General features: G+C 67.3%; 102 protein-coding genes and 1 tRNA gene (1 of these 103 cut by a window edge). 48 read left to right on the top strand and 55 right to left on the bottom strand.

Annotated elements, in window-relative coordinates:
- Positions 1 to 360 precede the first annotated feature (360 nt).
- Entirely contained in the window at positions 361 to 1,947 is a 1,587-nt protein-coding gene (locus KGR00_RS00005) for a SulP family inorganic anion transporter (RefSeq protein WP_224418171.1), read from the bottom strand.
- Between the two features lie 407 nt (positions 1,948 to 2,354).
- On the opposite strand from KGR00_RS00005, the gene KGR00_RS00010 reads away from it, so the two are divergent.
- Positions 2,355 to 2,558 (top strand): hypothetical protein, encoded by a 204-nt coding sequence (locus KGR00_RS00010; protein WP_325051850.1) that lies wholly within the window; start codon positions 2,355 to 2,357, stop codon positions 2,556 to 2,558.
- Positions 2,559 to 2,663: 105 nt separating this feature from the next.
- Here KGR00_RS00010 and KGR00_RS00015 read toward each other — a convergent pair whose 3' ends face one another.
- The 3 genes from KGR00_RS00015 to KGR00_RS00025 form a co-directional block, all read right to left on the bottom strand.
- Positions 2,664 to 3,458, bottom strand: a complete 795-nt coding sequence (locus KGR00_RS00015; protein ID WP_224418170.1) for a Tim44-like domain-containing protein — start codon at positions 3,456 to 3,458, stop codon at positions 2,664 to 2,666.
- An 87-nt stretch (positions 3,459 to 3,545) separates the two neighbouring features.
- The gene (gene yaaA / locus KGR00_RS00020) at positions 3,546 to 4,328 is read right to left on the bottom strand and encodes a peroxide stress protein YaaA (protein WP_129141744.1); all 783 of its coding nucleotides are present in this window, start codon (positions 4,326 to 4,328) and stop codon (positions 3,546 to 3,548) included.
- Positions 4,329 to 4,423: 95 nt separating this feature from the next.
- Entirely contained in the window at positions 4,424 to 5,455 is a 1,032-nt protein-coding gene (locus tag KGR00_RS00025; protein WP_224418169.1) for an NADP(H)-dependent aldo-keto reductase, read from the bottom strand.
- Positions 5,456 to 5,678: 223 nt separating this feature from the next.
- Between KGR00_RS00025 and KGR00_RS00030 the strand changes: the two genes are divergently transcribed.
- Positions 5,679 to 6,188: a tetratricopeptide repeat protein gene (locus tag KGR00_RS00030; protein ID WP_224418168.1), complete on the top strand. Its 510-nt coding sequence runs from the start codon at positions 5,679 to 5,681 to the stop codon at positions 6,186 to 6,188.
- 252 nt (positions 6,189 to 6,440) lie between these two features.
- Positions 6,441 to 6,950 carry a hypothetical protein gene (locus KGR00_RS00035; RefSeq protein WP_129141741.1) on the top strand — a complete coding sequence of 170 codons (510 nt, stop codon included), beginning with the start codon at positions 6,441 to 6,443 and terminating at the stop codon, positions 6,948 to 6,950.
- Positions 6,951 to 6,962: 12 nt separating this feature from the next.
- Here the strand turns inward: KGR00_RS00035 and KGR00_RS00040 are convergent, their stop codons facing one another.
- Positions 6,963 to 7,949, bottom strand: coding sequence for an NAD(P)H-quinone oxidoreductase (locus tag KGR00_RS00040; protein ID WP_129141740.1), 987 nt, complete (start codon positions 7,947 to 7,949; stop codon positions 6,963 to 6,965).
- Positions 7,950 to 8,082: 133 nt separating this feature from the next.
- Here KGR00_RS00040 and KGR00_RS00045 point away from each other — a divergent pair, with 133 nt between their 5' ends.
- A complete protein-coding gene (locus KGR00_RS00045; protein WP_224418167.1) occupies positions 8,083 to 9,867 on the top strand; it encodes a GNAT family N-acyltransferase in 1,785 nt (594 codons plus the stop codon).
- Here the strand turns inward: KGR00_RS00045 and KGR00_RS00050 are convergent.
- The 7 genes from KGR00_RS00050 to KGR00_RS00080 all read right to left on the bottom strand — a co-directional run bounded on the left by KGR00_RS00050 (position 9,842) and on the right by KGR00_RS00080 (position 13,542).
- Entirely contained in the window at positions 9,842 to 10,393 is a 552-nt protein-coding gene (locus KGR00_RS00050; protein WP_224418166.1) for a TIGR00730 family Rossman fold protein, read from the bottom strand. The genes KGR00_RS00045 and KGR00_RS00050 overlap by 26 nt on opposite strands.
- Positions 10,394 to 10,423: 30 nt before the next feature.
- Positions 10,424 to 10,945, bottom strand: coding sequence for a DUF501 domain-containing protein (locus KGR00_RS00055; RefSeq protein WP_224418165.1), 522 nt, complete (start codon positions 10,943 to 10,945; stop codon positions 10,424 to 10,426).
- Complete coding sequence (locus tag KGR00_RS00060; RefSeq protein WP_129141736.1) at positions 10,926 to 11,243, bottom strand: hypothetical protein; 318 nt, start codon at positions 11,241 to 11,243, stop codon at positions 10,926 to 10,928. The genes KGR00_RS00055 and KGR00_RS00060 overlap by 20 nt, the downstream gene beginning before the upstream one ends.
- 25 nt (positions 11,244 to 11,268) lie before the next feature.
- Positions 11,269 to 11,739, bottom strand: coding sequence for a Cys-tRNA(Pro) deacylase (gene ybaK / locus KGR00_RS00065; RefSeq protein ID WP_224418164.1), 471 nt, complete (start codon positions 11,737 to 11,739; stop codon positions 11,269 to 11,271).
- Positions 11,736 to 12,149, bottom strand: a complete 414-nt coding sequence (locus KGR00_RS00070) for a thioesterase family protein (protein ID WP_224418163.1) — start codon at positions 12,147 to 12,149, stop codon at positions 11,736 to 11,738. Before KGR00_RS00070 ends, ybaK begins: the two co-directional genes overlap by 4 nt.
- Positions 12,150 to 12,198: 49 nt before the next feature.
- Positions 12,199 to 13,014 carry a hypothetical protein gene (locus KGR00_RS00075; RefSeq protein ID WP_224418162.1) on the bottom strand — a complete coding sequence of 272 codons (816 nt, stop codon included), beginning with the start codon at positions 13,012 to 13,014 and terminating at the stop codon, positions 12,199 to 12,201.
- A 102-nt stretch (positions 13,015 to 13,116) separates the two neighbouring features.
- Entirely contained in the window at positions 13,117 to 13,542 is a 426-nt protein-coding gene (locus KGR00_RS00080) for a hypothetical protein (RefSeq protein ID WP_129141732.1), read from the bottom strand.
- Between the two features lie 53 nt (positions 13,543 to 13,595).
- Here KGR00_RS00080 and KGR00_RS00085 point away from each other — a divergent pair, with 53 nt between their 5' ends.
- A complete protein-coding gene (locus KGR00_RS00085) occupies positions 13,596 to 14,747 on the top strand; it encodes a PatB family C-S lyase (RefSeq protein WP_224418161.1) in 1,152 nt (383 codons plus the stop codon).
- A 16-nt stretch (positions 14,748 to 14,763) separates the two neighbouring features.
- On the opposite strand, the gene KGR00_RS00090 is transcribed toward KGR00_RS00085, so the two are convergent.
- Positions 14,764 to 15,693, bottom strand: coding sequence for a co-chaperone YbbN (locus KGR00_RS00090; RefSeq protein WP_224418160.1), 930 nt, complete (start codon positions 15,691 to 15,693; stop codon positions 14,764 to 14,766).
- A 108-nt stretch (positions 15,694 to 15,801) separates the two neighbouring features.
- On the opposite strand from KGR00_RS00090, the gene KGR00_RS00095 reads away from it, so the two are divergent.
- The gene (locus KGR00_RS00095) at positions 15,802 to 16,575 is read left to right on the top strand and encodes a DUF3750 domain-containing protein (RefSeq protein WP_224418159.1); all 774 of its coding nucleotides are present in this window, start codon (positions 15,802 to 15,804) and stop codon (positions 16,573 to 16,575) included.
- Between the two features lie 67 nt (positions 16,576 to 16,642).
- Here the strand turns inward: KGR00_RS00095 and KGR00_RS22330 are convergent, their stop codons facing one another.
- The 5 genes from KGR00_RS22330 to KGR00_RS00120 all read right to left on the bottom strand — a co-directional run bounded on the left by KGR00_RS22330 (position 16,643) and on the right by KGR00_RS00120 (position 23,838).
- Positions 16,643 to 16,831, bottom strand: a complete 189-nt coding sequence (locus KGR00_RS22330) for a hypothetical protein (protein ID WP_239031356.1) — start codon at positions 16,829 to 16,831, stop codon at positions 16,643 to 16,645.
- 340 nt (positions 16,832 to 17,171) lie between these two features.
- Positions 17,172 to 17,483, bottom strand: a complete 312-nt coding sequence (locus tag KGR00_RS00105) for a TonB-dependent receptor (RefSeq protein WP_224418157.1) — start codon at positions 17,481 to 17,483, stop codon at positions 17,172 to 17,174.
- A 283-nt stretch (positions 17,484 to 17,766) separates the two neighbouring features.
- Positions 17,767 to 19,935 (bottom strand): TonB-dependent siderophore receptor, encoded by a 2,169-nt coding sequence (locus KGR00_RS00110; RefSeq protein WP_224418156.1) that lies wholly within the window; start codon positions 19,933 to 19,935, stop codon positions 17,767 to 17,769.
- Positions 19,936 to 20,502: 567 nt separating this feature from the next.
- Complete coding sequence (locus tag KGR00_RS00115) at positions 20,503 to 22,716, bottom strand: TonB-dependent siderophore receptor (protein WP_224418155.1); 2,214 nt, start codon at positions 22,714 to 22,716, stop codon at positions 20,503 to 20,505.
- 228 nt (positions 22,717 to 22,944) lie between these two features.
- Complete coding sequence (locus KGR00_RS00120) at positions 22,945 to 23,838, bottom strand: ABC transporter substrate-binding protein (protein WP_224418154.1); 894 nt, start codon at positions 23,836 to 23,838, stop codon at positions 22,945 to 22,947.
- A 691-nt stretch (positions 23,839 to 24,529) separates the two neighbouring features.
- Between KGR00_RS00120 and fhuB the strand changes: the two genes are divergently transcribed.
- Both fhuB and fhuF read left to right on the top strand, forming a co-directional pair.
- The gene (gene fhuB, locus KGR00_RS00125) at positions 24,530 to 26,524 is read left to right on the top strand and encodes a Fe(3+)-hydroxamate ABC transporter permease FhuB (RefSeq protein WP_224418153.1); all 1,995 of its coding nucleotides are present in this window, start codon (positions 24,530 to 24,532) and stop codon (positions 26,522 to 26,524) included.
- A 32-nt stretch (positions 26,525 to 26,556) separates the two neighbouring features.
- The gene (gene fhuF, locus KGR00_RS00130) at positions 26,557 to 27,336 is read left to right on the top strand and encodes a siderophore-iron reductase FhuF (protein WP_224418152.1); all 780 of its coding nucleotides are present in this window, start codon (positions 26,557 to 26,559) and stop codon (positions 27,334 to 27,336) included.
- A 146-nt stretch (positions 27,337 to 27,482) separates the two neighbouring features.
- Here the strand turns inward: fhuF and KGR00_RS00135 are convergent.
- A tRNA-Met gene (locus KGR00_RS00135) sits at positions 27,483 to 27,559 on the bottom strand.
- 171 nt (positions 27,560 to 27,730) lie between these two features.
- On the opposite strand from KGR00_RS00135, the gene phbB reads away from it, so the two are divergent.
- Positions 27,731 to 28,477, top strand: coding sequence for an acetoacetyl-CoA reductase (gene phbB / locus KGR00_RS00140; RefSeq protein ID WP_129141721.1), 747 nt, complete (start codon positions 27,731 to 27,733; stop codon positions 28,475 to 28,477).
- A gap of 82 nt (positions 28,478 to 28,559) precedes the next feature.
- Here the strand turns inward: phbB and KGR00_RS00145 are convergent, their stop codons facing one another.
- Positions 28,560 to 31,337 carry a DUF349 domain-containing protein gene (locus tag KGR00_RS00145; protein WP_224418151.1) on the bottom strand — a complete coding sequence of 926 codons (2,778 nt, stop codon included), beginning with the start codon at positions 31,335 to 31,337 and terminating at the stop codon, positions 28,560 to 28,562.
- 249 nt (positions 31,338 to 31,586) lie between these two features.
- Here KGR00_RS00145 and minC point away from each other — a divergent pair, with 249 nt between their 5' ends.
- The 4 genes from minC to sbcB all read left to right on the top strand — a co-directional run bounded on the left by minC (position 31,587) and on the right by sbcB (position 34,978).
- Positions 31,587 to 32,318 (top strand): septum site-determining protein MinC, encoded by a 732-nt coding sequence (gene minC, locus KGR00_RS00150; RefSeq protein ID WP_224418150.1) that lies wholly within the window; start codon positions 31,587 to 31,589, stop codon positions 32,316 to 32,318.
- A gap of 51 nt (positions 32,319 to 32,369) precedes the next feature.
- The gene (gene minD, locus KGR00_RS00155; protein WP_129141718.1) at positions 32,370 to 33,188 is read left to right on the top strand and encodes a septum site-determining protein MinD; all 819 of its coding nucleotides are present in this window, start codon (positions 32,370 to 32,372) and stop codon (positions 33,186 to 33,188) included.
- Positions 33,185 to 33,433: a cell division topological specificity factor MinE gene (gene minE, locus KGR00_RS00160; protein ID WP_129141717.1), complete on the top strand. Its 249-nt coding sequence runs from the start codon at positions 33,185 to 33,187 to the stop codon at positions 33,431 to 33,433. Before minD ends, minE begins: the two co-directional genes overlap by 4 nt.
- 84 nt (positions 33,434 to 33,517) lie before the next feature.
- Positions 33,518 to 34,978, top strand: coding sequence for an exodeoxyribonuclease I (gene sbcB, locus KGR00_RS00165; protein ID WP_224418149.1), 1,461 nt, complete (start codon positions 33,518 to 33,520; stop codon positions 34,976 to 34,978).
- Between the two features lie 61 nt (positions 34,979 to 35,039).
- On the opposite strand, the gene KGR00_RS00170 is transcribed toward sbcB, so the two are convergent.
- Positions 35,040 to 37,865, bottom strand: a complete 2,826-nt coding sequence (locus KGR00_RS00170) for an insulinase family protein (protein WP_224418148.1) — start codon at positions 37,863 to 37,865, stop codon at positions 35,040 to 35,042.
- 2 nt (positions 37,866 to 37,867) lie between these two features.
- On the bottom strand, positions 37,868 to 38,551 hold the full coding sequence (locus KGR00_RS00175; protein ID WP_129141714.1) for an SOS response-associated peptidase: 684 nt from the start codon (positions 38,549 to 38,551) through the stop codon (positions 37,868 to 37,870).
- A 176-nt stretch (positions 38,552 to 38,727) separates the two neighbouring features.
- Here KGR00_RS00175 and KGR00_RS00180 point away from each other — a divergent pair, with 176 nt between their 5' ends.
- Both KGR00_RS00180 and KGR00_RS00185 read left to right on the top strand, forming a co-directional pair.
- Complete coding sequence (locus KGR00_RS00180; protein ID WP_224418147.1) at positions 38,728 to 39,342, top strand: WHG domain-containing protein; 615 nt, start codon at positions 38,728 to 38,730, stop codon at positions 39,340 to 39,342.
- Positions 39,339 to 41,255: an MFS transporter gene (locus KGR00_RS00185; protein ID WP_224418146.1), complete on the top strand. Its 1,917-nt coding sequence runs from the start codon at positions 39,339 to 39,341 to the stop codon at positions 41,253 to 41,255. The genes KGR00_RS00180 and KGR00_RS00185 overlap by 4 nt, the downstream gene beginning before the upstream one ends.
- On the opposite strand, the gene KGR00_RS00190 is transcribed toward KGR00_RS00185, so the two are convergent.
- Together KGR00_RS00190 and ccsA are read right to left on the bottom strand one after the other, a co-directional pair.
- The gene (locus KGR00_RS00190) at positions 41,238 to 42,524 is read right to left on the bottom strand and encodes an HlyC/CorC family transporter (protein WP_129140718.1); all 1,287 of its coding nucleotides are present in this window, start codon (positions 42,522 to 42,524) and stop codon (positions 41,238 to 41,240) included. The genes KGR00_RS00185 and KGR00_RS00190 overlap by 18 nt on opposite strands.
- A gap of 77 nt (positions 42,525 to 42,601) precedes the next feature.
- Positions 42,602 to 43,402 carry a cytochrome c biogenesis protein CcsA gene (ccsA, locus tag KGR00_RS00195; RefSeq protein WP_129140717.1) on the bottom strand — a complete coding sequence of 267 codons (801 nt, stop codon included), beginning with the start codon at positions 43,400 to 43,402 and terminating at the stop codon, positions 42,602 to 42,604.
- 220 nt (positions 43,403 to 43,622) lie between these two features.
- Here ccsA and ffh point away from each other — a divergent pair, with 220 nt between their 5' ends.
- From ffh to KGR00_RS00245, 10 genes are all read left to right on the top strand, one after another.
- Positions 43,623 to 45,053 (top strand): signal recognition particle protein, encoded by a 1,431-nt coding sequence (gene ffh / locus KGR00_RS00200; RefSeq protein ID WP_224418145.1) that lies wholly within the window; start codon positions 43,623 to 43,625, stop codon positions 45,051 to 45,053.
- Positions 45,054 to 45,219: 166 nt separating this feature from the next.
- Positions 45,220 to 45,486, top strand: coding sequence for a 30S ribosomal protein S16 (gene rpsP, locus KGR00_RS00205; protein ID WP_129140715.1), 267 nt, complete (start codon positions 45,220 to 45,222; stop codon positions 45,484 to 45,486).
- Between the two features lie 13 nt (positions 45,487 to 45,499).
- Positions 45,500 to 46,048 (top strand): ribosome maturation factor RimM, encoded by a 549-nt coding sequence (gene rimM, locus KGR00_RS00210; RefSeq protein ID WP_129140714.1) that lies wholly within the window; start codon positions 45,500 to 45,502, stop codon positions 46,046 to 46,048.
- A gap of 65 nt (positions 46,049 to 46,113) precedes the next feature.
- The gene (gene trmD / locus KGR00_RS00215) at positions 46,114 to 46,902 is read left to right on the top strand and encodes a tRNA (guanosine(37)-N1)-methyltransferase TrmD (RefSeq protein WP_129140713.1); all 789 of its coding nucleotides are present in this window, start codon (positions 46,114 to 46,116) and stop codon (positions 46,900 to 46,902) included.
- Between the two features lie 163 nt (positions 46,903 to 47,065).
- Positions 47,066 to 47,422, top strand: coding sequence for a 50S ribosomal protein L19 (gene rplS, locus KGR00_RS00220; RefSeq protein ID WP_129140712.1), 357 nt, complete (start codon positions 47,066 to 47,068; stop codon positions 47,420 to 47,422).
- A gap of 116 nt (positions 47,423 to 47,538) precedes the next feature.
- Entirely contained in the window at positions 47,539 to 48,447 is a 909-nt protein-coding gene (xerD, locus tag KGR00_RS00225; RefSeq protein ID WP_129140711.1) for a site-specific tyrosine recombinase XerD, read from the top strand.
- A 3-nt stretch (positions 48,448 to 48,450) separates the two neighbouring features.
- Positions 48,451 to 49,206 (top strand): DsbC family protein, encoded by a 756-nt coding sequence (locus tag KGR00_RS00230; protein WP_224418144.1) that lies wholly within the window; start codon positions 48,451 to 48,453, stop codon positions 49,204 to 49,206.
- 75 nt (positions 49,207 to 49,281) lie between these two features.
- A complete protein-coding gene (locus tag KGR00_RS00235) occupies positions 49,282 to 50,598 on the top strand; it encodes a homoserine dehydrogenase (RefSeq protein WP_224419827.1) in 1,317 nt (438 codons plus the stop codon).
- 141 nt (positions 50,599 to 50,739) lie between these two features.
- Positions 50,740 to 52,128, top strand: coding sequence for a threonine synthase (gene thrC / locus KGR00_RS00240; protein ID WP_224418143.1), 1,389 nt, complete (start codon positions 50,740 to 50,742; stop codon positions 52,126 to 52,128).
- A 198-nt stretch (positions 52,129 to 52,326) separates the two neighbouring features.
- Complete coding sequence (locus tag KGR00_RS00245; RefSeq protein WP_224419826.1) at positions 52,327 to 54,114, top strand: DHHA1 domain-containing protein; 1,788 nt, start codon at positions 52,327 to 52,329, stop codon at positions 54,112 to 54,114.
- A gap of 17 nt (positions 54,115 to 54,131) precedes the next feature.
- Here the strand turns inward: KGR00_RS00245 and KGR00_RS00250 are convergent, their stop codons facing one another.
- The 5 genes from KGR00_RS00250 to KGR00_RS00270 form a co-directional block, all read right to left on the bottom strand.
- Positions 54,132 to 55,076: an L-lactate dehydrogenase gene (locus KGR00_RS00250; protein ID WP_224418142.1), complete on the bottom strand. Its 945-nt coding sequence runs from the start codon at positions 55,074 to 55,076 to the stop codon at positions 54,132 to 54,134.
- A gap of 105 nt (positions 55,077 to 55,181) precedes the next feature.
- Positions 55,182 to 55,496 carry a DUF2845 domain-containing protein gene (locus KGR00_RS00255; RefSeq protein ID WP_224418141.1) on the bottom strand — a complete coding sequence of 105 codons (315 nt, stop codon included), beginning with the start codon at positions 55,494 to 55,496 and terminating at the stop codon, positions 55,182 to 55,184.
- A 52-nt stretch (positions 55,497 to 55,548) separates the two neighbouring features.
- Positions 55,549 to 55,968: a VOC family protein gene (locus tag KGR00_RS00260; RefSeq protein WP_224418140.1), complete on the bottom strand. Its 420-nt coding sequence runs from the start codon at positions 55,966 to 55,968 to the stop codon at positions 55,549 to 55,551.
- 166 nt (positions 55,969 to 56,134) lie between these two features.
- A complete protein-coding gene (locus KGR00_RS00265) occupies positions 56,135 to 59,074 on the bottom strand; it encodes a heavy metal translocating P-type ATPase (protein WP_224418139.1) in 2,940 nt (979 codons plus the stop codon).
- Complete coding sequence (locus KGR00_RS00270) at positions 59,067 to 59,495, bottom strand: MerR family transcriptional regulator (protein ID WP_129140704.1); 429 nt, start codon at positions 59,493 to 59,495, stop codon at positions 59,067 to 59,069. Before KGR00_RS00270 ends, KGR00_RS00265 begins: the two co-directional genes overlap by 8 nt.
- Positions 59,496 to 59,748: 253 nt before the next feature.
- On the opposite strand from KGR00_RS00270, the gene KGR00_RS00275 reads away from it, so the two are divergent.
- Complete coding sequence (locus KGR00_RS00275) at positions 59,749 to 61,020, top strand: TonB-dependent receptor (protein ID WP_224418138.1); 1,272 nt, start codon at positions 59,749 to 59,751, stop codon at positions 61,018 to 61,020.
- A 48-nt stretch (positions 61,021 to 61,068) separates the two neighbouring features.
- Here KGR00_RS00275 and KGR00_RS00280 read toward each other — a convergent pair whose 3' ends face one another.
- From KGR00_RS00280 to KGR00_RS00305, 6 genes are all read right to left on the bottom strand, one after another.
- Positions 61,069 to 62,667, bottom strand: coding sequence for an ABC transporter ATP-binding protein (locus KGR00_RS00280; protein WP_224418137.1), 1,599 nt, complete (start codon positions 62,665 to 62,667; stop codon positions 61,069 to 61,071).
- A gap of 7 nt (positions 62,668 to 62,674) precedes the next feature.
- Positions 62,675 to 63,631 carry an ABC transporter permease subunit gene (locus KGR00_RS00285; protein WP_224418136.1) on the bottom strand — a complete coding sequence of 319 codons (957 nt, stop codon included), beginning with the start codon at positions 63,629 to 63,631 and terminating at the stop codon, positions 62,675 to 62,677.
- 16 nt (positions 63,632 to 63,647) lie between these two features.
- Entirely contained in the window at positions 63,648 to 64,571 is a 924-nt protein-coding gene (gene oppB / locus KGR00_RS00290) for an oligopeptide ABC transporter permease OppB (protein WP_224418135.1), read from the bottom strand.
- Positions 64,572 to 64,643: 72 nt separating this feature from the next.
- Positions 64,644 to 66,227, bottom strand: coding sequence for a peptide ABC transporter substrate-binding protein (locus KGR00_RS00295; protein WP_224424097.1), 1,584 nt, complete (start codon positions 66,225 to 66,227; stop codon positions 64,644 to 64,646).
- Between the two features lie 65 nt (positions 66,228 to 66,292).
- Positions 66,293 to 67,879 (bottom strand): peptide ABC transporter substrate-binding protein, encoded by a 1,587-nt coding sequence (locus tag KGR00_RS00300; protein ID WP_224424098.1) that lies wholly within the window; start codon positions 67,877 to 67,879, stop codon positions 66,293 to 66,295.
- A 264-nt stretch (positions 67,880 to 68,143) separates the two neighbouring features.
- Positions 68,144 to 69,718: a peptide ABC transporter substrate-binding protein gene (locus tag KGR00_RS00305; RefSeq protein ID WP_129140698.1), complete on the bottom strand. Its 1,575-nt coding sequence runs from the start codon at positions 69,716 to 69,718 to the stop codon at positions 68,144 to 68,146.
- Between the two features lie 285 nt (positions 69,719 to 70,003).
- Between KGR00_RS00305 and prfB the strand changes: the two genes are divergently transcribed.
- From prfB to rimI, 7 genes are all read left to right on the top strand, one after another.
- A protein-coding gene (gene prfB, locus KGR00_RS00310) for a peptide chain release factor 2 (RefSeq protein ID WP_224418131.1) occupies positions 70,004 to 71,102 on the top strand; the annotation gives its coding sequence in 2 pieces (ribosomal slippage) (positions 70,004 to 70,078 and positions 70,080 to 71,102; 1,098 coding nt in all).
- 185 nt (positions 71,103 to 71,287) lie between these two features.
- Entirely contained in the window at positions 71,288 to 72,838 is a 1,551-nt protein-coding gene (lysS, locus tag KGR00_RS00315; RefSeq protein WP_224418130.1) for a lysine--tRNA ligase, read from the top strand.
- A gap of 232 nt (positions 72,839 to 73,070) precedes the next feature.
- Positions 73,071 to 73,457 carry a hypothetical protein gene (locus tag KGR00_RS00320; RefSeq protein WP_129140695.1) on the top strand — a complete coding sequence of 129 codons (387 nt, stop codon included), beginning with the start codon at positions 73,071 to 73,073 and terminating at the stop codon, positions 73,455 to 73,457.
- Between the two features lie 84 nt (positions 73,458 to 73,541).
- Positions 73,542 to 74,918 (top strand): MFS transporter, encoded by a 1,377-nt coding sequence (locus KGR00_RS00325; RefSeq protein WP_129140720.1) that lies wholly within the window; start codon positions 73,542 to 73,544, stop codon positions 74,916 to 74,918.
- A 74-nt stretch (positions 74,919 to 74,992) separates the two neighbouring features.
- Positions 74,993 to 75,304, top strand: coding sequence for a BolA/IbaG family iron-sulfur metabolism protein (locus KGR00_RS00330; RefSeq protein WP_129140694.1), 312 nt, complete (start codon positions 74,993 to 74,995; stop codon positions 75,302 to 75,304).
- On the top strand, positions 75,294 to 76,154 hold the full coding sequence (locus KGR00_RS00335; RefSeq protein ID WP_224424099.1) for a hypothetical protein: 861 nt from the start codon (positions 75,294 to 75,296) through the stop codon (positions 76,152 to 76,154). The genes KGR00_RS00330 and KGR00_RS00335 overlap by 11 nt, the downstream gene beginning before the upstream one ends.
- A complete protein-coding gene (gene rimI, locus KGR00_RS00340; protein WP_224418129.1) occupies positions 76,151 to 76,618 on the top strand; it encodes a ribosomal protein S18-alanine N-acetyltransferase in 468 nt (155 codons plus the stop codon). Before KGR00_RS00335 ends, rimI begins: the two co-directional genes overlap by 4 nt.
- Positions 76,619 to 76,704: 86 nt before the next feature.
- Here rimI and zapB read toward each other — a convergent pair whose 3' ends face one another.
- Together zapB and rsmD are read right to left on the bottom strand one after the other, a co-directional pair.
- Complete coding sequence (zapB, locus tag KGR00_RS00345; RefSeq protein ID WP_129140691.1) at positions 76,705 to 76,908, bottom strand: cell division protein ZapB; 204 nt, start codon at positions 76,906 to 76,908, stop codon at positions 76,705 to 76,707.
- A gap of 71 nt (positions 76,909 to 76,979) precedes the next feature.
- Positions 76,980 to 77,609: a 16S rRNA (guanine(966)-N(2))-methyltransferase RsmD gene (gene rsmD, locus KGR00_RS00350; protein ID WP_129140690.1), complete on the bottom strand. Its 630-nt coding sequence runs from the start codon at positions 77,607 to 77,609 to the stop codon at positions 76,980 to 76,982.
- Between the two features lie 90 nt (positions 77,610 to 77,699).
- Between rsmD and ftsY the strand changes: the two genes are divergently transcribed.
- The 4 genes from ftsY to rpoH all read left to right on the top strand — a co-directional run bounded on the left by ftsY (position 77,700) and on the right by rpoH (position 81,857).
- On the top strand, positions 77,700 to 79,157 hold the full coding sequence (gene ftsY, locus KGR00_RS00355) for a signal recognition particle-docking protein FtsY (protein ID WP_224418128.1): 1,458 nt from the start codon (positions 77,700 to 77,702) through the stop codon (positions 79,155 to 79,157).
- A 4-nt stretch (positions 79,158 to 79,161) separates the two neighbouring features.
- Positions 79,162 to 79,845, top strand: a complete 684-nt coding sequence (gene ftsE / locus KGR00_RS00360; protein WP_129140688.1) for a cell division ATP-binding protein FtsE — start codon at positions 79,162 to 79,164, stop codon at positions 79,843 to 79,845.
- Positions 79,842 to 80,825, top strand: a complete 984-nt coding sequence (ftsX, locus tag KGR00_RS00365; RefSeq protein ID WP_129140687.1) for a permease-like cell division protein FtsX — start codon at positions 79,842 to 79,844, stop codon at positions 80,823 to 80,825. Before ftsE ends, ftsX begins: the two co-directional genes overlap by 4 nt.
- A gap of 165 nt (positions 80,826 to 80,990) precedes the next feature.
- Positions 80,991 to 81,857: an RNA polymerase sigma factor RpoH gene (rpoH, locus tag KGR00_RS00370; RefSeq protein WP_129140686.1), complete on the top strand. Its 867-nt coding sequence runs from the start codon at positions 80,991 to 80,993 to the stop codon at positions 81,855 to 81,857.
- Between the two features lie 82 nt (positions 81,858 to 81,939).
- Here the strand turns inward: rpoH and slmA are convergent, their stop codons facing one another.
- From slmA to KGR00_RS00435, 13 genes are all read right to left on the bottom strand, one after another.
- Positions 81,940 to 82,557: a nucleoid occlusion factor SlmA gene (gene slmA / locus KGR00_RS00375; protein ID WP_129140685.1), complete on the bottom strand. Its 618-nt coding sequence runs from the start codon at positions 82,555 to 82,557 to the stop codon at positions 81,940 to 81,942.
- Positions 82,558 to 82,684: 127 nt separating this feature from the next.
- Positions 82,685 to 83,596 carry an acetylglutamate kinase gene (gene argB / locus KGR00_RS00380; RefSeq protein ID WP_129140684.1) on the bottom strand — a complete coding sequence of 304 codons (912 nt, stop codon included), beginning with the start codon at positions 83,594 to 83,596 and terminating at the stop codon, positions 82,685 to 82,687.
- Positions 83,597 to 83,659: 63 nt separating this feature from the next.
- Positions 83,660 to 85,042 carry a phosphomannomutase/phosphoglucomutase gene (locus KGR00_RS00385; RefSeq protein ID WP_129140683.1) on the bottom strand — a complete coding sequence of 461 codons (1,383 nt, stop codon included), beginning with the start codon at positions 85,040 to 85,042 and terminating at the stop codon, positions 83,660 to 83,662.
- A gap of 88 nt (positions 85,043 to 85,130) precedes the next feature.
- Positions 85,131 to 85,619: a dUTP diphosphatase gene (gene dut, locus KGR00_RS00390; RefSeq protein ID WP_129140682.1), complete on the bottom strand. Its 489-nt coding sequence runs from the start codon at positions 85,617 to 85,619 to the stop codon at positions 85,131 to 85,133.
- Entirely contained in the window at positions 85,616 to 86,992 is a 1,377-nt protein-coding gene (gene coaBC, locus KGR00_RS00395; protein WP_224418127.1) for a bifunctional phosphopantothenoylcysteine decarboxylase/phosphopantothenate--cysteine ligase CoaBC, read from the bottom strand. The genes dut and coaBC overlap by 4 nt, the downstream gene beginning before the upstream one ends.
- A gap of 68 nt (positions 86,993 to 87,060) precedes the next feature.
- Positions 87,061 to 88,233, bottom strand: coding sequence for a mannonate dehydratase (gene uxuA, locus KGR00_RS00400; RefSeq protein WP_224418126.1), 1,173 nt, complete (start codon positions 88,231 to 88,233; stop codon positions 87,061 to 87,063).
- Between the two features lie 9 nt (positions 88,234 to 88,242).
- A complete protein-coding gene (locus KGR00_RS00405; protein ID WP_224418125.1) occupies positions 88,243 to 89,700 on the bottom strand; it encodes a mannitol dehydrogenase family protein in 1,458 nt (485 codons plus the stop codon).
- Positions 89,701 to 89,706: 6 nt separating this feature from the next.
- A complete protein-coding gene (locus KGR00_RS00410) occupies positions 89,707 to 90,987 on the bottom strand; it encodes a TRAP transporter large permease (RefSeq protein WP_224418124.1) in 1,281 nt (426 codons plus the stop codon).
- The gene (locus KGR00_RS00415; protein ID WP_224418123.1) at positions 90,987 to 91,559 is read right to left on the bottom strand and encodes a TRAP transporter small permease; all 573 of its coding nucleotides are present in this window, start codon (positions 91,557 to 91,559) and stop codon (positions 90,987 to 90,989) included. Before KGR00_RS00415 ends, KGR00_RS00410 begins: the two co-directional genes overlap by 1 nt.
- A gap of 73 nt (positions 91,560 to 91,632) precedes the next feature.
- Complete coding sequence (locus KGR00_RS00420) at positions 91,633 to 92,601, bottom strand: TRAP transporter substrate-binding protein (protein WP_224418122.1); 969 nt, start codon at positions 92,599 to 92,601, stop codon at positions 91,633 to 91,635.
- Positions 92,602 to 92,686: 85 nt separating this feature from the next.
- Positions 92,687 to 93,709, bottom strand: coding sequence for a Zn-dependent oxidoreductase (locus tag KGR00_RS00425; protein ID WP_224418121.1), 1,023 nt, complete (start codon positions 93,707 to 93,709; stop codon positions 92,687 to 92,689).
- Positions 93,710 to 93,742: 33 nt separating this feature from the next.
- Positions 93,743 to 94,954, bottom strand: a complete 1,212-nt coding sequence (gene manD, locus KGR00_RS00430) for a D-mannonate dehydratase ManD (RefSeq protein ID WP_224418120.1) — start codon at positions 94,952 to 94,954, stop codon at positions 93,743 to 93,745.
- Positions 94,951 to 95,697: a GntR family transcriptional regulator gene (locus tag KGR00_RS00435; RefSeq protein WP_224418119.1), complete on the bottom strand. Its 747-nt coding sequence runs from the start codon at positions 95,695 to 95,697 to the stop codon at positions 94,951 to 94,953. Before KGR00_RS00435 ends, manD begins: the two co-directional genes overlap by 4 nt.
- A 249-nt stretch (positions 95,698 to 95,946) precedes the next feature.
- On the opposite strand from KGR00_RS00435, the gene KGR00_RS00440 reads away from it, so the two are divergent.
- From KGR00_RS00440 to KGR00_RS00475, 8 genes are all read left to right on the top strand, one after another.
- Entirely contained in the window at positions 95,947 to 96,819 is an 873-nt protein-coding gene (locus KGR00_RS00440; RefSeq protein ID WP_224418118.1) for a 5'-nucleotidase, lipoprotein e(P4) family, read from the top strand.
- Positions 96,820 to 96,834: 15 nt separating this feature from the next.
- Entirely contained in the window at positions 96,835 to 97,509 is a 675-nt protein-coding gene (radC, locus tag KGR00_RS00445) for a DNA repair protein RadC (RefSeq protein ID WP_129140671.1), read from the top strand.
- Between the two features lie 347 nt (positions 97,510 to 97,856).
- A complete protein-coding gene (rpmB, locus tag KGR00_RS00450) occupies positions 97,857 to 98,093 on the top strand; it encodes a 50S ribosomal protein L28 (protein WP_224418117.1) in 237 nt (78 codons plus the stop codon).
- Between the two features lie 28 nt (positions 98,094 to 98,121).
- Complete coding sequence (gene rpmG / locus KGR00_RS00455; RefSeq protein WP_129140669.1) at positions 98,122 to 98,277, top strand: 50S ribosomal protein L33; 156 nt, start codon at positions 98,122 to 98,124, stop codon at positions 98,275 to 98,277.
- A 198-nt stretch (positions 98,278 to 98,475) separates the two neighbouring features.
- Positions 98,476 to 99,291 carry a bifunctional DNA-formamidopyrimidine glycosylase/DNA-(apurinic or apyrimidinic site) lyase gene (gene mutM, locus KGR00_RS00460; protein ID WP_224418116.1) on the top strand — a complete coding sequence of 272 codons (816 nt, stop codon included), beginning with the start codon at positions 98,476 to 98,478 and terminating at the stop codon, positions 99,289 to 99,291.
- Positions 99,292 to 99,424: 133 nt separating this feature from the next.
- Positions 99,425 to 100,615 (top strand): class I SAM-dependent rRNA methyltransferase, encoded by a 1,191-nt coding sequence (locus KGR00_RS00465; protein WP_129140667.1) that lies wholly within the window; start codon positions 99,425 to 99,427, stop codon positions 100,613 to 100,615.
- Between the two features lie 4 nt (positions 100,616 to 100,619).
- Positions 100,620 to 100,946 (top strand): DUF2007 domain-containing protein, encoded by a 327-nt coding sequence (locus KGR00_RS00470; protein ID WP_224418115.1) that lies wholly within the window; start codon positions 100,620 to 100,622, stop codon positions 100,944 to 100,946.
- A 30-nt stretch (positions 100,947 to 100,976) separates the two neighbouring features.
- Positions 100,977 to 101,423, top strand: a complete 447-nt coding sequence (locus tag KGR00_RS00475) for a thioesterase family protein (RefSeq protein WP_224418114.1) — start codon at positions 100,977 to 100,979, stop codon at positions 101,421 to 101,423.
- A gap of 18 nt (positions 101,424 to 101,441) precedes the next feature.
- Here KGR00_RS00475 and KGR00_RS00480 read toward each other — a convergent pair whose 3' ends face one another.
- From KGR00_RS00480 to KGR00_RS00490, 3 genes are read right to left on the bottom strand one after another with little or no spacing between them, the layout of a single operon-like run.
- Positions 101,442 to 102,968 (bottom strand): sodium:solute symporter family protein, encoded by a 1,527-nt coding sequence (locus KGR00_RS00480; protein WP_224418113.1) that lies wholly within the window; start codon positions 102,966 to 102,968, stop codon positions 101,442 to 101,444.
- Positions 102,965 to 103,222, bottom strand: coding sequence for a hypothetical protein (locus KGR00_RS00485; RefSeq protein ID WP_224418112.1), 258 nt, complete (start codon positions 103,220 to 103,222; stop codon positions 102,965 to 102,967). The genes KGR00_RS00480 and KGR00_RS00485 overlap by 4 nt, the downstream gene beginning before the upstream one ends.
- Before the next feature lie 35 nt (positions 103,223 to 103,257).
- Positions 103,258 to 103,539 (bottom strand): amidase family protein, encoded by a 282-nt coding sequence (locus KGR00_RS00490; protein WP_224419825.1) that lies wholly within the window; start codon positions 103,537 to 103,539, stop codon positions 103,258 to 103,260.
- A 250-nt stretch (positions 103,540 to 103,789) separates the two neighbouring features.
- Here KGR00_RS00490 and ald point away from each other — a divergent pair, with 250 nt between their 5' ends.
- Entirely contained in the window at positions 103,790 to 104,908 is a 1,119-nt protein-coding gene (gene ald / locus KGR00_RS00495) for an alanine dehydrogenase (protein ID WP_129140661.1), read from the top strand.
- Positions 104,909 to 105,088: 180 nt separating this feature from the next.
- A complete protein-coding gene (locus KGR00_RS00500) occupies positions 105,089 to 106,102 on the top strand; it encodes a tryptophan--tRNA ligase (protein ID WP_129140660.1) in 1,014 nt (337 codons plus the stop codon).
- A gap of 61 nt (positions 106,103 to 106,163) precedes the next feature.
- Here the strand turns inward: KGR00_RS00500 and KGR00_RS00505 are convergent, their stop codons facing one another.
- Positions 106,164 to 108,194, bottom strand: a complete 2,031-nt coding sequence (locus KGR00_RS00505; RefSeq protein ID WP_224418111.1) for a S9 family peptidase — start codon at positions 108,192 to 108,194, stop codon at positions 106,164 to 106,166.
- A gap of 309 nt (positions 108,195 to 108,503) precedes the next feature.
- Between KGR00_RS00505 and KGR00_RS00510 the strand changes: the two genes are divergently transcribed.
- Complete coding sequence (locus KGR00_RS00510) at positions 108,504 to 110,180, top strand: NAD-dependent malic enzyme (RefSeq protein WP_224418110.1); 1,677 nt, start codon at positions 108,504 to 108,506, stop codon at positions 110,178 to 110,180.
- 109 nt (positions 110,181 to 110,289) lie between these two features.
- Here KGR00_RS00510 and acnA read toward each other — a convergent pair whose 3' ends face one another.
- A protein-coding gene (gene acnA / locus KGR00_RS00515; protein WP_129140658.1) for an aconitate hydratase AcnA crosses the window boundary here: on the bottom strand, positions 110,290 to 112,612 show its 3' portion. 431 nt of this gene lie beyond the right edge of the window; only the last 2,323 of its 2,754 coding nucleotides appear in the window; the start codon falls outside the window, past its right edge; it ends in the stop codon at positions 110,290 to 110,292.

Genomic DNA, 112,612 nt, shown 5'->3' on the forward strand with positions numbered 1-112,612 from the left:
GAGCCGGGTACCCCCTGCGAGAGTCCCGGAGCGCCGGCCGCCGGAGCGCCGGCCGAGACATCGTCAGGCATCTTTTCGGAAAACCCCAGCCAATCGGCTGGGGTTTTTGCGTTTCAGGGGGCCGAAAAACCGTCGCGCGGATGTCGCCCGGCCCTCTGTAACCCTGCCTTCCCCAGATGCCGCGCCACCGCTCGGGGCCCCATACCCCCGACGCCTTCTTCCCCTGTGGCCGGGGTTGTCGTGTCGGCTATAGGGCTCGGATCTCGTTGCGGCAGTTCCATGCGAAAGCCTCGCTCGCTCACCTCGGCGTCGGGCACCGGAAAGCCGGCCCGGGGGCCGGCCCGCTGGAAAGTGAAACGGTCAGGTGAAAGCGCTCTGCCCCAGGGGCAGGCGGTGGCTATCGTCGTCGACGGGAGAGCCCGGAAAGCTCGCACTGAATCCCCGCAGGTCTCTCAGTTCGACGGTGATACCGTGCAGCGGGGCATTGCGCGTGAAGGCGTCGATATCCTCGCGGATATCGGGGTCGACATGCAGGGCGTGGCGCGCGTCGATGACCAGGTGCGTGCCCGGCACGAGGCGCTCGAGCCGGCTGCGAACTTCCTCCCGGTTGAGAAAGGAGATGTCCGTGTGGAAGGTCATCCAGGCCCGATCGCCTTCCTGGCGGAACGACACGGCGCGACGGAAATTGGCGCGAATCATGAAGCATAGCCCGCAGAACATGCCGATCAGGACGCCCTTGAGCAGGTCGATGGCGACCACCGACACCAGGGTCGCGGCGAACGGAATCAGGCGATTCAGGCCTTGCCGGTACAGGGCCAGGATCAGGCGCGGATTGGCCAGCTTGTAGCCGGTGTGGATCAGGATCGCGGCCAGGCAGGCGAGCGGCATCAGCTCCAGCATGGGCGCCAGGAAGGCGACGGTGGCGAACAGCAGGAGCCCGTGAATCAGGCTCGAGGCACGGGTTCGCCCACCGGCGTTGACGTTGGCGGAGCTGCGCACGATCACCGCCGTGATCGGCAGGCCGCCCACCAGGCCACTGAGCAGATTGCCGAGTCCTTGCGCCTTGAGTTCGCGATGCGGCGACGTATGCCGCTTGAGAGGATCGAGCTTGTCGACCGCCTCGATGCTCAGCAGGGTCTCCAGACTGGCGATCAATGCCAGGGTGAGCGCGAACAGGTAGAGCTCGGGATTGGCCAGCGTGCTGATTGCGGGTGTCTGCAACTGATCGAGGAATTGCTGGAAGCCGGTGAGCCCCAGCGATTCGATGGGCAGGGCAATGTGCTGGGTGTCGTCGAGGGGCGTGAACCAGGCGCCGGGCATCGTCTGGTCGATCAGGATCGCCGCGACGACCACCACCAGCGGACCGGGCAGCATGCCCAGCGGCGAGCGCTTGATGCTCGGCCGATCCCAGAGCCAGAGCAGGGCCAGGGAGGTGACGGCGATGACGACGGCCAGGCCATTCGTCTGTTCGGACAGGTTGGCGAGGTCGTGCCAGCCCAGGGTCTCTCCGGCCGGCATGCCAAGCAGCATGGGTAACTGGTTGATGATCAGGATCACCCCGATGCCGGCCAGCATGCCCTTGATCACCGAACTCGGCACGAAAGCACCGATGCGGCCCAGGCGCAGATAGCCGAAGAGCATCTGCAGGAGGCCGCTGACCGCCGTCGCCATCAAGAGACCGGCGAAGCCGAGCGTCTCGATGGCGGAGAGGACCACCACCACCAGGCCGGCGGCGGGGCCGCTCACGCTCAGCGAGGACCCGCTCGCCAGCGAAATCACCAGGCCGCCGATGATGCCAGCCAGCAGGCCGGATAGTGGGGGAGCCCCCGAGGCCAGTGCTATGCCGAGGCACAGGGGAATGGCGACCAGAAAGACGGCGATACCGGCCGGGAGGTCGTGCTTGAGATCCTGCACGGGCCAGCCGTGGGAACGGGAAGGGTGGCTCATGTCGCGTCTCCTTGCGTCATGGGAAGGGATAGGGCTTGGGCGAGATGTCGTTCGGTGAACGGCATGCCAGGTACTCCTCGATGGATGGCTGGGATCGCGATGCGCGATGCCGGCGTATCGTGGTGAACGGATTCGACGCCCACGGTTCCACTGCGGGGAGACATGTCGTTGTTGGAAGGTGCCCGGCTAGCGGGTGTCCAGGGGACGATAACGCAGTCGTCGGCCGTGGTTAGATAGGCCAGGACCGATAGTGTTTGTGAGAGATTCGCTCACCGGGGCAATCGAGTGGGCCCGGGACTAGAGTCCAGGACGCGGTATGGTTATGGTAGGAGCGCTGGCGGCCGTTTTCGGACGCACCGCCAGGACATGTAGTGCCAAGAATGGTGATCAAGACTCAGGAGGAGCCCATGATGACATCGGATATGCTGCGCAAACTCGGTCTGGCCCTGATGATGGCCCTGATGCTGGGTGGCGTGGCCGCCTGCGACAATGACGGCCCTGCCGAGGAGGCGGGCGAGAACATCGATCAGGCGGCAGAAGACGTCGGCGACAGCGTCGAGGAGATGGGCGACGACGTCCAGGATGCCGCGGAGGACGCCCAGAACAACTGAACATGAGGGGAGGCGGAACAGCGATCCGCCGCGACCCGATGCCATGCAAAAAGCCAGCCGTCAGGCTGGCTTTTTCGTGAGCGGCCCGGTGACCGCATGAAGGCGTCAGGCGCTGGGATTCTGCTCGATCCCCTGCACGTGCCAGGGGGCGCCGTCGCGCAGCTCGCGCGTCAGGTGCCAGGTTTCGTTGAACTCGTTGCGCTCGCCGTTCTCGTCCACGACGCCGTGGAAGATCACCGAGGCTTCGGCCTGCTGCGCGTATTCGCGCACGTCGCCCAGCTCGACGAACAGACGCACGATCTCGGTGCGGTTGTTGGGCGGCTGATTGGCGCGTTCCTCGCGCAACAGGTTGTAGAATTCCGGGGTCACGTACTCCTGGATCTTGCTCAGGTCGTTGTTGTCCCAGGCGCGCTGCAGCGCCATGAAGTGCTGCTTGGCATCGTTGAGGAAACGCTCCTTGTCGAACCAGCTCGGCGAGTTGCCGCCACCAATGGCACCCGTCGCCGTGAAGGGTTGCGCCGTTTCCTGGGCGCTATCGTGGGATTGCCGGTGGGCCTGGGGGCCGCTCGCCGTCGCTGCCCGGAGCCGGGTGAACAGGCGAGTGGCCAGCCAGATCGCCCCGCCGATCAGCAGCATGTCCATCAGGCGCAGGCCGTCGAAGCCGCCGCCGAAGAACAGCGAGGCCAGCAGGCCGCCGGCGAGCAGCCCGGCGAACGGACCGGCGAAGCGCGACAGGCCAATGGAGGGTCTGGGGCTGGCCGTGGAGGACTTCTGGCTACTGATGGAGCGTGAATAGGAACCGAAACTCTTGCCGCCGCCCATACGGCGAGCTTCGGCGTGATCGACCGCCAGGCCGAAGCCGAGCAGGCCGACCAGCAACATGACGAACAGGTTACGCATGGACAATCTCCGGAGGATGAAACGCCCGCTCATTCTACCGGTTCTTGGCGAGCCTGACTCACCCTAGCGGAAAACCCCGGGCAGGTATCAGGCGCGGTCCGCTTCTTCGCGCACGAAAACCGGGGCATGCTCTTTCGACTGTTCGGGGGCGTAACGATAGCCGGCGACGTCGAACCCCGTGAGGGCTGCCGGGTCGTCGATGCGTTCGCGAATCAGCCAGGCCGCCATGAGTCCGCGGGCCTTCTTGGCATAGAAGCTGATGATCTTGTACTGCCCGTTCTTGGCGTCCTTGAAGACCGGCGAGATGACCCGGGCGGACAGTCGACGGGTGTCGATCGCCTTGACGTACTCGTTGGAGGCCAGGTTGACCAGCACCGGGGAGCCGCTTGCGGCCACGGCGGCATCGAGATCCCGGGTCAGCCGCTCGCGCCAGAAGGCGTAGAGATCCTTGCCGGCCGGATTGGCCAGCCGCGTGCCCATCTCCAGCCGGTAGGGCTGGATCAGGTCCAGCGGACGCAGCAATCCGTAGAGCCCCGAGAGAATGCGCAGGTGCGCCTGGGCGAAGGCGTTGTCGTCATCGTCGAAGGTCGGCGCATCGAGCCCCTGGTAGACGTCGCCCTGAAAGGCCTGGGCGGCCTGTTTGGCGTTGTCGAGCGTGAAGGGCGGTTGCCACTGCCCGTAGCGTGCCGCATTGAGGCCAGCCAGCTTGTCGCTGATGCCCATCAACTCGGCCAGCCGCTGGGGCGAATAATCGCGGAGGATGTCGATCAGCTCCCGGCTCTGGTCGAGATAATCCGGTTGGGAGTACTGCTCGGTGGTGGGAGGGGTCTCGAAATCCAGCGTCTTGGCCGGCGAAATCACGCTCAGCATGGCGAACTCCTGATCGGTTTGACGGGCGAATCCCGGAGTATACCAAGCGTGGTGACGGGGGCCGAGGCGGCCCCCGCTATCGCGCTCATAGCCATTCAGGGGCAGGGATTGGAGAGACGCCGGTGGACGGCGTCGATGGCCTCGAGTACGGCCGGTTCCAGGGTGAGCGACTCGCTCGCCAGGTTGCTCTCGAGCTGGTCCAGCGTCGTGGCACCGATGATGTTGCTGGTCAGGAAGGGGCGTGAATTGACGAAGGCCAGTGCCATCTGGGCCGGGTCGAGATCATGTTGCCGGGCGATGTCGACGTAGGCGCGGGTGGCCTGCTCGGCGACATCCGAGGTATAGCGCTGAAAGCGCTCGAACAGCGTCAGACGCCCCTGCGGCGGGCGCGCCCCGTCGAGATACTTGCCCGACAGCACGCCGAAGGCCAGCGGCGAATAGGCGAGCAGGCCGACGTTCTCGCGATTGGCGATCTCCGCCAGGCCCACCTCGAAGCTGCGATTGAGCAGGTTGTAGGGGTTCTGCACGCTGGCGACCCGCGGCAGTCCCAGCGTCTCGGCCAGATGCAGGCAGCGCATCACGCCCCAGGGCGTCTCGTTGGAGAGGCCGATGGCGCGGATCTTGCCGGCGTCGACCAGTTCCTTCAGGGCGGCGAGGGTTTCTTCCAGCGGCGTGGCGTCCTCGTCGGGGTCGGGCGCGTAATCGAGCTGACCGAAGGTGTTGGTGCTGCGGTCCGGCCAGTGCAGCTGGTAGAGGTCGATGTAGTCGGTCTGCAGGCGCTCGAGGCTGGTGTCGACGGCCGCATGGAGGTGTTCGCGGGTGAAGCGGGGGCCGCCGCGGATATGCTCGAGACGCGGGCCGGCGGCCTTGGTGGCGAGGATCACCTCGTCGCGCTTGCCGCGTGCCTTGAACCAGGTCCCGATGTAGGCCTCGGTCAGTCCCTGGGTCTCCGCCTTCGGCGGTACCGGATACATCTCGGCCGTGTCGATGAAGTCGATGCCGGCGTCGCGTGCCCGATCGAGCTGGCGATGCGCGTCGGACTCGCTGTTCTGCTCGCCGAACGTCATCGTCCCCAGGCACAGACGACTGACGTTGATCCCGGTATTGCCTAGCGGGCGCTTTTGCATGTTCGGGGCTCCCTGAACGGTCGAAAAATCGCATGTTAACCAGCCCGCTGCAGGGCAGCAAATCGGGGGTTGAGTCGGGCCAGAGTGGGGCGTATGCTTGCCACCCGTTGCTCCGGCGGAGGTCCGGACGGTTGGCAGTCAGGAGATGAGGCGTGGGCTGGCTCAAGGTGGAGCCAAGGTCGACGTCGTCACCCAAGGCAAACTCGATCAAGGTTTTATCGCCATGCCGCAGGCATCTTCCCTGTTCACCCGGCTCGAATTTCGGCTGGCCGAACAGCTGTTCCAGACTCGTTGGTTGCCTCGCTCTCCGCGTACCCAGCGGTTGACGATGCGCCTCTTTCAGCGCTGCGCCGAGGCCGGCCACACCAGCGCCCTGTCGCTGTACGGGCACATGCTCTATCAGCGTGGCGTGACGCCCCAGGACAAGGCCAAGGGCGCCCGCTACGTGCTGCAGGCGGCCCAGACCGGCGATGCCCGGGCTCAGTATCAGGCCGCCCGCATCTACGAGCACGGTTGTGCCCAGTACCCGCGTCGCGACGACCATGCGGTGACCTGGTATGCCCGCGCCGGCGAGGCGGGCCATCCCACGGCCGCCGAACGCCTGGCCGATGCCTACCGCCGCGGGGAACTGGGGCTGCCGGTCGATCCGCGACGCGCCGCCCAGTGGCAGGCGCTGGCGGAGCGCCATACCGGTGCCGATGGCCACCATGGCCAGCGGGCGCTGACCCACTGATCATGTCGCGTGCCGGGAGCGCCCTTCGCCGTGACGGCGTCGAGGCACCCGGCCCGGGACACCCTGCCTTGGTCGGGAATTCCCCGCCGACCGTTGTCGCCCTGCGCTATCGGCGCCAGAATGACCCCACCGGGTGGTGCTCGGGCCTCCTGCGCTAGCGGGAGGCACTGCTGCCCTTCGCCTGCTCGGGCGCCGCGCCTGACCGGCCGTGCCTAACCGGCCGTGCCTGACCGACGACAAAGGACCGCTGATGTGACGCTGCCCACTCTCCTCGATATCGAAGCGTCCGGCTTTGGCCGCGGCAGCTACCCCATCGAGATCGGCCTGGCCCGTGGCGACGGCAGCGTGTGCGCGTTTCTGATCCAGCCCCTGCCCGAGTGGACACACTGGGATCCCAAGGCGGAGCTGCTGCATGGCATCAGTCGCGCACGGCTCGCGCGGGAGGGCTACCCGGTGGGGGAAGTGGCGCGCTGGCTCAACGACGAGCTCGCCGAGATCGGCATCGCCTACAGCGACAGCTGGGGCTACGACAACACCTGGCTGTCGCTGCTCTTTCATCATGCCGGCATGCTGCCACGCTTTCGCCTCGAAGCGCTGCGCTCGCTGCTCTGCGAGGCGCAGCTCGGACTCTGGAAGCAGACCAAGGAAGCCCTGATCGGCGAGTGGGGCATTCAGCGCCACCGTGCCGGCGACGACGCGCGTCTGCTCCAGCTGACCTACCTCAAGACCCGCGAAGCGGCGGCACGCAGCCACCGCCCGTGAGCGCGGCGACGCTCATCCCTCGCCGCTGACCGACAGCAGTACCTTGCCCGTGCTGGCATTGCTCTCCAGATAGGCCATTGCCGCGTCGGCCTGCTGGATCGGCCAGTCGCGATCGATCAGCGGGCGCAGTTCGCCGCGGGCCAGCCGTGGCCAGACATGGGTATGCAGGCTGTCGAGAATCGAGCCCTTGGCACGTGGCGACTTGCTGCGCAGGGTCGAGCCGATCAGGCGCTGGCGTTTCATCAGCATGCGGCCCATGTCCAGATCGGCGTGACGCCCGCCCATCAGGCCGATCAGCACCAGCCGGCCGTCCTGATTGAGTACCTGCTGATTGTCGGCGAGATAGCTCGCCCCGACCGGATCGAGAATCACGTCGGCGCCGCCCCAGTCCCTGACCGCCTCGACGAAGCTGCCGTCGTGGCGGTTCCAGCCGGCCTGGGCACCGAGGCGACGGCACTGTTCGAGCTTTTCCGCGCTGCCCACGGTGACGAAGCAGGGGTGCCCGAAGACATGGCACAGCTGGATCGCCGTGGTCCCCACGCCGCTCGCCCCGGCATGCAGCAGGACCCGTTCGGGCCGCCCGTCGACACGCCGCAGCCCGCCCTCCATGAACAGGTTGAGCCAGGCGGTGGCGAACACCTCGGGCAGGGCCGCCGCCTCGCGCAGCCCGTAGCCGTCGGGCAGCGTCAGCACCTGGTCCTCGTGGACGACCACTTCCTCGGCATAGCCGCCGCCGGCGAGCAGCGCGCAGACCTTGTCGCCGGGACGCAGCCGCTCCACCTGAGGGCCGGTGTCGATCACCGTGCCGCTGACCTCGAGGCCGAGGATCGTCGACGCGCCGGGCGGCGGCGGGTACTGACCGGCACGCTGCATCAGGTCGGCCCGGTTCATGCCCGCCCAGGCGACGCGAATGCGCACGTCATGCGGGTCCTGGCGGCCGGGAGCGTCCTGCTCCTGCCAGTGCAACTGCTGGTCGTTATCGATGGCGATGGCGAACATCCGTCTCTCCTTGCTGGGTCCGGTCACTGAAGCCTGTCGCCACTTTACCCAAGCGCCGGCCGCCACGTCACTGTCATACGGCATCGGCAAGCTGTCGTCGGACAATAATCGACACAGGCCGGGGGAAGCGGGGATGATCGATATCGCCAGCGCCATGCAGCGCCATGTCACGGGGTTCGGGCGGCTGCCCGGCTGGTTGCGTCACGGTCTCGTCGCCCTGGTCCGGCGGCTGATCCACGAGACCGAGATCAATCGCTTCCTCGTCGAGCATCGCGACAGCCGGGGGCTCGCCTTCGTCGACCGCGTACTCGATCACTTCCGTTTCGGTTATACCCTGCCCTCGCGCGAGCGCGAGAACATCCCGGTCAGCGGGCGCGTGCTGATCGTCGCCAACCACCCGCTGGGCGCACTCGACGGCCTGGCCCTGCTGCGACTCGTCGCCGATGTGCGCCCCGACGTGAAGATCGTCGCCAACACCCTGCTGCTGCAGGTCGAGCCGCTCGCCGAATGCCTGCTGCCGGTCGACAACCTCTCGCGACGGGGATTTCGACGCAGCCTCGCCACCATCGGCGAAGCGCTGGATCGCGAGGAGGCGGTGATCGTCTTCCCCGCCGGCGAGGTGTCCCGGGCGAGCCTGCGCGGCGTTCGCGACGGTCGCTGGCAGGCGGGTGTGCTGCACCTGGCGCGCCGCACCAATGCGCCGCTGTTGCCGCTGCACGTCCAGGGGCGCAACTCATGGCGTTTCTATCTGCTTGCCGCGTTGCGCGACGACTTGGCCACCCTGCTGCTGCCCCACGAGATGTTCCGCCAGCGCGATCGCCTGCTCCGGGTACGCGCGGGGGCGCTGCTGCCGCTCGAGCAGTTCGATCGCGCCGATCTGGCGACGCCGGTCAAGCTCAAGCTGCTGCGCAAGCACGTCTATCGGCTGGGGCGCGGGCGCAAGGGCATCTTTCGCGGCGAGGCGGCGATCGCCCACCCCGAGGACCGTCAGGCCCTGCGCGCGGCGCTGCGCGGGGCCCGCTGCCTGGGCGAGACCCGCGACGGCAAGCGGATCCTGCTCTACGACGGCCCTCTCGACTCGGTGGTGCTGCGCGAGATCGGCCGGTTGCGCGAGATCGCGTTCCGCCGGGTCGGCGAGGGCAGCGGTCGACGCTGCGATCTCGATGACTTCGATGCCCGCTATCGCCACCTGCTGGTGTGGGACGATCAGGACCTGGAGATCGCCGGCGCCTATCGCCTCGGCGAGGTGGGGCCGTTGCTCGACAGTCACGGCATCGACGGGCTCTATGCCTCGACGCTCTTCCATCTGGGTGACGCGCCCTGGGACGCGTGGCGCCACGGCCTGGAGCTGGGGCGCAGTTTCGTCCAGCCGCGCTACTGGGGGCGGCGCAGCCTCGACTACCTATGGCTGGGGCTGGGCGCCTACCTGCGCCATCATCCGGAGGTGCGCTGGCTGTTCGGTCCGGTGACGATCTCCGGACGCCTGCCGCTGCGCGCCCGGGAGCTGCTGGTCGCCTACTATCGGCATTACTATGGCGACCTGTCCGAGTGCGTGCGTGCCAGAGCGCCCTTCGCCCTGTCGACGGCCGGCCGTCAGGAGGCCGAACGGCTCTTTCAGGGCGACGATCGCGACGGCGATTTCCGCCGCCTGCGCGAGCAGCTCGAGGCGCTCGGGGCCAGCGTGCCGGTACTCTACAAGCAGTATGGCGAGGTGGCCGAGTCCGGCGCGGTGCGCTTCATGGACTTCGGGGTCGATGCCGATTTCGGCTACTGCCTCGACGGCCTGGTGGTGGTCGACGTGACCCGGCTCAAGCCCGACAAGCGGCGTCGCTATATCGGCGAGGCCCCGCTGGAGGCGGAGACCGCCGCGCGACCCGGGGGCGAGGTCGCGCCTAGTCGGCGTCAGCCGGTGCCATGAGCCGGTCGAGCAGGACGTTCGGCTCGGCCGCGGCAACCAGTTGACCGCGGGTGGTGGCATCGAGGAGGCCGGCCTCCACGGTGCTGTCGAGAAACCGCAGCAAGGGCTGGTAGAAGCCGCCCACGTCGAGCACGCCGAGCGGCTTGTCGTGCAGCCCCAGGTACTGCCAGGTCCAGGTCTCGAAGAGTTCTTCCAGGGTGCCGATACCGCCGGGCAGGGCGATGAAGGCATCGGCGTGCTCCGCCATGGTCGCCTTGCGTTCGTGCATGTCGTCGACGCGGATCAGGCGGGTCAGCGACTCGTGGGCCAGCTCGCGATCGACCAGGTGGTGCGGGATGACCCCGATCACCTGGCCGCCGGCGGCCAGGGTGGCATCTGCCAGGGCGCCCATCAGGCCCACTTGGGCACCGCCGTAGACCAGGGTATCGCCGCGCTCGGCGATGCACCGGCCGAGCGTCACGGCGGCCTCGCGGAAGCGGGCATCATGGCCCTCGCGGGCTCCCAGGTAGACACAGATACACGACATGCGAACTCCTCGTGGATGGATGAAGACCGATCAGGGCAGACAGTCGATCACGCCGTATTCGCGGTCGAGCCACTGGCCGATGACGTTGTCGCCGGAGAGATGGTGCGCGTACTGGGTATGCAGGCAGCGTACCTGGTCCCAGTTGCTGATGCCGCCGATGCCGCGCTCGCGGAACAACGCCTCGTAGCCGCGCTCGGCGGCCAACCGGCGGTGTTCGGGGCGCATGCTTGCCCAGCGTCGCGCGACGTAGTCCGCGTGGCTGGCGTGGTAGGCGGCCAGAAACTCGGGGTCTTCCTGCAGGCGTGCCTCGAGCTGCTTGATGACGCCGGCGGCCTCGATCCGCGAGATCTCGATCTTGAGCCGCTCGGAACACAGCCAGTAGAGCGTGGGGAAGGGCTTGTCGTCGACGATCGACTCCATGCGCAGCACCAGCGGCGTGCCCTCGCCGTCGGTGGCGGTGACGGCCTGGATGCCGCGCGGCGTGCGGCCGAGTTGCTCGGCGATTCGTGTCAGCTGGCGCGCATCGGGGTAGTCATCGGTTCGGATCAGCATCACTGGGGCCCCGCAGGAATTTGGTCGAGCGTGCCACCGCGCGGAAGAAGGCCTGATTGAGCTGGACCGGGGTGGGCGCGTAACGCCACTCGCGCTCGCAGTAGTCGTTGGCGCGGGCAAGCAGCGCGGCGTAGAGGCGATTGAACGGCGCATCATAATCGTAAGGGTCGTCGCCGAACAAGCGGATGTGCGGGTAGTCGGCGAAGCGTTCGACGAAGTAGTGCTCTAGGTCGGCCTCGACGCGCCGATGGCGTTCGACGTCGTCGGGAAACAGCCAGAGGTCGTAGCGGATCGCCATGCGGGGCTCTCCTGGAGGCGATGACTCAGTCGCGGGCGATCGCCGCCGACTCGGCACCGCTCAGCCGTTTCAGATCGTCCGGGGCCAGCGCGATCTCGAGGCCGCGCCGTCCGCCGCTGACGTGAATGCGCGGCAAGGCCTCGGCACTGGTGTCGATGAAGGTGGCCAGGCGCTGTTTCTGGCCCAGCGGACTGATCCCGCCGACCACGTAGCCGGTGGCGCGCTGGGCGTCGTCGGCCTCGGCCATGGCGGCCTTCTTGCCGCCGGCGGCGCGGGCCAGTGCCTTGAGGTCGAGACTGCCCGACACCGGCACGATGGCCACCGCCAGGCGCCTGCCGTCGATGCGCGCGAGCAGGGTCTTGAAGACCTCGCCGGGATCGAGCCCCAGCGCCTCGGCGGCTTCCCGTCCGTAGGCCGGCGCCGTCGGATCGTGCGGGTACTCGTGGATCTCGAAGGGCACGCCCGAGCGTTCCAGAACGCGGATCGCCGGCGTCATGACTCGCACTCGGCCGCGGTGGCGTCCCGGTGCGCCGCGAGTGCCTCGCGGATCGACTCGGGGATCGGCCGCGCCTGCTTGGCGGCGTGGTCGAAATGGATCATCACCGTCCTGCCCTCGGCCCCCAGCTCGCCGTGCTGATAGAGCGCCTGATCGACGGTGAACGAGCTGTTGCCGATGCGCGAGATCCAGGTACGGATCTCGATCGGCGCGTTGAAGGCCAGCTCGGCGCGGTACTCGATCTCCATGCGGGCGAGGATCAACACCCACTTCTGCGGATCCAGGTCGGGCGTGAACAGCCGGCAGACGTCGTTGCGGCCGAGTTCGAACCACACCGGAATGCGCGTGTTGTTGATGTGGCCCAGGGCGTCGGTGTCGCTGAACGTGGGGTCGATCGTGCGCGTGAACATGGGGCACCTCCTTGTGGGCGTTTCAGGATCCAATGGCGGGGTGACGCGGTCAAGCGCGGCCGTGGCGTCGATACCGGCGATGTGAGGCCTGCAAGCGCGTCCACGCCAGCAGCCACAGCGTGGCCACCGCGAAGCCCGCCAGGGTACCCAGGGCCAGGCCCCAGCGGTCGTAGGTCAGCGAGACGCACAGCGCGTAGGCCAGCAACGAGCCGAGCCCGGCGGGGTAGTGCTTGATCACCGTGGCGGTGGGCGCCGCGCCGTGGGTCAGGTGGAGGATCACCAGGAAGGGAAACATGGTCACCGGAAACGCCGAGAGCAGCCCGGCCCAGGCGGCGGGGAGCACGTGGGCGAGCCCGGTGATCAGGAAGATGATCGCCGCGGCGAGGCCGGCGCGAAAGCCCAGGGCCGGCCACGAGAAGGCGCCGCGGGTGGTGGCGGGGCGCTCGGGGATGTTGCGGTAGAGGCCGATGAACAGGCCGATCGCCGCCAGGGTGATGAGGGTCCCGCTCACGCGGGTGACAGCGAGCGAGGCCAGCACCGTGCTGGCCGCCAGCCAGCAGAGCAGACCGCCGGCGGTACCGGTGAGCACGCCCGGCAGGCCGTCGCGTCGCCCGCAGAGCAGGTAGCCGCCACCCAGGGCCAGGGTGGCGGTGAAGCCGGCCAGGGTGTGTACCGCACTGTCGGCGGCAAAGCCAGGACCGATCTCCAGGCCGATGAAGAACAGCGCGATCGCCGTACCCAGCGGGTAGCCGGAGAGCAGCCCGGCGACACGCGTGCTCACGCGCTCGGCGATCAACGACAGACCCAGCACGACGCCGATCGAGACCAGCAGCTTGCAGACTTGCAGGAACAGCGGGACTTCCATTCACACCTCTAGCGACAAACGACCGGCAAAAGACGCCTTTCCCGAGAGCGGGCGACGGGGGCTCAAACCCTAGAGAAGCGCTAGCCGCGCGACAATGCGGCTTTAGACGAGACGCTGCGACTCGCGGTCCGCCCAGGCCTGCGCCAGCGGCGCCTGCAATGGCTCGCGCAGGTGCGCGGGCAGTGCCTCCCAGGCCTCGCCGTAGCTGTCGAAGGCGCGGTTGCGCAGCCAGCAGTAGGCCCAGGCACAGCCTTCCAGCTCGTCGCGCGGCGTCGGGCGCGAGGGCATCTGGACGAGCAGGAACAGCGCGGTGCGGGCCGCCCACAGCGGGGGCTGGGCGTCGCCACTCCAGGCGGTCAGGGTCGCGCCGTCGGGGGTGTCCTCGGGTTCGCCGAGCTTGGCCAGGCGTGCGGTGTCGGCGAGGATCATCGCCAGCCGATCGGGGGCGGCCTGGCCGATCATCAGCCAGTGTCCGACCAGCCGCGAGGCGCCGCGCATGGCCTTGGCATAGAAGGGGGCTTCAGGCATGTTCGTTTCTTGACTCCGTTTTCGCGTAATCCGCCACTCTTCCGGGAGGCTCGATGCCCTTCGATTTTGCCACGTCCCTCGACCGCCGCCAGTACCCGTCGCAGAAATGGCAGCGTTATGCCGACGATATCGCGCCGCTGTGGGTGGCCGACATGGACTTTCTCTCGCCCCCGGCGGTGATCGAGGCGCTGAAGGCGCGTGTCGAGCACGGTGTGTTCGGTTACGGGCGCACGCCGGACAGCCTGCGCCAGGCGCTGTGTCGCTGGAGCGAGCGCCACTACGACTGGCGGATCGAGGCCGACTGGCAGGTCTGGCTGCCCGGCGTGGTGCCGGCCCTGCACCTCGCCTGCCAGGCGTTGACCGAGCCCGGCGACGGCGTGCTCACGGTCACCCCGATCTATCCGCCGTTTCTCAAGGTGGCCGAGCGCCACGGCCGGCTCGCCCAGACCTGTGAGCTGCGCGAGCCGGCTGCGCCGGGCGAGCCCTGGCGGCTCGATCGCGACGCCTTGGAGCGGGCGATCACCCCGGCCACCCGGCTGTTGCTGTGGTGCCATCCGCACAATCCCACCGGGCGCGTGTGGCGCTACGAGGAACTGGCGATGCTCGCCGAGCTGGCCGAGCGCCACGATCTGCTGATCGTCTCCGACGAGCTGCACTGCGACCTGATCCTCGACGATGTCGCGCATCGGCCGCTGGCGGCGCTGTTCCCGGCTCTCGCCCGGCGCGTGGTGACGCTGTGGGCGCCGTCGAAGACCTTCAATCTCGCCGGGCTGGGCTGCGCTTGCGCGGTGATCGAGGATGCCGAGCTGCGCCGGCGCTGGCAGGCGGCGATGCGCGGCATGCTGCCCGAGGTCAACGTGCTGGGCCTGCTCGCTGCCGAGGTCGCCTACGCCGAGGGCGAGCCCTGGCGTCAAGAGTTGCTCGAGGTGTTGCGCGACAACCGTCGGCGGGTGGTCGAGGCCGCTGCCGACTGGCCGGGCGTGCGTGTCGCGCCCCCCGAGGCGACCTATCTGGCCTGGCTGGACCTGCGCGGGGCCGGGCTCGGCGACTCGCCGCAGCAGCGCCTGCTCGACGAGGCCCGGGTGGCGCTCTCCGACGGGGCGGATTTCGGCTGGCCGGGCTTCGTGCGGCTGAACTTCGGCACGCCGACGGCTCAGCTCGAGCAGGGCCTGGCACGCATGGCCACCCTGCTCGATGGACGCTGAGCGACGCCGGGGAGGATCAGTAGAGCAGGGCGAACAGCTTGCGGCGATAGGCGACGGTCAGCGGATGCTCGGCGCCCAGGGCGTCGAAGACCCGCAGCAGCGTCTTGCGGGCGAGGTCGTCGCCATAGGCCCGGTCGCGCTTGAGCAGGGCCAGCAGGCCTTCCAGGCCGTTCTCGTAGTCGCCGTCGGCGACCTGACGCAGGGCGCGCTTGAACTGCGCCTCGCTGTCGTCGCGGCCCTCGAGTGCGGCGAGCTCCTCACGGCTCGGCGCTTCCTCGCCGAACTCGATGCGCGCCCTCACGCCGCGGGCCTTGGCGCCGTCGCGATGCTCCGGGGGCAGGGCATCGAGGATCTCGCGCGCCGCCTCGGCCTCGCCCTCGCCGACCAGGGCGCTGGCCAGACCGATACGATAGTCCGGGTAGTCGGGATAGTCCTGGATCAGCTGCTGATAGATCGCCTTGGCCGTGGCCGGGTCGCCGGCGGCCAGCGCGGCCTCGGCCTGTTCCTCGGGGCTGGCCGGGGCGTCCTGGGGCGCCTGCAGGTAGTTGCCGAGCCACTCGCGGATCTGCGACTCGGGCAGCGCGCCCTGGAACTGATCGTAGAGCTGGCCCTGCATGATCAGCTTGACGTCGGGGACCGAGCGGATACCCAACTGGGCGGCGATCTGCTGGTTGTCCTCGATGTTGAGCTTGGCCAGCACGAAGGCGCCGGCGTATTCGTGGGCGAGCTTCTCGAGCACCGGGGTCAGGCTCTTGCAGGGCTCGCACCACGGCGCCCAGCAGTCCAGTACCACGGGGATCTCGAGGGAGCCCTCGAGGACCACCTGCTGAAAGTTGGACATGTCGACGTCGACGATGTATCGCGAGGGGTCGACCTGCGACGAACGGTTCGTCCCGTTGTCGGGGGAGTTCAGCGGCTCTCCGGTACGAGGATCGACGATCGGCATAGGGATTGGCCTTGATTGACGGAATTTGCCATTCAATGTGGGTGATCGCGCCGCTATTCAAGGGGGCGGCGCCGTGAATCACTGTTCGAGCGGCCGGGAGAGGCAACGATGCGACGACGTGCATGGGCGGGGTGGGGGCTCGGCGTCTTGCTGGCGCTGATGCTGGGTGGTCCCCTGGCCATGCTGGCCAGCCCCGGCATCGATCTGACCGGCAACTGGGCCACCAGCGATCGCAGCCCGACGGGGCTGGCGCCGCCCGCGTCGACGACCCGCGAGGCGGTGGTACAGGTCTACGCCGCGCGCGCTTTCGAATGGCGTGGCGCTTTCGCGGTGCATACCTGGATCGCCGCCAAGTCGGCCGACGCTCGGCGCTATCGCGTCTATCAGGTGACCAGCTGGCGTCGGCCGCCGGTGTCGGTTGGCGCGGGCACGCCCGATCGTGCCTGGTTCGGCAGCCGCCCCTGGCTGCTGGCGGATTACCGCGGCGCGGCGGCGGCCGCGATGATTCCCGCCATCGAGATGGCGGTGCGTGACTATCCGGCGCCGGCGCGTTACCGCGCCTGGCCGGGACCCAACAGCAATACCTTCGTCGCCTGGGTGGTGCGTCGGGTCCCGGGGCTCGACGTGGCGTTGCCGGTGACGGCGATCGGCCGGGACTTTGTGTTCGATGGCCCCTTCGTGCGGGCGCCCAGCGCTACCGGCTGGCAGTTTTCCGCATTCGGGCTGCTGGCCGTGACCGTGGCCGCCGACGAAGGGCTCGAGGTGACGCTGCTGGGCTTGACGCTGGGCGTCGATGTGCGGCGACCGGCACTCAAGTGGCCGGGCCTCGGGCGCCTGGGCATGGCGGCACGGGTGGCGGGAAATGCCGAGCATGGGCCATGAGCCGGGCGCCATACGGGCGTACCGGCTCCTGATGTGGGGGGAGGGTGTCGGCCTTTCACGGCTTTCATCACAAACGATAATGTTTGTCATTGGCACCCTGCTGTTCGGACGCATGCAAGGAACCGAGGGTGTCGAGCGGGCGCTGGGTATGTTCATCAACACCCTGCCCATTCGCGTCACGCTGGGGGGAAATGGTGTGGCCGACTGCCTGCGTCAGACGCATGGCATGCTGACCGACCTGTTGCATCATGAGCATGCAAGTCTCGCCCTGGCGCAACGCTGCAGTGCTCTACCTAAGCTTCAGCAACGCTTGCAAGAGAGTGCCGTCAGTGACTCTCGAGTCACTGAGTGGGTGTCGGTGTTAAAGACGTAGCCGCTGGTGCCCGGTAATCATGGCGGCGCGCCAGGCGTACCTGGCGCGTCTGATTGTTAGAGGCTAGAACGCCACTGGCAGCCATGATCATGAGCACGTATCACGACGCTGGCGCGCGGGCACCGAGCAAGCCCGTGGGGGAGGTATTGCGGTGGGCCTGGACAGGCCCACCTTGTCGAAACGGGGTATGCCCTGATCTGTCGTGTCCCTGCTGAACGGTGAATTACCACTTGTAGCTTAATGTGGCCGTCATATTGCGCGCCTCGCCGAAATGACAGATCGTCGCGCTGGAGCACGAAGAGACATAGTCCTTGTCGAGCAGGTTGACGGCATTGACTCTCAAATCCATGCCTTGGAAATCGCGGGACAGCGTGCCGAAGTCATATTCCAGCATGGCATCGACCAGTGTATAATTCTCCACGTCGAACGTATGGGTATCGTTTCCCCAAGTGGCATCATTGCAGCGAATGCCGGCACCGAAACCTAGTCCATTCAAGGTGCCTGGCGAGAACTCGTATTTTCTCAAGGAAGGCATTGTCTCTTTCCCTTGATGTCACCACATTGTTCAGCATGGTTGGCGACAGAATTTCTCTAGGGGTTTGCGTAAACGAGTTTGATTTTTTGGAACATCAAAGCCGCCGAGTTGGGTTTTGGAATCATGTAAGAGGTCGAGGTGCTGCAAGGATTTTTTCTTGAGGTTCTGGGAGTAAAGGTGTTGTTTTTTGCATTAAAGCGCCGGGCGGTTAGCCCGGGCTCTTGCTATTTCATGCCTGTGTGATGGTTTTTCTGGTGTCTTAAACGTTGCCGTTAATGGCATTTTACCAATGGTAACCTAAAGTGGCTGTGATATTTCTTGGCTCACCATAGAAACACCCATAGGTACATGATTCGATATAGTTCTCATCCGTGAGGTTGGTGGCGTTCAGTGCATAGGTCCAGTGGCCTGTCTCGTAGCTGACCATGGCGTCGTACAAGGTGAAAGAGGGAACCTCGCCATCGATCCAGGTACCGAGGGTCGAGCCGACATAGCGCGCGCCAGCTCCGACTTTCAGGCCAGGCAAACCAAAGCTGGCCAAGCGATAGTCACTCCATAGCGATAACTGGTTGTAGGGCGTATTGGCCGTTCGCTTGCCTTCCAGGTCCGGCGTCGCGGGGCTGCTTTCGGTCGTTCGCGCATCCGTATAGGCATAGGCCGCGACCAGATTGGCGTTGGGCCCGATTGCCGTCTTGGCTTCCAGCTCGATACCGCGAGAACGCACCTCGCCCAGTTGGGCTTGAAAGCTGGTGTCGACGGGGTCGGTGACGAGCACGTTTTCCTGAGTCAGTTCATAGGCGGTGGCGGTGATGAGAGTGTCCCAACCCTCGGGTTGGTAACGGACCCCGAGTTCATATTGTTTGCCACGCGTCGGCTCGAACCGGTCTCCGTTGCGACCCGTACCGCTGGTGGGCTCGAAAGACTCGCTGTAACTGATGAAAGGCGCCAGACCATTATCGGCAAGATAAACGCCTCCAATGCGTCCCGTGAACGCATCGTCCGTTGCGTGAATCCAGTCGGTGGGACCAAAATAGGGAGAGGTTTCATCCTCTGTCCAGTCCTGGCGTCCTCCCAACAAAAACACCCACTTGTCGGCGATCTTCATCTGGTTTTGTAAATAGATACCCACTTGCTCATGGCGTTGCTTGGTAGAGTAGGCGAAAGGTATGGCATCGCCCAGTTCACCGTTGTCATAGACGGGGTCGTAGAGATCCAGCGGCGGGGCCGTGCGGTTGTAACGCTCGGTCTCTTGACGTTGACGGGTGTAGTCGAAGCCGACAAGAGTAGTGTTGGAAGTATTGCCAGCCTCCCAGTCGTACTGCAGGGAGGTATCCGCAGTCAGTGCTCGTGAGGCATCGCGGCGATCCTGGGCGGTTCTGGAATAGACACGTCCATCGCTGCTCGAACCGAGAAAGATATTGTCGTAAACCCGATCAGCGTGGAAGCTACGCAGGCTATGGCGGAAGTGAAGGTTGTCGGAGAAGTCGTGCTCGAACAGGTAGCCAAAGGAGTAGCGTTCGTTGTCGAAGTCGTCGAAATCGGGCTCGCCGATGAACCGATCTCGTGAAATCTTCCCATTGGGATTCGAGAGGATTGTACCGCTGGCCGGCAGACCGTAGACATAGGCGGTCTGGTCGCGCTGGTACTCACTGAGCAGGGTGAGCGACGTCTGGTCGGTCGGTTGCCATTTCAAGGCAGGGGCGATGTAGGTGCGGTCGTCGGGCACATGATCGACGAAGGTATCGCTGTCGCGATGCAGCATGGTGAGGCGATAGGACCAGACGCCATCCTCGTCGAGGGCATCGGAGAAGTCCGCGGATATCTGGCGCCGGTCGAAGCTGCCGGCCTGGAGATTGATCTCGCGCAGGGGCTCGCTGGTGGGGCGCTTGCTGACGGCATTGACCACGCCACCGGGGGAAGCCACGCCATAGAGGATAGAGGAGGGCCCCTTGAGTACCTCCAGTCGCTCCAGACCATAGAGTTCCTGCTGGCCGTCGTAGACGTTGGCTTGATACTTGGTTCCATCTCGGTATGTGGTTCCGACCCTAAAACCCCGTATACGCATTACGTCGGTGGTGCGGTCGGCGCCTTCTTGTCTGGAGACTCCAGCGGTATAGCCCAGCGCTTCGGTGAAGTTTCGCGCGCCATAGTCGCGGAACTCCTCACTACTCACCACCGAGAGGGACTGTGGCGTCTCGATGATCGGTGTGTCGGTCTTGGTCGCCGTGGCGCTACGCGTGGCGGCGATGCCCTGCACGGGGCCGTAGGCCTCTTCGTAGAGGCGGCTTTCCGTCACCCGTAGCGTCGGCAATGTGACAGCGGGCTCGTCATTCTCTGAGTCCTGTGTCGAGTGCCCCTGGGCGAGCGCATTGGGAGCAGCCAATAGGGCCGTGGCACAGATGTTGGCAATGGCAATGGTGAGGCGGTGTCTGCGTAGTAGAGGATGTGACATCGTTGACTTCCCTAGGAACATCCCTTGGATGTTGATTTTTTGGCTTGTAAAAGATAATTGTTATTATTCGTATTTAAATATGCCTTGCTTTCCCACTCAATGCAATCCCGAGCGTTGCCGTCGTGGCCGAGGGAGAAGACGCGGCATAGCGCTGCCAGCCGACGATTCTCAGGCGTGGCAACTGCTGAACAGGTGCTGCCGCAGAGCCTGGGCGATATCCCTGCGTGCCTGTTGGGCGGCCTCGGGTACGATGCCGCCCAAGCGCGCGAAATAGTGATAGTCATTCCGCTCGGCGGGAGTGCCTAATGTCAGGATGCCTTCCGGTACTTCGCTCTGGCCTGTGCCAGCGGAAGTTCATGTACAGTAGGTTTGCCTTACATCTGGATGATGATCGGAAAATCGGCGCCATTGGGGTCGAGTGGCATGGCGCTTTCTTGGGGGTGTGTGCAACGTGAAACGAGTCAGGCCATGCATGGCATGGCCATCCCTCAATAGCAGTAATTCATGGTAAGGGTGTAGTTTCTGGGCTTGCCGTAATAGTTGTCTCGGTGGTATTTGGCAGCGAATTTACCACTTGTAGCTTAATGTGGCCGTCACATTGCGCGCCTCGCCGACATGACAGATTGTCGCGCTGGAGCACGAAGAGACATACTCCTTGTCGAACAGGTTGACGGCATTGACCCTCAAATCCATGCCTTGGAAATCGCGGGATAGCATGCCGAGGTCATATTCCAGCATGGCATCGACCAGTGTATAACTCTCCACGTCGAACGTATGGCTATCGTTGCCCCAGGTAGCGTCATTGTAGCGAATGCCGGCGCCGACACCCAGTCCATTCCAGGTGCCAGCCGAGAACTCGTATTTTCCCCAGGCAGACGCCATGTGACGAGGCACGCCATAGGGGGTGTTACCCTCGGTGTCGTCATTGGTCTCGACGTATTCCATGTCCGTGTAGGTGTAACTGGCAATCAGCGACAACTGCTCGGTGGGGTGGAGTTTCGCCGACAGTTCCAACCCGCGGGAACGGACCTTGCCGATAGCCTCGTAGAAGGTGGAGTTGGGGATCGACTCGGAAACGTTCTCTTGCTCGAGGTGATAAAGGGCGGCCGTGTACTGGTTGTCGCTCCCTGGCGGCTGGTATTTGATCCCCAGCTCGTATTGTGAAGCCTCGCTGGGGTCCAGCGTGTTTCCGGAAACGTCGGTATTGGTGGCCGATGCCGGTTCGAAGGATTCCGAGTAGCTGAGGTAAGGGGAAATGCCGCTGTCGAACGCATAGAGCAGACTGGCCCGCGTGGTGAAGCTGTCACTATCACTCTCGGAAGCCATCCCGAGGTTGGTATAAGCGGTACTGGTATCGGCCCAGTCCTGACGGCCAGCGAGGTTGAATCGCCATTGGCCCAGGCTGATCTGGTCTTGCAGATAGACGCCGGTCTGTTCCACCTTGTCAATAAAGTTGGTGGGAGCGCCATAGGTGATCTGGGCATTGCCATACTGCGGATCGAAGGCATCCAGCGGACTGGCTGCGCCAAACCGCCATGACCCGGAGTTACGCTGGTATTGATAGTCCACGCCGAAAAGCAGGGTATGTTCCAGCGGACCCGTGGCGAAATTACCCTGAAGCTGGTTGTCGACCTTGTAGGCGTGGAGGGACTCGTCGGCACTGGCGACTCGGCGATTCAACTGGTTGCCGTCTCCGACCCAGCCGCTGGAATAAATCTGATCGTAATCGATATCAGCCGAGGCGAAACGGAAGTTCTGCCGGGCTTGCCAGGCATCGTTGATTTGACGCTCCAGCTGATAGCCGATCAAGCGCTGGTAGCGCTCGAACCCATTGAAACCCGGTTCACCATCGAAGAAGTCGTTCTCGACTCTCTGGCCGTTATGATCGCGTACCGAACCGTCGGCGGGTGTCCACCCATAGTAGCCACTATTGGGTTCATGTTGCAGGTAGGCCATCAAGGTCAGGGATGTATCCTCGGTTGGCAGCAATGTCAGCGATGGTGCCAGGGTATAGCGCTCGTTCTCGACATGATCGAACTGGCTGTCCGACCCACTGGCTAACCCGACCAGACGATAAGCAATCCGTTGGTCATCGCCCAGTGGGCCGCTAAAATCGAAGCGCATGGTGCGTTTATTCTGAGTGCCTGCCTCCAGTTGAATCTCATGGAGAGGCATGAACAATGGACGCTTGCTGGTCAGCCCCACCAGGCCACCCGGGTAGCTCTGGCCGTACAGGACAGATGTTGGTCCCTTGAAGACGTCGATGCGCTCGAGAAAGTAAGGGTCGATCTGTAATGAGTTATATCCCCCCACATCGCCAGCCATCTTGAGGCCATCGAAATAGATGTTGTCGAGATTTCCGACGCCACCGAAGCCGCGCATCGAAATGAAATCATAGCGGTTGCCAAAACCGTTGCGTGCCCCGGTGAAAACGCCTGGTGTATAGCGAAGAGCCTGCTGTACCGAGCCGGCACCCTGATCTTCGATCTGCTCGCGAGTGACGACGGACACAGACTGTGCTGTCTCCAACAGTGGGGTGTCACTCTTTGTGGCGCTGCGACTGGTGCTGGCGGTATAGCCCTCGGTAGGCATCAGCGCATTGGCGATTCTATCGTCGGTCACCTGGACGATAGGCAATTCCGCCGGCATGTTGTTGCCGTCTCGGTTTTCTGCCGCCTGCGCGAGGCCGGACGTCAGTAGCGTGGTCGAGCAGATGCCCGTGATGACGATACTGATGGTGAGGGAGAGGGGGTGTCGATGCAGTACGAAAGGGATGGACATGAATGATCTCCTTTGCCTGTAATTAAATGATAATTGTTATTATTTATAGTTTAATTCAATATAGCCGTGTTTCCGCTGTCAAGCCTGTCCCCGGTCTTCTTGCTGTAACTTAGTAGGGTGGGACGCATAAGACGGTTTTGGGACGGCCGCGTTGTTGTCGCAGCGCAGACGTATGACGCCACCCTGGCTGGACCAGATGGCTCATCGAGAATCGGCCGAAAGGGAGCGTCAAACGTCGCCGGTGTCGCTCTTGTCGGTCAGGCCGTCGACGAGACTGTTCGCGAAGCGTCGGGCGGCCGGGAAGCCACCCCACGACCAGTAGTCGAGCGACAGGATGGCATAGTCGTTGCGCTGGACACTCGGCCAGTGTTGCCACAGGCCTTTCTGGAGTAACTTGCGCTGCCCACCAGGCGGGTCGTAAGGGCTATCGAGGAAGACAATTCTGGCTTTTATATCCAGCAAGGCTCGTGCCGTGACTGTCGTGAAACCCCACTGGCCAAGTTTTCCTTCCCAGGCGTTATGGAGTCCGAGACGTTTTAATACCATGCCTTCCACACTGCCATGTCCGTAAACGCGCGCATGGCGCTCATCCATCAGGCGAACGATCAGCACGGGTGAGTCGACGTTCCCCAAGCGGTTAATCAACTCATCGAAGTGTCTGTCGGTTCGTGCAATGTACTGTTCTGCTGCGGCCGGGTCCTTGGTCAGGGCGCCAAGCTTGCGCGTCAAGTCTTCGAGAATCTGCCAGTGATCAATAGCGGCTTTCCCCGGGTAATTGTTGTAAAGCGGGTACTCCTTGACGTCGGCGATCTTGCGGAGCTTGGGGATCAGGTTCACATGAGCGGGCGGGGAGATCAGGATCGCATCGGGGGGCTGGCTCGCAAGGAGCTCAAGGTTAGGGAGATGACGATAACCCAGATCGGTCGCGGTCGGAATGATGTCGGGCTGGCGGGAATAGGTCTCGTAGCCGGCAAGGCCCGAAACGAAGGTGGGAGGGTGCCCTATGGCATCGAGTGTCTCGGCGATGGCGAAATCGAAAGTCGCCAAGGAAACCTCGTTCTCATAATCGCTGGCCATGGCGACGTTGCCCAGGCCTAGCCAGACGATCAGGAGGGCCGTCATGAGGGCCCTCGTTGTCCGACGACGAGGTCGGTGTTCTTTGGGCCTTGCGGTCATGCCGGCACCCTGGAGTCTCTGTAAGGCGGCACCTCGGTGATGGCGTCGCTCAATCAATGGACAGGCTCGTTCATGCAGAGGCGTTTCCGGCATTGGCTGAAGACTGCCTACGCGCAGCCATGCGGCGTAGAAAATCGACCTGGGCATGAGTCCGGCTCGATACCAAGATGCGCATTGAAACGCCATGCACCCGTGTGCGAGCCCTGCTCGCTCTTTCGCCAACACTTGGCCTTGGCTATGCCCCCGCCCTGAACTTTGCTCGCTGGCGTCTCGTAGCGATTCGAGGGCTCGTCGGGGGCGAGGTTTTTCATGTTCTTAAAAATGATAATCGTTATTATTTTTTCGGGTGCGCTCGATGTCAAGATCGGACTGTCCGGCGGAGGGGGTTAGGTTCTCGGCGTTGTGGGCCGCTCCGCCTGGAGCGGCCGGGTGGCTGGGAAGCGCGTCAGCTCGTGCCCGCCAGGGCAGGAGAAGTGGGCTTCCTCCTGTCGCCTTGCGCCGGGAGAACCCCGCCGGCACTCGAGCAGGGTAGCCTTGGTGTTGGCGAGAATGCTAAATTGATTGATAATCGTTATCGATTATGGCATTTGCGGTGCGACGGGGCAGCGGAAGGGGACAGGAACGGATGAGAGGAAACGTGACCACGACGAGCCACGCGGCTCGTCGTGGCCTATCACCGGCACTGGCCTGCCTGTTGCTGAGCCTGCCGCTGCTGGGGCTGGCGTGGCTGGATCTGCAGGCTCAGGGGGGCTTGGCGCTGGGCCTGAAGGCACTGCTGTCGCCGTCGTTCGAGACAGTCGACCAATTACTGTTGCACTATGCCTGGTGGCCGAGACTCTCCATCGCCCTGCTGGCGGGCGGTGGCCTGGCGCTGGCCGGGGTACTGCTGCAGCAGGTGCTGCGTAACCCGCTGGCGTCGCCCACCACCCTGGGGGTGGCCTCGGGGGCCAATCTGGCATTGATGGCAGCGACCCTGCTGACCCCCGGGTTGTTGACCGTTGGCCGTGAATGGATAGCGCTGGCTGGCGGTGGGCTGGCGGTGGGTCTGGTGTTCACGCTGGCCTGGCGGCGTGGGCTGGCGCCCATCGTGGTGGTGCTGGCGGGGCTGGTGGTCAACCTCTACCTGGGCGCCCTGTCCACGGCGTTGCTGTTGTTCAACCCAGATGCGTTGTCGGGGCTGTTGATCTGGGGGGCCGGCTCGTTGGCCCAGAATGGCTGGGATGGCGTGGCGACCCTCTGGCCGCGGCTGGCCATCGCCGGTCTGTTGGCGGTATTCCTGCTGCGGCCCCTGGCGGTGCTGGAACTGGACGATGCCAGCGCCAGAAGTTTGGGCGTTTCTCTCAAGTATCTACGCCTGGCCGGCCTGGTGCTGGCGGTGTTCATGACGGCGAGTGTGGTCAGCGTGGTGGGCATCATCGGCTTCATCGGCCTGGCGGCGCCCAACATCGTGCGCCTGGCGGGGGCGCGGCGTCTCGGCGAGCGCTTGTTGTGGGGCACGCTGCTGGGAGCGGTGCTGCTGGCCACCACCGATCTGTTGTTGCAGCACTTCCTGGGGGGCTTGCCGATACTGATTCCCACCGGCGCCGTGACCGGCGCCCTGGGCGCCCCGCTGCTGATGTGGCTGATTCCGCGCCTGAGGTTGCACGGCAACCAGGCGCCGCAACCGGGCGGGGTCGCAGCGAGTCGCCATCCCGGCCCGGGGCGCTTGATCACACGCCTGGCGATCGCCCTGTTGCTGGCGGTGGGGCTCGGCCTGTTGCTGGGGCAGGGGATGCACGGCTGGTACGGGCTGTCGCCGGACAACTGGGAGGTCCTGCAGTGGCGGGTGCCCCGGGTGCTGGCTGCCGCCGCCAGCGGGTTGATGCTGGCCGTGGCCGGCACGCTGCTGCAACGGCTGTCGGCCAACCCCATGGCCAGCCCCGAGGTGCTGGGTATCAGCGGCGGCTGCGCCATTGCACTGATCCTGGGGATCTTCCTGCTGCCGTCTCCCTCCAGCGGGATGTTGGTGGGCGTGGGCACCCTGGGGGCGCTGGCCACGCTGCTGGTGCTGGTGCTGCTCAATGGACGTAGTGGCTTCGTGCCCGAACAGTTGCTGCTCACCGGCGTGGCGATCGGCGCGCTGTTCGATGCGCTGCGCAGCGTGATCCTGTCGGCTGGCGACCCGCGTGGCCAGCAGGTGATCGCCTGGCTGTCGGGGTCCACCTATTACGTCGATCTCACCAGTGCCCTGGTCGTTGGTACGCTGGCGACGGTGTTGACACTGTGCGCGCTGCCGCTGACTCGCTGGCTGGACATTCTGCCGCTGGGGGCGCCCACCTCACGGGCCTTGGGCATTACCCTCGACCGGGCACGGCTGCTGCTTTTACTGCTGGTGGCGCTGCTGACGGCCTGCGCCACCCTGGTGGTGGGGCCGCTCTCCTTCGTCGGGTTGCTGGCGCCGCACATGGCCAGGCTGCTGGGCTTGGCGCGGGCGTACCAACACCTGCTGGGCGCGGCGCTGGTCGGCATGTTGCTGATGGTGCTGGCCGACTGGGTGGGGCGCCAGATCATCTTCCCCTTCGACATGCCGGCGGGGCTGATCGCGTCGTTGATCGGTGGGGCCTATTTCATGTGGGGGCTGCGGCGGCTGTGAGGAAGGCGCGCTCATGATCGAGGAGATGACCTGTGGTCGATAGGGGCGCCCTGGCATTGCCCATCGATGACGCCGCCGACGCCCTGCTGGCGCTTTATCGTCGGCCGCCTCTCGATACCCTCAGAGCCCCGGCTTTCGGCACGCCCGGTGCCTCGACATTGGCGGTCGCCGATCTGTTCGAACGGACGGTGCTGGACGGGTTGCTCGAACGCACGGCGGCGGCCTTCGGCGAGGGGGCCGATCGCCGGGCGGCGGCCTCCATCTGGTCGAAATATCACCTGAGTGCCGTGTCGATCCCGGCGCTGGTCGCCAATCTGTTGCTGGAGCGCGAACTGCCGGTGGCATCGAGCGCGGTGCGGGTCAGCCTGGGCGAACGGGGCGAGACCGCGCGGCTCTGGCTGCCCCATGGCGGGCGCCCCTTGGCGTCCCGGGCGCCCGAAGTGCGTTTCGCGAGGTTGTTCGATGCGCATTGCCGGCCACTGATCGAGGTGTTGGCCGACCTCTCGGACCTGTCGCCCAAGGTGTTCTGGAGCAATCTCGGGCACTACGTGGAGTATGCGGGGCAGGCCTGTGACCGGCATCCCGACTTCAGCGGATCCGGTGAACCGCTGCTGCGTTTCCTCGAGACGCGGACTTTGCCGGATGGCCGGCGTAACCCGTTGTACCGACCGGTACGTTACCTCGACCTGGAGGGAGGGGCCTCGGCGCGGGTGCGGCGGCTGTGCTGTATCCAGTATCGCTTGCCCGGTCAGCCGCTGTGCGGCGGCTGCCCCCTCAAGCCGGAACATCGCCCGCCCAGGTGCCGGGGCTGAATCCTGACACGCGAACCAGGAGCGGGGCTGACCAGCGAGGCGTTTGCCGGGGGCGAAACCGCGAGGGCCGTTTTTCGATCGGCGCTGCAAAAGGCACGCAAAAAAAGAGGCGAACCGCCCATTGGACGATTCGCCTCTTTACAATTTGGTAGCGGGGGCCGGATTTGAACCGACGACCTTCGGGTTATGAGCCCGACGAGCTACCAGGCTGCTCCACCCCGCATCAGATCGTGGAGCGTATTCTACGCAAAATTGGCGTCACGTCAAGTGTTCGTCGGGTATTCGCACGGGGGCGGTGTCGTCGACCATACTAACCGGTGGCAGGGCTCGGAGAGGGCCCGTCGCCAGTCGAAGACTCACGTCGGTTCAACGTCATGACTCAGGGGGAGACAAGATGACACAAACAGCACCCGTCGCTTGGGTAACCGGTGGCACCGGTGGCATCGGCACCGCCATTTGCCGTGCGCTGGCCAAGGAGGGCTATCAGGTCGTGGCTGGCTATCACAATCCCGACAAGGCCAAGCACTGGCTGGAGGAGCAGCAGGCGGAGGGCTACAACAACATCGCCCTGTCCGGCGCCAATCTGATCGACTACGAGGACTGCGAGGCCGGGGTGCGCGAAATCCGCGACAAGTTCGGCCCCATCAGCGTGCTCGTCAACTGCGCCGGCATCACCCGCGACACCACACTGAAGAAGATGAGCCCCGAGCAGTGGAACGAGGTCATCGACTGCAACCTCAACAGCGTCTTCAACACCTGCCGCTGCGTGATCGAGGACATGCTCGAGGCGGGGTACGGGCGTATCGTCAACATCTCGTCGATCAACGGCCGCAAGGGACAGTTCGGTCAGGCCAACTACTCGGCGGCCAAGGCCGGGATGCACGGGCTGACCATGTCGCTGGCCCAGGAGACGGCGACCAAGGGGATCACCGTCAACACGCTCTCCCCCGGTTATATCGCCACCGACATGATCATGAAGATTCCCGACAAGATCCGCGAGTCGATTCGCGAGACGATCCCGGTCAAGCGCTTCGGCGAGCCCGAGGAGATCGCTCGCGCGGTGTGCTTCCTGGCCGATCGCGGCTCCGGTTTCATCACCGGGGCCAATCTGGACATCAACGGCGGCCAGTTCATGGGCTAGACGCCGGCCAACTGCAACTCCCCGCACGAGAGCGAGGCTTCGGCCTCGCTCTCGGCGTTTACGGGGCCTGCGGCCGTCCGGTTCAGGGCGGTGGAAGCTCGGCCAGTCGCGACAGCTGACGGTCCAGCTCGGCGGCCTCGCGTTCCCACAACGCCGGTGCCACGGGGCCGGTGGCGAGGATATCGCGCAGCACGTCGTGGAGTTCGTCGGCCCGGGTCAGCTCGCGACCCAGGCCGTCGTTGAGACGCTGGACCTGGATCGCCAGACGCAACGGCTCGTCCTCGCGGCGCACCGTGCCGCCGGCGAGCAGTGCCAGATGCACGCGCCGGCGGGTCAGGCGTTCGTCGACCACGTCATCGGGCGGTGGCGCGCGCCGGGCGGCATTGCGCTGTTCGTGGGCTTCCTGCATGTCGTCGTCGAGCGGTGACGACGGCAACGGGACCGACTCGGCCGTGCTGCCCTGGCATGCCCGGGCGTCGGCGGTGAGATGCGCCTCGAGCAATGGGCGCAGCGCCTGCCAGCGCTGAATCTCCTCGCTCACCGCGAGCCGTGCCAGGCGCTCGCGGCGCGCGCGGACGATGCCCGTCCAGCGCCGTCGCATGCCGTCGCTGCGCCGCCCCTGGGGCAGCGGTTCGAGGCTCTCGGCCTCGGCGATGGCTGCCTCGAGCGTGGCGACATCGTCGCTGGCATCGGGCTGCCAGGCATCGATGCGCTCGATCAGCGCCTGCATGGCGTCGAGTCGCTCGCGGGTGCGCTGGGCCCGGTCGTCGCGTTCGTTCTCGCGGGCCGCGAAGAGGGTGTCGCAGAGGCCGCGGAATTCCCGCCACAGCGCCTGTTCCTCGCCCTTGGGCGCGCGGCCCAGCTCGCGCCACTGGCGTTGCAGCGTCTTGGCACGCTCGGCGCGCTGAGCGGCGCTGGTGGTGGTATCGGCCTGCAGGACGCGCGCCTTCTCGACCAGCTCGCGCTTGGCGCCGGCGATCTCCTGGGCTCGCCGGTCGATCAGCATCTGCAGGGCGTGACGAATCTCGCCGAAGCGCTGACCGATCGCCTGGGCCCGATCGCGTGGTACCGGGGCGAAGCGTCGCCACTGCTCGCGGGCCCGGTCGCGGATCTGGCGCAGGGCGTCGGGATCGGCGTCTGGGTCGGGGTTGGCGAGCAGGGCCTCGAGCTGCTCGCAGAGTGCCTCGCGGGCGGCGAGGTTGTCCTCGCGCAGTGCGTCGCGTTTTTCCCGCCAGGGTACCAGCCGCTCGTGGATGCGTTCCGAAGCGGCCCGGAAGCGGGCCGACAGTTCGCGGTCGGCGGCGGCGTCGCCGAGGTTCTTCCAGTCCTTGACCAGTTGACGATGCTGGCGGTCCAGCTCGACGTCGGCGAGTGTCGTGTCCTCGGCCAGGGCCTCTATCGCCTGGCACAGCTGCACGCGCTTGGGACCGGCCACGAAGCCGCGCCAGTCGCGCAGCTCGGCGAGCTGGGCACCGAGACGCTTGAGTGTCGGCTGGTACTGGCGCCGGTCGGCCTCGGCGAGCTGGCCGAGGCGCTGACGCAGGCTCTGGTGCAGCCGGCTGGCGCGTTTGAAGGCGCCCTGACCGAGCAGTGACTCGAGCTCCTCGAGATCCCGCGCGACGCGCGCCGCCTGTTCGGGCGAGCCGGCCGGCTCGTCGGGGGCGTCGGCGAGGCGCTGGCGCGCCTGGGCGAGCAGCGGGCTGGGTGGCAGGTCGTGAGGCCAGTCGAGGGCATCGAGACACTGTCGCAACGTCGCCTTGCGCGGCTCGGCCAGCGCCTCCTCGAGCGCCCCGACGTGGCGTTCGAGCCGCCCCCAGGCCTGATTGATCCGTTCGTACTCGCTCAACGCCCGGGCGTAGCGCTCGCTGAGGGCGGTCTCCGGCGGGTGGCGATCGGAGAGCGTCTGCCACTGGTTGTCCAGCAGGCGTTTCTGGGCCTGCAGGCTGGCGATGTCCTGCTCGGTGAGGCGCTCGCCGTGACGCAGCCCGGCCAGCGTGTCCTCGAGTGCCTCGATCAGCGAGCGGCGCGTCTCGTCGGCATCGTCGCGGCGCTGGTCGGCGGCGGCCAGCGCATGATGGTGGGCCTCGTGGTCGGCGATCACCTTGCGGCAACGCAGCGCGGCTTCCTGGAAGCGGCGCTCCTGTTCCGGCGTGGGCAGGTCGTCGAGGGATTCCCACTCGCGCTGCAGGTGACGATAGCGCCCCGAGTAGAGCGGCTCCCAGGCATGACGGGCGTGGGCCTCGAGGGAGTCCAGCACGTGCTCGCGGCGTTCTCGGGTCTCGCGGGCCTGGGTCTCGTTCTCGCGCAGCCGGTTGAGGCGTGCCCGCGCCTGGCGCGCGACCTGCTTGTCGCGCCGGGCGCGGCGTGCCAGCTGGGTCAGGCCGGCTTCGCTGGTGACCCGCTCGGCCGCGGCATGGCGTACCGCGGCGATGCCGTTGTCACAGGCCTGACGAAGCAGTCGGGACTCGTCGTCGAGACGCGCCAGGGCGGCCAGGCGCAATGCCTGATTGTCGCCTTCCAGTGCCAGCGTCTCAAGCAGCGTCGGCTCCTCGATGCGCGCGACCAGTTCGATCCGCGTGGTCAGCGGCGTGCTGCCGTCGCGACCGCTCAGCAAGCCGAGCAGGCGGCGATGCAGCTCGGGGCTGTCGTGGGTGTCGCGCAGCGTCAGCAGGCGGGCCGGGTCGTCGAGACTGGCCAGCGCGGTTTGACGCACGCCGGGGTCGCTGTCGGTGGCCAGACGCTCGAGCCGCTGGCGGTCGTCGTTGTCGGTGGGGTCGAGGCGCTCCGCGGCCTGGCGCCGGACCGAAGGGTCCCGGTGCTGCCAGCGCGGGGCAAAGAATCGTCGCAGAAATCCAGACATAGGTCGCAATGCATCCCTGAAATAACGATGATCAAACGGCGGGGCAGCCGGTCCGCTGGCGTCTTTCCGCCCTGTCGAGTGTCGCTTGCGGTATACCGCTATATAAGCATGAGGCCGGGAACGCGAAAAGAGCCGGGCGTCGTCGCTGGGCGACACTGACATGCGCCTTCCACAGCGCGTATGATCGGTTGCAGCTCGGCAGGCCCTCGCTTAGCTTTAAGAGTCATCATCCGATTGTGGAGACCGGCAATGAGCCTCAACGTGGACAGGGCTGGCAACGCCTTCTCTTTCAAGGGTGGCATGCTGCCCATGACGGTCATGGAGCTGACCAGCGCGGATCCCGAGCGGATTCGCGAGCAACTGGTCGGCAAGCTCAATCAGGCGCCGGCCTTCTTTCAGCATACGCCAGTGATGCTGAGTGTCGAAAAGCTCGAGGAGCCGCACCTGGCGCTGGAGCGGATCTGCGCGGTGTGCCGCTCCCACAAGCTGTTGCCGGTCGCGGTGCGCGGTGGCGGCGAGCCGGTCAAGCAGTCGGCCTGGGCGCTGGGGCTGGGCTGGTTCCCGCCTCAGGAGGTGCGCCCGCGCAGCCTAGAGACCGTGACCCCCGCCCCGGCCGAGGAGCCGGCGCCGGTCGCGACGCCCCTGGGCAGCGTGGGCAGCCGGATTCACCGCGGCACCGTGCGTTCCGGCCAGCAGATCAGCGCGGCCGATGGCGATCTGGTGGTGCTCGGCGCGGTGAACGCCGGGGCCGAGGTCCTGGCGGGGGGCAACATCCACGTCTACGGGGCGCTGCGCGGGCGGGCGCTGGCCGGGATCCACGGCGACCGCGAGGCCGGGATCTTCTGTCACGAACTGCACGCCGAGCTGCTATCGCTGGCCGGCAATTACAAGCGTCTGGAAGACATCGATCCGCAACTGTTGGGCAAGCCGGCGCAGGTCCGTCTCGACGACGACCAATTGACCATTGCGCCACTGGCCTGACGCGCGGTGATGTAACGCTCTTCGATTTCAGCAAGCAACAGGAAGCTTACCTTGGCCAAGATCATTGTAGTGACCTCCGGCAAGGGCGGGGTCGGCAAGACGACCAGTGCAGCAGCCATCGCCACCGGCCTGGCGCTGCGCGGCAAGAAGACCGTCGTGATCGATTTCGACGTGGGGCTGCGCAACCTCGACCTGATCATGGGCTGCGAGCGCCGCGTGGTCTACGATCTGATCAACGTCATTCAGGGCGAGGCCGGGCTCAATCAGGCGATGATCCGCGACAAGCGCGTCGACAATCTGCACATCCTGCCCGCCTCGCAGACCCGCGACAAGGACGCGCTGACCGCCGAGGGCGTCGAGAAGGTCCTCGATACCCTGGCCGAGGATTTCGACTACATCGTCTGCGATTCGCCGGCGGGCATCGAGCGCGGCGCTCAGCTGGCCATGTACTATGCCGACGAGGCGGTGGTGGTGACCAACCCCGAGGTGTCCTCGGTGCGCGATTCCGATCGCATCCTCGGGCTGCTGGGCTCGAAGACCCGGCGTGCCGAGCAGAACCGGGACCCGGTCAAGGAGCACCTGCTGATCACCCGCTACGATCCCGAGCGCGTGACCGGTGGCGACATGCTCAATCTCGAGGACATCCACGAGATCCTGGCGATCAACCTGATCGGCCTGATCCCCGAATCCGAGGCGGTGCTGCGGGCGTCGAACCAGGGCATTCCGGTCACGCACGATCAGAAGAGTGATGCTGGTCAGGCCTATTCGGACACCGTGGCGCGCCTGCTCGGTGAAGAGGTGCCGTTGCGTTTCCATGAGTACCAGAAAAAGAGCCTGCTCTCGCGCATGTTCGGAGGAGGTCGTCGGTGAAGCTACTCGAGTTTCTCAAGCGTGAACGCAAGAAGTCGGCGTCGGTGGCCAAGGAGCGGCTGCAGATCATCGTCGCGCATCAGCGCAGCCAGCGTGACCAGCCGGATTACTTGCCGATGCTCGAGAAGGAGCTTCTGGAAGTGATTCGCCGCTACGTCAACGTCGACCAGGAAGCCATCAACATCACCCTCGACAGCGAGGACGACTGCTCGGTGCTCGAGCTCAACGTCACGCTGCCGCGCTGAAACGCGATGGTCGAGCGGTGCTGAGACGTGATCGCGGCTGTGCTAGGCTGAGCGCCTTTCCTCCGACGCTTAGGGAGAGCGTGCATGGCCCGTGGTGGCGATTCGCAGCAGACCTTTCTCTGGCACGATTACGAGACGTTCGGTGCCGACCCGCGCAATGATCGCCCCTCGCAGTTCGCCGCGATCCGCACCGACGCCGATTTCAACGAGATCGGCGAGCCCCTGACGCTCTACTGTCGGCCGGCCGACGACTATCTGCCCTGGCCTCAGGCCTGTCTGATCACCGGCATCACGCCGCAGACCGCCAGCCGCCGGGGCCTCCCCGAGCGGGAGTTCGCCGCGCGCATCAACGCGCTGATGAGCCAGCCCGGCACCTGTGCGCTGGGCTACAACAGCCTGCGCTTCGACGACGAGGTGTCGCGGCATCTCTTCTATCGCAATCTGCTCGATCCCTACGCCCGCGAGTGGCAGAACGGCAATTCGCGCTGGGACCTGATCGATGTGGTTCGCGCCTTCCACGCGCTGCGCCCCGAGGGCATCGAATGGCCCCGGCGCGATGACGGCTCGCCGAGCTTCCGGCTCGAGGACCTCACCGCCGCCAATGGCATCGAGCACGCCGGCGCCCACGACGCGCTGGCCGACGTGCGTGCCACCATCGCCTTGGCGCGACTGCTGCGCGAGCGCAACCCACGGCTGTTCGACTACCTGCTTTCATTGCGTAGCAAGCGGGCGGTGGGCAAGTTGCTCGACATCCCGTCCCACAAGCCGATGCTTCACATCTCGCGGCGCTATCCGGCGAGCCGGGGCTGCAGCGCGCTGGTGGTGCCGCTCGCCGAGCATCCCGGCAACCCCAACGGGGTAATCGTCTACGACCTCAGCGTCGACCCCGCGCCGCTGTTCGAGCTCGACGCCGGGGCGATTCGCCAGCGGGTCTTCGCCAGCGCCGACGAGCTCAGCGAGGGCGAGGCGCGCATCCCCCTGAAGATCGTGCACGTCAACCGCAGCCCGGTGCTGCTGCCGGTGTCGGCGCTGAGCGACACGGTGGCGGCGCGGGTCGGCATCGACCGCGCGGCCTGCGAGCGACACTGGCAGGCGCTGATCGCCAACCCCGAGGCGGCGCGCAAGGCGGCGGCGGTGTTCGCCGACGGCCCGCCGAGCACGCCCAGCGACCCCGATCTGATGCTCTACTCCGGTGGCTTCTTCTCGCCGGCCGACCGCCAGCAGATGCAACGGGTCCACGAGACCTCACCCGAGGCGCTGGGCGAGACCGCCTTCGCCTTTCAGGATCCGCGGCTCGAGGAGATGCTCTTCCGCATGCGGGCACGCAGCTACCCCGACACCTTGAGCGGCGAGGAGCAGCAGCAGTGGGAAGCCTATCGCTGGGCCCGGCTCAACGATGCCTCGCTGGGCACGCTGACCCTGCAGGGGTTCGCCCGCGAGATCGAGCGGCTCAACCAGGTCTCGCTCGACGACCGCGAGCGCCAGATCCTCGAGGAGCTGGTGATGTACGTGGAGGGAATGTTGCCGCCGCAGGCTTTCGGGTAGGCCCTGTCCAGCCGACGAGAATCGACAGGCGCCCGCCGGGAAACCGGCGGGCGCAGTTCGTTCAGCGCTGCCCGGCGAGCGGCGTGAAGCCGGCGGTGAGCTCGGCCACGTCGCTGGGCTCGGCGGCGTCGTCGAAGCTGATCGTCAGCGGTGCCGACTGACGCAGGGTCTGCCAGCCCTGGCGGACCTCGTCGGCGGTGAGCCCGTCGACTCGTGCGGCGAGGTGCTCGCGACGCTGGAAGTCGGGATCCGCGTGGACGGTTTCCTGCCACAGTCGTGAGGTCAGCTCGGCGAGCGACGAGGGGCGTTCCAGCAGGCTGTCATGGACCGCCTGACGATAGGGGGCCAGGGTCGACTCGTCGAGCGTGGCGATGCGCTTGTCGAAGCCGTCGAGAAACGCCGTCATGCGCGACTGGATACGCGCGACATCGGCGCTCGGCGACTGCACCAGCAGGGCGAGGCCCGGGGCGTCGAGCAGCGGCTGGTAGCCGGCGTTGACGATGTAACCGAGCTGTTCCTCGGTGCGCAGCTGGGCGTAGAACGGCGTGCTGATCAACTGACCCAGCACCGCCAGACGCGCCTGGCTGGCCAGCGAGCGGTCCGGCCCCTGCAGGTAGCGCAGCACCGCGGCATCGTTGCGGCTGGAGTCGGGGTGCAGGGTGGGCGGTTTGGCGGGCACCGTCAGCGGCTGGAGTTCGGCAATCGCCGTGTCCTCGAGTTCGGGGGCGAGGGCGTTGTCGACCATCAACCCTTCGCGGCGGGCGAGCTCGGGGGAAAGGTTGCCCACCGCCATGCTCTCGATGTGCAGGGCGTCGAGAAAGCGCGTGCGATAGTCGCGCAGGTCGGCGGCGCTCAGGCCGTCGATTGCCTCGAGCAGCGCCTGGGGTGACCAGCTGGGCCGGATCAGGGCGTCGCCCAGGGTGGCCTGCATCCGCTGGTAGAGCGGCGCCTGGGGCGCGTTGCGCCATTGGCGTTCGAGTCCCAGCTTGACCCGCGCCACGCTGTCATCGGTGATCTTGCCGGACTCGAGCTGCTCGAGGACGCGCTGGATGACCCGCGCCTGATGATCGCGCCAGCCCGAGAAGGAGAGCGTGATGCCGCGCGCATGGGCGTAGGCGTCGTAGGACTGGCCGGCCAGGCGGGCCGGATACAGCGTCTCGTTGAGGCTGTCGTCGAGCCAGCCGGCGAGCAGCCGGGTCAGTGCCGCCTCCTTGGCGTCACGGGCCGCCAGCGGGCTCTGCAGGCTGAAGCGCCATTCCACGCGCGGCGTGCCGAAGCTGCTGTCGGGGCGGTACCAGAGGGTATAGTGCGCGCCGTCGATCAACGTCTGCGGGGCACTGGACTCGAGCGGCAGCAGGCTCAGGTCCTCGGCGATGTAGGGGTTGTGACCGGGTAGCGCCAGGCCGGCGAGTGGCTCGGCGCGGGGCCAGGCGTCGACGCGCTCGAGGGTGTAGGGCGCGTCGAACCAGCGGGTGGTCGCCTGGCCCTCGACATCGGGGCCGCTGTAGACGCGCAGCAGGCGTTGCGGCGTCAGCTTGGCGAGGATCTCGCGCAGCTTGTCGGGGTCGTAGCCATCCATCCGGTAGGGGCCGTACTGGACGTCCTTCAGCGGGTAGTAGGCCATGTTCATGGCCAGGTTGCTGGCCACGTGGATCGGCTCGCCGCGCTGCTGGAAGCGGAAGTCCTGCTCGGCGAGGTCGGCCTGTTCCTGGTAGCGCCAGGCATCGAGCCCGTGTTCGCGGATGCGCCGGATCATCGCGAACAGGCTGGCCTGGATGCGATCGAGGTGCTTGGCCCCTTCCGGGGTCAGGCTGACGTCGACCACCAGCAGCGCATCGTCGCCGTCGCCGCGGGCACTGCCGGCGGACAGGCCGTCGGCCCAGCCGGCCTGGCGCAGCGCGGCGAGCAGGCTGCCCTCGCCCTCGTGGCCGAGCAGGTTGGCGAGATAGCCGAGCGACTTGTGGCGGTAGTCCTGCTGCGGGTCGTCGATGGGGAAGGCGAACTCGACCTGGCGACGCTCCTCGAGGGTCTTGACCCGCAGTCGGGCCGGCAACTGCGCCGAGGTGAGCAGCGGCTCGGGGATCGCGGCGCGGGACAGGCCGCGATTGGGCACCGCCGCGAAGTCGTCACGCACCCACTGCGCCAGGGTGTCCAGCGGCTGCGGGGCGACCACCACGAGATCCATGATGCCGGCCCCGTAGTGCTTGTGGTAGAAGTCGATCAGCGACTGGCGCAGCGGCCGGTCGCCGTCCTTGAGGGTCTCGAGGCTGCCCACCGCGAAGCGGGTCGCCGGATGCGCGGGGTTGAGCGCCTGATCCATGGCCTCGGCGACCCGGCGGGTGTCGTCACGCAGGCGGGCCTGGTACTCGGAGTTCACGGCGTGGCGCTCGCGATCGACGTACTCGGCATTGAAGCGCGGGGCAATGAAGAACTGGCTGAAGCGATCGAGCGCGCCCTCGAGGTTGCCCGGGTCGATGTCGAAGAAGAAGTTGGTGTCGCGATCGGCGGTAAAGGCGTTGTGGCTGCCGCCGTGCTGGTTGATGTAGCGCTGGTAGCTGTCCGCCTCGGGGTACTTGTCGGTGCCCAGGAACAGCATGTGCTCGAGGAAGTGGGCGAGCCCGGGGATGGCGTCGGGGTTCTGGTCGCTGCCCACGGCGACGTTCATCGCGGCGGCGGCCTTGTCGGCGTCGGGGTCGCTGATCAGCAGCACCTCCAGGCCGTTGTCCAGGGTCAGGGTGCGGTAGTGGCGGGTGTCGTTGGGGCTGACGATCGGCTGGCCGTCGTCGCCGGCGACCTGGGATGGCGTTTCGGCCGCCGGCGCCTGGCCGGCGAGGCCGAGCAGCAGCGCCAGCCCCAGGGCGGTCGCCCGGGTTCGCAGTGTGGGCATCATCACTCCTGTTCGCGGTGCCAGCGGACCATTCGCCCGGTGGGGCGGCCGCAGGCCCAGTCCTGATTCATGGGATCGTTCACCTGTCTAGATACCGGAAAAGCGCCCAACAGTTCCAAGGGCGCCGGTGACAGGCTCTTGCGAGCGGTTTCCAGCGGCGTCGCCGGATCGAGCCAGGCGGTCAGCCGGGCGGGGTCGACGAGCGCCGGGAAACGGTCGGTGAGCGGCGCCAGCAGCGGATTGACGGGCACGGTGATCAGCGCGGTAGAGTCGGTATAGCGCACCAGAGTGGTGTGATAGCGGCACCACAGCGCCGCCAGCAGCAGGGGACCGCGATCCTCGCGGGTGATCAGGAAGGGCTGCTTCATCCGCGGCTGCGGCTTCCACACATAGACCCCGCTGACCGGCACCACGCAGCGCCGGGCGGCGAACGCCTCGCGGAACATCGGGCGCTCGTCGAGGGATTCGGCCCGGGCACAGTGCGGCGCATGATCGAGCACCTTGAGCCAGGGCGGCGTCAGCCCCCAGAACGCCGTGACCAGATGCGGCTCGCCCTGCTCGTGGCGAATCATCGACACGGGGTGGCGTGGCGCCCGGTTGGGGCTGGTCAGCAAGGGCTGGTCGATACGCAGCGACGGCAGGCGCGTATCGAGGGCATGCTCGGCGATGTGCAGGCGTCCGGCCATCGGGCCTCCCGGGGCAGCGTGACGTCGAAGGAATGGGGTGGTCCGCGAAACACGGACTCGCGCGCCAGGCGGCATGTTATCAGGCTTGCGTTTGCGCGTGGTGTCGATATGCTGGGGTGAAAACACTGTTCGACCACGCCGTCCGCTGGCAGGACGGACGACAAGCGAGGCATTGAATGGCACGTCCCAGACAGCACGCGCCCGAGGCGTTGCATGCCCAGGTGATGACGGCATGCGACACCTGGCTACGGGAGAATCCCGTACATACGCTGTCCCTACGTGCGTTGGCGCGTGAGATCGGCTGTGCGCCGAGCACGCTGCTCAAGCTCTATGGCAGCTTCAACAACCTGCTCCAGTACGTCAACATCGAGACTCTGGAGCGCCTGGGCGGTGCCGTGGAGGGCATGGCCGACGCCGCGCCCGAGCCGCGTCTCAAGGCGCTGGCCACCGCCTACTGGCAGTTCGCCCACAAGGAGCCCTATCGCTGGCAGTTGCTGTTCGACTACCCGCTGGCCCAGGAAGGCGAACTCGACCAGCGCCAGCACAGCATGATCGAGGGGCTGTTCACCCGCGTCGAGGCGACGCTCAAGGAGTATCAGCCCCAGCTCGACGATCTTGCGGCGCGGCGCATGGCGCGGACGCTGTGGGGCAGCGTGCACGGTCTGGTCCAGTTGGGGCTGAGCGAGCGCCTGGGGTACTGGCAGGGGCAGCAACTCGAGGTCGGCGAGCTGCTCGACCAGCTGCTCACCACCATTCTCGCCGGGCTCGAGCGCGTGCCGGAGTCGTCGTGAGTCGATCACTGATGGCGCGGCGCCAGTTCGCGCCCTTCTTCTGGACCCAGGCGCTGGGCGCCTTCAACGACAACGTCTTCAAGAACGTCCTGCTGCTGCTGCTGACCTTCGTCGCCGTGCCGCGCTACGGCTGGGACACGGGGCTGCTCAACAATCTCGCCGCGGCATTGTTCATCCTGCCCTTCCTGCTGTTCTCCGCCTGGGGCGGAACGCTGGCCGACCGCATCGACAAGCGCCGGCTTGTCCAGCGTCTCAAGCTGCTCGAACTGGCGACCATGACGCTGGCGGCGGCGGCCGTGTGGTTCGAGCAGTTCCTGCTGCTGCTCGCCCTGCTGTTCATGATGGGTACCCAGTCGGCGCTGTTCGGGCCGGTCAAGTACGCCATCCTGCCTCAGCACTTGCCGCGTACCCAACTGGTCCAGGGCAACGCCTGGATCAATCTGGGGACCTTCGTGTCGATCCTGCTGGGCACGCTGCTGGCCGGCGTGCTCGCCGCGCTGGAAGGTCCCTGGTCGCGGGCGTCGATCGCCGCGGCGCTGATCGCTGTGGCACTGCTCGGCTATCTGGCCAGCCTGGCGGTCCCCCCGGCGCCGTCGAGCGATCCCGGGCGCGTGCGCTGGCGGCCGCTGTCCGGGAGTGTCGCGGTGCTGCGCGACAGCTGGCGCGAGCCGCGCGTGTTCCGGGGCCTGCTGGGGATCAGCCTGTTCTGGTTCCTCGGCGCTTGTTACCTGACGCAACTGCCGGCCTGGGTGCGCGACATGGTGCATGGCCAGGAGACCGCCGTCAGCTGGCTGCTGGGGGCGTTCGCGCTGGGGGTGGGGGCGGGGGCCATGCTCTGCGCCCGGCTCTCCGCCGGTCGCCTCGAACTCGGGCTGGTGCCGCTGGGGGCGCTGGTGATCGCCGCCGCCGGTTTCGACTTCGCCGCCCGGCCGGCGCTCCCCGGCGAGAACCACGACCTGCTGGCCGTGCTCGGCCTGCCGGGCTTCTGGCGGATGAGTCTCGACCTGGCGCTGGTGGGGCTCGGCGGCGGGCTGTACATCGTGCCGCTGTACACCCTGGTGCAGGTCGCCAGCCGCGACGACCGCCGCGCGCGGATGATCGCCGCCAATAACCTGCTCAATGCGCTGTTCATGATTCTCTCGGCGCTGTTCGGCATCCTGCTGCTGACCGTGCTGGACGCCTCGCTGACGACCTTCTTCGCGGTGCTGTCGGGGGTCGCCCTGGCGGCCGGTGGCGTGGCGTTGATCCTCAACCCCCGGGCGCTGCTGCGCCTGGTCGTCTTCGCCCTGACCCACGTGCTCTATCGGCTGCGCTTCTCGGGGCGCGGTCATATTCCGGCGGAAGGGCCGGCGCTGGTGGTCTGCAACCACGTCAGCTTCATGGATGCCCTGATCATGGGGGGCGGTTGTCCGCGGCCGCTGCGTTTCCTGATGGACCGGCCGATCTACGAGTCGCCGTGGCTCAACTGGTTCTTCCGTCTCGCCGGGGCGATCCCGGTGGACTCCGAGCGCCGCGATCCGGGCGGCGTCCGGCGGACGATGGCGGAGGTGAGCCGGGCGCTGCGCGACGGCGAGGTGGTGATGCTGTTTCCCGAAGGGCGGCTCACCCCGGACGGCGACATCCACCGCTTCCGTCGCGGCGTCGACATGATCCTGGCCCGCGATGCGGTACCGGTGGTGCCCGCCGCGCTGGCCGGCTTGTGGGGGTCGTGGACGTCGAATCGCTTCGGCCGGGCGTTGACCACGCGGCCGCGGCGTTTTCGGGCCCGGGTGGCGCTGGTCTTCGGCGAGCCGGTGCCGCCCGAGCAGGCCGACGGTCGGTTGCTCGAGGCGCGCGTGCGCGAACTCAAGGAGACCGCCGAGGCCAGGCTGGGTGGCGCGCACCGCGCCAGTCGCTCAATAGACCACGCGTGAGCGGCGAACCGCGGGCTGCCAGCAGCGCGCCGCGGTGATCAGGTTGTCCTTGACCTGCAGGATCTCCATGCGCGTGGCGCCGAGCTGCAGACAGGCCGGGGCGTCGGGGAACGACTCCAGGTGCTCGATGATCAGGCCGTTGAGCGTCTTGGGGCCGTCGGTGGGCAACTGCCAGCCGAGCATCTTGTTGATCTCGCGGATGTTCGCCGTGCCCTCGATGACGTAGCTGCCGTCATCCTGCAGGTGGATCTCCTGATGCATGCCGGCGACGTCGGTGGTGAACTCGCCGACGATCTCCTCGAGGATGTCCTCGAGCGTCACCAGCCCCTCCACGTCGCCGTACTCGTCGACCACGATGCCGATGCGCCGCTTCTGCTGCTGGAAGTTGAGCAACTGGGTATGCAGCGGCGTCGACTCGGGAATGAAGTAGGGTTCGCGGGCTTCCTGAACGATCGAGGCCTTGGTGACCTCGCTCTTGGACAGGAAGCGGGCCGCGTTGCGCAGATGCAGGATGCCGATGATGTTGTTGATGTCGCCCTTGTAGACCGGCACGCGGGTGTGCTGGCTGGCACGGATCTGGGCGAGGATGCTGTCCAGGTCGTCGTCGAGGTCGATGCCGGCGATCTCGTGGCGCGGCACCATGATGTCGTTGACCGTGACGTTCTCCAGATCGAGGATCGACAGCAGCATCGCCTGGTGGCGACGCGGGATCATGGTGCCGGCCTCGTGGACCACGGTGCGCAGCTCGTCGCGGGTCAGGTTGTCGGCGCCGCCCTCGATGTTGCGCACGCCCATCAGGCGCAACAGGCCGTTGGAGATGGCGTTGACCATCCACACCAGCGGATAGAGCACCTTGAGCAGCGGTTCCAGCGCCAGCGAGGAGGGGTAGGCGATGCGCTCGGGCTTGATCGCCGCGAAGGTCTTGGGGGTCACCTCGGCGAAGATCAGCACCACGATGGTCAGCACCAGGGTGGCGATGGCCGGCCCCGAGACTTCGCCGAAGAAATGAATGGCGATGATGGTGGCGATCGAGGCGGCGAGGTTGTTGACGAAGTTGTTGCCGATCAGGATCACCCCGATCAGCCGGTCGGGGCGCGCCAGCAGGCGCAGCACGCGCTGGGCCCGTCGCTCCCCGCTCTTGGCCTGATGGCTCAGGCGATAACGGTTGATCGACATCATGCCCGTCTCGGAACTCGAGAAATAGGCGGATAGCAGAATCAACAAGACCAGCAGGCCGAACAGCAGTCCCAACGGGATGTCGTCGCTCAAGGTCGGGGGGTCCTCAGTCGCGTACCAGGCTCGTTTGTAGGGAATCGGCGCGCCCTGTGTCAAGGCGACGGGCGGTCTCAGACGTCGTGAAAGACCACCTCGATGGCGAACTTGCTGCCGAAGTAGGCCAGCAGCAGCAGCGTGCAGCCGCCCAGTGTCCAGCGCGCCGCCTTGATGCCGCGCCAGCCGAAGAAGTGGCGTCCGGCGAGCAGGGTGGCGAAGATCACCCAGGCGGCGAACGACAGCACGGTCTTGTGCACCAGGTGCTGGGCGAACATGTCGTCGAGGAACAGCATGCCGCTGACGATCGACGCGGTGAGCAGCAGCATGCCGACCCAGATCAGCTCGAACAGCAGCCGCTCCATGGTGGTCAATGGCGGCAACGACTGGACCAGCCCGCGGGTGTGATGGCGGCGCAGCGCCTGGTTCTGGCGGGCCAGCAGCATCGCCTGGACGGCGGCGATGGCGAACAGCGAGAAGGCCAGGATCGAGGTCAGGACATGCACCATGATGCCCGGGGTGAGGCCGGCCGGATGGCTGCCCACCGGCACTTCCGTGGCCAGCAGGATCGACAGCGCGGCGACCGGGAACAGCCCGGCGGCGGCGCTGAGCACCGGCTTGGCGAGACTCGCCACCAGCAGCAGGATGGCGACCAGCCAACTGATCAGCGAGGCGCTCGCCGACACGCCGAGACTGAGTTCGCCGAGATCGCGCAGCGCCGAGGCGATCACTACCGTGTGGCAGACCACGGCCATCAGCCCCAGCCCGCGGACCAGGCCGGGGCGCGGCGGTACGCGGCGCAACAGCGTCAGGCCCTGCCAGGAGCCGGCGCCGAGATAGAAGGCCATGGCCAGAACAGCGAAGGGAAACGCCTGCATGGTGGGAACCTGCCGACCCGGTGAGAGGATGACAAAGGGAGAATCATTCGCGCCACACTATATCGGATTCGCCCAGCCGCGCCCAGTTCTGCGCTGGCGCGAGCATGGAGACCGCTGCACGGAAGGCGTATAATCGGCCGCCAACACGTCGGCGCCCGCCGGCCGGGGCCTGTCGGCTCCGCCGGTGTGGCGGCCCGCGCATCCATTGCCGGAGAGTCCCATGTTCGAAAGTCTCTCGGAACGTCTGTCGAAGACGCTCAAGTCGATCACCGGTCAGGCCCGCCTGACCGAGGACAACATCAAGGACACCCTGCGCGAGGTGCGTCGCGCGCTGCTCGAGGCCGACGTCGCGCTGCCCGTGGTCAAGGCCTTCATCGATCGCGTCCGCGAGCGGGCGGTGGGCCAGGAGGTCTCGCGCAGCCTCTCGCCGGGTCAGCAGTTCGTCAAGATCGTCCAGCAGGAGCTCGAGGCGATCATGGGCGAGGGCAACGTGCCCCTCGAGCTCAAGCAGCAGCCCTCGGTGATCCTGATGGCCGGCCTCCAGGGCGCGGGCAAGACCACCTCGGTGGCCAAGCTGGCCAAGTACCTGCGCGAGCGCGAGAAGAAGAAGGTGCTGGTGGTCTCGGCCGACGTCTACCGGCCGGCGGCCATCGACCAGCTCGAGACCCTGGCCGGGGAGGTCGAGGCCGATTTCTTCCCCTCGACCAGCGACCAGCAACCGGTGGCCATCGCCGAGGCGGCGATCAAGCACGCCCGGATCCAGTTCCACGACGTGGTGATCGTCGATACCGCGGGCCGGCTGCACGTCGACAGCGACATGATGGACGAGATCCAGGCGCTGCATAAGGCGGTCTCGCCACAGGAGACGCTGTTCGTCGTCGACGCCATGACCGGCCAGGACGCCGCCAATACCGCCAAGGCCTTCCACGAGGCCCTGCCGCTGACCGGGGTGGTGCTGACCAAGGCCGACGGCGACGCCCGCGGCGGCGCGGCCCTGTCGGTACGCCACATCACCGGCAAGCCGATCAAGTTCATGGGCATGGGCGAGAAGGTCGATGCCCTCGAGCCCTTCCACCCCGATCGCGTCGCCTCGCGCATCCTCGGCATGGGCGACATGCTGTCGCTGATCGAGGAGGCCGAGCGCACCGTCGACAAGGGCAAGGCCGAGCGGCTCGCCAAGAAGGTCAAGAAAGGCGAAGGGTTCGACCTCGAGGATTTCCGCGACCAGCTCCAGCAGCTCAAGAAGATGGGCGGCATGGGTGGACTGATGTCCAAGCTGCCCGGCATGGGGCAGATGGCCGAGGCGGCCCAGGGGCCGGGCGTCGAGAAGGAGTTCGGCAAGCTCGAGGCGCTGATCAACTCGATGACCCCCAAGGAGCGCCGCAAGCCGGAGATCATCAACGGCTCGCGCAAGCGGCGCATCGCCGCCGGTGCCGGCCTGCAGGTCCCCGATCTTAACCGTCTGCTCAAGCAGCACAAGCAGATGCAGAAGATGATGAAGAAGGCCGGCAAGAAGGGCGGCATGCAGAAGATGATGCGCGGCATGGGCGGCATGCCGGGCATGGGTGGCCCCGGCGGCATGGGCGGTCCCGGCGGTATGGGGGGCATGGGCGGCCCGGGCGGCCCGGGCGGCGGCTTTCCGCGCCGCTGAGCCGCTGGGGCGGCCGGCCTTGTCAAGGAAAAAGGTTTCCAACGCCGGCCGATTTCCGTAGAATGCTGCGTCTTCGTGGCAAGCTGCGCGCATGCGCGGCGCGAGACTGCAGCCGCAGTCGTCACTGTGGCGTAATTTCTGAATTCAACCGAAGGATAGTAACGCAATGGTTACCATTCGTCTGGCACGGGGTGGCGCCAAGAAGCGTCCCTTCTATCACCTGACCGTCAGCGATTCGCGCAAGTCCCGCGATGGTCGCTTCATCGAGCGCGTCGGCTTCTTCAACCCGGTCGCCCGCGGCCAGGAAGAGCGTCTGCGCGTCGACCTCGACCGCATCAGCCACTGGCAGGGTCTGGGTGCCCAGGTCACCGAGCGCGTCGCCGAGCTGATCAAGGAAGCGCGCAAGCAGCAGACCGCCCAGGCCCAGGCCTGAGTGCGTTCCCGGCATGCCGAGTGACGTGACGCGACAAGGCGATACGGACGACTACGTCGTGCTGGGCAAGCTGACCAGCCCGCATGGTGTCAGGGGCTGGCTGAAGGTGTATTCGTACACCGACCCGATGGAAGGCATCCTCGACTACCCCGAGTGGGTCCTGGTGCAGCACGGTTCGCAGCGTGTCTATCGTGTGGCCGAGGGGCGCCGTCAGGGCAAGGGACTGGTGGCCGGCCTGGAGGGAGTGACCTCCCGGGAGCAGGCCGAGCAACTGGCCGGCGCGGAGATCCTGCTGGCCAAGGCGCATCTGCCGCCGCTCGAGTCGGGCGATTTCTACTGGCACCAGCTCGAGGGACTCAGGGTCGTGACGCTCGAGGGCGTCGACCTGGGCTACGTGGATTACCTGTTCGAGACCGGCGCCAACGACGTGCTCGTGGTGCGCGGCGATGCCGAGAGTCTCGACGAGAAGGAGCGTCTGCTGCCGTTTCTTCCCGATGAGGTGATTCGCGAGGCGGATCTCGATGCCGGCCGGCTGACGGTCGACTGGGATCCGGAATTCTGAAGGCCGGGGCGACCCGGTCGAGCGACGCGCCCGGCGCCGTCGCTGACTGCTCCATGGATCAGGCCGTGTGGATTGGTGTCGTCTCCCTGTTCCCGGAGATGTTCGAGGCCGTGACCGGCTTCGGCGTGACGGGGCGGGCGGTCAAGCAAGGGCTTCTGGACGTCGAGTTCTGGAACCCGCGGGATTACGCCACGGACCGGCATCGGACGGTGGACGATCGCCCCTATGGCGGTGGCCCCGGGATGCTGATGAAGGTCGAGACGCTGCGCCAGGCGATCCATGCGGCCCGGGATCGGGGCGAAGCGCGCTTCGGCGTGCCGCCCAAGGTGGTCTACCTGTCGCCGCAGGGGCGACCTCTGGATCAGCGGGGCGTGCACGAACTGGCGGCCAGCGCACCGTTGGTGCTGGTGGCCGGCCGCTACGAGGGCATCGACGAACGCGTCGTGGAGAGCGACATCGACGCGGAGGTCTCGATCGGCGACTACGTGCTGAGCGGCGGCGAGCTGCCGGCGATGGTGCTGATCGATGCCGCGGCCAGGCTGGTGCCCGGGGTGCTCGGGCACCAGGGCTCGGCGGTGGAGGATTCCTTCACCGACGGGCTGCTGGACTGTCCGCACTACACGCGCCCGGAGGACATCGACGGGCGGCGGGTGCCGGAGGTCCTGCTCAGCGGCAACCACGAGCGGATTCGTCGCTGGCGCCTGCAGCAGGCCCTGGGCAGGACCTGGTTGCGGCGCCCCGAGCTCCTGGAGCATCGGACGCTGGACCCGGAGCAGCGCGAGCTGCTCGAGGCGTTCATCGAGGAATACGCCAGATTGGCGGAGGAGCGTGCCGGGTCGGTCGAGGCCGACTGAGGGGCCTGCCGGGTTACGGCCCCGCACGGTACGCGTCACCCATTGTCGTTCCCGCGTCGTCGAACGTCGGGATCACACGCCCGGCGGGCATCGCCACGGTCATCGTACCGTCAGCGCAACGCGGCGAGCCCGCCCGGCAAAACATCAGTCAAGGAGTCGTAACATGAGTGGCAAGAACAAGGTGATCCAGGCGCTCGAAGCCGAGCAGATGGAAAAGGCCATTCCGGAATTCGCCCCCGGCGATACCGTGGTCGTCCAGGTCAAGGTCGTCGAGGGTAACCGCGAACGTCTGCAGGCCTTCGAAGGCGTGGTGATCGGCAAGCGCAACCGCGGTCTGAACTCCGCCTTCACCGTGCGCAAGATCTCTCACGGGGTCGGCGTCGAGCGGACCTTCCAGACCTACAGCCCGCTGGTCGACTCCATCGCCGTCAAGCGTCGCGGCGACGTGCGTCAGGCCAAGCTCTACTACCTCCGCGAGCGCAGCGGCAAGTCGGCACGCATCAAGGAAAAGCTGGCCTGAGAAGGCCGGCTTCCGGGGCGCGACAGCCGTCGCGCCCTGTGCCGAGCGACCCCGTCGCCGCGTCATGCGGGGCGGGGTTTGTCGTATCTGGCGGGGCGGAAGAGGCGTGAAGCGCCATGAGCGACACGCATGACAACGACGAGCGGCTGATCGAGGCCTTCCTCGATGCCCTGTGGCTCGACCAGGGGGCCAGCGAACATACCCTGAGCGCCTATCGTCACGACCTCCAGGCCTGGCGGAACCGTCTGGCGGACGAGGCGGCGGGGAGCCTGCTGCGCCCCGCCCCGGGGGCGCTGGCCGGCTGGCTCGATGCGCGCCGCGCCGCGGGCTATCAGCTGCGCAGCGATGCCCGGCTGCTGTCGAGCCTGCGCCGCTTCTACCGCTGGGCGCTCGAGCAGGGGTTGTGCGAGGCCGACCCGCTCGCCGACGTGCGCCTGCCGCGCGTCACGGCCCGGCTGCCCGATACCCTCGACGAGGCGGAGGTCGAGCGGCTGCTCGCCGCGCCCGACACCACCACGCCGCTGGGGCTGCGCGATCGCACCATGCTCGAGGTGCTCTACGCCTGCGGGCTGCGCGTTTCCGAGCTGGTCGGCCTGCGCCACGACAGCATCAATCGGCGCCAGGGCGTGGTCCGCGTGCTCGGCAAGGGCGACAAGGAACGCCTGGTGCCATTGGGGGAAGAGGCCCAGGTCTGGCTGGAGCGCTACCTGCGCAGCGCGCGTGGCGAGCTGATGCAGGACGTTCGCCAGGCGCCGTTGTTTCCCGGTCGCGGCGACGGCTTCATGACTCGCCAGACCTTCTGGCATCGAATCAAGCGCCATGCGCAACGGGCCGGCATCGACAAGCCGCTGTCGCCGCATACCCTGCGCCATGCCTTCGCCACGCACCTGTTGAATCATGGCGCCAACCTGCGTGTCGTACAGTTGTTGCTGGGTCACAGCGACCTGTCGACGACGCAGATCTACACCCACGTGGCGCAGGCGCGACTCGAAGCCCTGCACGCGGCCCATCATCCTCGAGGTTGAACCATGCATCGAACGCGACAGATCCTCTCGCTCGGCCTGGCGGCCGTGATCACTGTACTGACCGTGGCCACCGCCCAGGCGGCGGTACCCGAGGCGCTCTCCCAGGACCTGACCGTCAACGGCAAGCCGGTCCCGGTCGAGTCGGTGAGCGACACGCCCATGCAGGGCATCTACGAGGTGCGCCTGAAAAGCGGCGAGACCTTCTACAGCGACGCGGACGGCAGCTTCTTCGTCGTCGGCGACCTGTTCGCCAACCGCGAGGATGGCCTGGTCAACCTCACCCAGCAGGCCCGCAACGGCGAGCGCAACCAGCGCCTGGCGAAACTGCCCGAGGATGAGCGGGTGATCTTTCGCGGTGCCGAGGAACCCAAGGCGGTACTGCGCGTGTTCACCGACGTGACCTGCCCCTACTGCCACAAGTTCCACGAGGAAGTCCCGCGGCTCAACGCCATGGGCATCGCGGTCGAATACCTGGCCTTCCCGCGCAGTGGCCTGGGTTCCGCCGGGGCGCGCCAGATGGCTCAGGTCTGGTGCAGCGACAACCGCCAGGAAACGTTCACCGCGGCCATGAACGGCGAGGCACCGACCAATGCCCCGGATTGCGACAATCCGGTGGCCGACCAGTATCATCTGGGGCTGGACCTCGGGGTGCAGGGCACCCCGGCGATCGTGCTGCCCGACGGTCGCATGATTCCCGGCTACGTGCCCGCCGAGCGGCTGGCCGGGATGCTGGGCCTCGACACGGGCAAGTCCGGCTGAGATCGGGCGCGTTGGACACCATGGCCGGCCACGGCGCCGGTCGAGAGCAGACAGACAAATGAGGGGAGCATGACCTTGAAACCGGTGAGAGTAGGGATCTGTGGACTGGGGACCGTCGGTGGCGGCACCTTCAACGTGCTGATGCGCAACGCCGACGACATTGCGCGACGCGCGGGTCGGCCGATCGTCATCGAGCAGGTCGGCGCCCGTCGCGAGAATCCCGATTGCGACACCACCGGGGTCAAGGTCACCGCCGATATCTTCGAGGTGGCGCGCAATCCCGACGTCGACGTGCTGGTCGAGCTGATCGGCGGCTATGACGTGGCCCGGGAACTGGTGATGACCGCCATCGAGCACGGCAAGCACGTGGTCACCGCCAACAAGGCGCTGATCGCCGTGCACGGCAACGAGATCTTCCAGGCCGCCCACGACAAGGGCGTGATCGTCGCCTTCGAGGCGGCGGTGGCCGGCGGGATCCCGGTGATCAAGTCGATCCGCGAGGGGCTCGGCGCCAACTGCATCCAGTGGCTGGCCGGGATCATCAACGGCACCGGCAACTACATCCTGACCCACATGCGCGACGAGGGGCGGGCCTTCGAGGACGTCCTCGCCGAGGCCCAGGCGCTGGGCTACGCCGAGGCCGACCCGACCTTCGACGTCGAGGGCATCGACGCCGCCCACAAGCTGACCATCCTCGCCTCGATCGCCTACGGGGTGCCGCTGCAGTTCGACAAGGCCTACACCGAGGGCATCTCGCGGATCACCTTCGACGACGTCGAACAGGCCGACAACCTGGGCTACATCATCAAGCATCTGGGGCTGACCAAGCGCACCGAAGCCGGCCTCGAGCTGCGCGTACACCCCACGCTGATCCCCAAGGGACGCCTGCTGGCCAGCGTTCACGGCGTCAAGAACGCCATTGCGGTGATGGGCGATGCGGTCGGCCCGACCCTCTACTACGGTGCCGGTGCCGGTGCCGAGCCGACGGCGTCGGCGGTGGTCGCCGATCTGCTCGACGTGGCCCGCGACATCGCCACCGACCATCATTATCGGGTGCCCTACCTGGCCTTCAGCGGCATTCACGACGGCGACAATCATCTGCCGATCCTGCCCATGGAGGAGATCGTCACCGCCTACTACCTGCGCCTGCTGGCGGTGGACCGCCCCGGGGTACTGGCGCGCGTGGCGACGATCCTCTCCGAGCGGGGCATCTCGATCGAGGCGATCATCCAGAAGGAAGCCACCGAAGGCGAACTGGTACCGATCATCCTGCTGACCCACCGGACCCGCGAGGCGTACATGAACGAGGCGATCCGTCAGCTCGAGTCGCTGGCCGACATCGCCGGGCCGGTGACGCGGATTCGGGTCGAGTCCCTGGACGAACAGGAATAAGCCGAGAAGAAAGAGGCAAGACACAAGAGGGAAGAGAGCCGGCATGGCGACGCTTTGGGGGTCTCTTCGCTCTTTCAGGCGCACGGCGCCGATCTTCCGTCTTCAAGCGGCGCAGCCGCGATCTTTCCGAAGGAATTGATGATGCGTTATATCAGTACGCGCGGGCAGGCGCCGGCGCTCGACTTCGAGGATGTGGTGCTGACCGGCATGGCCAGCGACGGCGGGCTCTACGTGCCCGAGACGCTGCCGCAGTTGTCCCACGACGACCTGGCCGAGATGGCCGGGCTGTCCTATGCCGAGATCGCCTTCCGGGTGATGAAGCCGTTCGTCGGCGGCGAGATCGACGACGCGACCTTCCGCGACATCGTCCACGATGCCTATGCCACCTTCAGCCACGAGGCGGTGGTGCCGCTCAATCAGCTCGGCGCCAATCACTTCCTGCTCGAGCTGTTCCACGGCCCGACCCTGGCCTTCAAGGACGTCGCCCTGCAATTGCTCGGCCGGCTGCTCGATCACTTCCTGAAAAAGCGCGGCGAGCGCGCCGTGATCATGGGCGCCACCTCCGGCGATACCGGCTCGGCGGCGATCGAGGGCTGCCGCCACTGCGACAACCTCGACATCTTCATCCTGCACCCGCACAACCGCGTCTCCGAGGTGCAGCGTCGCCAGATGACCACGGTGCTCGCCGACAACGTCTTCAACGTCGCCATCGAGGGCAACTTCGACGACGCCCAGGCGATGGTCAAGGCCAGCTTCGCCGATCAGGCGTTCCTTAACGGCACCCGGCTGGTGGCGGTGAACTCGATCAACTGGGCGCGCATCATGGCCCAGATCGTCTACTACGTCGCCGCCGGCGTGGCGCTCGGCGCCCCTCACCGCCAGGTGAGCTTCTGCGTGCCCTCGGCCAACTTCGGCAACGTCTTCGCCGGTTACATGGCCTACCGGATGGGCCTGCCGGTGGAGCGCTTCGTGATCGCCACCAACGCCAACGACATCCTGCATCGCACGCTGACCGACAACGACTTCTCCAAGCGCGATCTCGCCGCGACACTGGCGCCGTCGATGGACATCGTGGTGTCGTCGAACTTCGAGCGCTTGCTGTTCGATGCCTACGAGCGTGACGGCGACGCCGTGCGCGCGCTGCTCGAGCGCTTCCAGGACGAACCGACCGCGCTCGCCGAGGCGCCCCTGGCGCGGCTGCGCGAGAAGTTCGCCAGCCACAGCGTCGACGACGCGACCATCCTCGAGGTGATCCGCGAGGCGCATCAGCGCACCAAGGAGATCCTCGATCCGCACACCGCCACCGGCTATCGGGCGGCGGAGGTCTGCCGCGGCGACGCGCACGTGCCGATGATTACCCTGGCCACCGCGCACCCGGCCAAGTTCGCCGACGCCGTGGTCAAGGCCGGCTTCCCCGGGGTGCCGCTGCCCGTGCACATGGACGGTCTGCTCGAGCGCGAGGAACGCTACACGGTGCTGCCGGCGGACCTCGCGGCGGTGCAGCGCTTCGTCGCCGACAATCGCCGGTGAGGCGGTACCGCGGCTGATCCGGAGACAGGGTGGCGAGGGGGCGCGGTAGCCCCTTCCTTGGGCGGCTACCGACGCCATCCTTGGCGTCGCCCCCTCCGGCCCGCCACCGGCGCCCCGCGTGATCGTCGCAGGAGCCGGCACGCCCGGTTTGCGGGCGTCTTGTCGTCATTTCCTGGAGTTTTCGTGAACACCACGCCGATGCCCGTTGCCGATGCCTCGCTGACGCCCCGAATCCTGCCGCGCGCCCGCGACGAGGCCCTCTACCGCCGTGCCCTGGAGGCCGGGCTCTCCGAGCTCCAGGCGCGGGTGCTGGCCGGCCGTCTGGCCGGCTATCGGGGCGAGCTCGCGCCGCTGGTGACGCCGAGCCTGCGCCATCTCGAGCACCCCGAGCGCCTGGCGGATGCCCGTCGCGCCGCCGAGCGGCTCGCCCGCGCGGTCGCCGAGGGCGAGCACATCGGTATCCTCACCGACTACGACGTCGACGGCATCACCTCCCACGTGGTGATCCTGCGTACCCTCAACGAGCTGTTCGGGGTGCCGTCGCACAAGCTGCACAGCCTGATCGGCCACCGCATCAACGATGGCTACGGCATCAGCCTGCCGCTGGTCGAGCGTACCCTGGCGCTCACGCCGCGTCCCGACGTGATCGTCACCGCCGACTGCGGCTCCTCGGACGAGCCGCGCATCGCCCGGCTCGCCGCGGCGGGCATCGACGTGATCGTCAGCGACCACCACGCGCTGCCCGAATCGGGGCCGCCGGCCTCGGCCTACGCCACGGTCAATCCCACCCGGCGCGACTGCGACTTTCCCGACCCGACCATCGCCGGCTGCATGGTCGCCTGGCTGGTGATGTCGCTGACCCGCGCGGTGCTGATCGAGATCGGCCATCTGTCCGCGTCGACGCCCAAGCTCTCGCCGTGGCTCTCCTACGTCGCGCTGGGCACCGTCGCCGACTGCGTGTCGCTGGGCGGCAGCGCCATCAACCGTGCCGTGGTCACTCAGGGGCTGGCGCTGATCAACCGCATGGAGGCGCCCTGCTGGCGGGTCATGGCCGAGCGCCTGGGGCCCGACAGCGTGCCCTTCGACGCCGAGACGCTGGCCTTCCAGATGGGCCCGCGCATCAATGCCCGCTCGCGGCTCGACGACCCCTACGCCGCGCTGCACTTCGTGCTCGCCGCCGACGATGCCACGGCGCGCCGGCATCTCGAGGTGCTCGACGCCGACAACCAGTCGCGCAAGGCGATCGAGGCCGACATGGTCGAGACCGCCCGCGAGCGGGCGATGCTGCAACTGGCCGCGGGTGCGCGGGTGCTGGTGGTGCACCTCGAGGACGGTCACGCCGGGGTGCAGGGCATCGTCGCCTCGCGCCTGGTGCAGGCCTTCGGCCGGCCGACGCTGGTGCTCACTCCGGCGGTCCAGCCGGGCATGCTGACCGGCTCCGGGCGCTCCATCGAGGCGCTGCATCTGCGCGATGCCCTGCAGCGCGCTCACGATCTCGCTCCCGAGGCGTTGCCGCGCTTCGGTGGCCACCGCGGCGCCGCGGGGGTCGGCGTGCCGCTGGAACAGCTCGAGGCGTTTCGCGAGGCGCTGGCCCGGGCCGTCGACGAACAGCTCGGCGAGGGCGAACTCTACCCGTGTGTCTTCACCGACGGCGATCTGGACGCGGAGCAACTGTGCCTCGCCACCCTGGACGAGCTGGAGCGCCTGGCGCCTTACGGCCGGGAATTCGACGCGCCGCTGTTCGACGGCGAGTTCCTGGTCGAGAATCTGCGCGTGGTGGGCGCCGACGGCAGTCACCTGATGCTCACCCTGACCCGGGGCGCGGCCAGCGTGCGGGCGATCTGGTTTCGCGCCCTGACGCCCGGCGAGCTGCCGGCGTTCGATCTCGGCGCGCGGCTGCGCTGTGCCTACAAGCTGTCGCGCAATCGCTGGAAGGGGCGCGAGTCGCTGCAGTTGATGATCGAGCACGCCGAGCCGGTGACCTGACGCCTCGGCGTGCCGTCTCAGGGGTTGTCGGCCGCCTTGACGCTGTCGATCAGCGTGCGGAGAAACGCCGCCGAGGCGTGCAGGCGCTCGAGTTCGTCGTCGCTGAACGGCACCCGGATGATGCGTGCCACGCCGCGCTGGTCGATGACCGCCGGGACGCTGAGCACCACGTCGTCCAGTCCGTAGTCTCCCTGCAGCAGCACGCCCGCCGGCAGGATCGAATGCTCGTTGACGGTCAGCGCCTGGACGATGCGGAACACGCTGGCGGCGATGCCGTGATTGGTGTTGCCCTTGCGCTCGAAGATGTCGATGCCGATCTGCTTGACGTCGGCCAGTACCTGGTCGCGATCGAGCCGGGGGAGGTCGTGAAGGGTACAGTAGCTGTCCAGCGACTGACCGGCGACGTGGGCCAGCGACCAGGGGATGAAGGCGGTCTTGCCGTGTTCGCCGAGCACGTAGCCGAAGACGTTCTTGGGATCGATGCCCAGACGGTCGCCGACGATCTTCATCAGTCGCGCGGTATCGATGATGCAGCCCGAACTGATCACCCGATGCGGCGGATAGCCGGTCCCGGCGATCACGAAGTAGGCGGTGATGTCGACCGGATTGGAGACCAGGATCAGGATGGCATCGGGGGCGTGGCGCTCGACGTCCCGGGCGATCTCGACGGTGATGCCGGCATTGATCCCCGCCAGCTCGTCGCGGGTCTGGCCACGTTCGATCTGGGCCCCGGCGGTGATGATGACGATGTCGGCGCCACGGCAGTCGGCGTAGTCACCGGCGACCAGGCGCGTGTTCTTGGCGAAGGTCAGCGCGGTGGTGTGCGAGAAATCGAGAATCTCGCCCTCGGCCCGGTCGCGGTCGATGTCGACGAGTACCAGTTCCGAACAGCTGCCCATCAGCAGCAGGTAGTCGCAGATGCTGACGCCGACCATGCCGGCGCCGATGACGGCGATCTTCATTTCAGCCTCCCCTGCAAGTCCGTATATTGCATTGCAGCATAGCAGGTTTGGCGGGGACCGAGCATCGAGCCTGTCAGCGGTTTGCGACGGCCTCGCCTTGTCGTGTCACGATGGGCCGACGGCCATCTCGATGCTGATGAGTTTCTTATTGATGAACCGCAGGTAGTAGCGCGCGCCGTTCCTGGGCCCGTACACCCAGTGCTCCACCTCGACGGCCCCCTTGTTGTCGGTTGCCGGGGACAGCGTTCTGGCGTCCGGCTTGCCGCATTTGCGAATGACATCGACGGTCAAATCCCCTTCATGGACCAACGCATTGCCACAGCGCATGGCGTGGGCATTGCCCGGATAGGCGATGCTCAGCATGGCGGATAGCAGGGCGATGCACAGTGGCAAGGAATGGCGGGCGGGGTTCTCGACCATGAAGACTTCTCTCCTTGTACCGCAGTTCCCGGCCAGGTGCCGGGAACGACGATCAATAATTCGGCCAGACCCCGGGGGTGGCGAGTTCCAGCAGATGGCCGTCGGGGTCGCGGAAGTACAGGCTTTCGCCACCGCGGGGCCAGTGAGTGCGGCCTTCGATGGCGATGTCGTGATCGGCGAGGCGTGCCTCCCAGGCGGCGAGTTCGTCCGCCTCGATGGCCAGCGCCAGATGCACGCGCCCGGTACCGTCGTGGGGCGGGATGGTGCCCATGCCGTCGGGCAGCGTCACCGTCTCCTGCGTCGCGCCTTCCAGAAACAGCAGCAGCACGGTGTTGCTCCCGGCGTCGTAGGCGGTGAAGCGATGATCGGCGGTGAACGCCTCGAGGCCCATCACCGTCTCGAAGAAGCGGCGGGCCCGACTCATGTCGGTGACGTAGAGAGCGGTTTCCAGGATTCCATCGAGTTTCGGCATGGGCGGCTCCTCGGCTTTCTCTTCAGCGTAGCAAGTCGTTCAGCCCCGGTGCGTGGGCGTGCCCACCAGACCCGCAGCGGGGCGCTTTCACCTCAACGATGCGACCCCCAGAACCACCAGACGATCCCCGCGATCAGCGCCAGTCCGATGACGTTGACGAGCACGCTCATGCCGATACTTCCCGATTCCCGTCGGGTTTGAAGAAACGCAGCCGGTTGGCGTTGCTGACCACGGTCACCGACGAGGCCGACATGGCCAGCGCGGCGATGATCGGTGACAGCAGCATGCCGGTGAGCGGATAGAGGATGCCGGCGGCGATGGGGATGCCCAGCACGTTGTAGCCGAACGCGCCCCACAGGTTCTGCTTGATGTTGGTCAGTGCCGCCTGGCTGATGGCGATGGCGTCGGCGACCCCATGGAGCGAGTTGCGCATCAACGCGATGCCGGCCGATTCGATCGCCACGTCGGTACCCTGGCCGATGGCGAAGCCGACGTCGGCGCGGGCCAGTGCCGGGGCGTCGTTGATACCGTCGCCGACCATGCCCACCACCTCGCCGCGTGACTGCAGCTCGGCGATGGCGTCGTGCTTGTCCTCGGGCAGCAGGCCGGCACGGACGTCGTCGATGCCGGCTTCGCGGGCGATCGCCCTGGCGGTGGGTGGGGCGTCGCCGGTGAGCATGACCACCTCGAGCCCGGCGCGCTTGAGCCGGGCGATTGCCGCCACGGCATCGTCGCGCAGCGGATCGGCGACGGCGAACAGTGCCGCGAGGCGGCCGTCGATCGCCAGGTGCAGCACCGTATGGGCACGGGATTCGGCCGCCTCGATCCACGTCCGGCCCGGAGACAGATCGACCCCTTCGGCCTCCATCAGCGCGGCGTTGCCCAGCAGCAGCCGCTCGCCGCCGGCGAGCCGGGCGCTGACGCCGCGCCCGGTCAGGGCGGTGAACTCATGGATCCCGGTCGGCGCGATCTCGCGGGCCTCGACGAAGGCGACCAGCGCCGTGGCCAGCGGATGTTCCGAACCGCGCTCCAGCGCCAGGGCGGCGCCCAGCGCCCGCGACTCGTCGCCGAACACCTGCCAGTCGGTGACCCTGGGGCGGCCCTCGGTGAGGGTGCCGGTCTTGTCGACCACCAGCGTGGTCAGGCGGCTGGCGGTCTGCAGCGCCTCGCCGCTGCGGATCAGCACGCCGTGCTCGGCGGCCTTGCCCACCCCGATCATGGTCGAGATCGGCGTGGCCAGCCCCAGCGCGCAGGGGCAGGCGATGATCAAGACGGTGGTCGCGGCGACCAGCATGTGAGTGAGGCGTGGCTCCGGGCCGACGTTGAACCAGATCAGCGCGGTCAGCACGGCGGCGATCATCACCGCCGGCACGAACACCGCCGCGACCCGGTCGGCCAGCCGGCTGATCGGCGGCCGCGAGTTCTGGGCATCGCGCACCTGCTCGATGATCCGCGACAGCCGGGTGTGCCGGCCCACGCGGGTGGCGCGGTAGACCAGCGAGCCCTGGCCGTTGACGGTACCCGCGGCGACCTCGTCCCCCACGCCCTTGGCCACCGGCATGGGCTCGCCGGTCAGCGTCGATTCGTCGATGTAGCTGTCGCCCTCGACGACCTCGCCGTCCACCGGCAGGCGCTCGCCGGGGCGCACGCGCAGCCGGTCGCCCTCGGCGACGGCATCGATGTCGATGTCGCGCTCCTCGCCGTCGCGGATCACCCGGGCGGTGCGCGGTCGCAGGTCGAGCAGGTGCTTGAGGGCCTGCGAGGTGCGCCCGCGGGCGCGCACCTCGAGTGCCTGACCGACGTTGATCAGGCCGACGATCATCAGCGAGGCCTCGAAGTACAGCGAACGCGCCGCTTCGGGGACCACCCCGGGGGCCAGCGCGACGACCATCGAATAGAGCCAGGCCACGCCGGTGCCCAGCGCGACCAGCATGTCCATGTTCGCCTGGTGGTGACGAAACGCCTTGGCGGCACCGACGAAGAACACCCGGCCGGCGGTGGCCAGCACGCCGAACGTGGCGAGTCCCACCGCGACCCAGAACCCGCGTTCGACGCCCTCGAGGACCGGATGATGGAAGGGCATCGAGGCCATCAGGGCCAGCCCCGGGACCAGCGCGATCGCGGTATCGCGCAGTCGCTGGCGGTATTCGCGGGCCTCGTTGGCCTCGCGCTTGGCCTCGCCGCGCTCGAGGTCCTCGACCACCTCGGCGCCGTAGCCCACGGCCTGTACCGCCCGGATCAGCGCCTCGGGGGAGGCGCGCCCGGTGACCGAGGCAGTGCGACTGGCGAAATTGACCTCGGCGCGCTCGACGCCATCGGTGGCGTCCAGCGCCTGCTGGATGGTGCGCACGCAGCTGGCGCAGGTGATCCCGGACAGCGCCAGCTCGACGCTGCGACGCGCGTCGCCGGCGGGCTCGGCGGCCGGCGCGGCGGTATCGCTCGCGTTGGGCGCATCCTCGGTGGTGGGGGCGTCTGCGGAGGCCTCGCCGCCCGGGGGATAACCCGCTTCGGTCAGGGCGGCGTCGAGCAGGGCATCCGGCAGGTAACTGGCGACGGTCAACCGTTTCTCGGCCGGTTCGCCCTCCACCCGGGCCAGCGGGTCGCGGCCCTGGATCGCCTCGCGCATGCGCTTCACGCAACCCTGACAGGACATGCTCTCGATATGGCGCGTGCGCTTGGTGAAGCGGGCGGGCTCGGCGGTATACCCGGCCTCGGCGATCGCCGCCAGCAGCGACTCACCGTCCAGGCGGCTGGCGACCGTCAGCCATTGATGTGCCGGGTCGCCGTCGACCGTCGCCTCGGCGTCGTGCTGCTGGATGGCGCGACGGATCCTGCCGACGCAGCCCTGGCAACTGACGCCTTGCGTGATGAAGGCATGCGGCGCCCCGTCGGTGGGCGCGGCATCGAAACCGGCCGCGCGGATCGCCGCGACGAGTTCATCGGTGTCATGGGCGGTGGTGACCCGCGCCAGGCGTGTGTCGAGATCGATGACGGTGGTGGCGTCGAGCGCCTCGAGGGCGCGGCGCGTCTTGGCCACGCAGCCGCCGCAGCTCAGCCCGTCGAGGCGAAGCGTGCGTGTCGTGGGCCGGGCCGCGGTGTCAGTCATGCCGTTCTCCCTCCCGTGGGGCGTTCCAGTGCTCGATCAGGCGGCAGATGGTGTGGCCATCGGGGGCGCCGTCGGGCATCTCGGACCAGTTGTTCAGGGCACTCTCCATTCGCGCGGCCAGGCGCTCGAGCTCGACGATGCGCTGGCGAATCTCGGGCAGCCGGGTGGCGAGCAGATCGCGGACCATCGGGCAGGGCGAGTCGCCGTGGTCGGCATGATCGAGGATCTCGCCGATCTCCTTGAGGCTGAAGCCGAGCGTGCGCGCCCGCTGGATAAAGCGCAGTCGGTTGAGCGACGCCTGATCGAAGAGCTGGTAGCCGTTGCCGGGATCGCGCTGCGGTCGCAGCAACCCTTCGCGCGTGTAATGACGTACGGTTTCCGCCGTGACGCCGGCGGTTCTGGCCAGTTCGCCCACTTTCATCGATGTGCCCTCCGTCCGATCCAACTTCAGTGTAAAACCTGGGTGTTACCCAAAGGTCAAGGCAAGAGCTGGCGACCGCAGGATGCCCGCTGACTGCGGCCTGCAGGGCCCTTCGACTAATGGGGGAGAGCCAACGAGGATTGAAACGGACGTTTGTTCTTGACTTGATCTGACCGATCAGCCAAAACGAGGAAGAGCCTCATTGCCCGCCGGGGCAAGACGATCATCACGCCAGTTTGCAATGGGAACCATTATGGACAACAAGATCAACAAGCTCGCCCTCGCCATCGCCGCCGCCTCGACGGTGCTGTCGGGCCAGGCCCTGGCAGGGGGCTTCCAACTGAACGAGCAGAGCGTCAGCGCGCAGGGCTCGGCCTTCGCCGGGCGGACCTCCAACGTCACCGATGCCTCGATCGTGTTCGGCAACCCGGCCGGGATGTCGTTTCTCGAGCGGGCCCAGGTGACCGGCGGCGCGACCTATCTCGACGTGGACAGCGACATCGACGATGCCAGTGGTACCACGGCGCTGGGGACGCCGATCTCGCCGGCCTCCAACGAGGGTGACATGGTCCCCGGCAAGACGATTCCCTTCGGGTACTTCGTGCAGCCGATCAACGACCATCTGCACTTCGGCCTCGGCGTCTATGCGCCGTTCGGGGTGATCACCGACTACGAGGACGACTTCGAGGGGCGCTATTTCGGCAATTACAGCGATGTCGAGGTGGTGACGGTGCAGCCGACGCTGTCGATCAAGTTCAGCGACCAGTTCTCGGCCGGCTTCGGCATCACCTACAACCATATCGAGGGGGAACTGGAGCGGGCGACCTACGGCGGTCCCTTCGGCGATGGCCACGTCAAGGTCAAGGGTGACGACGACGCCTACGGCTTCACCTTCGGCATGATGTACAAGCCGCTGGAGACCACCACCCTCGGTGTGACCTATCGCTCCGACGTCGATTACGGCCTGGAGGGACATCTCGATACCGACAACATCTACGCCGGCGGCGCCGGTCCGCTGCCCGATGCCAGCTACGATGCTTCGCTGGACATCACGCTGCCCGAGACCATCGACTTCTCGGTGACCCATGAGGTCAACGACCGCTGGACGGTGATGGCCGGGGCGGCGCTGGTCAAGTGGAGCAGTTTCGACGAGCTGGTGATCGAGAACGACAGCCCGCTGGGCACGCGGGTCGAGACCCAGGATTACGAGGATGCCTGGCAGTATGCCGTGGGCACGGCCTACCAGCTCACGCCGTCCTGGGTGGTGCGCGCCGGGGTGGCCTACGACGAGTCACCGATCCGCGATTCGGTGCGCACGGTCCGCGTGCCCTCGAGCGATCGCATGATCTACTCGCTGGGGGCGGGCTGGACACCGACGCCGGATCTGACCATCGATGTCGCCTATACCTACCTCAAGGAAGACACCGCCCCGGTCGACGAGACGGCCGCGACCAGCGGCAGTTATCGGGCCGATTACGAGAACTCGGCGCAGGGGTTCGGCGCGCAGCTGACCTACCGCTTCTGAGCGTCTCGCCTCCCACGAGAACCCGGCCGCCCGGCCGGGTTCTCGCGTTCAGGCGGCGGCGTCGATGAAGGCGGCGCGCATCAACTCCCGGGTATAGGCTTCCTGCGGATCGGCGAAGATCGCCTCGGTGGGGCCGCGTTCGACGACGCGGCCTTCCTTCATGACCAGTACGGTGTCGGCCAGCGCCCTGACCACCGACAGGTCGTGGCTGATGAACAGGTAGGTGAGGTCGTGCCGGCGCTGCAGGTCGCGCAGCAGGTCGATCACCGTGACCTGCACCGACCGGTCGAGCGCCGAGGTGGGCTCGTCGAGCAGCAGGAACTGCGGCTTGAGCACCAGGGCGCGGGCGATGGCGATGCGCTGGCGCTGCCCGCCGGAGAACTCGTGGGGGTAGCGGTTGCGCATCGCCGGGTCGAGCGCGACTTCCTTCAGCGCCTCGATCACCTGCGCTTCGCGCTGGCGGCGGTTGAACTCGGGGTGGTGGACGCGCAGCCCCTCGCTGATCACCTCGCCCACCGTCATGCGCGGCGACAGCGAGCCGTACGGATCCTGGAACACCACCTGCATCTTCGCGCGCAGCGGGCGCATGCCGCCGGTGTCGAGCCTGGCGAGGTCGGTCTCGTCGAAGCGGATATCGCCTTGCGAATCCAGCAGACGCAGCAGCGCGCGGCCGAGCGTCGACTTGCCGGAGCCGGATTCGCCGACCACGCCGACGGTCTGGCCGCGGCGCAGGGTCAGGTCGATGCCGCGTACCGCCTCGAAGTACTCGCTGTCGCGGAACAGGCGCTTCTTGATGGGGAAGCGCACGCGCACGTCGCGGGCCTCGAGCAGTACCGGTACGTCGTCGGCGACCGGCTCCTTGTGGCCGTGCGGATCGGCATCGATCAGCATGCGTGTGTAGTCGTGGCGGGGATTGGCGAACACCTCGGCGGTCTCGCCGCTCTCGAGCAGCTCGCCGCGGCGCATCACGCACACCCGGTCGGCGAAGTGGCGCACCACGCTAAGGTCGTGGGTGATGAACAGGATCGCCATGCCGTAGCGTGCCTGAAGGTCCTTGAGCAGGGCGAGGATCTGCGCCTGGACGGTCACGTCGAGGGCGGTGGTGGGTTCGTCGGCGATCAGCAGTTCGGGCTCGCAGGCCAGCGCCATGGCGATCATCACGCGCTGGCGTTGTCCGCCGGAGAGTTCGTAGGGATAGCTGTCGATGCGCCGGGCCGGCTCGGGAATGCCCACCTGTTCGAGCAGTTCGATCACCTTGCCGCGCGCCGCGCGACCCTTGATCCCCTTGTGGCGGGCAAGCACCTCGGCGATCTGCGCGCCGATGCGATGCAGGGGGTTCAGCGAGGTCATCGGCTCCTGAAAGATCATCGAGATGGCATTGCCGCGAATCCGGCGCATGCGGCGCGGCGTGGCCTGGAGCAGGTCCTCGCCCTTGAAGCGGATGGCCCCGGAGGTCGTCGCCAGCTCGGGCAGCAGGCGCATGGCGGCGGTCGAGGAGACCGACTTGCCGGATCCCGACTCGCCGACCAGTGCCAGCGTCTCGCCGGGACGGATGTCGAAGCTCACGCCCTTGACCGCCGAGACGCTGCCGGTGGGCAACTGGAAGTCGACGCTCAGGTTGTCGATTTCGAGAAGTTTGTCAGCCACGGGAACCTCAGCGCGTTTTCGGGTCGAGGGCGTCTCTCAGCCCGTCGCCCAGGAAGTTGAGACAGAACAGCGTCACGGCGAGGAAGATCGACGGCACCAGCAGCATCCAGGGCGCGCCCTGCATGGTGTCGGTGCCTTCCGATATCAGCACGCCCCAGCTGGTCAGCGGCTCCTGCACGCCGAGTCCCAGGAACGACAGGAAGCTTTCGAGCAGGATCACCTTGGGCACGGTGAGGGTGACATAGACGATCACCGGACCGATGGCGTTGGGGATCAGGTGGCGGGTGACGATCTTGCTGTCCTTGACGCCCAGCGCATGGGCGGCCTCGACGAACTCGCGGCGCTTGAGCGAGAGCGTCTGGCCGCGCACGATGCGCGCCATGTCGAGCCATTCCACCGCGCCGATGGCGGCATAGATCAGGAAGATGTTGCGGCCGAACACCACCATCAGCAGGATCACCAGGAACATGAAGGGCAGCGAGTACATGATGTCGACGAAGCGCATCATGAGGTTGTCCAGGCGGCCGCCGACGTAACCGGAGATGGCGCCGTAGAGCACGCCGATCACCAGGCTGACGAAGCTCGCCACCAGCGCCACCGACAGCGACACGCGGCCGCCGTAGAGGGTCCGCGTGAGCAGGTCACGGCCGTTGGCGTCGGTGCCCAGGAAGTGGCCGCCCTCGAGGCTCGGCGGGGCGGTGAAGGCATTCCAGTCGACTTCGGCGAGCCCCCAGGGCAGGACCAGGGGCCCCAGCACGCAGACCGTGGCGATCACGATCAGCAGTATCAGGCTGACCATCGCCGCGCGGTTCTGCTTGAGTCGCCGCCAGGCGTCGCGGGTCAGGCTCTCGCCGGCCACCGCGCCGGCCTCGGGATCGGGTTCGGCGGGCGGGTTGGGTCCGCCGGGCGGCGTCCCGCCGGGCGGCATTCGGGGCCCGCTGTAGGGCGTGGTATCCGTGGTCATCGTCGTTCCTCGCCGGTCAGTCGTAGCGGATTTGCGGGTCGAGCGCCGAGTAGGCCAGATCGACGAGCAGGTTCATGAGCACGATCAGCGCGCCGTAAAACACCACCGTGCCCATCACCAGGGTGTAGTCGCGGTTGAGCGCGCCCTGGACGAAGTAGCGGCCGATGCCGGGGATACCGAAGATCTGTTCGATCACCACCGAGCCGGTGATGATGCCGGCGATCGCCGGGCCCAGATAGGAGGTGACCGGCAGCAGCGCCGGGCGGATGGCATGGCGCAGGATCACCTGCGACTCGGAAAGCCCCTTGGCGCGAGCGGTGCGGATGTAGTGGCTGCCCAGCACCTCGATCATGCTGGCGCGCATCATGCGGGCGATGTAGGCGATCTGCTGAATCGACAGGGCGATCACCGGCAGCACCAGATTGGGCCATGCGCCGCCGTTCCAGCCGCCGGCGGGCAGCCAGGCGAGCAGCACGCCGAACACCAGGGCGAGTATCGGGGCGATGACGAAGTTGGGGATGGCAATGCCCGCCAGCGCGGCGCCCATCACCGCATAATCGATCGCCGAGTTGCGCCGGATCGCGGCGATGACGCCCAGCGGCAGGCCCAGCAGCAGGGCCAGCAGGATCGCCAGGCCGCCGATCTCCAGGCTCACCGGGAAGCCCTGCAGGATCAGCTCGCTGACCGAGAAGTCCTTGTACTTGAACGACGGGCCGAAGTCCCCCTGGAGCAGGTTGCCCATGTAGCGCAGATACTGCATGGGCAGCGGCTCGTCGAGGTGATAGGCCGCCTCGAGGTTGGCCTCGATCTCCGGCGGCAGCTGACGCTCGCCGTCGAAGGGACCGCCCGGCGCGATGCGCATCAGGAAGAACGAGATGGTGATCACGATCAGCAGCGTGGGAATCGCCTGCAGCAGGCGCTTCAGCGTGTAGCTCAGCATGTCGGGCTCCCTGGCGCGCCATGACGAGGGCGCCCGACATCGGTCGCTGGGAGGAGTCGATAAAGCACGGGATCAGTCCTCGATCTGGATGTAACGAAGCGGGTGAACGTCGGTCGGTGTCGACTGCCAGCCCGTGATGCCGGGGGCCACCAGGTGGGCACTGACGTAATCGTAGAGCGGCAGCAGGGCGTAGTCGTCGAGCAGGCGCTGCTCGGCCCGAGTCATCAGCCGGGCTCGGGCCGCCGGGTCGAGCGTCTGCGTGCTGCGCTCGACCAGGGCGTCGTAGTCGGCGTCGTGATAGCCGCTGCTGCGTGCGGCGCTGCCGCCGTCGGCATAGGCGTTGAGGAAGTCATAGGGGTCGTCGACGGTGGCGGCCATGCCGTAACGCGCGACCTGGAAGTCGCCGGCGGCGACCGCCGCGTAGTGCACCGCGGCCTCGCTGTTGATCAGGTCGACCTCGACACCCAGCGGCTTCCACATCGCCGCCACCGCCACGGCGATCTTCTTGTGATCCTCGAGGGTGTTGTAGCGCAGGGTCAGCGGCAACGGATGCTCGGGACCGTAGCCGGCCTCGCGCATCAGGGCCTGGGCGCGTTGCAGGCGCGCCTCCGGCGATTCCTCGGCGAAGGCCATGCGGCCCCGGGTGCCGCCGGCGGTGGCGCGCGGCACGTACCAATAGCTGCTGCGCTGGCCCATGCCCAGCAGTTGCTGGGTGATCACGTCGCGGCGCACGGCGAGATTGAGCGCCTCGCGGACGCGCGGGTCGGCGAGGGGCTGGCCGTCGCGCAGGTTGAACATGTAGAAGTACTCGGCGACCAGCGGGCCGACGCGCAGGGCGTCGCCGAGGTGCTGCTTCACCCAGTCGAACTTCGCCGCCGGCACTCCCGAGTAGGCGATGTCGAGTTCACCGCTGCGAAAGCGGTTGAGCGCCGCCCCGGCGTCGTCGATCGGATAGAAGGTCGCGCCGTCGAGGGCCACGCTGTCGGCGGCGTAGAAACGCGGATTCCTCGCCACGCGCACGAAGGCCTGCGGTCGCCACGCCTCGAGGGTGAAGGCCCCGCTCGACACCAGGGCGCCTGGCTCGGTCCAGGCCGTGCCGACGCGTTCGATCAGGTGCTCGGGCAGTGGTGCCGCCTCGCTCATCGCCAGGGCCTGGAGGAAATAGGCGGCGGGCTGGTCGAGGTGGACGACCAGGGTACGGTCGTCGGGCGCCGAGACGCCGAGCGTCGCCGGTTCGGCCTTGCCGGTGTTCACCGCCCGGGCATTGTGGATCGCGTAATAGAGGTTGGCGTTGTGATTGGCGGTGGCCGGCGCGAGCAGGCGGCGCAGCGCGAACACGGCATCGTTGGCGGTGATCGGCTCGCCGTCGGACCACCGGGCGTCGCGCAGGTGAAAGGTGTAGACGGTACCGTCGTCGCTGATCCGCCACGACTCGGCGAGCCCGGGCACCAGGCTGCCGTCCACGTCATAATCGATCAGGCGGTCGAACAGCGACCGGGTGATGCGCGTCTCCCAGGCGCCGCTGGTCTTCTGCGGGTCCAGGGTGCCGGGCTCGGCGCCATTGCCGATGGCCAGGGTGGCGGCCGGCGCACCGCTCGCCATGGCGGCGGCAGTGCCGGCCAGCAGTAGCGCGGGAATCAGGCGGCGAAAGGACATGGTCGGTTTCCCACTCGAGGACGACGACCCCGGCCCGGACGTCGCCGGGCCGGGGAGACAGCGGCTCACTCCGTGAACGACACCCAGCGCGAGGGGTGATCGTCCTCGGCGTTGTCCTGCCAGCCTTCGAGCGCGGGATTGACCAGGTTGCGGGTGACGTAGAACAGCAACGGGGCCAGGGCGTAATCGTCCAGTGCCACGTTTTCGGCCTTCTGAAGAAGCTGTTGACGCTTGTCGAGATCCTGCGTGTTAGCGGCCTGATCGAGCAGCTTGTCGTACTCGGGGTTGGAGTAGGCACCATAGTTGTTGCCGACACCGCTGCGCAGCAGGGTCAGGAAGTTCTCGGCGTCGTTGTAGTCGGCGATCCAGCCGGCGCGGGCGATGTCGAAGTCGCCTTGCTGAATGGTCTGATAATGGACGGTGGCCTCGGCATTGGTCATCTCGATTTCGACACCGAGGGGTTTCCACATCGCCGCCAGGGCGATGGCGATCTTCTTGTGCTCGTCGCTGGTATTGTATCGCAGCTGCAGGTGCAGCGGCTTGTCGGGGCCGTAGCCGGCTTCCTTGATCAGTTGCTTGGCCTTGGCCAGGCGCTCCTGATAGTCGCCATCGACGCCGTCCATATGCTGGACGTCGTAATGGCTGGTGCCGGGCGGCACCAGCGAGTAGGCATCCTTGAAGCTGCCGGCCATGATCTGTTCGGAAAGCACCTTGCGACGGACCACCAGGTTGAGCGCTTCCCGGACGCGCTCGTCCGCCGTTGGGCGACCCTCGCGGTTGTTGAGCACGTAGTAATAGGAGCCCAGCATCGGGCTCAGATGGGTAGCGTCGGGTAGATTGTCCTTGAGCCATTGATAACGGCTCGAGGGATAGTCACGAATGATGTCCAGTTCGCCGGCGCGGAAGCGCGAGATGGCGGCGTTGCGGTCCTCGGCGTTGAAGTAGTTGACGCCGTCGAGGGAAACGTCGGCGGCGTCATAGTACTCGGGATTCTTCTCGACGCTGATGCGTGACTGCGAGACCCACTCGACCGGCTTGAAGGCCCCGTTGGTGACGATATTGTCCACCTTGACCCACTGCTTGCCATACGCCTCGACGGCGTGCTTTGGCAATGGGTAGGCGGTGTAGTGGGTGAGTAATTGCAGAAAGAACGGCGTTGGTGACTCGAGTGTGACCTTGAGTGTCTTGCCGTCGTCCAGCGATTCTGCGCCGATGGCATCGAGGGGCTTGTCACCGGTGTTGATGGCTTCGGCGTTCTCGATCGGGTAGAGCAGGTAAGCGTATTTCGAGGCGCTCTTGGGATCGAGCAGATGCTGCCAGCCGAACACGAAGTCCTCGGCGGTGACCGGCTCGCCGTCGGACCACTTGGCATCGTCGCGCAGGTGGAAGGTGTAGGTCTTGCCGTCGTCGGAGATCTCCCAGTCGGTGGCCATGCCGGGCAGGACCTCACCCTTGGGGTTCTCCTTGAGCAGCCCTTCGTAGACGTCCATGAGGATCTGCGATTCCCAGACCCCACCCGAGACCTGTGAGGTATCGAAGGAGGCGAGTTCACCCATGACCCCGATGTTGAGGGTCTGGGCCTGGAGCGGCCCGGCCAGCGCGGCGGAGGATAGGGCGATGGCGGCGATCAGGGTATGACGTTTCAGACGCATTGGAATTCCCGGGTGTTGTTGTTGTCCCGATGACGTTCGCAGGCCGGGCAGACGCCGCGACGGGGGACAACCGGCCCCCGGGCGTCGCCTTGTCTTATGCTTAGCAGGCTCGCGAACCCGTGATTCATCAGACCATCGCTCACCCGAATCGGGGAGTCCATTTGGAATTTTGCATGAGTGTTTCAAAAATCGCATAGCGCCATGGCAAGGACCGATCGCCCCGCGCAGCCAGGCGGGGCGATTGTGAGAAAATTCACATGTCGGTCAGTCGCCGATATGGACCCAGCGGGAGGGGTGCATGTTCAGGGCGTTGTCGTGCCAGCCGTCGAGTGCCGGGTCGACCAGGTTGCGCGAGGTATAGACGTAGATCGGTGTCAGCGGGTAGTCGGCTAGACCGATGCGCTCGGCGTGTTCCATCAACGCTTCGCGCTCGTCGGCGTCCTGGGTGACGTCGGACTCGGCCATCAGGGCGTCGTACTGGTCGTTCTGATAGTCGCCGTAGTTGTTGCTTTCGGCCGAGAGCAACTGCAGGAAGTTCTGGGCGTCGTCGTAGCTGGAGATCCAGGCCGCGCGGGCGACCTGGAAGTCGCCGGCCATCAGGTCCTCGTAGTGCACGCTGGCTTCGGTGTGGCGGAGTTCGGCCTCGACCCCCAGCGGTTTCCACATCGCGGCGATCGCCACGGCGATCTGACGGTGCTCGTCGCCGCTGTTGTAGCGCAGCGTGAGGTGCAGGGGATGATCGGGGTCGTAGCCGGCCTCCTTCATCAACTGCCGGGCGCGCGCCTGACGCTCGTCGATGGGCTGCTGCAGGCCGGGCTGCGGCTGCGGCTGGTAGTGGTCGGTACCGGTCGGCACCAGGGCGTAGGCGGGCTCCACGGCTCCCTCGAGCAACTGGTCGGCGATCACCTCGCGGCGGATCGCCAGGCTCAGGGCCTCACGGATGCGCGGGTCGGCCACCGGCGAGTCGTCGGCGAGATTGAAGACGTAATAGTAGGTGCCCAGCGAGGGCGCCAGGTGGGTGGCTTCGGGCAGGTTCTCCTCGAGCCAGGGGTAGCGCGCCGCCGGGTAGTCGCGCAGGATGTCGAGCTCGCCGGCGCGGAAGCGCTGGATGCCGGCCTGCTTGTCCTCCATGGGGTGGAAGTCGACGCCGTCCAGAGTGACCGCGTCGGCGTCGTGGTAGCGGGGGTTCTTGACGGTCTCGAGGGTGCTATTGGACACCCAGTCGACCGGCTTGAAGGCGCCGTTGACGACGATGTTGGCCGGTTTGCTCCAGGCATCGCCGTAGCGCTCGACGGCGTGCTCGGGCAGCGGGTAGCCGAACGGCAGCACCAGGGTCTTGAAGAAGTAGGCGGCGGGCTCTGCCAGCGTCAGGCGCAATGTCCGGCCGTCGTCCAGCGACTCGGCACCCAGGGCGTCGAGCGGCTTGTCCCCGCTGTTGATGGCGCGGGCATTGACCAGCGGATAGAGGCGGTGGGCGTAGTTCGAGGCGGTCGCCGGGTCGAGCTGATGGCGAAAGGCGAACACGAAATCGTCGGCGGTGACCGGCTCGCCGTCGGACCACTCGGCGTCGCGCAGGTGAAAGGTATAGACGGTGCCGTCGTCGGAGATCTCCCAGTCGCTGGCCATGCCCGGAATCATCCGGCCGTCGGCGTCGATCGCCACCAGGCCCTCGAAGATATCGCGCAGCACGTCTTCCTCCCAGACGCCGCCGGTGACCCGGGCCGGGCTCAGCGAGCTGGGCGAGCCGGAGATGCCGATGTTGAGTGTCTGGGCCTGGAGCGAGAGCGAGGTCATACTGGCCGCGACGGCGAGCGCGGTGGCAAGACGAGTCGGTGACATGGATGCGGTTTCCTTGGATGAGCGTCGATGCCCTCAACCTTAGCGTATCCGCGAAGGCGACACAGGCCCTGTCGCGAGGCGGGTCGTCGCCAGGCGCGTCGGGGGCGCGTCTGGGCTGCGTTATTCCCCTTTGCCGGCCGACGCGCCACGCCGCGGGGACCCGCCGTCTCCGCGGGGCAGGATGACGCCTCACGGCGGTTTGGCTACAATGTCGGCCCTTGATCGCCGCGCCCGGCGTGGCCGGCGACGTCTTCACGCGGCTTTCGCACGTCGAGAAGGATCACCATGCAAGAGATCAATCCGATCAACCATCTCATCAAGGACCTGTCCGAGCGGACAGACGTCCTGAGGGGGTATCTTTGACTATGCCGAGAAGAAGGATCGGCTAGAAGAGGTCACCCGCGAGCTCGAGAACCCCGACGTCTGGAATGATCCCGACTACGCCCAGAAGCTCGGCAAGGAGCGGGCCAGTCTCGAGCAGATCGTCGCCACCATCGACGAGCTCGACAAGGGGCTCGCCGACAATCGCGAGCTGCTCGAGCTGGCGGTGATGGAAGAGGACGACGCCACCGTCGACGAGGTCAACCGGGAGCTCGGTCAGCTCGAGACGGCGCTGGAGAAGCTCGAGTTCCGGCGCATGTTCTCCGGCGAGATGGACGAGAACAACGCCTATCTCGACATCCAGGCCGGTTCCGGCGGTACCGAGGCCCAGGACTGGGCCAACATGCTGCTGCGCATGTACCTGCGCTGGGCCGAGCATCACGGTTTCAAGGCCGAGATCACCGAGCTGTCCGGCGGTGAGGTGGCGGGCATCAAGTCGGCGACCATTCACGTGCAGGGCGAGTACGCCTTCGGCTGGCTGCGCACCGAGACCGGTGTGCACCGACTGGTGCGCAAGAGTCCGTTCGATTCCGGCGGGCGTCGTCACACCTCGTTCGCCTCGGTGTTCCTGTCGCCGGAGATCGACGACAGCTTCGAGGTCGAGATCAATCCGGCCGACCTGCGCGTCGACACCTACCGTTCCAGCGGCGCCGGCGGCCAGCACGTCAACACCACCGATTCCGCGGTGCGTATCACCCACGAGCCGTCGGGCATCGTGGTGTCGTGTCAGAGTCAGCGCAGTCAGCACGCCAACCGCGACTTCGCCATGAAGCAGCTCAAGGCGAAGCTGTGGGAACTGGAGATGCAGAAGCGCAACGCCGCCAAGCAGGAGGCGGAGGAGAGCAAGGCCGACATCGGCTGGGGCAGCCAGATCCGCTCCTACGTGCTCGACGACCAGCGCATCAAGGACCTGCGGACCAGCGTGCAGACCAGCAACTGCGAGAAGGTGCTGGACGGGGATCTGGATCAGTTCATTGTAGCCAGCCTCAAACAAGGCCTTTGAGCGACGCTATTGCGCTCGACGAGGCGGTGTTGCGGCGCTGCTCATCATGCTCATGGACAACCGCGTCCACTGCGCTGATTCGCATCGCCGCGCCTTGCCTCGTCGTCGCTCATGACGCGTCTCGACCTGGGTGGCACCTTCATCGCGCCACAATCGATAGCGACCTTCCATAGACAGGCATAACCATGGCGAACCAGGACAACCAAGCGGCCGTCGAGGGCCAGGACGAGAACCGCCTGATCGCGGAGCGGCGCGCCAAGCTGGCGGCGCGCCGCGAGCAGGCCGCCGAGCGCGGCACGAGTGTCTTCCCCAACGATTTCCGGCGCGACAGCGCCGCCGCCGAGCTGCAGGCGGAACTGGGCGACAAGGACAAGGAGGCACTCGAGGCGCTGGATCGCCAGGCCGCGGTGGCCGGGCGGATCATGCGCAAGCGCGGGCCCTTCATCGTCATCCAGGACGTCTCCGGGCAGATCCAGCTCTACGTCGACAAGAAAGGGCTGCCGGCCGAGGTGCTCGACGACGTCAAGGGCTGGGACATCGGCGACATCGTCGCCGGGCGCGGCCCGGTCCACAAGTCCGGCAAGGGCGACCTGTACGTCAAGATGGACGATGCCCGGCTGCTGACCAAGAGCCTGCGGCCGCTGCCCGACAAGTTCCATGGCCTCACCGACCAGGAATCGCGCTATCGCCAGCGCTACGTCGACCTGATCATGAACGCCGACTCGCGGCGGGTGTTCGAGACCCGCGCCCGGGTGATCAGCGCCATGCGCCGGTTCTTCGAGGATCACGGCTTCATGGAGGTCGAGACGCCGATGCTGCAGCCGATCCCTGGCGGCGCCACGGCCCGGCCGTTCATCACCCACCACAATGCGCTGGACATCGACATGTACCTGCGCATCGCCCCCGAGCTCTATCTCAAGCGGCTGGTGGTGGGCGGCTTCGAGCGGGTCTTCGAGATCAACCGCAACTTCCGCAACGAGGGGCTGTCGACGCGGCACAACCCCGAGTTCACCATGATCGAGTTCTACCAGGCCTACGCGGACTACCATGACCTGATGGACCTCACCGAGGCCATGCTGCGCGAGGTCACCCAGCGCGTGCTCGGCACCACCATCGTGACCAACACCGTGCGCGATGCCGAGGGCGAGGTGCTGGAGAGCGTCGAGTACGATTTCGGCCAGCGGTTGCGCCGGCTGAGCGTGTTCGACGCCATTCTCGAGTACAACCCCGAGATCCGCGCCGAGGCACTGGCCGACGAGTCCGCCGCCCGCCAGATTGCCGAACGCCTGGACATCGACGTCAAGGATGGCTGGGGGCTGGGCAAGGTGCAGATCGAGATCTTCGAGAAGACCGTCGAACACCGTCTTCAGGAGCCGACCTTCATCACCGACTACCCGACCGAGGTCAGCCCGCTGGCACGGCGCAAGGATAGCGATCCCTTCGTCACCGACCGCTTCGAGTTCTTCGTCGGCGGGCGCGAGATCGCCAACGGCTTCTCGGAGCTCAACGACGCCGAGGATCAGGCCGAGCGTTTCGCCGCCCAGGCCGCCGAGAAGGACGCCGGCGATCTCGAGGCGATGTATTACGATGCCGACTACATTCGTGCGCTCGAGCACGGCCTGCCGCCCACCGCGGGCGAGGGCATCGGCATCGACCGGCTGGTGATGCTGCTCACCGACAGCGCCTCGATCCGCGACGTGCTGCTGTTCCCGGCCATGCGCCCTGCCGCGGACTGAAGGCGCGGCGCGGGGATTCGCTTTGCTCATGTACAACCTCGTACATTCCGCCAGCGACTCCCCGTGCGCCCTGGCGCTAGCTCGCCGCCTTCTGCGATATCCGGCGGGTCGCTCGCTCCCGCCCGAGGCGGCTCGCTCGGGAAGTATTGGTAAGGGGCGCGCCGAACGCCCATAATGATCGGCGTTTTACTGGCGCGGCACATCCGTCGCGGCACCTTCGAGGAGAGTCCCGATGAAACTGCTCAACCGCTCCGCGCTGAGCGTCAAGCCCACCCAGGCGTTCGTGGACTGGGTCAACTCGCTGGAGCCGACCGTCGGCGAGGACGACCTGACGCTCGACGATGTCGACCGCGAGAGCACGGTGTACCTGATTCCCGAGATGGATACCCCGGAAGCGCTCCAGGCCTACGTGCGCGAGCGCTACATGGACATCCTCGAGAACGAGCTGCGGGCCTGGGAGGAAGACACGCGGCAGTGGCCGCAGACCCTGGACTGGCCGCTCTTCGAGCGCTTTCTCAACGTCGAGCACAGCTATCTGGCGCTGGACCTCGAGGACGAGGAGCCGATCGAGATCTCCGACATCGACGACGAACTGCTGATGGAAACCGACGAGGACTGATGCATCGGTGAGTGGTTCGCGACACCCCCACGCCTTTCTGCCCCTTTCGTGCGCTGACGGCCGTCGGATTCGCCCGGCGTGCTGATGCGCCGCCTGTTCGAGACCCGGCCCGGCGATGACGGGTTGCCCGGCCCTCAGCGGCGCTGGGCGCTGCTGGTCATGGTGCTGGGCACGCTGATGGCGGTCTTCGACGGCGGCATCGTCAACATCGCCCTGCCCACGCTGGCCCGCGAGCTCGACATCAGCGGCTCCCGCGCGGTGTGGATCACCAATGTCTACCAGCTGGTCAGCGCCTCGTCGCTGCTGGCCTTCGCCGCCCTGAGCCGGCTCGTCGGGCGTCACCGGCTGTACATCGGCGGGCTGGCGGTGTTCACCCTGGCCTCGCTGGCCTGCGCGCTGTCGCGGGATTTCGCCTGGCTGGTGGGGTCGCGCGTGGTGCAGGGGCTGGGCGCGGCGGCGATGCTCTCCATCGGTCCGTCGATGTACCGGGTGATCTTCCCCGCGCGGCTGCTCGGCTCGGCGATCGGCGTCGGCGCTCTGGTGGTGGCGTTCGGCATCGCCTTCGGTCCGTCGCTGGGTGGCGGTATCCTCTATCTGGCCAGTTGGCCCTGGCTGTTCGCCATCAACGTGCCGATCGGCATTGCCGCCTTCCTGCTGGCGCTCAAGGCGTTGCCGCGGGAGGCCGCCGAAGCGGGGCGCTTCGACTGGCCCGGGGCGCTGCTGTCGGCGGCGATGGTGTCGAGCTTCGTGTTCGCCCTCGACAAGCTGGGCCATGGCGGTTTGCGCCTCGGTGCCCTGGCGCCGCTGGCGTTGAGTGTGGTCTGCCTGGTCGCCTTCGTCTGGCGCCAGCGGCGGGCCGTCACCCCGTTGGTGCCGCTGGTGATGTTCCGCGAGGTGCGCTTCAGCGTGGCGGCGATGATCTCGATGCTGGCGTTCATCGCCCAGGGGGCCTCGTTCGTCGGCCTGCCGTTTTTGTTCCAGACCGTGATGGGGCTCAGCCCGATCGCCTCGGCGGTCCTCTTCACCCCCTGGCCGCTGGCGCTGATGGTTACCGGGCCCTTCGCCGGGCGCCTGGCGGATCGCTTCAACCCCACGGCGATCTCCTCGCTGGGGCTGGCGCTGTTCCTGCTGGGGATGCTGTCGCTGGCGCTGCTGGGCGAGGCCGCCGCGACCGGCGACATCGTCTGGCGGGTGGCGCTGTGCGGCATCGGTTACGGCATCTTCCAGGCCCCCAACAACCGCGAGATGATCGGCAGCGTGCCGATGGCCTACAGCGCCAACGCCTCGGGTGTGCTGGCCTCGGTGCGCACCTTCGGTCAGGCGGTGGGTACCGCGCTGGTGGGGCTGGTCCTGGCGCTGTCGTTCGGCTCCCTGACCCTGGCGCTGTGGCTGGGGGTGGCCAGCGTCGCCCTGGGCCTGGGGCTGAGTCTATGGCGGATTCCGCTGGCACGCCGTAACTGATACGTCCGGTCGTCGCTTATCGCCGGTGGGCGCGAGACGTTACAATGATCGCCATCGATTCAGGAGGAATCTCCATGAGTGTTCAGGCACGCATCGAAGACAAGCTACGCGAACTCGAACCCGTGCATCTGGTCGTCGAGAACGAGAGTCACATGCACCATGTGCCACCCGATTCCGAGACGCACTTCAAGGTGACGCTGGTGTCGTCGCGTTTCGAGGGGCTGATGCCGGTGAAGCGCCATCAGCAGATCTATGCCGCGCTGGCCGAGGAGCTTTCCGGTCCCGTCCACGCCCTGGCGCTGCATCTCTACACGCCGGCGGAGTGGGAGGCCCGTGGCAACGCGCGTCCCGATTCGCCCAACTGCCGAGGTGGCGGTGGCCGCTGACGCCGGCTCGCGCGCGCTGGGCGAACCGCAGCGCGCCCAGTACCTCGAGGCCATGGGGCTGACGCCCTGGGTCAGTCGCTACCGGCTGCCCAACGCGCTGGAAACCCCCGAGTGCGACTGGCAAGCCCCGGCGGCCGAGCCGCAGACGCCGCCCGCCCAGCGCCTGCATGCCCTGCTCGATGCGCCGGCGACGCCGGCTTCCGACCCGGCCCCCGCCGAAACGGCGCCGCCGCGGCCCGCCCGGGCGCCGGTCAAGCGCGCCCGGGCCCTGCTCGGCGAGACCCCGGCCGACGACACCTCGCACGCCCCCGACACCCGGGAAGCGCCCGTCGCCACGGCGGCGCCTTCCGCCGAGCCCTCGCGGCAGGAGCCGCTGCGCTTCACCCTGCAGGTCGCCGCGCTCGATGGCCGCTGGCTGGTCGTGCAGCCGGGCGAGGCCGCGCCCGACGGCCAGGCACTGACGCTTTTCGCCAACCTGCTGCGGGCCGGCGGCATCGAACTGGCCGGCCCTCCCGACTTTCAGCACTTCCGCTGGCCGCTGATGCCGGACATTCCCGCCGAAGCGCCACTGGAGGAGGCCCGCGATGGCCTGCGCGCCTTCATCGAGGGCCGTCGCCGGCGTGGCTGGAACCCTGAACGGGTGCTGCTGTTCGGCGCCGACGAGACGCTCGCGCGGGTGCTCGACCTGGCGGACGATCGCAGCGGCCTGCTGGGCCTTCCGGTCTGGCAGAGCGTGTCGCTGGCCGAGCTGAGCCGCTCGGCCAGCGCCAAGCGCGATCTCTGGCCACGGCTCGCCGAGTGGCGAGACGCCTGGCATCACCCCGGCGCCGAGCCGGCGAGTGACGCATGAGCGACGCCCTGAGACGCCTGACGCCCGACGACCTGGCGGCACTGGTCGCGTTGGAAAGCGCTGGGCAACCCCACCCGTGGCGCGAGGCGACGCTCGCCGCGGCGCTAGCGGATCCCGGCTACGAACTCTGGGGGGTGGTGGACGACACGCAGACGCTGATCGGGTATGCGGCCCTCTCCCGCCTGCCGTTCGATGCCGAACTCCAGGCGATCACCGTCGCCCCGGCGGCGCGCCGTCGCGGTATCGCCAGCAGGTTGCTCGAGCGTGTGCTCGCGCGGGCCGCGGGCTGGGGCAGCGAACGGCTGTTGCTCGAGGTGCGCGAATCCAACCTGGCGGCGCGGAGCCTGTACGCGGCACTGGGCTTTGGGGTCGATGGGCGTCGCCGTGGCTATTATCCGCTGCCGGACGGCGGTAGCGAGGCGGCGGTGCTGATGTCGCGTGCGCTCTCACCCACAGCGGGCTGAGGCAGGCGTCGGCAGGGCAGGGGCAGGGAGGTCGAGCGCCGCGGCGGGCGACGCTCGCAAGACGGGAAAACGCGGGCCGGGGCGGATCAGGAAAGGCTGGCGGTCTCGTTGCTCTCGAGTTCGCGGAACTTTTCCAGCAGGGCGCTCAGGCGCCGCTCCCACTCGTCGTGCTCCTGCTTGAGGCGGGCGTTCTCCTCGCGCAGTTCCTCGGCTTCCATCTTGAGCATCTCGAGCGACTCGACGGCGTTGGTGACCTTCTGTTCGAGCTGGTTGAAAAGTTCGCTGCTCATGCGTTTCTCCTGGTCGCTGCTTGCAGTGTCTGGGGCCTTGACAGGGGCCAGCGTACGCCGTGGCACGAGGCTCAGCAAGCGTCGCCCGGCGGCGACGCCAGACGGTGATAGAGCCGGCCGCGGGTGTCGCCGGCGCGTACCTCGCGGTGCAGCGACCAGGCCCCCGGCAGGTTCGGTTCGAGCTCGCTCTCGTGCTCGACGTAGACCCAGGCCCCGGCGGCCAGCCAGCCGCCGCTTTCCAGGGCCGCACAGGTCGGTTCCAGATACCCCTGGCGAAACGGCGGGTCGAGGAAGACCAGCTCGAAGGGGGTCGCCGGGCCGGCGAGATAGGCTTGCGTGTCGCCGCCCACCACGCGGGCCTCGACCCCCAGCGTGACCACGTTGGCTTCCAGGGCGCGGGCCACCGCCGGCTGCGCCTCGACGAACACCGCCTGCGCCGCACCGCGTGACAGGGCCTCGAGACCCAGCGCACCGGTGCCGGCGTAGAGATCCAGCACGCGCCGCCCGGCGAGCTCGAAGGCCAGCCAGTTGAACAGCGTTTCGCGGACGCGGTCGGGGGTGGGGCGTAACCCGGGACTGTCGGGCACGCTCAACAGGCGACGCTTGAAGCGCCCGCCGATGATGCGCAGCTTGCCGCCGCGCGGCGACGTGGCCCGGTCGGTGCGCCGCGGCGCGGGCTTGCGGGAACGATGACGACTCATGGTCGGCGGATTGTACGCGCGCCGTGTCCACAGTGGTAGCGGGCGGTGTTAGGATACCGGCATCGTTTTCCTTCCCGGTCAAGACTGCCCATGTTCGGTTTTTTCAAGCGCAAGAAGACACAGCAGGACCCCGCGGCGCGTGACGACGCGCGGGAGGCCTCGGTCGACGAGACCGAGGTCGAGGAGGCCGCCGAACGCGGCGAGTCCGACGCGGCCGAGGCGCCGGTTCACGAGGTCGACCCGCAGCGTGAGCCGGCGGCCGCCTATTCCCCTGACACGCTCGAGCAGACCGCGGCCCGTGAGGCCCTCGACGGTGATGTCGCCACCGGCGAGGCGCGCAGCGCACTCGACGAGACGCCGGCCGTCGCGCCTGGCGAGTCGCTGGCCGAGCCGGCCGCGCCCAGCGCGGACGAGCGCCGTGCCGAGGCGGCCCACGAGCCCGCCGACTCGCTGGGCGACCCGGCGGCGCCGGATGACGCCGAGGCCCCCGGGCGCGAAACCGAAACCGTCGAGTCCGTCGAGGTCAGCGAACCCGCGCAGGCCAACGACGACGACGCGCCCGAGGCCGATCATGCCACCGCCGGTCGCGACAAGCCGCGCGGCGAGAAGAAGGGCTGGCTGGCGCGCATCCGTGCCGGGCTCGGCAAGACCCGCGCCAATCTCACCGAGGGCCTCGCCGATCTATTTCTGGGCAAGAAGCAGATCGACGACGACCTGATGGAGGACCTCGAGACCCAGTTGCTGATGGCCGACGTGGGCATCGAGGCCACCACCGAGATCATCGACAACCTCACCGAGCGCGTCTCGCGCAAGGAACTCAAGGACCCGCAGGCGCTGTTCCAGGCGTTGCAGGAGGAGTTGACCACCCTGCTCGCGCCGGTGACCACGCCGCTCGCCCTGCCGCCCAAGGGCGAAGGGCCGTTCGTGATCCTGATGGTCGGCGTCAACGGCGTGGGCAAGACCACCACCATCGGCAAGCTGACCCAGCGCTTCCAGAACGAGGGGCGCAGCGTGATGCTCGCCGCCGGCGACACCTTCCGCGCCGCGGCGGTGGAACAGCTCAAGGTATGGGGCGAGCGCAACCGGGTGCCGGTGATTGCCCAGCACACCGGCGCCGACAGCGCCTCGGTGATCTACGATGCCCTGGCCGCCGCCAAGGCGCGCGGCGTCGACGTGCTGATCGCCGATACCGCCGGACGGCTGCACAACAAGAGCCATCTGATGGAGGAGCTCAAGAAGGTCCAGCGGGTGATGGCCAAGCTCGATGCGCAGGCCCCGCACGAAGTGATGCTGGTGCTCGATGCCGGCACCGGCCAGAACGCGCTGTCCCAGGCGCAGACCTTCAACGAGGCGATCCCGGTCACCGGCATTACCCTGACCAAGCTCGACGGTACCGCCAAGGGCGGGATCATCTTCGCGCTGGCCAAGCAGCTGGCGACGCCGATCCGTTTCATCGGCGTCGGCGAGACGCTCGACGATCTGCGGCCCTTCGCCGCCGAGGACTTCGTGACGGCGCTGTTCGATCGCGACGCGTCGGCGGAATCGTGAGCGCATGATCGCCTTCGAGCACGTCGGCAAACGCTACGGCGGACGTTTCGAGGCGCTGGCCGACATCGACTTCCGGGTCGAGCGCGGCGAGATGCTGTTTCTCACCGGCCACTCCGGGGCCGGCAAGAGTTCGCTGCTGCGCCTGATCATGCGCCTGGAGCGGCCGTCGCGGGGGCGGCTGCTGATCGCCGGCTACGACATCGACCGGCTGCACATCAGCCAGGTGCCCTATTACCGCCGCCAGATCGGCGTGGTCTTCCAGGACCACCAGTTGCTCTTCGACCGCGACGTCTTCGCCAACGTCGCCCTGCCGCTGGAGATCCAGGGCTTCGAGCCCCGCGAGGCCGCTCGCCGGGTGCGCGCCGCGCTCGACAAGGTGGGCCTGCTCCATCGCGAGCGGGCGCTGCCCGTCGAGCTTTCCAGCGGCGAGCAGCAGCGCGTGGGGATAGCCCGGGCGGTGGTCAACAAGCCGCCGCTGCTGCTCGCCGACGAGCCCACCGGCAACCTCGATCCGCAGTTGTCCGCCGACATCATGCGGCTGTTCGAGGAGTTCAACCGCATCGGCACCACGGTGATGATCGCCAGTCACGACCTGGCGCTGATCGCGCGATTGCGCCATCGGGTGCTGCGCTTGCGCGAGGGGCGGCTGGTCAGCGACGAACAGGTCAGCGACGGAGGAGCGCCATGAGCCCGCCACCCACGCCCCAGGGGGCGCGGCGCCGCGGGGCGCGCAGCCAGCGTACCGGGCTCGACAGCCGCGCGCGTGCCTGGTTGCGTCATCACCGCGCCATGCTCGGCGACAGTGCCCGGCGCCTGCTGCGCCAGCCGGTCGCCAGCCTGCTGACGATGCTCGCCATCGGCATCGCGCTGATCCTGCCCACCGGCCTGTGGCTGGCGCTGTCCGGCGCCAGCGGGGTGGGCCAGCGGCTGCAGGAGAGCGCCACGCTGACGGTCTATCTGGCGCCCGCGGTGAGCGAGCGCCAGGCCATGACGATCGCCGATACCCTGCGCCAGCATCCCGAGGTCGCCGGCGCGCGGCTGATCACCGCCGCCGAGGGCATGGCGGAATTCCAGCAGGCGCTGGGGCTCGACGATGCCCTGGCCGAACTCGACGACAACCCGCTGCCGGCCAGCGTGGTGATCACGCCGACCGATACCGCGCCGGCGGCGGTGCGCGATCTCGGCGAGCAACTCGACGCTGTCGACGGCGTCGACGAGGTGCGCGTCGATCTGGCCTGGCTGGAGCGTCTGCGGCGTCTGGCGGAACTCGGCCGGCGCCTGACGCTGGCGCTGGGCGTGCTGTTCGGTCTGGGAGCGCTGCTGGTGGTCGGCAACACCATTCGCCTGTCGGTGGAGAGCCGGCGTCGCGAGATCGAGGTGGTGACGCTGATCGGCGCGACCCATGCCTTCGTGCGGCGCCCCTTCCTCTACAGCGGTGCCTGGTACGGGCTGGGCGGCGGGGTGGTGGCCTGGCTGCTGCTGGCCGTCGGCGGACAGTGGCTGGCCGGGCCGATACGCGCCCTGGCGGCGAGCTACGGGGCCCAGTTCAGTCTGCCCCATCTGGGGGTCGGGGGCTCGGCAGTGCTGCTGGTTTCGAGTACACTATTGGGCTGGCTGGGCGGTTGGGTTGCCGTGCACCGGCATCTCGCCGAAACCCGTCCGCGCTAGCGCTAGATCAACAAGATGCTTCACCGGCCGCGAGAGGCTTGCACGAAAGTTGAACTTCTCTCTACGCTTAGTGTCCGAGGTACGGGACAAGACGGTTAGGTCACTAACCGATTCCGGGAGAGCCCGGGAGGCTCCCCTTTCAAGGGCAACATGGAGACATCCTGCATGAGCACCAGTCTTCAGCCTATTGGCCATCTGTCACCCGGCCATGACCTGAACGGCTACATTCAGGCAGTCAACGGGATTCCGGTCCTGACCGCCGACGAAGAGCGCGAACTTGCCTTCCGTCTGCACGACGAGAACGATCTCGAGGCGGCGCGTCGTCTGGTCATGGCCCATCTGCGTTTCGTGGTCCACATCGCCCGCAGCTATTCCGGTTACGGGCTGCCGCAGGCCGACCTCATCCAGGAAGGTAACGTCGGCCTGATGAAGGCGGTCAAGCGCTTCGACCCCAACCAGGGCGTGCGCCTGGTGTCGTTTGCCGTGCACTGGATCAAGGCCGAGATTCACGAATACGTGCTGCGTAACTGGCGGATCGTCAAGGTCGCCACCACCAAGGCCCAGCGCAAGCTGTTCTTCAACCTGCGCAGCGCCAAGAAGCGCCTCGCCTGGCTGAACACCGACGAGGTCGATGCCATCGCCAAGGATCTCGACGTCAAGCCCGAGGTGGTGCGCGAGATGGAAGGGCGACTGTCCGCCTTCGATGCCGGCTTCGACGCCTCGCCCAGCGAGGAAGAGGACCAGGGCTATCAGGCGCCGGCCCACTATCTCGACGATGCCAGCTACGATCCGGCGACCCAGCTCGAGGACAGCGACTGGGAGGCGGATTCCACCCGTCGCCTGCAGGATGCGCTGGCCAGCCTCGACGAACGCTCCCAGGACATCCTCCAGCGCCGCTGGCTGGCCGAGAGCAAGGCCACCCTGCACGAGCTGGCCGATGTCTACGGTGTCTCCGCCGAGCGGATTCGCCAGCTCGAGAAGAACGCCATGAAGAAGATCCGTCAGCAGCTCGGCGAGTCGCTGGTCGCCTGACCCCGACGCGTCCCGATTCTCCGGTTGCCCGACGACGAATGCCCGGCCATGAGCCGGGCATTTTCGTGGGCGTGCGGTTCGCTCAGGCCCGGCTGGCCTGGGGCACGGGGATCATCAGCTCGTGCGACAGCCGCTGCCAGTGCTCTTCCCAGTTGTCGGTGGGGCGGCGCCGGAAGTCGCTGCGCACGTACTGACCGATGCGCCCTTCGGCGTAGGCGAGCAGCAGGTTGGCGGCCGAGGAGACCGGCAGCGTCGGGCGCAGCCCCTCGTGGAGCTCGGCCTCGCGCAATACCTGCTTGAGCTGGGTCTCGAGACGCTCGAAGAGCTGCCCCATGCGCACGCGCAGCCGCGCGGTCTCGCCGGTCAGGGCGTCGCCGTTGAGCAGCCGGCACAGGCCGGGGTTCTTTTCCGCGAAGCCCAGCAGCAGCATCAGAATGTGCCGACAGCGGGGCAGCGCCTCGGGCGTTTCGTCGAGTATCCGGCGGATGCGCTCGAACAGCGAGGCCTCGATGAACTCGATGAGACCTTCGAACATGCGCGCCTTGCTGGGGAAGTGGCGATACAGCGCCGCCTCGGAGACACCGACCTGACGGGCCAGCGACGCCGTGGTGATGCGCTTGCCACTGTCCTCCTCGAGCATCAGCGCCAGCGCCTGGAGGATCTGCTCCCGGCGACTTTGCTTGGTGGTTGCCTGCGTCATGAGTTCTTCTAATAGTTTGGTTTTTTGCCAATCGTACTGGCGGGCCTGCTCCGGGGCAAACCGGAGTCAGGCTTTTTACGCATTAATCTAATCATTGGCGGATCGGCAACGCCGATCGGCGCGACGCTCAGGTCTCGGGCGGGGCCAGGTTGGAGATCAGCGTGCCGACCCCGGCATTGGTGAAGATCTCGAGCAGCGTGGCGTGGGGGACGCGGCCGTCGATGATGTGCGAGCTGACCACGCCGCCCTTGACGGCTTCCAGCGCGCAGCGAATCTTGGGCAGCATGCCGCCGTGGATGGTGCCGTCGGCGATCAGGGCGTCGACCTGCTGGGTGGTCAGGCCGGTGAGCACCTCGCCGTCGGCGTTCATCAACCCGGCGACGTTGGTCAGCAGCATCAGTTTTTCGGCCTGGAGCGCCTCGGCGACCTTGCCGGCCACCAGATCGGCGTTGATGTTGTAGCTGCGCCCCTCGCCATCGACGCCGATCGGCGCGATCACCGGGATGAAATCCCGGGCGGTGAGCATCTCGATCAGGTCGGTGGAGATGTGCTCGACCTCGCCGACGTGACCGATGTCGATGATCTCGGTGGCGGTCATCTCCGGCGTGCGGTGCTCGACCTTGAGCTGCCGGGCGCGGATCTGGCCGCCGTCCTTGCCGGTCAGGCCGATCGCCTTGCCGCCGCACTGGTTGATCAGGTTGACGATGCCCTTGTTGACCAGCCCGCCGAGAACCATCTCGACGACGTCCATGGTCGCGGCATCGGTGACGCGCATGCCGCCGACGAAGCGCGACTCGATCTTGAGCTTGTCGAGCAGTTCGCCGATCTGCGGCCCGCCACCGTGCACCACCACCGGATTGATGCCGACTTCCTTCATCAGCACCATGTCGCGGGCGAAGGAGTCGACCAGGGTGTCCTCGGTCATGGCGTTGCCGCCGTACTTGACCACCACGGTCTTGCCGGAGAAGCGCTGGATATAGGGCAGCGCCTCGGAGAGCACCTCGACCACGAGGCGGGGGTCGCGGGATTGTTCGCTCATTGGCGATCGGTCTCCTCAGTCTGAAACGGGTCGCCGGCCCGAAAGCCGGCGACCGGTGAGCGCCTAGAAAGGCAGTTCGGCGTCGGGGGCGACCTGCTTCAGGGCATCGCGGAAGCGCCCCTGGACGCGTTCGAGGGCCTCCTGGGTCTTGCCCTCGAAGCGCAGTACCAGCACCGGGGTGGTGTTGGAGGCGCGGCACAGGCCCCAGCCGTCGGGGTAGTCGACGCGGATGCCGTCGAGGGTGGTCTTGACGCCCTCGTCGCCGAAGTCGCCCTCGCGGGCCAGCTTGTCGACGATGGCGAACTTGTTGTCGTCGGTGACCTTGACGTTGAGTTCGGGGGTGCCGAGATCCTGCGGGAAGCGCGCGAAGAAGGTATCGGCGTCGTCCTGCTGCTTGGCGAGGATCTCCAGCAGCCGCGCGGCACCGTAGAGGCCGTCGTCGAAACCGTACCAACGCTCCTTGAAGAAGATATGGCCGCTCATCTCGCCGGCCAGCTGGGCGCCGGTCTCCTTCATGCGCGCCTTGATCAGCGAATGGCCGGTGCGCCACATCTCCGGCTCGCCGCCGGCGTCGTCGATCACCTTGGCGAGATTGCCGGTGCACTTGACGTCGAAGATCACCTTGGCGCCCGGGTTGCGCTCGAGCATGTCCTCGGCGAAGGCCATCATCAGCCGGTCGGGATAGATCACCTCGCCCTTGGGCGTGACCACGCCGAGACGGTCGCCGTCGCCATCGAAGGCCAGGCCGATGTCGGCGTGGGTTTCCTTGACGGTGCGGATCACGTCCTGGAGGTTCTCGAGCTTGCCCGGGTCGGGATGGTGATTGGGGAAGTCGCCGTCGATCTCGTCGAACAGCGTCACGGTCTCGGCGCCGAGGCGCTCGATGAGCTTGGGTCCCAGCTCGCCGGCCACGCCGTTGCCGCAGTCGACCACTGCCTTGATCGGCCCTTCGAGGGTGACGTCGCCGACGATACGATCCAGGTAGGCATCGCGAACGTCCTGTTCGCTGACCTGGCCGTCGCCCGTGGCGAAATCGTCGTCGGCGATGCGCTGGTAGAGCGCGGTGATCGCATCGCCGGACAGCGTCTCGCCGCCCAGCACGATCTTGAAGCCGTTGTAGTCGGGGGGGTTGTGGCTGCCGGTGACCACCACCCCGGAACGGGTGCCCTCGAGGGTGTTGGTGGCGAAGTAGAGCACCGGGGTGGGCACCATGCCGATGTCGATCACGTCGCGGCCGGCGGCGGTCAGCCCCTTCATCAGGGCGGCCTGCAGGCGCGGCCCGGAATGCCGGCCGTCGCGGGCGACGATCACCGTGGATTCGCCGCGTGCGGCGGCCTCGCTGCCGATCGCCCGGCCGATCAGTTCGACACTGGCCTCGGTGAGGGTGTCGTCGACGGTGCCGCGGATATCGTAGGCGCGGAAGATGGACGGGGTTATCTCGCTCATGGGTCCCTCCTTGGTCATGGGATGAAGCGGTGGGGTGGCTATCTAACCACCCAGTCTAGTCGGGCAGTGCCGGCGACACTGCGACGTGTCAGTGCCGGCCCGAGTGGCCGAAGCCGCCTTCGCCGCGCTGACTGGCGGCGAAATCGTCGACGACGTCGACGTCGGCCTGCACCACGGGAACGAGCACGAACTGGGCCAGACGCTCGCCGGGTTCGAGGACGAAGGGCTCGCGACCGCGGTTCCAGACCGAGATCATCAGCTCGCCCTGGTAGTCGGAATCGATCAGTCCGACCAGATTGCCCAGCACGATGCCGTGCTTGTGGCCCAGGCCCGAGCGCGGCAGCACCATGCCGGCGAGCCCCGGGTCGGCGATGTGCACGGCCAGGCCGGTGCGCACCAGCTCGCTGTCGCCGGGGGCCAGCGTCAGCGGTTCGTCGAGCAGCGCGCGCAGGTCCATGCCGGCGCTGCCGGTGGTGGCGTAGTGCGGCAGCGGATGGGCGTGGACGCGTTCGTCGAGAATCTTCACGGCCAGCTTGGGCCGGGTGGCGTCGATCGCCGGGGGCGAGGTGTCGTTCATCGGGAGTCCTGTCGGGACGGATCGGGAGAGGTGGAAGACTGGGTGGCGCGGGCGCGAAAGCGCACCAGCACCTGTTCGATCACCGCCGCGGCGAGATCCTGCTTGGTCTGCGCCGGCAGCTCCAGGCGGCCCGGCTCGCGAGCGTCATTGCGCCACAGCACCAGCGCGGCGTTGCGATCCGAGCCGAAGCCCAGTCCGGCGCGCGAGACGTCGTTGGCGACGATCATGTCGAGGTTCTTGCGCGCGAGCTTGTCGCGGGCATAGGCCTCCAGATCCCGGGTCTCGGCGGCGAAGCCGACCACGAAGGGCCGCGTGGCCTCGGCGGCGATGGTGGCGATGATGTCGGGATTCTCGACCAGCGTCAGGGTCGGCGCGTCTTGGTTGTCGACCTTCTTGATCTTGTGCTCGGCGGCACGCGCGACCCGGTAGTCGGAGACCGCCGCGCAGCCGATGAAGACATCACTGTCGACGACGGCCTCGCGGGCGGCGGCGAGCATCTCCTCGGCCGAGACGACATCGATGCGCTCGACGCCGGGCGGGGTTGGCAACGATACCGGCCCGCTGATCAGGCGTACCCGGGCGCCGCGCGCGGCGGCGGCGGCGGCCAGGGCATAGCCCATCTTGCCCGAACTGTGGTTCGAGAGATAACGCACCGGATCGATCGCCTCGCGGGTCGGGCCGGCGGTGATCGTCAGGGTCAGCCCGGCCGCGTCGGCACCGCCGGACACCGGGTCGGGGGGCGCGGTATCGGGCGCCGTGACAGGCACGGCATCGGGCGCCATGGCAGGCGCGTCGTCGGGCGCCATGGCAGGCGCGTCGTCGGGCGCCGCCAGGAGCCGTTCGACGATCGCCTCGGGCTCGAGCATGCGCCCGGCGCCGACATCGCCGCAGGCCTGGTCGCCGCTGTCGGGGCCCAGCAGCCGCCAGCCGTAGCCTTCGAGGCGGCGGGCGTTGTCGCGGGTCGCCGGGTGCGCCCACATCGCCTGGTTCATCGCCGGCGCCATCAGGCATTCGGCGCCGGTGGCCAGGCACAGGGTGGTGAGCAGGTCGTCGGCGTGGCCATGGGCGAGACGGGCCATCAGATCGGCGGTGGCCGGGGCGATCAGCACCAGCTCGGCCCAGCGGGCCAGCTCGATGTGGCCCATGCCGGCTTCCGCCTCGGGATCGAGCAGCGAGGTGCGCACCGCCTCGCCGGTCAGCGCCTGGAAGGTCATCGGCGCGATGAAGGCCTGGGCGCCCTCGGTCATCACCACCCGCACGTCGGCGCCCGCCTTCTTGAGCAGGCGGGCGAGCACGGCGCTCTTGTAGGCGGCGATACCGGCGCTGACGCCGAGCAGGATGCGTTTTCCGGACAAGGAGACGCGGCGGGACATGGCCATTCACCCCGGGGAAATAATCGCCAACTCTATCATTTTGCGTCGTGCTTTGGGTAACCGCGGCGTCAGCCCAGACGGCGTACCGCCGCCTCCACGCCGCGCAGCTCGGCGAGCCCCTTGAGCCGGCCGATCAGCGGATAACCGGGGCGGGTCTCGCGGCTCAGGTCGTCGAGCAGATGGTGGCCGTGGTCGGGGCGCAGTGGCAGCCGCGGCCCACCGTCGCGTTCGCGGCGTCGCTCCTCGTCGACCAGCGCCTTGACCACGCCGACCATGTCCACGTCGCCGTCGAGATGGGCCGCCTCGTGGAAGCTCCGGGGATCGGCCTCGCGCTGGGTGGCGCGCAGGTGCGCGAAATAGATGCGTTCGGCGAAGCGCTCGCCCATCGCCACCAGATCGATCGCCGCGCTGACGCCGTAGGAACCGGTGCAGAAGGTCAGCCCGTTGGCCGGGCTGGGCACGGCATCGAGGATCCACTGGGCGTCGTCGGGTGTCGACACCACCCGCGGCAGGCCCAGCAGCGGCCGGGGCGGGTCGTCGGGGTGGATTGCCAGGCGGATGCCGACTTCCTCGGCCACCGGCACCACGGCCCGCAGGAAGGCGCCCAGATTGGTGCGCAGGCGCTCGGCGTCGATCTCGGCGTAGCCGGCGATGACCTCGCGAAACCGCGCCAGGGTATAGTGTTCCTCGGCCCCGGGCAGCCCGGCGATGACGGTGTCGATCAGCCGCTGGCGAGCACCGTTGTCGAGGGTGTCGAGATAGCGCCGGGCGGCATCGCGCTCGGTGGCGTCGTAGTCGGCCTCGGCGCCGGGGCGTTCGAGCAGGTAGAGGTCGAAGGCGGAGAAGGCGGTCTGATCGAAGCGCAGCGCCGTGCCGCCGGTGGGCAGCGGCCAGGCGAGGTCGGTGCGTGTCCAGTCGAGCACCGGCATGAAGTTGTAGCAGACCACGTCGATGCCGCAGGCCGCGAGGTTGCGCAGCGTCTGCTGGTAGTTGGCGATGTAGGTATCCCAGGCACCGCTGGCCTGCTTGATGGCCTCGTGAACCGGCACGCTCTCGACCACCGACCAGGTCAGGCCCGCGTTCTCGATCATCTGCTTGCGTTCGGCGATCGCCTCGCGCGGCCAGGTCTCGCCGTTGGGGATCTCGTGCAGCGCGGTGACGATGCCGGTGGCCCCGGTCTGGCGGATGTCGTCGAGGGTGATCGGATCGTCGGGCCCGAACCAGCGCCAGGTGTGTTCCATGATCGTCTCCTATCGTGTCGGGGCGTCGAGGCCGGCCAGGGCCGCCTCGGCGCCGCGCTCGGTCAGCGTGCGGTAGGCGTCGAGCACCGCGCCGGAAAAGCGCGCGTCATCGGCCAGCTCGCGCGGGAAGATGGCGTCGAGAGCGAGGAAGGCCGCGACCAGCGCGGCCGGTTCACTGTGTTCGGCATGCAGTGCGGCGAAGGTCCCGGCCAGCGGGTCGTCGACCGGATGGCTTGCGCCCGCCAGGTCGCTACCGGCGGTGTAACGGATCCACGCCGCCACGCCGAGCGCCGTGCAGGTGATGTCGCCGCCGGCATCGAGCCGGGTCCGGGCGCCGGCGAGCCAGCGCTGGGGCAGCTTCTGCGAGCCGTCCATGGCGATCTGCTGCAGCCGATGGCGCAGGCTGTCGTTGGCGAAGCGCGCGAGCAGGCTCGCCGCGTAGGCGTCGAGGTCGGTGCCCGCCGGCATGGTCAGCGTCGGCGCAGCCTCGTTACCCATGTAGCGGTCGAGGAGGGCGACGAATTCGCGCCGGGCCACGGCGTCGCTGACGGTCTCGATGCCCGCCAGCGCACCCAGGTAGGCGAGCAGCGAGTGACTGCCGTTGAGCATGCGCAGTTTCATGGTCTCGAAGGGGGCGACATCGGCGACCATCTGCACGCCGTCGTGCTCCCAGTCGGGGCGGCCCTGGGGAAAATCGTCCTCGATCACCCACTGGCTGAAGGCCTCGCAGACCACTGCCGCCGGATCGTCGACACCCAAGGTTTCGAGGCGCGCGAAATCGTCGTCGGTCATCGCCGGGACGATGCGATCGACCATGCTGCAGGGAAAGGCGACGGACTCGGCGATCCACTCGGCGAGTTGGTCGTCACGCTGGCGCGCCAGCTCGATCACTGCGCGGCGGACGCGCTTGCCGTTGTCCGGCATGTTGTCGCAGCTGAGCACCGTGAAGGGCGGGGTGCCGGCGGCATGGCGTCGGGCCAGTGCCTCGACGAGCATGCCCGGCGCACTGTGCGGCGCATCGGGCTCGGCGATGTCGTGGGCGATCGTCGGGGCCTCGACGAGCAGGCGGCCGTCGGCGGGGCTCAGGTGGTAGCCCTTCTCGGTGACGGTCAGGGTGACGATGCGCACGCCCGGCTCGCTCATGCGCGTCAGCAGCGTCTCGAGGTCGTCGCCGTCGGGGCCGGCGTAGAGCGTCTCGCCGATCGCGGCGACCTCGCGCAGCGTGACGTGCTCGCGGTCGGTGTACTCGGCGACGTGGTAGCGCTGGTCGCGCTGGCGCATCAGCTTGACGAGCCGGCGGTTGGAGCGGATGTTGGCGCTGATGATGCCCCAGTCACCGCCGCCGTGGCGGGCCAGGTTGCGCTCGACGTAGACCGCCTGGTGGGCGCGATGAAAGGCGCCCAGCCCGAGGTGGACGATGCCGATGCCGGGCTCGGCGTGGTCGCTGGGGATTCGCGTCGGGGTCATGGTCGGTCAGTCTCCCATCAGCAGGTTGGGTAGCCACAGCGAGAGGGCGGGGATGTAGGACACCAGCCCCAGCACCACCAGATTGCAGATCAGGAAGGGCACGATGGCCCGCGCCACGCGCAGCATCGGCAGCTTGCCGATCCCCGAGACGATGAACAGGCACACCCCGAGCGGTGGCGTGGTCAGGCCGATCATCAGGTTGAGCACCGCCATCAGGCCGAAGTGGATGGGGTCCATACCCACCCCGGTGGCCACGCCCATCAGCGCCGGAAAGAGAATGATCAGCGCGGCGATGGTCTCCATGAAGGTACCCACCACCAGCAGGATCAGGTTGAGGATCAGGATCACCACCACCGGGTTCTCGCTGATGCCCAGGATCTGATCGGCGATCATCTGCGGGATCTGCTGGCTGGTGAGGATCCAGCCGAACAGGTTGGCCAGGCCCACCAGCAGCATCAGCGAGCCCGAGGTCAGCACGGTGTCGACGACGATCCCGCCAAGGTTGCGCCAGTTGAGCCCCTTGTAGACGAACATGCCGATCACGAAGGCGTAGAGGCTGGCGACGATCGACGCCTCGGTGGGGGTAAAGACCCCACCGATGATCCCGTAGAGGATGATGAAGGTCATCAGCAGCGCCCAGAAGGCGCTGCGCCCTTCTTCGAGCAGTTCCCCGAAGGTGGCCCGCCTCTCCTTGGGGTAGCCGCGCCGGATCGCCAGGATGTAGACGGTGATCATCATTGCCGCGCCGAGCAGCAGGCCCGGGATGGCGCCGGCGAGGAACATCTTGCCCACCGAGACCCCGGACAGCGAGCCGGCGATGATCATCGGCACGCTGGGCGGGATGATCGGACCCACCGTCGAGGAGGCGGCGGTGACCGCGGCGGCGAACGGCTTGTCGTAGCCGGCGCGGGCCATGCCGGGGATCATCACCGAGCCGATGCTCGCCGCGTCGGCCACCGCGGTGCCCGAGATGCCGCCGAAGATCATCGAGCCGCCGACGTTGGCCAACCCCAGCCCGCCGCGAATGTGGCCGACCAGGGCGTTGGAGAAGCGAACGATGTGATCGGTGATGTTGCCGACGTTCATCAGATTGCCGGCGAGCACGAAGCCGGGGATGCACAGCAGGACGAAGGAGTCGATGCCGCCATACATGCGCTGCGGGACGATGGTCAGCGAGATGTCGGCGAGCAGCAGATAAGAGAGCGAGGCGATGCCCAGGGAGAAGGCGATGGGGATGCCGATCAGCAGCAGGACGATGAATACGCAGAACAGGACGGCGACTTCCATCACGGCGTCTCCCGGGTAGGGGTCGAACCGCCGCGGGCGAGCGCCACACCGGCCTCGATCAGGCCGATCGCCGCATACAGGGCGGTCAGGCCGAACAGGGCGACGGTCGAGAAGAAGATGTAGTGCATGTGGACCCGCAGCGTCGGCGAGGTCTGGAAGGCGCCGACCTGGGCGAACGTCATGGCATAGGGAATCATCCACGCCGCGAAGACGCCGACGACCAGGCAGCACAGGGCGCGGTAGATCAGCTGGTTGCGCTGTCCCATCAGGTGCTGGAACAGTTCGACGTTGACGTGGCGGCTACGGCGCAACACCAGGCCGGACGACAGCGCCACCATGTAGATGAACAGATAGCGCGACAGCTCCTCGGTCCAGGCCGGGGCGCTGGGCAGGGCGACGCGGGCCACGATCTGCAGGATCACCACCGCGGCAATGCCCAGCAGGGCCAGCGAGGCGAGCAGGGCGAACAGCCGATCGAGGCCAGTCACCACTCGCCCGAAGACCCCGCCCAGCGGCGGGATCTCGGCGGTGTCGTGGAGCGGATCGTTCGGTGTGAAATCGGAATCGCTCATCAGGATTGTCCCTCGGCGAAGCAAAGAAAGGCCGGGCCCGTCATGCTCGGGCCCGGCGAGGGGCAGCCCCCGGTCAGAGGTTCTGGATCGCCTCGTAGAGTGTCTGCTGCTCGTCATCGAGGGAGGCCTTGACCGCCGGACGGGCCTTCTCGGCGAAGGCTTGCTGGTCGACGTCGACGAATGTCATGCCGGCGTCCTCGAGCGCCTTGCGCAGCCGCTTCTGGTCCTCGGCGAAGAGTTTTTCCTCATAGCTCTGCATCTGGTCGGCGGCATCGAGAACCACCTTCTGCAGGTCGTCGGGCATCGACTCGAGCTTCTGCTTGCCGATCACCACGTAGATCCAGCTACGCACGTGATCGGTCAGGTTCACGTAGTCCTGGACCTCGTCGAAGCTGGCGCTCTCGATCAGCGACAGCGGGTTCTCCTGGGCGTCGATGGTGCCCTGCTGCAGCGATGTGAACACCTCGCTGAAGGCCATCGGCGTGGGCTTGGCGCCGAGCGCCTGCCAGGTGTCGACGAACAGCGGCACGTTGGGCACGCGCAGGCGCAGGCCGTCGAGGTCAGCGGGTGTCTTGATCGGTCGGTTGGAGGTCAGCTCGCGCGGGCCACGCTCGAACCAGGCGATGGGTACCAGGCCGGTCTTCTCCTCGATCTGGGCCTCGATCTGCTGGCCGATGTCGCCTTCGACCGCCTTGCGCATCTGCTCGGAATCGCGGAAGGCATAGGGCACGGCCATCATCGCCGCCTTGGGGGCCCAGTTCTGCAGGCTCTCGCCGGTGATGGTCATGTCGGCGGTGCCCAACTGGATGCTGTTGATCACCTCCATCTCGGTACCCAACTGCTCGTTGGGGAAGATCTGCACGTCGATGCGGCCGTCGGATTCCTTCTCGACGACCTGCTTGAAGCGTTCGGCGGCCTTGTTCCAGATGTGTTCCTTGTTGGCCAGGTGGCCGAACTTCAGCGTGTAGTCGGCGGCGCTGGCGAAGGGGGCGGCGATCACGGCGGAACCGAGGATCGCGCCGGCGAGCAAGCGTTTGAACATGGTGTCACTCCTGACTCTGGTTTGTCGGCGTTGTTGTGCGAGTAGTGGCTCGATGGAGGGCGGTGCCGTGGCTGGGTGTCGTTCGTCAGTCGGCGAACTCGACCAGGACCTTGCGGGCACGCTCCGGGTGGTGCTCGATCAGATGGATCGCGTCACTCATCTCGGCGAAGGGCAGCCGGTGGCTGACCAGCGCCGTGGCATCGAGACGCCCGCTGGCGAGCATCTCGATGACTTCGGGGAACTTGCGGTTGTTGAGGCGCGAGCCGACGATCGTCAGCTCCTTCTTGATCACCTCGAGCTGCACCAGGTCGCTGGGCGTGGCATTGAAGCCCAGCAGGCCGATGCGTCCGGCCGGCGAAGCGATCCGCGCCAATTGCGCAAACAGTGCCGGCACGCAGGCGGCGTCGGCGACCAGCGGCACCCCTCCGCCGCCGGTGCGTTCGTCCATCACCGTCTCGAGATCCTCCCGCTGACCGTTGACCACATGGCTGGCGCCCAGCGCGCGGGCCACGTCGAGGCGCTCGTCGATGACGTCGCAGACGGTGATGTCGGTGAGCCCCTTGGCCCGGGCGACCTGCAGGATGGTCAGCCCGATCACCCCGGCACCGAGAATCAGCAGGGCATCGCCGTCATGCGGCTGCATGCGATCGAGGACGTTGCAGGCAATGGTGTAGGGCTCGACCAGCGCGGCCTGGTCGAGGCCGACGGTCTCCGGCAGGCGATGAACGTTGCCTGCCGGCACGCTGACGCGTTGCTCGAAACCGCCGTTGCGGTGTACGCCGATCACTTCCAGTCGGGTGCAGACGTTGGGGCGGCCGATGCGGCACGGGTAGCACGTGCCGCAGTTGATGACCGGATCGATACATATCCGGTCGCCCACCGCGATGCCCTCGACGCCCTCACCGACCGCCTCGACGATGCCGGCGAACTCGTGGCCGGTGATGCGGGGGAAGCGCACGAAGGCGTTGTCGCCGTGGATGATGTGCATGTCCGAGCCGCAGATGCCGGCGAAGGCGACACCGACCAGCACCTCGCCGGCGGCGGCCTGTGGGGCCTCGACGTCGACGATGCCGAAGTCGTGGGGGGCGCGAACCTCGAAAGCTTTCATGACGGACTCCGCTCTGGATAAGGGAAAGGGGGCTCACCAGTGCCAGAGCGTGCCGTCTTCCAGACGGTTGACTGGCAGGCTGGCGCGTTCGTAGGGGTACTTGGCGGCGAGTTCCTCGTCGATGTCGACGCCGTGCCCCGGGGTTTCGCCGACCCGGAAGTGGCCGTCCTCGAAGCGGTAGTCGTGGGGGAACACCGCGTCGGTCTCGTCGGTGTGCGGCATGTGCTCCTGAATGCCGAAGTTGGGCACCCAGGTATCGAAGTGGATCGCCGCGCCCAGGCATACCGGGGAGAGATCCGTCGGCCCGTGGAAGCCGGTGCGCACGTGATACAGCGACGCCAGATCGGCGACGCGACGCATCGCGGTAATGCCGCCGCCGTGGGTGAGCGGCATGCGGATGTAGTCGATCCACTGGTTCTGGATCATCTCGCGGCAGTCGTGGATCGAGTTGAACACCTCGCCGATCGCCAGTGGGGTGGTGGTGTGCTCGCGGATCAGCCGCAGGCTCTCCTGGTTCTCGGCCGGCACGCAGTCCTCCAGCCAGAACAGGTGGTAGGGCTCGACCGCCTTGCCCAGTCGCGCCGCTTCGATCGGTGTCAGGCGGTGGTGGACGTCGTGCAGCACGTGAAGGTCGTCGCCGAAGCGCTCGCGCACCGCGGCGAACAGCCTGGGCACGTGGTTGAGGTACTTCTCGGTGCTCCAGACGTGCTCGGCGGGCAGCGCCGAGTCGGCCGGCTCGTAGCGCTCGCCGGGCTTCTTGGCGACCCCGTAGATGGTCTCGATGCCTGGCACCCCGGCCTGGACGCGTACCGCCCGGTAGCCGAGTTCGACATGACGGGCGACCTCCGCGAGACAGTCGTCGATCGTCTGGCCGGTGCAGTGGGCGTAGGTCATCACCCGCTCACGGCTCCTGCCGCCGAGCAGTTGATAGAGCGGCATGCCGGCGGCCTTGGCCTTGATGTCCCACAGCGCCATGTCGACGGCGGCGATGGCGGTCATGGTCACCGGGCCGCGCCGCCAGTAGGCGCCGCGGTAGAGGTATTGCCAGGTGTCCTCGATGCGACTGGCGTCGCGGCCGATCAGCGCCGGCACGACGTGCTCGTCGAGGTAGGCGGCCACCGCCATCTCGCGGCCGTTCAGGGTGGCATCGCCGATGCCGTAGGTGCCGGACTCGGTGACGATCTTGAGCGTCACGAAGTTGCGCCCGGGGCAGGTGACGATGGTGTAGGCATCGCGAATCTTCATGCACTGGCTCCAGAGGGCAGCGGGGTTCGGCGGCCACCGGAGACGGCGGCCTCGAAGAGGTCGGGAAAGCGCTCGACCAGTGTCGGTAGCGAACTGAGGATCTCGCGCAGGTGTTCCGTCACGGCACGTTCGGCGGCGTCGGCGTCACGCGCGACGATGGCGTCGAGGATGCGGGTGTGCTGATCGATCAGCTTGGTGATGGGGGTGGCGTCCGGCACGCTCAGGTAGCGCACCCGGTCGAGTTGCGCCTTGACCTCCTGAGTTACCCGCCAGGCGGCATCGTGGCCGGTGCCCAGCGCCAGGGTGCGGTGGAAGGCCTCGTCGAGCCGGTAGAAGCGGTCGTGATCCTGGGGCTCGACGCAGCGCTGCTGACGCGCGATGAGCTCGTGCAGTTCGTCGTGGACTGCCGAATCGAGTCCCTGGTCGGCGGCGTCGCGGGCCACGGCGATCTCGATGGCCTCGCGCACGAAGCGGGCCTCCATGACGGCCGCCTGCGAGATGGGCACGACGTAGGTGCCGCGCTGCGGGCGCACCTCCACAAGTCCGGCCTCCGAGAGCCGGATGAAGGCCTCGCGAACCGGCTGGCGGCTGACCGCGAAGGTCTCGGCGATCTCCTTCTCCGACAGCGCCTGACCCGGGGCCAGCGTCATGCGGATGATCGACTGGCGCAGGACCGCATGGAGGCGCTGGCGAACGTTGCCCTCGGGCTGTTCCTCCCAGAGTGCGATCAGCGATGGCGTCATGTTAATCCCCTGCCTCGATTCGTTGTATGACTAGTATGGTAGTCGGGTCAGAACAGCTTGCGATACAACTTTGGTCGAGCGACGGGCTGCCGGGGTGACCGGGCGGGCGTGTATTCAGGTTCGCTGATAGACTGAGCTAAGAGCTAAGAGCTAAGAGCTAAGAGCTAAGAGCTAAGAGCTAAGAGCTAAGAGCTAAGAGCTAAGAGCTAAGAGCCGCCGTGATCGCCAATGCCAACCAAGGGGCTGTCCATGTCATTGCCACTGCTTCGCCCGTCGCGTCACCTGTCCCGCTCCCGGCAACTGGCCGGCCTGGCCCTGACGGGCCTGCTGCTGACCGGTTGCGCCAGCCAGTCGGCCACACCGACGTCGAACCCGGCCTACTCCCAGCGCGATCTCAATGAGCGACTGGTGATGGCCACCGCCTGGATGCAGAGCGCCGCGGAATATCGGGCGCTCAGCTATCAGGCCTTCAACGTCGCCCGCGACCGGCTCGATGCGATCCTCGACGAGGACGACGGCAATCGCCCGCTGGCGGTGGTGGTGGACTGCGACGAGACGGTGATCGACAACAGTGCCTTCGAGGCCTACCTGGTGGGACGCGATGCCGCCTACGACAGCGAACGCTGGCATCGCTGGATGGAAGACCGCCAGGCCAGGGCGATGCCCGGCGCGCTCGACTTCCTGACCTATGCCGACGAGCAGGGCGTCGATATCTACTACATCACCAACCGCGACGCCGACGCCCTCGAGGCGACCCGCGACAACCTCGAGGCGCTGGGCTTTCCCCAGGCGGACGACGATCACCTGATGCTGCGCACCGACACCTCCGACAAGCAGCCGCGCCGTGACGCGGTCCTCGCCGATCATCGCGTGGCGCTCTACATGGGCGACAACCTGTCCGATTTCGAAAGCCAGTTCGACAGCGACGACCCCGCCGAGCGCCGCGCCCTGGCCACGGCGCGCCAGGCCCGCTTCGGACGGCACTTCATCCTGCTGCCCAACCCCGCCTACGGCGCCTGGGAAGGCGCGATCTACGGCGGCGACTGGGGCCTGTCTCCCGCGCAGAAGGACAAGGCGCGCAAGGCGGCGCTCGAGCCCTGGCAGCCCACCGGGACGCCCTGACGCGGCGCGGCCGGGATGGGGATTCGCGACTGGCCCGAGGGCGAGCGCCCCCGCGAGAAGCTGCTGGGGCTGGGGCCGCAGGCGCTCAGCGACGCCGAGCTGCTGGCGATCTTCCTGCGTGTCGGCGTCAAGGGGCGTTCGGCCGTGGATCTGGCACGTGATCTGCTGGGCGCCTTCGGCGGCCTGCGGCCGCTGCTCGAGGCCGACCGCGAGCGCTTCTGTGCCGAGCACGGCCTGGGCGAGGCCAAGTACGTCCAGTTGCAGGCGGTGCTCGAGCTCTCGCGGCGCCATCTCGCCAGTCAGCTCGAGCGCGGCGGCGCCTTGACCTCGCCGTCGCTGGTGCGGGCCTATCTCGCCTCGCAGTTGCGTCATCTCGGCCACGAGGAGTTCGCCGCGCTGTTTCTGGATACCCAGCACCGGGTGATTCGCTTCGAGTCGCTGTTCCGCGGTACGCTGGACGGCGCCTCGGTCTACCCGCGCGAGGTCGCCCGGCGCGCCCTGGAACTGGGGGCCGGCGCGATCATCTTCGCGCACAACCATCCGTCCGGCGTGGCCGAGCCCAGCGACGCCGACCGCCGCATCACCGAGCGACTCAAGGAGGCGCTGGCGCTGTTCGAGATCCGCGTGCTCGACCATTTCGTGGTCGGCGATGGCGAGGTGGTGTCGTTCGCCGAACGGGGCTGGTTGTAGGCCCGAAAAGTGGCTGCGCTCGGTCATGCGGCGTTAAAAATCAGCTCAAAATGCTCATTTACAGCTCGTAAACTCCGCTTTTTCGCTGATTTTTGCCTTGCCTGACCTTCGCTCGCCGACTTTTCGAGAGGCTCTGGTCACGTAGGGTGGCCTATCCGGCTCTTGGCGCGTGATTTGCCGTGGCGCCTCCTGCGAATGTAGCTTGCCGCAACGGACGGCTTCTGGTATAAAGTACGCCCTTTGACTTCCTTGGGTTAATTAAGGGGCGGAAGGCGGTTACCTGCCATTCTCTCTTCCCGGTTTGCCCGACAGGTTTTGAACAACTCGCCCAGCGGTTGGAGGCTCTCATGTCCAAAGTATGTCAGGTTACCGGCAAGCGTCCGGTGACTGGTAACAACGTATCCCACTCCCAGCGCAAGACGCGCCGTCGTTTCGTGCCCAATCTGCACACCCACCGTTTCTGGATGGAGTCCGAGAAGCGCTTCGTCAAGCTGCGCGTCTCCTCCAAGGGTATGCGGATCATCGACAAGAAGGGCATCGAAGAGGTGCTGTCAGACATTCGCAAGCGCGGTGAGCGCATCTAAGGCGTTCTTACATTAGGGAGTAGCGATCATGCGTGACAAGATCAAGTTGGTGTCCAGCGCCGGTACCGGCCACTTCTACACCACCAACAAGAACAAGCGGAACACCCCGGACAAGCTCGAATTCAAGAAGTACGATCCGGTGGTCCGCAAGCACGTGATGTACAAGGAAGCCAAGATCAAGTAACGATGCGTCGATAAATGAGACGGTACCCGCCGATCGCCCCTGGGCGTGGCGTGGCCCGTCGATTTATCGATGGCTTCGGGGCTTGATGCTTCCACCGCAGGCGTGTCGCCTGCCGAGAAAGACCCGGCCTGGCCGGGTTTTTTCGTCTCTGCTCGTCCCGTGTGATTCGCTCTCTCCTCGCTCGTGTCGGAGTCCTGCATGCCCGAGTTGCCCGAAGTCGAGACCACCCGCCGCGGCGTCGCCCCCTACCTCGAGGGCGGCGAGATCCGTGAGGTGATCGTCCGCGAGCGGCGCCTGCGCACGCCGGTGCCGGTGGATTTCGAGGAGCACCTGATCGGGCGGCGGATCGGCGAGCTGCGCCGTCGCGCCAAGTACCTGATCGTGCCCACCGGCGAGCGCACGCTGCTCTGGCATCTGGGCATGTCGGGCAGCCTGCGCATCGCCCGGGTCGGCGACCCGCCGAAGAAACACGACCACGTCGACCTGGTGGTCGATGACGGCGCCATCCTGCGCTATCACGATCCGCGCCGCTTCGGCTTCGTCGACTGGCTGGCCGGCGACGTCGCCAGCGATCCGCGCCTGGCCAGGCTGGGGCCGGAGCCGTTGTCGCCGGATTTCGACGGCGAGCGGCTGTACCGGCTGTCGCGGGGCCGGCGTCTGGCGGTCAAGCCGTTTCTGATGGACAACGCCGTGGTGGTCGGGGTGGGCAACATCTACGCCGCCGAGGCGCTGTTCCTGGCCGGCATCGACCCGCGTCGCGCCGCCGGGCGCATCGGCCGCGAGCGCTACGACCGGCTGGCCGAGGCGGTCCGCGAGGTGCTCGCCGCGGCGATCAGTCAGGGCGGCACCACGCTGCGCGATTTCGTCAGCGGTGTCGGCGAGCCGGGCTATTTCTCCCAGCGACTCAACGTCTACGGCCGGGCCGGCGAGCCTTGCCGGCGCTGCGGCGGCGAGCTGCGCCAGATCACTCTGGGGCAGCGGGCGAGCGTGTTCTGCCCACGCTGCCAGACCTGAAAGCACCCGGGCGGGGAGCGCCCTTTTCGTGAACGATTGCCGGGCAGCGTGGCCCATGTGCCTCGGGCTTGTCCCCGCAGCGCGCGTGCGCGTTAAAATGCCTTCATTAGTGATGACCTGAACCGGAGTTCCCGTGACCGAACGCCTGCGCCTGAAGAAGAACGCCGATCGCCGCCTCAAGGCCGGTCATCTGTGGCTCTATTCCAACGAGATCGACACCCAGGCGACGCCCCTCAAGGGCGTCGAGCCGGGCAGCCAGGCCATCATCGAGGCGGCCAGCGGCAAGCCCATGGGCATCGCCTACGTCAATCCGCACTCGCTGATCTGTGCGCGTATCGTCTCGCGCGACGTCAACGTGCGCCTCGACCGCTCGCTGCTGGTGCATCGCTTCAACCAGGCGCTGGCGCTGCGCGAGCGGCTGTTCGACAAGCCCTACTATCGGCTGGTGCATGGCGAGGGCGACCTGCTGCCCGGCCTGGTCGTCGACCGCTACGACGACGTGCTGGTGGCCCAGCTCAATACGCTGGGCATGGAGCGGATCGGCGACGAGGTGATCGCCGCTCTCGACAAGGTGTTCTCGCCCCGGGCCATCGTCTTCAAGAACGATACCTCGGGACGCCGTCTGGAGCAGCTCGACGCCCAGGTCGAGGTCGTCCACGGCGAGCTGCCCGAGACGGTGCTGCTCGAGGAAAACGGGGTGCGCTTCGAGGCGCCGGTGCTGGCCGGGCAGAAGACCGGCTGGTTCTTCGATCACCGCGCCAACCGTGCCTGGCTCAACGCCCTGGTGCCCGGCAAGCGAGTCCTCGATCTGTTCAGCTACGTCGGCGGCTGGGGCGTCCAGGCGGCGGCCCACGGGGCCAGCGAGGTGCTCTGCGTGGACCGTTCCGCCGAGGCGCTGGAACGGGTCGCCGCGAACGCCGAGCTCAATGACGTCGCCGAGCGGGTGGCGGTCGGCGAGGCCGATGCCTTCGAGGCGATGGCGGCACTCAAGGCCGACGGCGAGCAGTTCGACGTGGTGATCCTCGATCCGCCGGCGTTCATCAAGCGGCGCAAGGACATCCCCAACGGCGAGCGCGCCTACGCCCGGCTCAATCGCGAGGCGATGCGCCTGCTGGGGCGCGATGGGCTGCTGCTCTCCGCTTCCTGCTCCATGCACATGACCACCGAGCGGCTGATCGATTGCGTGCGCGGCGCCGTGCGTCACCAGGACCGCCACGGCCAGTTGATCTATCAGGGTGGCCAGGGGCCCGATCACCCGGTTCATCCGTCGATCCCCGAGACCGCCTATCTCAAGGCGCTGGGCCTGCGGGTATTCCGCGACTGACGGCATGACGACCGGGGCTTGCGTGCGGGTCTTCGCCGATACCAATGCGCTGCGGGTCAGCCACGTCTACAACGTGCTCGTCGGCGCGGGGATCGACTGCGAGCTGCGCAACATGATCCTCGGTGGCGCCGCCGGCGAGCTGCCGCCCGGCGAGTGCGAACCCGCCGTCTGGGTCGCCGCCGCCGATCATGCCCGGGCCCGGGCACTGGTCGACGAGGCCCTCGACGGCCCGCCCCGGCCGCGCCAGGCCTGGGCCTGTCCGGCGTGTGGCGAGGCCCTGGACGGGGTCTTCGACACCTGCTGGCGCTGCGGCACGCCGCACCCCGATTGATCCTTCAGGAGTCACGAGCAGGAGCCGAGCATGAACTGGGATCTGCCGACGCCGTTCGTCATCGAGCATGTCGTCGACGAGTCGGCCATCGATCATTACGGCCACGTCAACAACGCCGAGTATCTGCGCTGGATCGAGCAGGCCAGCTGGACGCATTCCCGGCGACTCGGGCTGACGCTCGACGACTATCGAACCCTCGACCGCGGCATGGTGGTGCACCGCCACGAGCTGGATTACCTGGCGCCGGCGCACGTCGGCGAGCGGTTGCGGCTCGCCACCTGGATCGTCGACTGCGACCGGCGTTTGACCCTCACCCGCCGCTTCCAGCTGATCCGCGTGACCGACGGGGTCACGCTGCTGCGTGCCCGCACGCGCTTCGCCTGTGTCGAGCTTTCCAGTGGCCGGGCGCGGCGCATGCCGCCGAGTTTCGTGGCGGCCTACGGCGACGCCTGCCTGGCCGCCGAGGCGCCGGACTGATACCCGGCCGGACGGGGCTCAGCCATCCAGCTCCGCTAGCGGATTGGCACGGGCCCCGTGGCCGGCCTCGCGCCCGGCGGGCAGGCGGCCGGGGGCGACGATCGGCAGAAAGCGGGCCAGGGTCGCCCGGCTGGCGGGGCGGGTGAGCAGCGAGACCACCACGAACAGAGGGAGGTCGATCATCAGCCCCCAGGCCCCGGCGTGAATGCCCAGTGGATTCGGCCACACCACGGTGAACAGCGTGGTCACCAGGAAGCCGGCGGCCAGCCCGCAGAGCACGCCGCTGCGGGTGGCGCGAGGCCACAGGAAGATACCGATGAAGGCCGGCAGCATCTGCGCGGCGAAACCCAGCCCGACCAGCAGGATCATGATCAGGTTGCCGGGCTCGCGCATGGCCAGCGGCCCCACGATCAGCAGCATGATCGGGAAGATCAGGTAGCGGGCGAGCTGGGCGGTGCGCTGCTCGGAGAGCCCCAGCAGGGGGCGGATCACGTCGCGGGTCCAGGTCAGCGCGGTGCCGTGGATGTAAGGCTCGCAGGAGGACATCGCCGCCGCCAGCGTGCCGGCGCCGAGCAGCCCGACCAGCACCGGCGGCATCTGCTGGAAGGCGAGCTGCAGCGCCACGGTGTCGGGACGCGCCAGGTTCGGCAGGGTGAAGATACCGATGAAGCCGACCACCACCATCGGCAGGATCACCAGATAGTAGGTCGGCAGCCAGGTGGCGCTGCGGCGAATGCTGCGGGCCGAGTCGGCGCTCATCCACTGCAGCCAGACCGGTTGCTGGAAGGAGAACATCGAGACGATGATCGACGATGTCCAGAAGGCGAAGCTCATGTCGCCGAGGCCGCCCGGCAGGGTCAGGAAGTCGGGATGGCTGGCCTGGACGCGCTCGAAGACGCCGCCGAACCACCATTGTCCGGTCAGGTCGTGGGTCGCCCACAGCCCGATCGCCCAGGCAACCACCAGCATCAGCCCGCCCTGGAAGGCATTGGTGACCCCGATGGCGCGCTGACCGCTGATGAACAGATAGCTCGCGATCGCGCCCAGCACCAGCCAGACGTCGAGGGCGAACGGCAGGCGGCCCGCGCTCATGACATCGAGGATGTAGGCAGCGCCGATGGTCTGCAGGATGGCGTAGGCCAGCGCGCCGATCGACATCACCAGCGCGGTGAGCGCGCCGAGCAGGGGGCTCTCGAAGCGCTCGGCGACGGCCTGGGCCTGGGTCACGTGGCCCAGCCGGGCGCCGAAGGCCCATACCCGGGGCCCGCAGTACCAGGCGATCAGCGCCAGATAGCTCAGGTAGATCACCACGTAGAAGACCGGCACGCCCTTGCTCCACGCCCAGCCCGGCGCGCCCATGAAGGTATAGGCGCTGATGCTGCCGGCGCCCATCAGCAGGTACATGACCAGCGGGCCCATGCTGCGCCCGGCCACCCCCCATTGCTCGAGGGAGTCCATGCGCTGGCCCGCGCGGGCGCGAACCCCCAGCACCACGGCGATCGCCACGTAAGCCAGGGTCATCGACAGCGGCAGCACGCTGTTCATCGCTCGGCCTCCTCGGTGTCGTGAGCCCGGACGATCGACTCGGGTAGCGGCGACAGGCGGTTGCCGATCAGCATCACCGCGCTGGAGGCGAGCACGAGCAGGCAGGCCCAGGCCGCCACGGCGGGGATGCCGAGCACCAGTCGGGCCTGGTTGGCGATCGGTACCACCGGCCACAGTCCGCCGGCGATGACGACCAGGAACAGCGTCAGCGTCAGGCGGCCGCGGGCCGTCGTGGGGAGGATGGGGCGATGCATGTCGATCGGCTCCTGTGTCGGTGGGGATGGCGGTATCACTGGCCCGGGGGGCGTGGCCAGCGGTCGATCGGCCCGCGCCAGCGTTCGAAGGCGTGTGCCAGTTGCAGCACCCGGCGGTCCTCGAAGCGCGGGCCGATCAACTGGATCGCCAGTGGCAGGCCATCGTGACTGAAGCCGCCATTGATCGACAGTGCCGGCTGCTCCCCCATGTTCCAGGGCAGGGTGAAGCCGAGGTGCTCGAAGGGGTATTCGGGGTCGTTGGACGGGTGGCCGTACTCCGCCGGAAAGCTGTAGAGCGGCGCGGTCGGCGAGACAATGGCGTCGGCGCATCATAGCCGGGGCCTGGGTGGCGATGAAGGCCCCGGGGGTCGAGCGGTTGGCGAAGGACGGCATCGTCACGGGTGGTTCGATTTCCTGTTCGGTTGGGTTTTTCGGTATTTCTTTTTGTTTGAAAAGCGCATGACAGAGACTTTTGGTCTTTTTATCTCCTTGGTTCACGTCTTTATTGTTGCCGTGCTGTAATCCGCTGGATCCTTCAACGACAATCAACGATCGAGGACAGAGACCATGCGCATCGGCGTTCCCAAGGAGATCAAGAACCACGAGTATCGTGTCGCGTTGACCCCGACCGGCGTTCGCGAGCTGGTCGAGCGTGGCCATCGGGTCACGGTCCAGACCGGCGCCGGCGAGGGCTCGGGCTTTCCCGACAGCGCCTACGAGACGGTCGGCGCGACACTGGAATCCGACGTCGATGCTCTGTGGGAGGCGGCCGAGCTGATCGTCAAGGTCAAGGAGCCGCAGAGCGAGGAGGTCGCGCGCCTCAAGCCGGGCCATACGCTGTTCACCTATCTGCACCTGGCCGCCGAGGAGACCCTGACCAAGGGGCTGCTGGACGCCGGGGCGACCTGCATCGCTTACGAGACCATCACCGACGCCCAGGGCGGCCTGCCGCTGCTGGCGCCGATGAGCCGGGTCGCCGGGCGCATGGCGGTGCAGGCCGGGGCCCACAGCCTGGAGAAGGCGCAGGGCGGTTCCGGGGTGCTGCTGCCGGGGGTGCCGGGCGTGGCGCCCGCCAAGGTCACGGTGATCGGCGGTGGCGTGGTCGGCGAGAACGCCGCGCGCATGGCGCTGGGCCTGGGGGCCGAGGTCACCGTGCTCGACAAGTCGCTGACGCGGCTCGAGGCGCTCGATCATCGCTATCAGGGGCGGCTGCACACCGTCTACTCCACCGCCGATGCGCTCGAGGCGGCGATCCGCGAGTCGGACCTGATCATCGGCGCGGTGCTGGTGCCGGGTGCCGCGGCGCCCAAGCTGATCACCCGCAAGCAGCTCGCCGACATGCAGCCCGGCAGCGTGCTGGTCGATGTCGCCATCGACCAGGGTGGCTGTTTCGAGACCAGCAAGGCGACCACCCACGCCGAGCCCACCTACGTGGTCGATGGCGTGGTGCACTACTGCGTGGCCAACATGCCCGGCGCGGTGGCACGCACCTCGACCCAGGCGCTGACCAACGCCACCATGCCATTCGTCATCGCCCTGGCCGACAAGGGCTGGAAGCAGGCGCTGGCCGACGACCCGCACTTCCTGCCCGGGCTCAACGTCCACGACGGCAAGCTGACCTATCGGGCGGTGGCCGAGGCCTTCGGCCTCGAGAGCGTCGACCCGGCCAGCCTGCTGGGCCAGTAATACGCCGGACGGCGACTGCCGCCTGGCAGGGCTGCCGCTGACGGGGCCGCGAGGGAGCCCGTCAGCGACGCCCCGCCCCGCGGGCCGCGCTCTGGCCCCGGGGCGTCAGTGGGCGAGTCGCCTTGCCCGGCGGCGGCGTTGTACACTGGGCGCATTTGCACTGAGCGATTCGCCTATCCCATGGAAAAGACCCGCGTTCTCACCGGTATCACCACCACCGGTACCCCTCATCTCGGCAACTACGTCGGCGCCATCAAGCCGGCTATCGCCGAGAGCCAGAATCCCGACGTCCAGTCCTTCTACTTCCTCGCCGACCTGCACGCGCTGATCAAGTGCCAGGATCCCAAGCGCATCCAGCAGTCGCGCCTGGAGATCGCCGCCACCTGGCTGGCGCTGGGGCTGGACACCGACAATGCGATCTTCTATCGCCAGTCGGACATCCCCGAGATCCCCGAACTGACCTGGATGCTCTCCTGCGTCTGCGCCAAGGGCCTGATGAACCGCGCGCATGCCTATAAGGCGGCGGTCGCGGAAAACGAGGAGGCCGGGGTCGCCGATCCCGACCGCGGCGTGACCATGGGGCTGTTCGGCTATCCGGTACTGATGGCCGCCGACATCCTGATGTTCAACGCCAACAAGGTCCCGGTGGGGCGCGACCAGATCCAGCACATCGAGATGGCCCGCGACATGGCCGGGCGTTTCAATCATCTCTACAAGGGCCAGTACTTCACGCTGCCCGAGGCGGCGGTGGACGAGAAGGTCGAGGTGCTCGGCGGGCTCGACGGGCGCAAGATGTCCAAGAGCTACAACAACACCATCCCGTTGTTCGTCTCCGAGAAGAAGCTGCTCAAGCTGGTGCGCAAGATCAAGACCAACTCCCTGGAGCCGGGCGAGCCCAAGGACCCCGACGACAGCACGCTGTTCCAGATCTATGCGGCCTTCGCCAGCGCCGAGGAGAGCGCGGCGATGCGTCAGCGCTACGCCGAGGGGATCGGCTGGGGTGACGCCAAGAACGAGCTGTTCGAGTACCTCAATGCCCAGTTGCGCGAGCCGCGCGAGCGCTACCAGGCCTTGATGGAGGATCCCGGCCACATCGAGGACGTGCTCAAGAAGGGGGCCGAACGGGCCCGCGCCGAAGCCGCGCCGCTGATGGACAAGCTGCGTCACGCGGCGGGGCTGGGGCGTTTCGTCTGATCGGCGCTTCCCAAGCTTTCCCCGACGCCCGGCTCTGGCCGGGCGTCGGCGTTTCCGGGGGTCAGGAGGCGCCGCGCGCCCCCAGCGCCTCGGCCAGTTCCGGGGCGAACTCGGCGCCCTGGGGCACCTCGATCGAGGAGGGGGCCAGGGCCTCGCCGATCGGCTCGGCACGGCCGCCCAGGCACCCCTGGAGGAAGGCCTCGACCACGGCGTTGAAGGCGATGGCGTTGACCGGCCGAGCGAAGCCGTGGCCCTCGTCGGGGAACAGCACGTAGGTGACCGGGATGCCGTTGGCCTCCATCGCCGCGACGACCTGGTCGCTCTCCGCCTGCTTGACCCGCGGGTCGTTGGCGCCCTGACCGATCAGCAGCGGCCGGCGGATGGCGTCGGCACGGGACAGCGGCGACCGGGCCTCGAGCCAGGCGCGGCCGGCCTCGGTCTCGGGGTCGGCCATGCGCCGGTAGAGCTGGCGTTTGCCGGCCTCCCAGTAGGCCGGCATGCTCGCCAGCAGGGTCTGCAGGTTGGAGGGGCCGACGATGTCCACGCCGCAGGCGAAGCGCTCGGGGGTGAACGTCAGCCCCACCAGCGCGGCGTAACCGCCATAGGAGCCGCCCATGATGGCGACGCGCTCGGGATCGGCGACGCCGGCGTCGACCGCCCAGTCGACGGCGTCGAGCAGGTCGTCGTGCATCGCCGCCGCCCATTCACCGTCACCGGCGCTGATGAACGCCTTGCCGAAGCCGGTCGAGCCGCGATAGTTGACCGACAGCACGGCATAGCCGCGGTTGGCCAACCAGTGGTGGAAGGTCTCGCTGCCGTAGCTGTCGCGGGCCCAGGGTCCGCCGTGGACCAGCAGCACCATGGGCAGGGGCGAGGCGGGCTTGCTGAAGCCCTCGGCATCGCTGCCGCGGGGCAGGGTGAGATAGGAGACCAGCGTCTTGCCGTCGCGGGCGGTGATCTCCAGCGGGGTCATGCCGGCGAGCTCGACGCCCTCGAGTTCCGGGCGGCCGACGTAGAGGCGGGTCAGCCGGCGTTTCTCGCGATCGTAGAGCCAGGCGGCGGGTGGCGCGGTGACCGGATCGTTGGTCACCGTCCACAGGCGATCGTCGTCGGTGCGCGAAGTGACGTCGATGTCGCCCTTGAGTTCGCGGTCGAGAAAGGCAAGATCGTCGGCGATGGCATCGTCCAGGGCGTGCCAGGCGTTGCGCAGGTAGTCCACCGCCCAGGCCTGGACCTTGCCGCTGTGCGGATCGCGCAGCAGGTCGGTGATGTCGGCCCTGGGCGAATGGGCGAGCAGCCGGATCTCGCCGCTGGCCCAGTCCTGGGCGGTCAGCGCTGCGGTGTCGCGACCCCGGCCGTCGATCCAGTAGAGGGTCTCGCCATCGCGGGTGAAGCCGACCGGGCCGGTGTTGGCGCTGTCCTCGAAGCCGATGTCGGCGAAGGGGGTGGTCTCGATGCCCTCCCGGGTGACGCGGTGATAGCTCAGACCACCGTCCTCGCGGGGCTTGATCGCCAGGCGCAGCGCCAGACGTTCGTCGGCGATGAAGCCCGCGTAGCCGTCGTTCTCCAGTATCCGCTCGAGCCCGCCGCTCGCCAGATCGAGTCGGTAGACATCGTGCCAGCGCGGGTCGCGGCGGTTGAGGCCGACCAGGATATGGCCGGTCACCTCACGGCTGATGGCGATGACCTGGACCTGGATGCCCTCGAACGGCGTCAGCAGGCGTTCCGCGCCGCCATCGACCGTCACGCCGAACAGCCGGAAGTTCTCGTCGCCGCCGGTGTCGTTGACGTAGAGCAGTTGCCGGCTGTCCGGCGACCAGAAGTAGCGCAGGATGGGGCGCGTGCGTTCGTCGGTGAGTGGCCGGGCCTGCGCCGGATCGTCGACGGGGGCGACCCACAGGTTGAGCACGCCCTCGCGGGGAGCGATCCACGCCAGCCACTGGCCGTCCGGGCTCAAGCGCCCCTGGATCCGCGCGGGATTGCCGAACAGCCGCTCGCGCTCGATCAGCGGCGGCGGCGTGTCGCCGCCACCGGTATCGTCGCCGTCAGCAGGGCTCATGGCCCGGGGGGCGGATGCCGTCGTCCAGTGCATGGCCTCGTACTCCTTTTCTCGGGTGTCGTTGCGCGGGCCTGATTCGCCGGCCTTGGCGCGGATGAGCGGGTGGTTGCATAGCCATCCCCCAGCCTATCACTCGTCAGGAGCCGGCGCCGTGGCCTCGTCGAGACGGGCGAAGGAAGCCGGCTCGCTGGCGGCATCGAGCGCCGGTCGGGCCTTCGGGGCGGCCCGGTCGGCTCGTGCGTGTTATCTTTACCGTCAGGCCCGGTGCTCGTCCCGTGTGAGTTTGCAACGAACGTCACCGCAGACGGGGCAGCCCTTCCTTCACCAACCTCGAGTCGAGACATGAGCGAATCCAAGCGCCCCCTCTATACGCCCTACGCCGGCCCCTCCCTGCTGGAAATGCCGCTGCTCAACAAGGGCAGCGCCTTCACCCTGAAAGAGCGTATCGATTTCAACCTGATCGGGCTGCTGCCGCAGAACGTCGAGACCATCGAGGAGCAGGCGGAGCGTGCCTACCGCCAGTATCGGCTGTGCAACACCGATCTCGACAAGCACATCTACCTGCGCGCGATCCAGGACGACAACGAGACGCTGTTCTTCCGCCTGCTCGAGGAGCACCTCGAGGAGATGCTGCCGATCATCTATACGCCGACCGTGGGCGAGGCGTGTGAAGAGTTCTCCAACATCTATCGCAACCATCGCGGGATCTTCGTCGCCTATCCCGATCGCGAGCACATGGACGATATCCTGCGCAGTGCCACCAAGGACCGGGTCAAGGTGATCGTGGTCACCGACGGCGAGCGTATCCTGGGACTCGGTGACCAGGGCATCGGCGGCATGGGCATCCCCATCGGCAAGCTGTCGCTGTATACCGCCTGCGGCGGCATCAGCCCGGCCTACACCCTGCCGATCATGCTCGACGTGGGGACCAACAACCAGCAACTGCTCGACGACCCGATGTACATGGGCTGGCGCCACGAACGCGTCACCGGCGAGGAGTACGACGACTTCATCGCGATGTTCATGGAGGCGGTCAAGCGGCGCTGGCCGAACGCCCTGGTGCAGTTCGAGGACTTCGCCCAGACCAACGCCATGCCGCTGCTCGAGCGCTATCGTGACGAGCTGTGCTGCTTCAACGACGATATCCAGGGCACTGCCGCGGTGTGCGTGGGCACGCTGCTGGCGGCCTGCAAGTCGCGCTCCGCCAGGCTCGGCGACCAGCGCGTGGCCTTCGTCGGCGCCGGCTCGGCGGGCTGTGGCATCGCCGAGCAGATCATCGTCGCCATGCAGGCCGAAGGGCTCGACGAGGCCGAGGCCCGGCGGCGGGTCTACATGGTCGACCGCAACGGCCTGCTGACCACGGACATGGAGGGGCTCTACGACTTCCAGCAGCGCCTCGCCCACGATCCCGCCGAACTCGAAGACTGGCCCGATCGGCAGTTGATGGACGTGATCAAGAATGCCCGGCCGACGATCCTGATCGGTGTCTCGGGGCAGAAGGGCCTGTTCAGCGAGGCGATCATCCGCACGCTCCACGAGAATTGCCCCAACCCCGTGGTGATGCCGCTCTCCAACCCCACCTCACGGGTCGAGGCGACGCCGCAGGACATCCTCGAATGGACCGACGGTCAGGCGCTGGTCTCCACCGGCAGCCCCTTCCCGCCGGTGACCATCGGCGATCGCGAGGTAGCCATCGCGCAGTGCAACAACGCCTACATCTTCCCGGGGGTGGGGCTGGGCGTGGTCGCCGCCAACGCCTCGCGGGTCACCGACGGCATGCTGATGGCGGCCTCCAACGCCCTGGCCGACGGGGCGCCGATCGTCCAGCAGGGCGAAGGGGCGCTGCTGCCCGCTCTCAGGGACATCCGCGAGATCAGCAAGTCGATCGCCTTCGACGTCGCCAAGCAGGCCCAGAAGGAGGGCGTGGCGCTGTCGTCTTCCGACGAGGTGTTGTGGGAGGCGATCGAGCGCAACTTCTGGTATCCGCGCTATCGCCGCTACCGTCGTCGTGCGTTCTGAGCGCTTTATCCAAAAAGCGGGTCATGCCATGACGTGAAAACGCCCTGCCAGCGAGGCAGGGCGTTTGCGTTGGGGGCGAGTGTCGGCCGGGGCGTGCCCCGGCCTTGGCTCACTGAAGCATGTTGCGCAGCACGAAGTGCAGGATGCCGCCGTGACGGTAGTATTCCATCTCGTTGGCGGTATCGATGCGGCACTTGGCGTCGAGGGTCTTCTCGCCCTTGTCGGAGGCAATGGTCACCTTGACGCTGCCGCCCGGCTCGAGGTCGCCGAGCCCCTCGATGGAGAAGGTCTCGTCGCCGGTGAGTCCCAGCGACTTGCGATCCTCGCCCTCGGGGAACTGCAGCGGCAGCACGCCCATGCCGATCAGGTTGGAGCGGTGGATGCGCTCGTAGGACTCGGCGATCACCGCGCGCACGCCCAGCAGCCGGGTGCCCTTGGCGGCCCAGTCGCGTGACGAGCCGGTGCCGTACTCCTTGCCGGCGACCACCACCAGCGGGGTGTCGTCCTCGACGTACTTCATCGCCGCGTCGTAGATCGCCATCTGCTCGCCGGAGGGCACGTGGCGGGTATAGCCGCCCTCGACATCGTCGAGCATCTCGTTACGGATGCGCACGTTGGCGAAGGTGCCGCGCATCATCACCTCGTGGTTGCCGCGCCGCGAGCCGTAGGAGTTGAAGTCCTTCACCGCGACGCCATGCTCCTGGAGGTAGCGTCCGGCGGGGCTGTCGGGCTTGATCGCGCCGGCCGGCGAGATGTGGTCGGTGGTCACCGAGTCGCCGAGCATCGCCAGCACCCGGGCATTCTTGACGTCCTCGACCGGCTCGGGCTCCTTGCCCATGCCCTCGAAGAACGGCGGATGCTGGATGTAGGTGGAGTCCTTCGACCACTCGTAGACCTTGCTCTCGGGCACGTCGATGGAGCGCCAGGTCTCGTCGCCGTCGAACACCTCGGCGTATTCCTTGCGGAACATGTCGGTGCGCACCTGCTCGACCGCCTTGGCGATCTCGTCCTGCGACGGCCAGATGTCCTTGAGATAGACCGGCTTGCCGTCCTTGCCGGTGCCCAGCGGCTCCTTGGAAAGATCGAGGCGCACGTTGCCGGCCAGGGCGTAGGCCACCACCAGGGGCGGCGAGGCCAGCCAGTTGGTCTTGACCAGCGGATGCACGCGACCCTCGAAGTTGCGGTTGCCGGAGAGCACCGAGGCCACGGTGAGGTCGCCGTCGTTGACCGCCTTCTCGATCGGCTCGGGCAGCGGCCCGGAGTTGCCGATACAGGTGGTGCAGCCGTAACCCACCAGGTTGAAGCCGAGTTCGTTGAGGTCGTCCTGCACGTTGCCGGCCGCCAGGTAGTCGGTCACCACCTTGGAGCCCGGCGCCAGCGAGGTCTTGACCCAGGGCTTGGTGGACAGGCCCTTGGCCACTGCATTGCGCGCCAGCAGGCCGGCGGCGAGCATCACGCTGGGGTTGGAGGTATTGGTGCAGGAGGTGATGGCGGCGATCACCACGGCCCCCGGATTGAGCTTGAAGGACTCGCCGTCGAACTCGACGTCCTGGCTGTCGCTGTGCTCGAAGTGACGGTGGCGATCGTGGAGCTCGACGTCGTCCACCGCGTGGCCGCCTTCGGACTGCCACTTGCCCTGCTCCTCGGGAGGCGCGTCCGGCGCGTCGCCGTTCATCAGCTTCTCGAAGGTGGCCTTCATGTCGGTCAGCGCGACGCGGTCCTGCGGACGCTTGGGCCCGGCCAGGCTGGCCTCGACGTCACCCATGTCGAGTTCGAGGGTATCGGTGTAGACCGGCTCGTGGCCCGGCTCGCGCCACATGCCCTGGGCCTTGGCATAGGCTTCGACCAGTGCGATCTGCGCCTCGTCACGGCCGGTGAGGCGCATGTAGTCCAGGGTCTGTTCGTCGACCGGGAAGAAGCCGCAGGTGGCGCCGTATTCGGGGGCCATGTTGGCGATCGTGGCGCGGTCGGCGACCGGCATGTCCTTGAGGCCGTCGCCGTAGAACTCGACGAACTTGCCGACCACGCCTTTCTGGCGGAGCATCTGGGTCACCGTCAGCACCAGGTCGGTGGCGGTGATGCCCTCGCGCAGCTTGCCGGTGATCTTGAAGCCGATCACCTCGGGAATCAGCATCGACACCGGCTGGCCGAGCATCGCCGCCTCGGCCTCGATGCCGCCGACGCCCCAGCCGAGCACGCCCAGGCCGTTGATCATGGTGGTGTGCGAGTCGGTGCCCACCAGGGTGTCGGGGTAGGCGAAGGTCTTGCCGTCTTCCTCCTTGGTCCAGACCGCCTTGCCCAGGTACTCGAGGTTGACCTGGTGGCAGATGCCGGTGCCCGGCGGTACCACGCGGAAGTTGTCGAAGGCCTGTTGCCCCCAGCGCAGGAACTCGTAGCGCTCGCGGTTGCGCTCCATCTCGATGGCGACGTTG

The sequence above is a fragment of the Modicisalibacter sp. MOD 31.J genome, from assembly GCF_020147985.1.
In the GTDB taxonomy this organism is placed as follows: Bacteria; Pseudomonadota; Gammaproteobacteria; order Pseudomonadales; family Halomonadaceae; genus Modicisalibacter; species Modicisalibacter coralii.

Excerpts from the sequence above, each read along its gene's own strand:
- KGR00_RS00005 (WP_224418171.1), bottom strand. The coding sequence starts at position 1,947 with ATGAGCCACCCTTCCCGTTCCCACGGCTGGCCCGTGCAGGATCTCAAG.
- KGR00_RS00010 (WP_325051850.1), top strand. The coding sequence starts at position 2,355 with ATGATGACATCGGATATGCTGCGCAAACTCGGTCTGGCCCTGATGATG.
- KGR00_RS00015 (WP_224418170.1), bottom strand. The coding sequence starts at position 3,458 with ATGCGTAACCTGTTCGTCATGTTGCTGGTCGGCCTGCTCGGCTTCGGC.
- yaaA (WP_129141744.1), bottom strand. The coding sequence starts at position 4,328 with ATGCTGAGCGTGATTTCGCCGGCCAAGACGCTGGATTTCGAGACCCCT.
- KGR00_RS00025 (WP_224418169.1), bottom strand. The coding sequence starts at position 5,455 with ATGCAAAAGCGCCCGCTAGGCAATACCGGGATCAACGTCAGTCGTCTG.
- KGR00_RS00030 (WP_224418168.1), top strand. The coding sequence starts at position 5,679 with ATGCCGCAGGCATCTTCCCTGTTCACCCGGCTCGAATTTCGGCTGGCC.
- KGR00_RS00040 (WP_129141740.1), bottom strand. The coding sequence starts at position 7,949 with ATGTTCGCCATCGCCATCGATAACGACCAGCAGTTGCACTGGCAGGAG.
- KGR00_RS00045 (WP_224418167.1), top strand. The coding sequence starts at position 8,083 with ATGATCGATATCGCCAGCGCCATGCAGCGCCATGTCACGGGGTTCGGG.
- KGR00_RS00050 (WP_224418166.1), bottom strand. The coding sequence starts at position 10,393 with ATGTCGTGTATCTGTGTCTACCTGGGAGCCCGCGAGGGCCATGATGCC.
- KGR00_RS00055 (WP_224418165.1), bottom strand. The coding sequence starts at position 10,945 with ATGCTGATCCGAACCGATGACTACCCCGATGCGCGCCAGCTGACACGA.
- KGR00_RS00060 (WP_129141736.1), bottom strand. The coding sequence starts at position 11,243 with ATGGCGATCCGCTACGACCTCTGGCTGTTTCCCGACGACGTCGAACGC.
- ybaK (WP_224418164.1), bottom strand. The coding sequence starts at position 11,739 with ATGACGCCGGCGATCCGCGTTCTGGAACGCTCGGGCGTGCCCTTCGAG.
- KGR00_RS00070 (WP_224418163.1), bottom strand. The coding sequence starts at position 12,149 with ATGTTCACGCGCACGATCGACCCCACGTTCAGCGACACCGACGCCCTG.
- KGR00_RS00075 (WP_224418162.1), bottom strand. The coding sequence starts at position 13,014 with ATGGAAGTCCCGCTGTTCCTGCAAGTCTGCAAGCTGCTGGTCTCGATC.
- KGR00_RS00080 (WP_129141732.1), bottom strand. The coding sequence starts at position 13,542 with ATGCCTGAAGCCCCCTTCTATGCCAAGGCCATGCGCGGCGCCTCGCGG.
- KGR00_RS00085 (WP_224418161.1), top strand. The coding sequence starts at position 13,596 with ATGCCCTTCGATTTTGCCACGTCCCTCGACCGCCGCCAGTACCCGTCG.
- KGR00_RS00090 (WP_224418160.1), bottom strand. The coding sequence starts at position 15,693 with ATGCCGATCGTCGATCCTCGTACCGGAGAGCCGCTGAACTCCCCCGAC.
- KGR00_RS00095 (WP_224418159.1), top strand. The coding sequence starts at position 15,802 with ATGCGACGACGTGCATGGGCGGGGTGGGGGCTCGGCGTCTTGCTGGCG.
- KGR00_RS22330 (WP_239031356.1), bottom strand. The coding sequence starts at position 16,831 with ATGCTCATGATGCAACAGGTCGGTCAGCATGCCATGCGTCTGACGCAG.
- KGR00_RS00105 (WP_224418157.1), bottom strand. The coding sequence starts at position 17,483 with ATGCCTTCCTTGAGAAAATACGAGTTCTCGCCAGGCACCTTGAATGGA.
- KGR00_RS00110 (WP_224418156.1), bottom strand. The coding sequence starts at position 19,935 with ATGTCACATCCTCTACTACGCAGACACCGCCTCACCATTGCCATTGCC.
- KGR00_RS00115 (WP_224418155.1), bottom strand. The coding sequence starts at position 22,716 with ATGTCCATCCCTTTCGTACTGCATCGACACCCCCTCTCCCTCACCATC.
- KGR00_RS00120 (WP_224418154.1), bottom strand. The coding sequence starts at position 23,838 with ATGACGGCCCTCCTGATCGTCTGGCTAGGCCTGGGCAACGTCGCCATG.
- phbB (WP_129141721.1), top strand. The coding sequence starts at position 27,731 with ATGACACAAACAGCACCCGTCGCTTGGGTAACCGGTGGCACCGGTGGC.
- KGR00_RS00145 (WP_224418151.1), bottom strand. The coding sequence starts at position 31,337 with ATGTCTGGATTTCTGCGACGATTCTTTGCCCCGCGCTGGCAGCACCGG.
- minC (WP_224418150.1), top strand. The coding sequence starts at position 31,587 with ATGAGCCTCAACGTGGACAGGGCTGGCAACGCCTTCTCTTTCAAGGGT.
- sbcB (WP_224418149.1), top strand. The coding sequence starts at position 33,518 with ATGGCCCGTGGTGGCGATTCGCAGCAGACCTTTCTCTGGCACGATTAC.
- KGR00_RS00170 (WP_224418148.1), bottom strand. The coding sequence starts at position 37,865 with ATGCCCACACTGCGAACCCGGGCGACCGCCCTGGGGCTGGCGCTGCTG.
- KGR00_RS00175 (WP_129141714.1), bottom strand. The coding sequence starts at position 38,551 with ATGGCCGGACGCCTGCACATCGCCGAGCATGCCCTCGATACGCGCCTG.
- KGR00_RS00180 (WP_224418147.1), top strand. The coding sequence starts at position 38,728 with ATGGCACGTCCCAGACAGCACGCGCCCGAGGCGTTGCATGCCCAGGTG.
- ccsA (WP_129140717.1), bottom strand. The coding sequence starts at position 43,402 with ATGCAGGCGTTTCCCTTCGCTGTTCTGGCCATGGCCTTCTATCTCGGC.
- ffh (WP_224418145.1), top strand. The coding sequence starts at position 43,623 with ATGTTCGAAAGTCTCTCGGAACGTCTGTCGAAGACGCTCAAGTCGATC.
- rpsP (WP_129140715.1), top strand. The coding sequence starts at position 45,220 with ATGGTTACCATTCGTCTGGCACGGGGTGGCGCCAAGAAGCGTCCCTTC.
- rimM (WP_129140714.1), top strand. The coding sequence starts at position 45,500 with ATGCCGAGTGACGTGACGCGACAAGGCGATACGGACGACTACGTCGTG.
- rplS (WP_129140712.1), top strand. The coding sequence starts at position 47,066 with ATGAGTGGCAAGAACAAGGTGATCCAGGCGCTCGAAGCCGAGCAGATG.
- xerD (WP_129140711.1), top strand. The coding sequence starts at position 47,539 with ATGAGCGACACGCATGACAACGACGAGCGGCTGATCGAGGCCTTCCTC.
- KGR00_RS00230 (WP_224418144.1), top strand. The coding sequence starts at position 48,451 with ATGCATCGAACGCGACAGATCCTCTCGCTCGGCCTGGCGGCCGTGATC.
- thrC (WP_224418143.1), top strand. The coding sequence starts at position 50,740 with ATGCGTTATATCAGTACGCGCGGGCAGGCGCCGGCGCTCGACTTCGAG.
- KGR00_RS00245 (WP_224419826.1), top strand. The coding sequence starts at position 52,327 with ATGCCCGTTGCCGATGCCTCGCTGACGCCCCGAATCCTGCCGCGCGCC.
- KGR00_RS00250 (WP_224418142.1), bottom strand. The coding sequence starts at position 55,076 with ATGAAGATCGCCGTCATCGGCGCCGGCATGGTCGGCGTCAGCATCTGC.
- KGR00_RS00255 (WP_224418141.1), bottom strand. The coding sequence starts at position 55,496 with ATGGTCGAGAACCCCGCCCGCCATTCCTTGCCACTGTGCATCGCCCTG.
- KGR00_RS00260 (WP_224418140.1), bottom strand. The coding sequence starts at position 55,968 with ATGCCGAAACTCGATGGAATCCTGGAAACCGCTCTCTACGTCACCGAC.
- KGR00_RS00265 (WP_224418139.1), bottom strand. The coding sequence starts at position 59,074 with ATGACTGACACCGCGGCCCGGCCCACGACACGCACGCTTCGCCTCGAC.
- KGR00_RS00270 (WP_129140704.1), bottom strand. The coding sequence starts at position 59,495 with ATGAAAGTGGGCGAACTGGCCAGAACCGCCGGCGTCACGGCGGAAACC.
- KGR00_RS00275 (WP_224418138.1), top strand. The coding sequence starts at position 59,749 with ATGGACAACAAGATCAACAAGCTCGCCCTCGCCATCGCCGCCGCCTCG.
- KGR00_RS00285 (WP_224418136.1), bottom strand. The coding sequence starts at position 63,631 with ATGACCACGGATACCACGCCCTACAGCGGGCCCCGAATGCCGCCCGGC.
- oppB (WP_224418135.1), bottom strand. The coding sequence starts at position 64,571 with ATGCTGAGCTACACGCTGAAGCGCCTGCTGCAGGCGATTCCCACGCTG.
- KGR00_RS00295 (WP_224424097.1), bottom strand. The coding sequence starts at position 66,227 with ATGTCCTTTCGCCGCCTGATTCCCGCGCTACTGCTGGCCGGCACTGCC.
- KGR00_RS00300 (WP_224424098.1), bottom strand. The coding sequence starts at position 67,879 with ATGCGTCTGAAACGTCATACCCTGATCGCCGCCATCGCCCTATCCTCC.
- KGR00_RS00305 (WP_129140698.1), bottom strand. The coding sequence starts at position 69,718 with ATGTCACCGACTCGTCTTGCCACCGCGCTCGCCGTCGCGGCCAGTATG.
- lysS (WP_224418130.1), top strand. The coding sequence starts at position 71,288 with ATGGCGAACCAGGACAACCAAGCGGCCGTCGAGGGCCAGGACGAGAAC.
- KGR00_RS00320 (WP_129140695.1), top strand. The coding sequence starts at position 73,071 with ATGAAACTGCTCAACCGCTCCGCGCTGAGCGTCAAGCCCACCCAGGCG.
- KGR00_RS00325 (WP_129140720.1), top strand. The coding sequence starts at position 73,542 with ATGCGCCGCCTGTTCGAGACCCGGCCCGGCGATGACGGGTTGCCCGGC.
- KGR00_RS00330 (WP_129140694.1), top strand. The coding sequence starts at position 74,993 with ATGAGTGTTCAGGCACGCATCGAAGACAAGCTACGCGAACTCGAACCC.
- rimI (WP_224418129.1), top strand. The coding sequence starts at position 76,151 with ATGAGCGACGCCCTGAGACGCCTGACGCCCGACGACCTGGCGGCACTG.
- zapB (WP_129140691.1), bottom strand. The coding sequence starts at position 76,908 with ATGAGCAGCGAACTTTTCAACCAGCTCGAACAGAAGGTCACCAACGCC.
- rsmD (WP_129140690.1), bottom strand. The coding sequence starts at position 77,609 with ATGAGTCGTCATCGTTCCCGCAAGCCCGCGCCGCGGCGCACCGACCGG.
- ftsY (WP_224418128.1), top strand. The coding sequence starts at position 77,700 with ATGTTCGGTTTTTTCAAGCGCAAGAAGACACAGCAGGACCCCGCGGCG.
- ftsE (WP_129140688.1), top strand. The coding sequence starts at position 79,162 with ATGATCGCCTTCGAGCACGTCGGCAAACGCTACGGCGGACGTTTCGAG.
- ftsX (WP_129140687.1), top strand. The coding sequence starts at position 79,842 with ATGAGCCCGCCACCCACGCCCCAGGGGGCGCGGCGCCGCGGGGCGCGC.
- rpoH (WP_129140686.1), top strand. The coding sequence starts at position 80,991 with ATGAGCACCAGTCTTCAGCCTATTGGCCATCTGTCACCCGGCCATGAC.
- slmA (WP_129140685.1), bottom strand. The coding sequence starts at position 82,557 with ATGACGCAGGCAACCACCAAGCAAAGTCGCCGGGAGCAGATCCTCCAG.
- argB (WP_129140684.1), bottom strand. The coding sequence starts at position 83,596 with ATGAGCGAACAATCCCGCGACCCCCGCCTCGTGGTCGAGGTGCTCTCC.
- KGR00_RS00385 (WP_129140683.1), bottom strand. The coding sequence starts at position 85,042 with ATGAGCGAGATAACCCCGTCCATCTTCCGCGCCTACGATATCCGCGGC.
- dut (WP_129140682.1), bottom strand. The coding sequence starts at position 85,619 with ATGAACGACACCTCGCCCCCGGCGATCGACGCCACCCGGCCCAAGCTG.
- coaBC (WP_224418127.1), bottom strand. The coding sequence starts at position 86,992 with ATGTCCCGCCGCGTCTCCTTGTCCGGAAAACGCATCCTGCTCGGCGTC.
- uxuA (WP_224418126.1), bottom strand. The coding sequence starts at position 88,233 with ATGGAACACACCTGGCGCTGGTTCGGGCCCGACGATCCGATCACCCTC.
- KGR00_RS00405 (WP_224418125.1), bottom strand. The coding sequence starts at position 89,700 with ATGACCCCGACGCGAATCCCCAGCGACCACGCCGAGCCCGGCATCGGC.
- KGR00_RS00410 (WP_224418124.1), bottom strand. The coding sequence starts at position 90,987 with ATGGAAGTCGCCGTCCTGTTCTGCGTATTCATCGTCCTGCTGCTGATC.
- KGR00_RS00415 (WP_224418123.1), bottom strand. The coding sequence starts at position 91,559 with ATGAGCGATTCCGATTTCACACCGAACGATCCGCTCCACGACACCGCC.
- KGR00_RS00420 (WP_224418122.1), bottom strand. The coding sequence starts at position 92,601 with ATGTTCAAACGCTTGCTCGCCGGCGCGATCCTCGGTTCCGCCGTGATC.
- KGR00_RS00425 (WP_224418121.1), bottom strand. The coding sequence starts at position 93,709 with ATGAAAGCTTTCGAGGTTCGCGCCCCCCACGACTTCGGCATCGTCGAC.
- manD (WP_224418120.1), bottom strand. The coding sequence starts at position 94,954 with ATGAAGATTCGCGATGCCTACACCATCGTCACCTGCCCCGGGCGCAAC.
- KGR00_RS00435 (WP_224418119.1), bottom strand. The coding sequence starts at position 95,697 with ATGACGCCATCGCTGATCGCACTCTGGGAGGAACAGCCCGAGGGCAAC.
- KGR00_RS00440 (WP_224418118.1), top strand. The coding sequence starts at position 95,947 with ATGTCATTGCCACTGCTTCGCCCGTCGCGTCACCTGTCCCGCTCCCGG.
- radC (WP_129140671.1), top strand. The coding sequence starts at position 96,835 with ATGGGGATTCGCGACTGGCCCGAGGGCGAGCGCCCCCGCGAGAAGCTG.
- rpmB (WP_224418117.1), top strand. The coding sequence starts at position 97,857 with ATGTCCAAAGTATGTCAGGTTACCGGCAAGCGTCCGGTGACTGGTAAC.
- rpmG (WP_129140669.1), top strand. The coding sequence starts at position 98,122 with ATGCGTGACAAGATCAAGTTGGTGTCCAGCGCCGGTACCGGCCACTTC.
- mutM (WP_224418116.1), top strand. The coding sequence starts at position 98,476 with ATGCCCGAGTTGCCCGAAGTCGAGACCACCCGCCGCGGCGTCGCCCCC.
- KGR00_RS00470 (WP_224418115.1), top strand. The coding sequence starts at position 100,620 with ATGACGACCGGGGCTTGCGTGCGGGTCTTCGCCGATACCAATGCGCTG.
- KGR00_RS00475 (WP_224418114.1), top strand. The coding sequence starts at position 100,977 with ATGAACTGGGATCTGCCGACGCCGTTCGTCATCGAGCATGTCGTCGAC.
- KGR00_RS00480 (WP_224418113.1), bottom strand. The coding sequence starts at position 102,968 with ATGAACAGCGTGCTGCCGCTGTCGATGACCCTGGCTTACGTGGCGATC.
- KGR00_RS00485 (WP_224418112.1), bottom strand. The coding sequence starts at position 103,222 with ATGCATCGCCCCATCCTCCCCACGACGGCCCGCGGCCGCCTGACGCTG.
- ald (WP_129140661.1), top strand. The coding sequence starts at position 103,790 with ATGCGCATCGGCGTTCCCAAGGAGATCAAGAACCACGAGTATCGTGTC.
- KGR00_RS00500 (WP_129140660.1), top strand. The coding sequence starts at position 105,089 with ATGGAAAAGACCCGCGTTCTCACCGGTATCACCACCACCGGTACCCCT.
- KGR00_RS00505 (WP_224418111.1), bottom strand. The coding sequence starts at position 108,194 with ATGCACTGGACGACGGCATCCGCCCCCCGGGCCATGAGCCCTGCTGAC.
- KGR00_RS00510 (WP_224418110.1), top strand. The coding sequence starts at position 108,504 with ATGAGCGAATCCAAGCGCCCCCTCTATACGCCCTACGCCGGCCCCTCC.